Raw genomic sequence first — 115,343 nt, 5'->3', positions numbered from 1 at the left:
TTGCTGAGAATTCTTCAAAATTTGAATTAGACGGTTCTGCAATAATCTTCATCACGATAAGTTTATTTATTGGTGCAATGGGTAAATCTGCTCAGGTGCCATTATTTACTTGGTTACCAGATGCGATGGCTGGACCGACTCCAGTTTCGGCATTAATCCATGCTGCAACAATGGTTACAGCGGGTATCTACCTAGTGGTAAGATCTAACTTCTTATATTCTTTAGCTCCTACAACGCTTAACTTTATTTTGTTTATCGGTATTGCAACTGCATTAATTGCTGCATTTATCGGACTAAGACAAAATGACATCAAAAAAGTACTAGCCTACTCTACGGTTTCTCAGTTAGGCTTTATGTTTATTGCTTTGGGCGCTGGTGCTTATACTACTGGTATGTTCCATGTGATGACGCACGCTTTCTTCAAGGCTTTGTTGTTCCTAGGAGCAGGTTCTGTCATCCACGCGATGAGCGGAGAACAAGATATGCGTTTTATGGGAGGCTTAAGAAAGAAAATCCCAGTAACGTATTGGACATTCTTAATCGGTACTTTAGCCATCTGTGGTGTGCCACCATTGTCTGGGATGATTTCTAAAGACGAAATTTTAACGACAATCTACGCAAAGAGCCCAATTCTTTGGGGATTAACATTGTTTAGTGCAGCTTTAACAGCTATCTATATGTTCCGTTTATTGTTTTTAACCTTCTTTGGAGATTTCCGAGGGACAGAAGAGCAAAAGAAACATGTGCATGAGAGTCCTATCAGCATGACTTTACCTTTAGTTGTGTTAGCGGTTCTTTCAGCAATTGGTGGATTTATCAATCTTCCTCACTTTATCGGACATGGCGAATATCAAAAATTAGCACAATGGTTAGATACAATCTACATGTACGATGTAAAACATCCTGAGATTCCTTTTAATGTTGAAATGATATTGTTAGCCTTAACTATTATTATGGTAGTGGTTATATTCTTTGTGGTAAAAAACATCTATGTTGCTAAGAAAAAAGTAGCTTTACCAGAAGAAGAGTATACAGGCTGGGAAAGATTATCGGCTAAGAAATTGTTTATTGACGAAATATATAATGCTTGTATTGTTAAGCCTGTAGAAGGATTGGGCAAGGCAGCATCTATGTTTGATAAGTCAGTTTTAGATCCTATTGTAACCTTTATAGGTTTGGGCGCTGCCGATTCTGGTAGAGCGGCAAAAAGACTTCAAAATGGTAAAGTAGAAAATTACGTTTTGATTATGGCTTTGGCAATCGGAATTATATTAATTGTTAACTTTTTATTGAAATAGTAATGTCATATTTATTAACACTATTACTATTACCTTTGGTAGGTTCTGCATTGGTATTTGCTTGGAGAAATTCTTCTAGCAAGCATCTTGCCTTGGCGATAGCTTTTATACAAATGTTTTTAGCATTCTTTATGTTGAGTCAATTTAACTTTGAACCAACTGTAGACTCTGCTTTACAATACGAAATTACCTATCCTTGGTTTCAGTTTATCAAAAGCACATTGCATTTTGGTATAGACGGCATGAGCATGTTATTGGTAATCTTGACCAACATCTTGGTACCACTAATTATTTTATCTTCTTACAACGAGAATAAAGCTTACTCTAATAATTTCTACGCGTTAATATTGTTAATGCAGTTTGGGTTAATCGGAGTATTTACCTCATTAGATGGTTTATTATTCTACATCTTCTGGGAAGTAACTCTAATCCCAATTTGGTTTATTGCTGGACTTTGGGGGCAAGAAGACAAAAGAATTAAATTTACAACGAAATTTTTCGTGTATACTTTTGTTGGATCTTTATTTATGTTGCTTGGATTAATCTATGTCTATGCGCAGCCTACAACGGCGTCTTTCGCATTAACGGATCTATACAACTCTGGTCTTGGTCTTAATGAGCAAATTGTTGTATTCTGGTTTATCTTCTTTGCATTCGCAGTTAAGTTACCTATTTTCCCTTTCCATACGTGGCAGGCGGATACTTATACTTACTCGCCAACACAAGGATCGATGTTATTATCTGGGATTATGCTTAAGATGGCAATCTTTGGAGTATTAAGGTATTTGTTACCTATTACACCATTAGCAATTGGAGGTATTTCTGGAGAGATTGTTATTATTCTTGCAGTAATTGGCGTAATCTATGGTGCATTAATTGCCTTGGTTAATAATGATTCTAAAAGGATTATTGCCTTTTCTTCATTATCTCACGTTGGATTAATGGTTGCAGGTATTTTTGCTTCTGCAGTATTAACTGTAAGATACGGAGTACCAGGAAAAATAATGATTGAAGGTGCAGAAGGTGCATTGGTACAGACTTTCGCTCACGGTATTAATATCGTTGGATTATTTTATTGTGCTGATATTCTTTATAAAAGATTTAAAACTAGAGATATTCGTCAGATGGGAGGTTTAGCTAAAGTAGCTCCAAAATTTGCAGTCTTATTCATGGTAATTCTTTTAGGATCAACCGCAGTACCATTAACTAATGGTTTTATCGGTGAATTTATATTATTAAAATCTGTTTTTGATTATAACATATTAATGGGTGCATTATCTGGATTAACTCTAATCCTATGTGCTGCTTATATGTTAAGATTATACGGAAAAGCCATGTTCGGGAAAGCTGATGAAACAGTTTTATCTACTGCAAAAGATCTTTCTGGCGTTGAGTTTTCTGTCTTAGCAAGTTTAGCTGTGTTTGTAATTTTGATGGGTATTTTCCCTCAAGTTATTATTGATATGGTGCAGAGTTCGTTGAAGTTTATCTACTTATCGATGATAGGTTAAATTGATATTTTTAAGAAATGAGTGTTTTTATAGTATTATTCCTAACAGCTGTCTTAGCGTTATTTTCTGGAGTTTTTAACCAAGGAAAATATGCAAGATATATTGGGATTGCAGGGTTATTAGCGGCTTTATATGTAAGTTATCTTCCAGAATGCGAATTCTTTTCGGCATATAAAAATATGTACGATTACGGAACTAACGCTGCGCTTTTTGCCAAAATATCCATTGTAACAACTTTACTTTTGTTTTTCATTGCAGGTTTTGCATTCAGTAATCACAGAAGTCATCAATCAGAATTATATGCCTTAATGTTAATCTCATTAGCAGGTGGCGTGGTATTATTTGGCTTCCAAAATTTGGTAACATTATTTATCGGCATAGAAATTTTATCTATACCATTATATGTATTAGCAGGAAGTAACAAGACAGACTTGCGCTCTACAGAAGCTTCTATGAAGTACTTCTTGATGGGAGCATTTGCAACAGGTTTCTTGTTATTCGGTATTGCTTTGGTGTACGGCTCTTCTGGGACTTTTGATCTTTATCAGCTAAGTGCTTTTTCTCTTAACAACCCGAAAAATCCTATGTTAATCGTTGGTTCTATTTTAATATTATCAGCAATGGCTTTCAAAGTATCTTTGGCGCCTTTCCACATGTGGAGCCCAGATGTATACCAAGGTGCACCATCACTAATAACGGCCTTTATGGCAACAGTTGTTAAGATATCAGGTTTCTTTGCATTCTTCAAAATTATGACTATTGGTTTCGGAGGTATCGTAGGAGAATGGATTAATATAGTAGGTGTATTAGCTATAATTACGTTACTATTAGCTAACGTAATGGGCTTGGTACAATCTAATGCAAAACGTATGTTGGCTTATTCTAGTGTATCGCATGCAGGCTATATCGCGTTAATCTTCTTTGGGATGAATAATATGTCACCTTATAACCTAGCCTTTTATCTTTTTGCTTATGCTTTATCTACAATTGGAGTCTTTATGGCGCTTATCTGGGTAGAAAAAGTAAAAAGAGAAACCTCTTTCGAAGCTTTTAAAGGATTAGGAAAATCACATCCACTATTAGCAATTGTAGCAGCAATATCTATGATATCTATGGCTGGTATCCCATTAACAGCTGGTTTTATGGCTAAGTTTTCGGTCTTTAACCAAGCGATACAAGGAGATGCTGTTTTCTTAGTACTCGTAGCAGTATTAGGATCTGCATTAAGTATTGCCTATTATTTGAGATTAATAATTGCGATGTTCTTTCACAAAGAAAGTACTTTTAATACTTCAGAAAAAGTAAGTCTAACTTACAATATTGTCGCTATATTTATTATACTTGCAATTGTAAGTCTAGGTGTATATCCAGATTTATTTACCCAACAATTTGGATTAAAATTATAAAAAAAAAGCTTCAGAATATTCTGAAGCTTTTTTTTGCTAAAAATTGAGAAAACTAAATTGACTGTAAAACCTCAGCAGCAATCTCGTAAGAATGCAACTTGGCTTCAAAATCAAAAATTCCGGCTGATACAATAACCTCATCAATTTTATTTAATGTCACAAAATTGGATAATTTTTCTTTCAAGGATACTTTATCTCCAACAAAAGTCTTAGCCGTCATTCTATTAAGATGAACCGCTAACTCATTAGACAATTGATCCAATTGCGTCTCTTCTGGTGGTAAAAGTGGCTGACGTTGATCTGTTAATATATTTACAAATGATTGAAAATGTGACAATGATAAGTACTGTGCCTCTTCTACTGTATCTGCAGCAATAATATTAATACAAACCATTTTGTATGGTTTTTCTAAAATATCAGAAGATGTGAAATGCTCCTCATAAATCTCGAAAGCTACTTCCATCTGAGATGGTGCAAAATGGGCAGCAAATGCATAAGGCAAACCTAATTTAGCGGCTAAAAATGCGCTTTCTGTAGAAGATCCCAAAATATATAAAGGCACATCTGCACCTTCACCAGGAATGGCTCTAACTTTGGACTTAGAGTTTTCTAAGCTCATATATCGTCTTAATTCCTGAATATGAAATTCAAAATTATAACTACTTTCTGCTTGATTTCGTCTTAAAATAGAAGCGGTAAGACTATCTGTACCTGGTGCACGACCTAACCCCAAATCTATCCGTCCTGGATATAATCCATCCAAAGTCCCGAACTGCTCTGCAATAGATAATGTGGTATGATTAGGCAACATAATTCCGCCAGAACCAACTCGCAACGTTTTAGTCTGCGATGCAACATGACCAATTAATATAGAAGTGGCTGCACTTGCCACATTAGGAAAATTATGATGTTCTGAAAACCAATAACGTGTATAGCCGAGATTTTCTACTTTTTGGGCTGCTTTTACAGATTTCGCAAAAGTTGTTGCAATATCATCACCTTTAACAATAGTAGCCAAATCTAACACCGAATATTTTAATGACATAATCTTTTTATATTTATTGAAATTTAATCGTCAAAAACCAAACCATTATAAATAATATTAAACAATTTGAAATATTGACAAAAAGTATTTTTTTCGATTAATATTTTTTATACCTTAGATAGATTAAAAAAATACAAAATAAAATTATGACAAAAAAATTATTCGCTGAATTTTTCGGCACATTTTGGCTCGTGTTCGGAGGTTGTGGTAGTGCAGTTTTTGCTGCTGGCGTACCAGATATCGGCATAGGGCTTTTAGGCGTTGCCCTAGCTTTTGGTCTTACTGTATTAACAATGGCTTATGCTATGGGACATATTTCTGGTGGACATTTTAATCCTGCTGTGTCTTTTGGACTTTTGGCAGGTGGCAGATTTTCTGTTAAAGATCTTGTTCCTTATGTTGTATCTCAATGTTTAGGTGCGATTGCTGCAGCTGGTTGTCTGTATGCTATTCTTAATGGTGCAGGTGCATTTTCTGCAGAAGGTCCTGGCGCTTTTGCTACCAACTTCTATGATATGCCAGGCTACCAAGGCAGAAGCTATAGCTTATTGGCTGCTTTTCTGACAGAGTTTTTATTAACATTATTCTTTGTAATCATCATAATGGGAGCAACAGACAAATGGGCGAATGGTAAATTTGCTGGTATTGCAATTGGTCTTGCGTTAACGTTAATTCACTTAATATCCATCCCTATTACTAATACGTCTGTAAATCCTGCGAGATCATTATCTCAAGCAGTTTTTGTTGGTGGACAAGCGATGAGCCAGCTTTGGTTATTCTGGGTAGCACCAATATTAGGCGGAATTGTTGGCGGATTAATCTATAAATTCTTACTTCAAAAAAATGATGACGAAGTTGTAGCTTCGTAAGTCCTTTTTGTTAAATAATATTAAACCTGAGAACTTAGTTTTCAGGTTTTTTTATGGCAAATGAAATGCTGAGAATAAGCTGATTTTCTTATCAGAAAAACTGAATTTTATCACTACTCTGCGGCCGGGATAGTAAGGGCGCGAGGGAAACGAGCGGTCTGAAGAAATATGCGGAGAAAGCTTCGGCTTCTGAAGACGAAACCCCAGCATAGCCCGAAATGCCGCCCAAAAAATTATCTTAAGACACCAATAAGCTACAACCTCTTATATCGGAATGATCGATACGACCCAAAACTTGGAAAAACCCATGCTCCATCTTGCCCAAATCTTGCGTGGCAATAAAGCTGCAAGAGTGACGATTGGCAAGGTCTATGATGTTGATAGCGCCAGTCCTACCATTTTGCATGTAAGAAAATGGATCTTCGGTGTTTCTAATCATAATACGCATCCAAGAAGGACTTTGATACTGATTATCACCCAAAGAATAAGCTTGCGATAAGAGCTCCGTCATAGAATATTCTGAATACACTTTTTTGGTATTAAAGTTATCCTGAAGAATTGCCAACAATTGATCTTTTGTCATTTCTTCTTTACGGCCTTTCATACCGCCAGTTTCTATAATCGTAAGATTTTCAGAAGCTTGAATGGTGTGAGAATTAGCCTCACAAAAATCTAAAAAGTCTAGCAAAGCAAAAGAAACACCGAACAAAATAACCTTCTTATTTTCGGTATTAAGCTGATTAAGAACGTCTAATAATTCTTGGTGATTATACAGGAAATAGCCGTTTTCTGGCTTCCCAGATTGTCTCATAAGATAATCTACCATGTGAATTAAGGAAGAATTTTGCTTTTCCAAATAACTCGGCAACAATCCTAAGAATATAAAATCTTCTGGCTCTCCCATAAATTGCTGAAAGCTTTTAGAAATACTTTCCTCATACATATTAACGTCTGCAATCCAATGTCTAGAAAGCGTCGCTTGCGTTGTACCAGAACTTTGAAAGTATAAATCTGTGGTTTTATTTTGATCTAAAACTTGATGATTTTTGAACATTTCTATCGGTAAAAAAGGAATCTCTTCTAAGCTAGAAATAGCATTAACATCTCGTCCAAGATAATCTACAAATTTCTGATAGACTTCTATATTTTGATATTGAAATCTAAAGGTTTCTAAAGCTTTTTCTAAAAAATCAGCTTCAGTTTTTATGTTGAATATAGAATTGGTCATAAGAATAAGCTTTTAGGCTTCGTAGCTGTTAAGATGAAAATCGTTGCCATCAAAAACACCATAAGTAAAATAAGAAATCCAATCGCCAAGGTTGATATATTTAGAATGTTGTTCTAAATCTAAAATCATCGGCAAATGTCTGTGCCCGTATACGAAATAGTCAATTTTTTCGGTTTCTAATTTTTTCTTTGAATATAAAATTAAAAATTCCTTGTCTTCTCCCAAAAACTGCTTGTCTTCTTCACCAGAAATCATTTTGTTTTTCTGAGACATATACAATGCAATTTTCATCGCGATGTCAGGATGCAACCATCGGAAAAACCATTGTGCTACAGGATTGGTAAATAATTTTTTCATTCTTTTATAACCAATATCGCCAGGTCCTAGACCATCGCCATGTGCCAAAAGAAATGTTTTACCAGAAATATTATAATATCTTTTATCAAAATAAACAGGAATCCCCAACTCTTCATCAAAGTAATTCTTCATCCACAAATCATGATTGCCGACAAAGAAATAAACATCAATTCCAGAATCTTTCAATTCTGCAATTTTGCCCAAAACACGGATATAACCTTTTGGGACAACGTGTTTCCACTCATGCCAAAAATCAAATAAATCGCCCATCAAGAATAATACTTGTGCATCTTCTTTGATCTCATTAAGCCATCGGATGAATCGATCTTCTCTGACTTTACTGGACTCAACATCTGGCGCTCCGAAATGCTGATCGGACGCAAAATATATTTTCTTTCCTGGTAAAAGTTGAATGTCTGTCATGTCAATGTTAGAAAATAGATGTTAGATTTTAGATAAAAAAGAAATGAATAATTATCAAATTACCAAATCGATCAATTAGTAAATCATTAGTTTTCTTCTGCTAACCATTCTCCGTAAGAGTTTTCGGTTTCGTGCAGTTTAAGATAAACCAATTGAATATTTTCTGGCAAGCGAGATTTTATCTTTGCAGCAATATCGTACAACATATTTTCGCAAGTTGGCTGGTAATCACAGAAAATAACCTGATGTCCTTCATTAGCAAGATTATCACCAAGAATCTTATGAGGCGATAAGCCATTAACTAAAACAGAATGGTCAAAAAGATCTACAACTTCTTCTTTTACGATTTTCTTGATATCACCAAAGTCTACAACCATTCCGTTTTTGACATTATCCATATCGTTAATAGGATTTCCTTTAACGGTTACAAATAATTTATAAGAATGTCCATGCATATTTTTGCACTTACCATCATAGTTGTAAAGAACATGAGCGGTCTCAAAAGTAAAAATTTTCGTGATTCTAATCATGATGCAAAGATAAGGAATTAAATAAAATGAAAATGTTAAAGTCATCTTCACAATAAGATCTACTGAGCATAAATTAGATTTTTATAAAAGGCTAAAAATTCGTAATTTGGCGCATAAGAATAACAAAAAACAATAAAAAATGTCAACACTAACCTTTGCCGAAAAGATTGCTCAGGCAGAAAATTTTCTTCCGATTAATGGGACTGATTACATTGAGTTTTATGTAGGAAATGCAAAACAAGCTGCACATTTTTATAAGACAGCATTTGGCTTTCAAACTGTAGCTTATGCAGGACCAGAAACAGGCGTTAGAGATCGCGCATCTTATGTCTTGCAACAAGGCAAAATAAGATTAATCCTAACCACTGGTCTTAACTCTGACTCTCCAATTTCTGAACATGTCAAAAAACATGGCGATGGTGTAAAGGTATTAGCACTTTGGGTAGATGACGCTTACAAGGCCTTTGAGGAAACGACTAAAAGAGGTGGAAAACCATATCTAGAGCCTGTTACATTAACAGACGAACATGGCGAAGTTAAGATGTCTGGCATCTATACTTACGGAGAAACTGTGCATATGTTTGTCGAAAGAAAAAATTACAATGGTCCTTTCATGCCAGGTTATGAAAAATTAGAGAGTGATTATAACCCATCAGAAACGGGGCTTCTCTATGTAGATCATTGTGTAGGTAATGTCGGCTGGGACAGAATGCTTCCTGTTGTGCAGTGGTATGAAGACGTAATGGGATTTGTTAATATCTTATCTTTTGATGACAAACAAATTAATACAGAATATTCTGCATTGATGTCCAAAGTGATGTCCAATGGCAATGGATTTGCAAAATTCCCGATTAACGAACCTGCAGAAGGCAAGAAAAAATCTCAAGTTGAAGAATATCTTGATTTCTATGAAGGCGAAGGTGTACAACATATTGCCGTAGCAACCAAAGATATTATCCACACTGTGACTGAGCTTAAAAAACGTGGGGTAGAATTTCTTTCTGCACCGCCAGAAGCCTATTATGACATGATCCCAGAGCGTGTTGGCAGCATTGATGAAGATATTAAAAAACTTCAAAATCTAGGTATCCTTGTTGATCATGACGAAGAAGGTTATTTATTACAAATTTTCACAAAACCCGTTGAAGATCGCCCTACTCTATTCTTCGAAATTATAGAAAGACATGGCGCACAGAGTTTTGGTGCTGGTAATTTCAAAGCACTATTTGAGGCTTTAGAAAGAGAACAAGAAAAAAGAGGAAATCTCTAAAAACATAAAAAAACACAATGAAAAAATTATTACTTTTTTGTGCATTAACCGTTGCTTATTCCGGCGTTGATGCACAAAATTTCGGCTCATTAGATGCCATTATTCAAAAGCTGGAAAAGCGAAATAAGAACAATAAAAATGCAGTCGATTATAGCATTCAGAATAAGAAGTTTGTTAATCTTCAAAGTTTTGATGATCATGATGAACGCCATATTATTGAGTTTAACAATGATAATTCGATTACATTAATAGAGTTGTTTGATGACAAAAGCACTGGACAATCTTCTTCTAATATTTTTTCGGGAGATTTTGTTAGGAAAAATAATATCATATCTATAAGAGCTGATAAATTAGAAGGTCAGAAAATAGCAATTCCGGTAACTCATATGTTTTACTTAATGAATGTAAAAGATATCTGGTATCTAAAAGACATGAATAATAACCTCCGTTGGATAGAAAATAATTCCCTCGGAAAAAAGAAATAAACCACTACCTTATGAAAACATTTGTAGACTACGCATCAGAAAGCGATTTTTCCATTCATAATATCCCTTTTGGTGTTGCCGTTTTTAATAGAGAATATATTGCTTGTGCTACAAGAATTGGAGATCTCGTTGTAGACTTGGCAGGCTTGTATGACTTAGGATATTTTGATGATATTGATGGTATCAAGGAAAATGTTTTCGAAGCTTATACCCTTAATGAATTTATAGAACTTGGGAAACCTGTTACTAATGCTGTAAGAGAAAAAATCCAAACTTTATTATTAGAAGATTCTCCATTAGCTAATGATGAGAAAACCAAAGAAGACTGCTTTTTTGATTTGGATGAGATACAGATGATTATGCCATTGCATATTCCTAATTATACAGATTTTTACAGTAGCATTCAGCACGCTACCAATGTTGGCATCATGTTTAGGGATCCTGCCAACGCTTTATTACCTAACTGGAAACACCTTCCTGTAGGTTACCATGGTAGAGCATCTTCTATTATTGTGTCTGGTAATGATATACAAAGACCTGTTGGACAGATAAAACCCCCAACTGCAGAACAGCCTATCTTTAGTGCAAGTCAGCAATTGGATTTCGAGTTAGAAATGGCTTTCGTGATTAATAAAAACACAGAACTTGGACAGCACATTCCAATTGAAGAAACCGAAGATGCCATTTTTGGAATGGTTATTTTTAATGATTGGTCGGCAAGAGATATTCAATCTTGGGAATATGTTCCGTTGGGCCCATTTCTTGGGAAAAACTTCGGATCGAGCATTTCGCCTTGGATAGTTACTTTAGAAGCTCTTAATCCTTTCAGAACAGAGTCTCCGAAGCAAGAACCAGAAGTTTTGGATTATTTAAAATTTGAAGGAAACAAAAATTATAACATCAATCTAGAAGTTTATTTAAAGCCAGAAAACGGCGAAGACAACTTGATTTCTGAGAGCAATTATAAATTCATGTATTGGAATATGTGCCAGCAATTGGCGCATCACACCGTTAATGGTTGTAATATAGAAGTTGGCGATATCTACGCAAGTGGCACCATTTCTGGTGAAGAAGCCAAGTCTTACGGATCTATGCTGGAGCTAACTTGGAGAGGTCAAAATCCAATTACTTTGTCCAACGGCGAAGAAAGAAAATTCATCCAAGATCATGACACTGTAACCATGAAAGCTTGGGCAGAAAAAGATGGCGTAAGAGTTGGTTTCGGAGATGTGAGTGGTAAGATTTTACCTGCAAGATCTATTTAATTCAATTCAAAAAAAGTTAAAATTTTTAAATGAAAATAGTAGATCCAAAAGATATCAATTCTGTACAATTGCAAAGTATTTTGCAAACTGCGATTGCACCACGACCAATTGCATTGGCAAGTACGATTAACAAAAACGGTGAGGTTAACCTTTCGCCGTTCAGTTTTTTCAATATGTTCAGTACACGTCCGCCAGTTATCATATTTTCGCCTTCCAGAAGAGTGCGAGATAACACAACCAAACATACGCTGGAGAATCTGCTAGAAGTCCCAGAGGTTGTGATTGGCAATGTTAATTTTGACATGGTACAACAAGTTTCTTTGGCAAGTACAGAATATGATGACGGCGTTAACGAATTTACTAAGTCGGGATTTACAATGAAACCGGCAACATTAGTAAAACCGCCATTAATTGCAGAATCTCCTGTTAATTTCGAATGTAAAGTTTTAGAAATAAAATCTCTTGGAGAAGAAGGTGGCGCAGGAAATCTTGTGATTGCCGAGATTGTAAAAATCCATATCCAAGAACAATTCCTGAATGATGAAGGACAGTTGGATCAGGCAAAATTAGATCTTGTCGCAAGATTGGGAGCCAATTACTATTCTAGAAACAACGAGAATAATCTGTTTGAAGTTCCGAAACCTTTGGTAACAAAAGGCATTGGCTACGATCAACTTCCGGAAATGATAAAGTCCAGCTCAGTTTTCACAGGAAATAACTTAGGAATGTTAGCGAACATCGAAGAATTATCAGGAACTGAATTTCATGCTGATGAAGATATTCACAGAGAAGCTCAAAAGGAACTTCATCAAAATCAAATCGAAAAAGCTTGGCAACTATTAAAAATTAATTAAATGAAAAAAATCTGCACCATCCTTCTTATTAGCACGTTCGGACTTTCTTTTTCTCAGGAAATTAAAGAAGACAGAATTAAAGATATCATCACAACATTAGCTTCTGATGAGATGAAAGGTCGAAAAATAGGAACCGAAGAAAACATGAAAGCCGCAGAATATATCGCGGAACAATTCAAGAAAAACAAATTAGATTATTGCTACGGAAGTTCTTATCTCGTACCTTTTCATTATAAAGATGAAATGTATTTCAATGTTTGTGCGATAAAAAAAGGTAGCGGAAAAGATGTGATTGCTTTCGGAGCGCATTTTGACCATATCGGTACTAAAGAAACTGGCGAAGACAAGATTTATAATGGCGCCGATGACAATGCCAGTGGTACAGCTGCTGTGATTGCTCTATCTGATTATTACAAAGACAGAAAAGATAATTACTCTTATCTATTTATTGGTTTTAATGCTGAAGAAATTGGATTAGTTGGGTCAAAAAATTTAGCAGCAAGTGGTGAATTTCAAAAGTATATTCCCAACATCAAAGCTTTATTTAACTTCGAAATGATTGGTACTAAGTCAGAATTTGGTGCTAACAAGTTATTTATGACTGGCGACAATCTGTCAGATCTTGATGAATTGATTAACGCTAATGCTGTTAATGATTTTAAAATCGTACCAGATCCTTATCTATCTCAACAATTATTTTACAGATCAGATAATGCCAATTTTTTCAAAAAAGGAATTATTGCCCATTCTCTTTCTACCGTCGATATGAATACGCAGAACCATTACCATCAAGTTAATGATGATATCTCTGTAATTGATGTCAAAAATCTGACTAACATTGTCAATAGTTTTGCAAAAACCTTGGATAAAACTCTCAAAAAGGATTTCAACCCAAAATACAACGATCAGATTAAGAAATAAAAAAACAGTAGCAAATTGCTACTGTTTTTTTTTTATGATAAGATTAGGATATTATCTAATATGAGCTCTTAGCATCCAAGCTTGTTTCTCATGTTTTTCTAACAATGCTGTTAAGAAATCTTCTGTCCCAAAATCTAAAGTACCTTCCATACTATCAATGCTTTCTCTTAGGTAAACAATAATAGACTCATGGTCACTTAACAATTCTTTGATAAAACCAACACTGTCGTTTTTCTCAAATTTCTTCTCAGAAAGATGTGTAATGCCTAGATATTCTTTAAGCGTTGCTGGCGCATAATGTCCAATTTGTCTAATACGCTCTGCAATATCATCAATATTGGTTTCTATCTCGCCATATTGACTTTCAAAAAACAAATGCATGCTGTGAAAATCAGCACCTTCTACATTCCAATGGGCATTTCTTGTTTTGGTGTAAAGGATAAATTCGTCCGCTAATAGAATTGATAAGTTTTCTGCAATTTCTTCGGTTTTGTTAGGTGTAATTCCAATTTTAGTTTTCATAATAAATATTTTAATTAATTAATTTCTTATGACAATATTAATACAAATACCTCACCAAAAAGGTCTATTGGGTATGTGAAATTTTTGTTAAACACATTAATAAAAACTATCGAAAATAACATCCTAAATGAAATTATCTACTCTGAGTTTTTTTCAAAAATTCTATACTTTTTTCGGTAGCTAGTTCTAAATCCTTAGGCATTATATTTTCTGTCCAAGGCTCAGAACTCCCAAAACCATGATTACCATTTTCTATCATAAATAGCTCAGAAGATCTTACCCATTGATGAAGACTTTCGGCTTCTTTAATATTAACGGTTTCGTCTGCTGTCCCATGGATAATAAGATAAGGACTATTAATTTTCTTTGCCGAAGATTGAATATTAAAGCGATCTGCATTAGTTTCGAAATCTTCAAAGAATTGATAATAATGAGGCATCTGTTGTTTGGTTCTTTGATTTTCTATGTACATGACACCTATTTTTTTAATTTGATCTAAAATATCTTTTGGTGGAAATCGTGATCCGTAATCCGAAACGCCAGCCAAACCAACCAAAGCTTTAATACGATCATCCTCCGAAGCCTGAATTAAAATATTACCATTACCTCGGCTGTGCCCGACTAGAAAAACATGATCAGAATCTACCTCAGGAAGTTGAGAAAAATAATCTATTACAAAAGACAAATCGCTCATTTCTTTAGAATAATTATTCTGCCCAAATGCTTCTAAATCTGCAAAATGATGCACCTCATCTAGCTTTGTCCCATTATGGGAAAAGTTAAATTTGACAAAGAAAAATCCTGCTTCTGCATATTTTTGCGCCATCAATTCCCAAGCGCCCCAATCTTTATAACCTTTGTATCCATGTACAAAAATAACTAGCGGTAATTTTTGACTTGATTTTTGGTAATAAAAATCCGCCAAAAAAGCTTTAGTATCTGGATTTTCAAGAATAATATTTTTGGTAACTGTTAGTGACATTTTTTATTTTAAAGTTTTCAGGAAAAAGCTGTATTGGTTGGATACTAAGCTTTTATAAAGATTATCAAAAAAGTCAGGTAACGATTTGGTAACGGTGCTTATTGCTTTACTTTTCAACGTGTTTCCGTTAGCTCATAGCAAATATAAAAAAAAACAAAGGATAGGTTCCAAGTTATCTATCCTTTAATTATCACTTTTAAATATTTTTGATTCTTATGAATACCACTTGTATAAAACATTAATTTCCTGATATTCCAGTAACAAAAGTTTCCACGAAACCTAAAATCTTATTTAGAATACGATCTCCGATTTCCTTTGATTTTAAAACGCTTGGTCTTCCTTCTTCTCGAAGTGCTAAAATTTCTTTTCGTAAAGGTTCGCGTTCCGTAAAAAGATAGTTTTCGATCAATCTTTCAGTTTTTTCTTCAGATAGATTTTCCGTTTTAACTAATTCTTGAAGTGCTTTTTGTTGCTCTACATTCCAGAATTTTTCAAATTCTTCGGGAATAGTATCCGTATCTTCAATATTTGGTAGACTCTCATGAATAAATTTATCAATCAAGTCTCTTTTACTTCTTAATGAAACCTCAGTATTCAATAAGTTGGCAATCTCTTTTTCAATGCTTTCTTTATCTTTCGCACTGTGTTTGGACTTGAATTTGACCAACAATTGGATAATATACGTAACATTAATCGTATCACGTCTTATCAATTCTAATTCAAAATCTATATCATTGAGAATGGATGTTTTTTCAGGTGAAGGATCTGTTCCCAGTCCATCTTTTAAATCCAAATACTTACTCGTGTAATCTGCAAATAGTTGTTCTTCAATCTGTAAATCATCCCAAGTAAATTCTGTATAATGACTCATCTTCTTGTGTAGGCGCATCAAAGCACGAAAAGCTAAGATAAACTCCAATTTATCTTCTTCTGAATATAATCCATCAACAGACGTAACTTCTGGAACGATTTCTAATAATTTTTGTGTTGCTTCGTTAAATTTATCAACATAAATCTCATAAGGTTCAACTATAATTTCATCAATAGCTTCCTTATTACTGAACAAAGCAATAGCTTCGTCAGTTTTGTCTTTTAAATTTCTGAAACAGATAATATTTCCTTGGGTTTTATTCTTATCTAATATACGGTTGGTTCTACTAAAAGCTTGTATCAGTCCATGATATCGAAGATTTTTATCAACATATAAGGTGTTCAAAGATTTACTATCAAATCCTGTCAAAAACATATTAGCAACTAATAAAATATCCGCTTCGTGTTTTGGGTGTTTCGATTTTTTAGCTACGGCATTGTAATAATTGTAATATCCTTCGTTGTCTTTGATATTTTGCTTTTCACCAAACATCTCATTAAAATCTTCAACATAATTTTCCAATAACTCTCTACGGTGCGGTTTATATCCGTATTCAGTTTGAGGTTCAGCAGCCATATTGATTTGAGCAGCTACTTGTTCTTCCATTTCTTCTTCATTCTGAGCAAAACTGAAAATAGTTGTTATTTTAAGATTATGCTCCCCATTTAATTTTTTACGTTTAAAAATTTCATAGTATTGAATAACCGAATCAATATCTTGTACACACATCATCGCACAAAATTTCTTGTTTTGTGTTTTCTGATCATGATGTTGAATGATATAATCTACGATTGCTTCTTTACGTTCAGGGGCTTCAAAGACTTCTGTTTCATTGATTTGCTCCACTTTTAAATCAATGATGTGTTCTTTCTGTTTAAAAGTCTGAATGTATTCAACCGAGAATTTCAAAACATTTTCATCACGTATGGCATCAGTAATTACATATTTATGCAGACATTTTCCAAAAAGACTTGCCGTGGTTTTCATTCCATCGGAATTCTTCTCTAAAATTGGTGTACCTGTAAAACCAAACAACTGAATGTTAGTGAAATAATTTACGATGTTTTTATGCGTATCACCAAATTGCGAGCGGTGACATTCATCAAAGATAAAGACCATTCTTTCATTCTGAATAGCTTTCATTTTGGCTAAATTTCGACTGGAAATAGCATTGTTCAGCTTTTGGATAGTTGTAACAATGATTCGAACATTCGGATCGTTAAATTTTCGAACTAAATCATCTGTATTAGTAGCAGAACTAACAGAGCCTTTACTGAAATTATCATACTCCTGATTGGTTTGATAATCTAAATCTTTCCTATCTACCACAAAAACCACCTTTTTGATGGCTGGAATATTAGATAAAATCTGACTAGCTTTAAAACTGGTTAAAGTTTTACCACTTCCTGTTGTATGCCAAATATATCCGTTTTTTTCAATATTATAACCGTTCAGAATTTCATTTTCTTTTACCTTTTTGATTATGTTTTCTACTGCATAGTACTGATACGGTCGAAGCACCATTAAAGCTTTGGCGGTTTCATTCAGCACAATGTATTTGCAGATCATTTTACTGATATGACAAGGTTCTAAAAAAGTATCCGTAAAACCATTCAGTATGTTGTTGAGTGGATTATTCTGTTCGTCTGTCCAGTGAAAAGTCTGAAGATATTCCTGCTTGTGTGTTCCGAAATTACTGAAATATTTGGTGTTTACCCCGTTACTGATAACGAATAATTGTACAAAATGAAACAAGCCTTTGCCTGCTCCGAAACTATGTTTTTGATAGCGGTTGATTTGGTTGAATGCTTCCTTCATTTCCAAACCTCTTCGCTTTAACTCAATTTGTACTAATGGCAAACCGTTTATCAACAGCGTAACATCATAGCGATTTTGATATTTTCCTTCCTGTGTAATCTGATTGGCTACCTGATATTCATTTTGACACCAATGTTCCACATTAAGAAATTCAAAATATAGATTATCACCATTATCTCTAATGATATGATGCTTCTTTTCTCTTAATACCTTGGCTTTTTCAAAGACAGATCCCTTATTGAGAATGTTTAATACTTTTTCAAATTCACTCTCGCTAAATTGTATATGATTGTGCTTTTCTAATTGCGTTTTAAGGTTTGCCAACAAAGATTTTTCATCAGCTATAGTAATATATTTATATCCCAATTTTTGTAATTGGATAAGGAGTTGTTCTTCTAAAATTTGCTCAGACTGTTTGCTCAAAATAATTATGAATTAGGAGTTAACCGTGTTTTTTTATCTACACACAAATTTAACAAAATAAAGTGATCTCAATTCATTAGTACCTCCTAATTCATAATATAAACTTACCTCAAAGCTTTAAACATTTGTTCAATGGCTTTCTTCTTTTGTTCCATATTTGGATGAACATATAAATTTAATGTTGTACTTATATTTGAGTGCCCCAATAATACACTAACTGTTTTGTAATCACAATTACTTTCAATACATCGGGTAGCGAAGCTGTGTCGTAACCCGTGAAATTTAAGTTCAGGCATTTTTAATTCCTTCATTAAGTTCTTGTAATAGCTTCTATAGGTTCTTGGCTCCGTGGGTTTGGCATCGTTTGTCAATACAAAGAACGAGGGATTAACTATCTTTTTAAATGGTTTGAGTATTCGCAATAAATCCTTACTTATTGGAATCTCACGAATAGAATTTTTTGTTTTAGGTGTATCAAGAATGAGTTCTGTTCTTCTATTCCCATCTTCTATAACATATATGCGTTGAATTGTACGATTAACGCTGATTATGCCGTTGTCTATGTCAATATCTTTCCAAGTTAAAGCACATATTTCTCCGATGCGCATACCAGCACTCAGGCAAATGTAAACGCCTAAATTTCTAAATGTAAAATGTTCTTGTATATAGTTCATTATTTTTTTCTGATCAGTCTTGGTTAGCACTTCAATATTATGCTTTTCTCGTTCAGTAGGAAACTGAATATCAAAAGGGGTATACTGTAACCATTTGTTTTTAGCTCCAAATTTCAAAATCATTTTCAGAACAATTAAAATATCCTTAATTGTTTTATGACTTAAACCCGTTTCCAATTTTTGAAAAACAAAGCTTTGGACATCAGCTTCCTCAATCGCAATTTTGTTGCCGAAATTAGGCAGTAGATGATTTTCAATCAATAGCGTATAAGCTGAGAAACTTGACTTTTTTACATACTGTTTTTTGTCTATTTTCCATAGATCGATAACTTCTGAGAGTTGTTTTTGTTCATTCATTATAATTTAATTTTTTAAAATCTCAAAGGAAAGCAATTAAGGACACTTTATCCCCCAGATGGATTTGGAACTAAGTTCCCAAATTTGAGATTTCCAGAGTTTACCGAAGAGTGGGAAACTAAGAAGTTGGGGGAAATCGGAGAAATCGTTAATGGATTAACATATAGTCCAAATGACATCGCTGAAAATGGTGTGCTAGTTCTTAGATCATCTAATGTTCAAAATAGAAGTTTGGCTTTTGAAGATAATGTTTATGTAAGAACAGATAATTATAATCCTGTTCAAGAAAACGACATTTTAATTTGTGTTAGGAATGGTAGTAAAAATTTAATTGGTAAAAATGCACTAATTAATAAGGAAAACGAAGGGGTTGCTTTTGGAGCTTTTATGTCGATTTATAGAAGCTCTTTTAATACGTTCCTATTTCATTGGTTTGATACAAATGAATACAAGGAAATTGTATATAAAAATTTAGGGGCAACGATTAATTCAATAAACGGAAGTGATTTAAGAAAATTTAAAGTTCCATTTCCTTCTATAGAAGAACAAAAAAAATTGGCATCTTTTCTATCAATTGTTGACGAACGTATTCAAACCCAAAACAAAATAATTGAGGAGTTAAAATTATTAAAGATTACGCTTCGCTATCAACTATACGAACAAATTCTTAATCACGAAAATGAATATGTTCAAGTTAAGGATACTTTAAACTATGAACAGCCAACTAAATATTTGGTTACAAATACGGATTATTCATCTGATATTTCGCTAATTCCAGTTCTAACTGCAAATAAAGCTTTTGTATTAGGATATACCGATGAAGAATTTGGTATTTATGACAAAGGTCAATGTATCATTTTCGATGATTTTACAATGGATATAAAGTTTGTTAATTTTCCATTCAAAGTAAAATCTTCAGCAATTAAAATACTGACAGCGAAACCAAATGTGAACCTAAAATTTATATTTGAGTATTTGTCATTTTTAAATCTATCATCAAATGAACACAAACGGCATTATATCTCCGAAATTGAGACTATGGAAATGCAATTACCAAATTATATTCAACAAACATATGTTGCAGATTTTCTAGCAAGTATTGACGATAAAATAAAAACTGAATTTGAAATTCATACGCTATTACTTAAGCAGAAACAATACTTGTTAGCTAATTTATTTATATAAATAAATTAGCTAACAAGTATCTCTTTTGTTTTTCAAATTTATGCAATAGTTGGCTTTCAATATCAATCTTTGAATCTATAGATGAAAGGTAATCAGCAATCTTTTTTTGCTCTTCAATACAAGGTAAACCAAATTTAATTCTCGCAAAATTGTCGTAGAAAAGATAATCTCTTACTCCTCCTTCAACATTTCTTAAAACTTCTCTATTAAAAAAATCTGTCTTTAGATATTGATATAGAAAGTTGTCATTTACGGTGTTATCTGTTTTAAAACAAACATACAATGAACTGATAATAATATTCTCTAAGTTTTCACTATAGCCAATAGACCCTACATTAATTCTTGCTGGATTATAGGCAAAGGTGTTCTTGTCAATTATTTTGTATAGTTTAATATCGTAGCCTCTATCTTCGCTATCAACTCCCTCGAATTGCTCACTTTGCGGAACGAATCCTAATTTGTTATTTATAGAATAAACAGGAAGCTTTTCGTTATTTTTATTTCTCTTATTTACAAGAGTTGTAACCTCTCCCAACTTTTTAGTATTCCAATCTATATAGTTTTCATTGTTTTCATTTTTAAATCTCAATTGACGTGAGAATAATTTCATACTAATCGTAATCACATAGGAAATAAAATCCTTAATTAAAGGGCTTTGTCAGAAACTAATTCTAAATCAAGTACCAAATAAGAAAATAAATAATTGTGTTTCTTCCTATTCATCATCATTAACAGAATCCGATGTAATTGATAAAAATGGAATTTACCCAGTTTATGGAGCTACAGGTATTATTGCATTTACGGAAAACCCTCAAATTAATGAAGATGCGATTTTAATAATAAAAGATGGTTCTGGAGTTGGAAAGGTTCAATACGCATCGGATAAGTTTTCGGTTATTGGTACTTTGAACTATTTAACTGTAAAACCAGATGTTAATTTGAAGTATATTTTTTTCTGTTTAAAATTCTTCAACTTTGAGAAATACAAAGTTGGCTCTGGGATTCCACATATCTATTTCAAAGATTATGGAGAATCATTAATTTTTTGTCCATCACTTGATGAACAAGATAATATTGAGAAATTACTATCATCAATTGATGAAAAAATAAACATTGAAAAGACGTTATTAAAAAAATATGAGATACAAAAAAAGAACCTGTTACAGAACTTGTTTATATAAATAGGTTCTGTAACAGATATTGTTTTTGACAATGGTATTTATCTAAAATACTTTTCTCGGTTTCAATTTTTTCATCTATCGAAGACAAGAATATGGAGATTCTAGTTTGTTCGTCTATAGATGGAATTAAGATTTTAAACTTCGAAAATTCAGTTTTATTTATGATTGGTAGAGTTGATGAACTTTGGGTTGACTTAATATAATCAGAAATATTTTTAATTGCATAAAATAGAAACTCACTATCAAAACAAGAATGAGGTATTACAGAATTTATTTGTTGATTTGTTACACAAGGGTTTAGAGATAAACTCATTTTTCCAATTGAAGCAATACAAGTAAACATTATGCTCTTTTGAGGAAGAATTTTTAGGTTATCAGCCTTCTTAATTGTCCGTTCCGTTGAATGTTGATATTTATTATCTGTTATGTCTGTTGGAGTTACAAATTGAATATCTCCATTCCATAAATCTAAATCTTTAGTACTGGGTGTTTTTCCTGTAATTATTTCTCCTATTTCTCCCAAACTCTTCAATTCCCATTCTCTCATAAAACCTTTAAATCTAATTTTCTGAGAAAACAGCTTTTCACTTAGCCCTTTAATTAAGGTTTTTAATTGTTCAATTATTTTGTTTTGGGTTGCTATTCTTTTATCAATTAGAGAAAGAAATGATGAGATTTTAGTTTGTTCCGAAATTGAAGGTGTATTAAATTTTGTTGATTTCAGAACATTGTTATACAAACGTTGAATTGTTCCACCTTCCGTATTGTATTTTACAATTTGCAAAATGTAATACAGAAAATTATTTGTAATAAGTGTATTATCATTAGCAATCCAAACAATATTGGAATCTTGAAAGTAAGCATCGTTTCCATCATAGACAACTGTTCTCCCGATTGTTCCTGCCGCTGAAATTAAAATATCTCCCTTTTTCGGAAACGAGAATCGTGTTTTATAATCTGTATATAAATCTTGAGATATAAATGCATCAGCCTCTTTACCAAAGGAGCCTATTTTAAAAAATGGAATTTCCCCTACAGTAGTAGTTTCATCATTGAAAATTCTTTTACACATCTTCACATCTCCAATCTCTCCCAATTTCCTCTCTTCCCACTCTCCCTCAAACCCTGGAAATCTCAAATTTGGGAACTTAGCTACATTTTTATTATCTTTTTGTATCTTGGTCATAGTATTATCTTCTTATTCAGCATTAGGGATTTAATCTATTTGCTTTTTTGTTTTTATTTTGTACCTTTGCATCAGCTCAGTAACCATTTCTTTATTGGATGTAAGTGTTAAAGGAGTATAAGAAGCCGTTTAGTTCCGCTAAGCGGTTTTGGCTTTTATATACGTTTCGTATTCTTTTAACAACTTCCTTTTTCGGTGTTCTGTTTCAATATAGTAAGCTGTTATGAACATATAATATCCTCCTCTGTCGGTTAAAATCACAATATAATTTTCAGATTCATTAAACAAAACAGTACGTTCATCTTTTCCTCTTACATTTTTCCAGATGAGAATTTCTTCGTGTTCACAGTTTTCTATAACAAACTTTGGAAAACGTATCCGTTCCATTCTTCTAAAATCAGGTTGTCTATTAGCTTCGTCTTCTCCTTCGTGCGTAATGTGATAAAATGTACGATGCATTCCGTCTACTTCCGGATATTTTCTCACAGATACTTTTAGACCTTCATAAATAGGGTGTGCTTTGATAAAATCGTTATGAAAAACCGAATAAACAGCGTCAAAATAGGTTGAAAAAACTCCACCATATTCGCCAAAAGATATCAATGCAGGAAACACTAAACTCATACAAAATAAGGTTTTTGTGGTTCCCAAATAAAAACATTGAACTTTCGCTCTTTCAATAAAGTAGATTTTGTTAAAGAATATTTAGAGCGATGTTTAATGAGATTGATTAATTCATTTTTAGCTTTACTATTTGATAATTCTCTATTTACATAAGCAGTAGCACCTACTAATAAATCGGCTAATTGCAAAATTTCCACTTCGTGAGATCTTACCTGTTGTACTTTTTTAATAATTTCTTTAGAATAGTCGTATTTGTCATTCCTTAAAACCTGTTCCAGTTTGTGAACTTTTTCTTTACTTCTGGTATCTTTAATGTCTATGTAAATATGATGAGAGTTTTCAGGATTCAAGATAGCTTTCAACATTCCAAAATACATCTTATAGTAAAATGTATCGTGTGTATGATTGAACTTTTCATAATCTATTGCAGATTTATTAGAAACTACAAGCACCCTAAACTGCAAGTCATCATCATCAAAAAAATAATTGATTACATCTTTGTAATACTCGATTTTTGATTTTGAAACTTTGTTCCATTTTAGCTCATAGTAGGTTCGATTGTCATTATCATTCTTTTTATTTTTAGGAATAAGGTTGTGTTTGAGTTTAAAACTATACAATCTTTCAAAAATTTCTTCCTTCTTTTCAATCGGACAATAAACAGCCCCGATAACCATAACAGGCTCTTTGTCATTCTGTAAATGACAACTTTCATCGCAATATATATTGATTGTTGGCTTCATTATAAAAAATTAAAAAACAAGTCCCAATTCTTTGAAATACACATCAATTTCTTTGTCCAATTCCGCTCGCTTGGCTTCCAAAGATTTAATTTCCTGCATTACAACTTGGATATCGATTTCTTCTTCAGCTTCGAAAGTATCTACATAACGAGGTATATTAAGATTATAGTCATTTTCTGCAACTTCTTGTAAAGTAGCCAAATGACTGTATTTCTCAATTTCGGTTCTATTACGATAAGTTTCCACAATCTTATTGATATGCTCTTCACGTAACATATTTTGGTTCTTAACTTTCTCGAATTCTTTACTTGCATCAATAAATAGGATATGGTCAGGATCTTCCTTACATTTCTTAAACACCAAAATACAAGTCGGAATACCAGTTCCGTAAAAAATATTGGCAGGTAAACCAATTACAGCATCTAAATAATTTTTCTGTTCAATAAGATATTTTCGAATATGTAATTCTGCCGAACCTCTAAACAAGACACCGTGTGGCAATACAATAGCCATTGTTCCGTTTTCAGCAAGATGATGAATCATGTGTTGTACAAAGGCAAAATCTGCTTTGCTTGCAGGGGCTAATCTACCGTATTGACTAAAACGTTCGTTACTAAGATGCAGAGGATTAGCACTCCAGTTGGCTGAAAATGGTGGATTTGCTACAATGGCTTCTGCTAACAAACCTTCGTGTTGAGGATGTTCTAAAGTGTCTTCCTGTTTGATATCAAATTTCAGATAATGTACGCCGTGAAGTATCATATTCATTCGGGCAAGATTGTACGTTGTTCGATTCATTTCTTGTCCATAGAAATTATTGACATCTTTTACTTCTCTTGCTACACGCAGTAATAATGAACCTGAACCACAGGTTGGGTCATATACCGATTTTAAACGGTTTTTACCAGTCGTAACGATCTTTGCGAGAATTTTAGATACTTCCTGAGGGGTGTAGAATTCGCCCGCTTTTTTTCCTGCACCACTGGCAAACTGACCTATCAAATATTCGTAAGCATCACCCAATACATCAAGTTCTGTATCATTCAATTTGAAATCAATTTCGTCTAAATGCACCAACACTTTTACAATAATAGCATTTCGGGCATCTGCTGTTCTTCCTAAATTATTACTATTTAAATCCATATCAGAAAACAGGTCTTCAAAGTCTTCTTCACTTTGTGTTCCCATTGTACTTAACTGAATATTGGTCAATATCTTCTGTAAATCTTCAAGAATAAAATTGTTGCTCCCGCTATTTCCTCGTTTAGCGATTTCACTAAACAATTCAGATGGTTTTAAAAAGTACCCTAAGGTTTCAAGAGATTCTTCTCTAATAGCTTCAATGTATTCTAAGCCTTCGGCTGTGTTTTCATCAATATTTCTGAATTGGATTTTATCTTTTTCCAAAATGGAGTTCGCATAAATTTCCATTTTTTCAGCCAAATATTTATAAAAAATAAATCCCAAAATATAATCTCGGAATTCATCAGCATTCATTTTTCCACGCAGTGTATTGGCTATATTCCAGAGCTGTTGCTCTAATATTTTCTTCTGTTCTTCTGACATTGAAATAAGCGTTATTTGATTAGGGATTTATTCTCCTTAAGAATTTACTAAAATAGTAAACTTTTAGATTCTAAACATTATGCTTGCTATAAAAATGATGGATATTTAAATTGGTAAACTTACTTTAGATTTTTTTTTAAAATTTCTTTATTGACAATGATGTCATCTGTTATAACTTTCTGCCTTTCTTTTTCTTCATCCGTTTGGTAAACTGTCCTTCTTCGTAATCCTCGCCCTGTGCATCTGGCAACAGACTGAACAATCCCAAATCGGAGCTGTGCGAATGTTCATGCGAGATAAACTCGAAAAGGTCTTTTGTCGGTTGGTGGTCTAATGTGTCCGTATTGGAAACAGGGTTATCCTGTGTTTTCAGTTCGGGTTTATTTCCGTTGTTCCACCAATCATTAAATACGTTTGCCGACAAATTTCTGTCTAATTGTGAGCCGTTCCAAACGGTACGGCTTTCGTGGTCGATGAAAGTTATACCATAAATCCGTCCGCTGTCGTTCCTGCGGACAATGGTATTGATACCTTGTTCTACAAGTTGCTTTTTAAAATCCGTTTCGCTGTTTGTAGTATGTATAGCCAATTCGATGGTATTCTTTAATACTGACCTCGCAGGGTTGGTTTTCATTTTCTCTTTGGAGTGCTCAAAATGTTTTTGAAGTTCTGCAACGCCTGCATCTTTTCCAAATAGTGATGCCTTGAACGGATTGCTTGCCTTATTTCCATTCTCGTCCAATGCCACGTATACCAATCCGTTTACGGGCTGTCCGTTCCGCTCTCCTTTAACTTCTTCAGCTGTAATGTTGAAAAGTGACAGCAAAACATTGTAACCACCCATAGTAGAATAGCTATAATACTTTGGCAGATGCCGTACTACCGAAGCAATCTGACTTTTAATGTCGCCTTTCTGCTGTTCCACCTTTTTGAAAATCTTATCAGCTTGTTTCTGTTCCTGCTCGGTGGCTTTGTGCAGGTTGTATTTCGTTTCCAAATCCCGACAGATAGTCATTGAACGTGGATGGTCGTAATCATCGGGGATTTTCTTGCCGTCAATGCCTACACAGGTTGAAACAATGTGTATATGCGTGCGGTCAATGTCCGTATGTTTGAAAACGATATACGGCTGATTGCCGTAGCCCATACGCTCCATATATTCCTGTGCCATTTCGGTAAACTGTTCATCGCTGACCTTGTCTTTTGGGTTGGGGTTCAATGAAATATGCCGTACCGTTTTCTCCGTTTTGATGTTTGCCGACAGGTACGGCTCAAAGCACTTGTTAAAATACGTTACGGAATATCTGCCATTCATTGTGTCGGGTATCTTGTTCAGCAACAAAACCGATCCGTTTTCCCTGTCCACTTTCTGCTGATTGTACAAAATCGCTCCGTACATATTGCTTCCCTTTCCGATTTTTGCGATCATAACTTTATTCTTTTTTCAGATACTTTTCTTCAAATTCCTGTGTTAAACGGATGACTTCCTTAGTGACTTTTACCAATTCAATGGTTTCTTTTTCCAATTTAAAAAGGTATGTTCCTGCTTTTTTCTCTGAAAAATTGCGGTACAATATCTTCACAACCTGATTATAATTTGTTCCGATTGCTCGGAATTGGCTAAAAAATCGGGTCAATTTTTCGTGATAATCTATTGCATCCATATCAATTTTTACGGTCTTTACCGTCTTTTGAAAGATGCAAGCCGTAATAAAATGTGCCTTTACACTTATCCCCGATTGGTCAAAGAGGGCAAGGAACTTGGCGTTTTCCTCTGCATTCAGGTTGATGGAATACCGATGTACCGCAGGATCAATCTTTGGTTCCCTTCCTGTTTTCCTAATCTGTTTTCTGTTTTTCTCTTCCATAATAATCCATTTTAATTTTTAATAAACGTGCGACTTCGGAGCCGTTTCCAGCTCCCTGCAAGGGCAAGTGCTCTTGAGGTACGGAAATTTATTTCGAGGACCTCAAGAGATAACTTGCTCTGAACAGGAGTTCAGAAAAATCCGTTTTGCAAACGGATTGTAGTTAGCAGGGAAAACCCATAGCTTCCATTACAAATTTCGGTAAGACTATTTGAATAACAGCTATTTACAATCACGACAATGAACACCAAATGCTACCTTTGAGTGCCACATCAACATAGACTGGAATTGCTTTCGCTTCCTTTGTATATGGTTAGCTGGCTGATTGGTTATAACCTTAACTATGTAGCCAATCAGCATAAATCCCGACAGCAAATCTGCGTGATTGAATGCAGACGAATTACAGATTTTTGAGTTAATGAATTAACCAATTAAGGGTATGCAGGTGCTTAGGTAGTTACATAAATACAACAGTATATACAGCTGATTGCTTAGTTAACCAAACAGCTAATTGGATATAATATTAAAAATGAGAGATATGATACACGAAGAAAACAAAAATCAGCAACCCGAAAAAGAGGATTTCTCTATTGAAAATTTCATAACTGATGAAAATAAACAATCTTTCACGGAACAACAGGCAGTAACACATCGGGAAGATTTTGTCAAACCCAAAGTAGATGAGGAAGCTATTATGCGTGTAATGGCAGGCGAAGAACCTTCGGAAACTGAAACGGAAAACACAAAAACACCTGAGAGTAATACAAAAAGGATGACTTACAAGCCAAAGAAGCTGACCAAAGAGGACTACTGCGGACGGTTCTTCAAAATTCCCACGACAACGGCAAGCAGGGGGAAATCAGTGTATGTACGGCAGGAACACCACGAGACATTTAACAGACTTACAAACATTATGGGCATCGACAAACTGACGATTTATGCGTATCTGGACAACATTATCGAATACCACTTTCAGGAGTTCGGGGAATTGATTAGGGAAATCTATAACGAGAAACACAAACCGTTGTTTTGATAACTATACGTGGTGAGAGGTACGTTTCTACCTCTTAAAATTATTTTCCAAAAGAAAAAAACAGAAAAAAAAGAAAGCCATTTTAACAAGGGGGACAGGCGGAAAAACCAAAAGGAAACGGAATAAGTCCCGAAGGGTGGCAGGGCACACAACAAACTCGGCGAAGCCACCATATTTGCCCTGCCATTATGCCGTAGTCTTTTGGTTGGGTGGTGCGGTGGCTGTCCGCCTTATCTTTGCTCCCTTTTTTATTCTTTTTTTTATCAATTCCAATCAAAGAAAGGGTACAAAAAACACGTAAGGGCTAAGGATAGGGTGTTTTTGGTATGCTTTCCTTTATCCTTACAAAACTCTTTAAATGTGTGAGGGCTTTGCGAGGAAAATTTAAAGTGTTTTGAGGATTACTTTCCATTCATATTGTGCCAACATAAGCCAAATACTGCCACATAATGCCAAATGAAAACAATACATTCCTTTGTGTTCTATATTGGGTGCAAATTTTGAACCTATGGCACAAAAAGTAATACCTGACAAAGAGCAGAAAGAGAAAGAACAAATCAGAAAAAAAGAACATAGTCCTTTGATACAGGTTGATAAGCAGAGCGACCCGATTTCCAATTTCATCGCTAATTTAAAACGTCAGTTCAGGGAAGCAAAAGGCTTAATAGATTGGAACAGGTTATTCGGGGAAAAACGTATTGAACAACAAAAGCAGACTTCCGAACCTGAAAGCATAATAGGTGCGACAAAAACGCTTATCCGTTCAGACTTCAAAAATGAAGAAAAAAATCAGGCTATACAGACCAATAAAAAGCCTGCTTTAAAAATGGACAATACAATCATAACGCAACAGTCTCGTCCTAAAAGTAAGAAACCAAAGTTAGGATTATAGCCTAGTATTTGGCAACTGTACGCCAAATACCGCCATCGGATGCAACATTAAAATGACCTATGTGAATAGCTTTTATTTTAGAGGTTTAAAATGATGCAGATATGGAAATAACAGTTTTAGACATTCAAATTTTAAAAGCATTGCACAGGGAAGTAAAAGAAGTATCCTTATTGATTAAGGAAATAACTGCACCCTACAAAGCACTGCAACAGGCAACGAAATGGCTCGACCAGCAGGAAGCCTGCCAATTGCTCAACATCAGCAAAAGAACGTTGCAGACGTATAGGGCAAAAGGCATTCTTGGAGCAACGCAAATTAATCGGAAAACGTATTTCAGATTATCCGAAGTGGAGTTACTTATGCAGGGAGAGCGACCATTAAAAAAGCAAAAGAAATGAAACAGATTGGAAATTCAAACGAAGATATGCTTGCCTTGCTTGAAGCTGTGGTAGGCATCAAAAATGAACTGTTGTATATCAGAGAATATTTCCACCCATTACTAAAAGGGGAAATCTATCTGTCAGGCGAACAGGTTTGCGAGATGTTACACATCAGCAAACGGACATTGCAACAATACAGGGATGACGGACTATTACCTTTTATCAAGCTCGAACGGAAAATTCTTTTCCGTGAAAGCGATATTATCAAGGTATTGGAAGATAACTATCAGCGTTAGCCGTTAAAAAAGGATGCTTTGAAACTGTAACCGTATCGGTCAATTTAAGATACAGCCCACCGCTTAAAAACGGTGGGCTGTATTGTTTTAAGGAATTGTGATATAATGTTACAGGCCTGCCACAAAAGACTGCTCCATACCCTTAAATTTATGGGATACCTTTTGCATATCCTTACCAACTTTCTCGTTGAGAATTTTGGCGTAAATCTGAGTGGTGGCAATATTCTTATGCCCTAACATTTTGCTCAAACTCTCCAACGGAACACCCTCGCTTAAAAACAACGTAGCAAACGTGTGACGTGCCAAATGAAAGGTTACTTTCTTTTCTTTTAGGCAGTCGATTTGTTGGGATATTCGCTTTAGGCTGTCATTACAAACTGTATTTGATGGTACAGGAAATACCTTTCCGTCCTTTGAGAACCCTGCATATTTCTCAATAATCATTTTCGGAATATCCAAGAGCATCACGTTTGATGATGTAGCCGTTTTCTTTCTGCGTACAATAATCCACTGGTTACCGTCAAAGAAATCTTGAAGATTGCTGTTTTTAAGCCCTTTCATATCTGAATAGGAAAGCCCTGTAAAGCAACTGAAAACAAACAAATCTTTAACCAATTCATCTTTCTTTTTCTCGCAGTTGAACGTTACGAGCTGTTCTAATTCGTTTCGTAAAAGATAGCCACGGTCTTTGTCTTTTTTGGTATTCTTGTACTCGCTGAACGGATTAAAAGCAAGATGCTTTCTGCTCATTGCCAATCGGCAAAGCGTAGTAAATCCAATCATATAAAGCCATATGGTGTTGTGTGTCAAGCTTTGGTCGTCACGCAGGTAGTAATCAAAGTCCTGCACAAAATCAGGTGTAAGGTCATTAAAGGGCACATCGGAATAGCCATATTTTGTAAGTGCAAAATTTCGAAGATGTTTTAAAAGTATTTTGTATTTACTGCGTGTGCCATTTACCCGAAGTCCGCTATTAACCTTTTTCTCATAGTCGGATAGGAACTGTTCATAGAATTTGAAAAAGGTCATTTCTCCGCTTTCCATCCCAAGAACGGCATTTTTAAGTTTAGCACTGTTTACCGCCCCCTCGTTCTTCAGGATTTTGGAATAGCATTCCTCAATACCCGAACGAATTTTGTCAAGTTTCCTGTTTGTGTCTTGTGCTTCTCGGCTTTTACCTAAAACCCTGCCGTACTTTAAATCCCAATTTGTTGCGGAAATATCCAGCTTGGTACTAAATGCAGACTGTTTGCCGTTTACGGTAATCCTGCACATAACCGTAACTTTTCCGTTTTTCTTTGGGGCGTTCTTTTTAAGGTAGAACAATACCTTAAATGTTGATTTTTTTGTCGTTTCCATACTCACAATTCTTAATGATAAAATTAAACCTATGTGAGCTACGGAACAATATGAAAAACTGTGCAGAAAGCTGAAATACAGTATTTTAAACGATTATTTCTAATATTTAAAAGTAACGTTTTAGTAACCTTACTTTTGCCAAACCTCGCTTTTTACTGCTTTTTACCTCATTACCCAAAAATCACAAAACGGCTGTAAAGCCTTTATTTACAACCGTTTTGCCTGTTATTAATCTTTGATGTATTTTTACTGAAACTTTATTTTAAAAGTACTAAAATTAATACAAATGAAAGGAATTTTAATAAAAACAAATTAACAATCAGCCTGTATAGACATGATTAATAACGGAAGATTATTTGATTTAAAAATAGAATTTATAAGTCGTCATCATATCACATTCTATACAAGAGAAGACAGGCTATAATGATAAAAAAAGAAATAATAATTAGTATCTTTGAAGTTCCGACCTGTAATCGGATTTTTTTATTTACAATTAAATTAGAAATATTATGGCAGATATTATTGGAGCTAATCATAAAAATCCAGAAGAGTTTTATGCCTCTTTAAAAGAAAAATTAACCGATCATCATAATTTCCCGGAAGAATATCTTTTTAAATTTATTATTCCTAGTGATCCAGAAAAACTGACAGAAATTCTTAAAATTTTTGATAATTTACAATTTACGCTTAGTAACAGAGAAAGCACTAAAGGAAATTATACGGCATGTACTATACAGTGTTTTGTACTAGATGCGGATCAAGTAATTGATATTTATAAAAAAGTAGGCGCTGTAGAAGGTGTTATGATGCTATAAAAAACAAAACCTCTTGAAAAATCAAGAGGTTTCATTATGCTTTAATCTTAAGTTAATTAAGAATTTTCTAATATATAAGAGAACATTAATGGTGCACAGATCGTAGCATCAGACTCAACAATATATTTAGGCGTGTCAATATCTAGTTTTCCCCACGTAATTTTTTCGTTAGGCACTGCTCCAGAGTAAGATCCGTAAGATGTTGTAGAATCAGAAATCTGACAGAAATACGCCCAGAAAGGTACATCTTCCCACTCAAGATCTTGATACATCATCGGTACAACACAAATTGGGAAATCTCCTGCGATACCACCACCAATCTGGAAGAAACCAACACCTTTACCACCAGAGTTAGCTCTATACCATTCTGTTAGGTAGATCATATATTCTATACCAGATTTTACGGTATGTACATTCAATTTTCCTTTAATCACATTAGATGTGAAGATATTACCAGTTGTAGAATCTTCCCATCCTGGACATACGATTGGTAGATTTTTCTCAGCAGCAGCTACAATCCAAGAATCCTTAGGATCTATCTCGTAATATTGCTCTAAGATACCAGAATTAACCACTTGGTATAAAAACTCATGCGGGAAATATCTCTCACCTTTTTCTTCAGCAGCATGCCAAACGTCTTCTAAGTGCGTCTGTAATCTACGGAAAGCTTCTTCTTCTGGGATACAAGTATCTGTTACACGATTATAATGTTGATCTAGTAATTCTCTTTCTTGCTCTGGCGTTAGATCTCTATAGTTAGGAACTCTTTTATAATGAGAATGCGCCACTAAGTTCATCACATCTTCTTCTAGGTTAGCACCTGTACAAGAAATAATATCAACTTTACCTTCGCGGATCATATCAGCCAATATCTTACCCATCTCTGCGGTAGACATTGCTCCAGCTAATGTAATCATCATTTTGCCACCATCTTTCAGGTGAGCCACATATCCTTTAGACGCATCTACAAGAGCAGCAGCGTTAAAGTGTAAATAGTACTTTTCAAGAAATTCTGAAATAGGTCTATTGCTCATTTTATTTTCTTTTTTGCAAAGATAACAATATTGAAACGTAAAGACTAAATGTAAACTCTCAAAAAACTAGTTTTTAACAAATGATAAATAAATTATGCTTTATAATTCGATTAAAACTAAAAAACTACCAATTAATTAAAATTATAGGATTACCTATATTTGTAGAATCAATTCGGTTTATGAAAAGATATAGTATCACTTTTTTCTTATTAATTTCGATTTTACATTTTGGCCAAAACAATAAAAAGCTAGAATGTTATGACTTAAAAGAAGTCCTAAAAGTAGAAGCAACACCATTGTATCAACCTCATATTGATGCTTCTAAATCTTTTAAGATTAAACTTTTAGAAACTTCCAAAAATGTAGATAACTATAACAAAAAAGGAAAATTAACGTCGGTAAAAACTTCTGGTAAAGGTTACACAACTCAGAAATTAGAATACAGCAGACCTTTCCTTGTAACAAAAGCGAAAAGTACTTTAGAAAAAATAGGATCAAAATTTTCTAAAGACAACAAAGGGGCAACCTTTACCGTGACATCTGTCACAAGAACATTAGAAGATCAATGCAGATTAAGAAAAGTTAATAAAAACGCATCTTTAGGTATCAGCTCACATAATTACGGCAATTCATTCGATATTTCTTATGTAAGATTTAATGGGAAACATCAGCAAAATGCCAAGCTAGATGCCGCATTAGAAAAAGTATTAAAACATTACGAACAAGCAGGTCGACTCTATTACATCAAAGAGAAGCAACAGAGCTGCTATCACGTCACAATTCGGAATTATTAATACACCTCGGAAACCTTCCTAAGGCCCAGTCCTTAATTCTCAATCAAAATACGTACTTTTGCACCGCAAAATAAGTATATATGTTATCGGTACAAGGCTTAGGCTTACATCATTCGGGGAACTATCTTTTCAGAGACACCAATTTCACCATAAAAAAAGACGACAAAGTTGGACTTGTTGGGAAAAACGGTGCCGGGAAATCCACACTTTTAAAAATTCTTTCTAAAGAAATCACATTTTACGAAGGTAATGTTGTCACAGAAGGCAGCATCACTATTGGTTTCTTAAAGCAAGATTTGGATTTTGTGAAAGGAAGAACCGTTTGGGACGAAACTATGCAAGCCTTTGAGCAGATTAATGCTTGGAAAAACGAGTTAGAAGAAGTTAATCATCAATTGGCAACAAGAACTGATTACGAAAGTGATGAATACTCTAACATTATTGAAAAGATGACAGAGCTTAATGATCTATTAATGAATCATGATGCTTATAATCTGGAAGGTGATGTAGAAAAAGTATTGTTTGGTTTAGGTTTTAAGGCAGATGATTTCCAAAAGATTACCGATGAGTTTTCTGGAGGTTGGAGAATGAGAATAGAATTGGCTAAACTTCTTCTGCAGAAAAACGACTTAATGCTTCTGGATGAGCCTACCAACCACTTGGATATGGAATCTATCATTTGGTTAGAAAGCTTTTTGAAAGATTATAATGGTGCCATTGTACTGGTAAGTCACGACAAACAATTTATGACAGCGGTCTGCAACAGGACTTTTGATGTTAATAATAAAAAGGTTGATGATTATAAAGCTAATTATTCTAAATATCTTGTGATGCGCGAAGAGCGTCGGGAGAAATTGACGCAGGCTAAGAAGAATCAAGATGCGGAAATTAAGCAGATGGAAGATAACATCAATAAATTCCGGGCTAGTGCGACTAAAGCTTCTTTTGCACAATCATTAATTAAGAAATTAGACAAGATAGAACGTATCGAGTTGGATAATGAAGATGTTTCAAAATTCAATATTAGATTCGTGCAAAGTGTTGTTCCTGGTAAAGTGGTTTTCGAGGCAGAAAAACTAGGAAAAGCTTATGGTAAAAAACAGATTTTTGACGATGTAGATTTCTTCATCCAACGTGGTGATAGGATTGCATTATTAGGTCAAAATGGTCAGGGTAAAACAACATTGGCTAAGATTCTTTCTGGAGAGATCCAAGATCATACAGGAAGCTGGACCTTGGGTCACAATGTTAATATCGGTTATTTTGCACAGAATCAGGAAGAAGTGTTAACACCGGACAAAACGGTTCTGCAAGAAGCAGAAGATGCTGCAACAGAGCAGACCAGACCAAGAGTTAGAGACCTTCTGGGATCATTCTTGTTTACTGGTGAGGATGTTAGCAAGAAAACTAAAGTCCTTTCTGGAGGAGAACGTAACCGTCTTGCATTGTGCAAATTATTGCTTCGTCCTTTCAATACCTTGATTATGGATGAGCCGACCAACCACTTGGATATTCAATCTAAGGAGATTATCAAGTTGGCATTGCAAAAATTTGAAGGAACATTAATCGTTATTTCTCACGATAGAGAATTTTTACAAGGACTTTGTGATAAGATTTTCGAATTTAGAGATGGAAGAATGAAAGAGTTTATCGGTAATATTGATGAATATCTAGAGTTCCGTCAGAAAGAAAGTATCCGAGAAATCTCTGCTGAAAAAGCAAAACTTCATGGAGAAGCTCTAAAAGTAGAAGAAAAAAAGGAAGAGGTAAAGGTTGAAAAAACTGCCGAAACTGCAGCTTCTAAAATTTTAAGCAAAGAACAAAAACAAGTCTACAACAAACTGAAAAAAGTAGAAGAAAAAATCTCAGAACTAGAAACAGCAATAGAAAACTTCGAGAAAGAATTTGCGACAGAGAATCCTTCTGATCAAAAATTAGAAGTTTATAATTCTAAAAAAGAAGAACTAGATCTAGCCCTGCAAGAATGGGAATATCTTGGTTCTCAGATGGACGTATAATCATCCACTCATCATACAACTCCGCTATTAAGGCGGAGTTTTTTATTGTTAAATATTCTGTTTATTATAAAGGAGCTTTTACATATAAAGTCATCTTTAATCCTTATTTTTGAGCACTTCAATTTTTAATAAATGAAATTAATTAAAACATCTTTATTTCTCCTTGGTGCCTCTGCAAGTTTGTTTGGACAAACTCAGAAATTTACCATGGCAGAAGCTGTAACAGGACTTAGAAGCAATCTTGTTGTAAAAAACATTGCACAATTTTCTTGGTCGGATGACAGCAAATCTTATATCCAAAGTGTAAAAAACGCCTATCTTATTACTGATATTGCGAAGCAAAAGCAAGATACTTTGATATCACTATATCAGCTTAATCAGAATTGGGCTGGTAACAAACTGAAAGCTTTGCCTAAAGTTAACTTTATTAATAATACATCAGCCTATCTCACGGCCAATAATCAGATGTATTGGATTAACAAATCTGGTAATAACTGGAGTGTAAAATCTTCTTCTAAATTAGGCGATGATGCTCAGAATATCAAGTTACTTCCTGATAATCAGACGTTAGTTTATACCCTAAAGAATAATCTGTACCTCAACAAAAACGGACAAGAGATTGCCATTACCAAAGATGCTAATGAAAATATCATTAATGGACAATCTGTACATAGAAATGAGTTCGGGATAGATGGTGGTATTTTTGTAGCGCCTAATGCCAATGCGGTAGCTTTTTATAGAATGGATCAGTCTATGGTTGCGGATTATCCAGTAATCGATTGGTCTGTAACGCCTGCTGTTAATCATAATATCAAATATCCAATGGCAGGTAAGCCTTCTCACAACGTGACTTTAGGTGTTTATAATATCAAGACGCAAGCCACTACGTTTCTTAAGATTGATGGCGATAAGGAGCAATATCTAACTGCCGTGTCTTGGAGCCCTGATTCTAAATATATCTTTGTTGGCGTTCTTAACCGTGGACAAAACGACCTTAAGCTTAATCAATACGATGCAGCAAGCGGACAATACATCAAGACTTTATTTGAAGAGAAAAATGAAAAGTATGTAGAACCTCAGCATGCTTTGACCTTCTTACCTAACTCTAGTACTGATTTTATTTGGCAAAGTCAAAGAACAGGTTACAACCATCTTTTTCATTATAATATAGATAAAGGATTGGTTGGTCAGATTACGAAGGGTGATTGGTTGGTGACAGATATTTTAGGTTTTAATGATAAGAAAAAAGAAATCTTCTTTACCTCTACCAAAGAGTCTGCAAAAGAAAGACACGTTTATAAAATCAATTGGACTACTCATAAGATGGAGCGTCTGGACAAAGGCGAAGGTATGCACACGGCTATCTTAAGTAAAGATACCAATTATCTATACGACGTGTATAGCAATGCCAGTACGCCAAGAATTGCTAATATCATTAATACCAATACTCTAAAAGTAACTAACCTATTAACGGCAGACAATCCGCTTAGCAATTATCTGCGTCCAGAGATTAAGGATGTTACGCTTAAGGCTGATGATGGGACGGATCTTTACGGTAAAATTATCTTGCCTACTAATTTTGATCCTAACAAAAAATATCCAACTATTGTCTATCTATACAACGGACCTCATCTACAATTAATCACTAATAGCTTCCCAGCATCTGGTAATCTTTGGTATGAATATATGGCGCAGAATGGCTACATTATTTTCACGATGGACGGTAGAGGATCTTCTAATAGAGGCCTAAAATTTGAGCAAGCTGTCTTCAGAAACCTTGGTGATACAGAAATGAACGACCAACTGAAAGGCGTAGATTATCTTAAATCTTTGCCTTATGTAGATGCCAACAAGTTAGGCATCCATGGTTGGAGTTTTGGTGGCTTTATGACGACTTCTTTCATGTTGAAACATCCAGATGTTTTCAAAGTAGGCGTTGCAGGTGGCCCTGTTATCGACTGGAATATGTATGAAATTATGTACACAGAACGTTACATGGATTCTCCACAAGAAAATCCAGAAGGTTACGCCAAAGCTAATCTTCTAGATAAAGTTAAAAACCTGAAAGGTAAATTATTGATGATTCACGGTGCGCAAGATGACGTCGTGGTGTGGCAACACTCCGTGAAGTTCCTGAAATCTGCTGTAGATAACGGCGTACAGATGGATTACTTTGTGTATCCAGGACATCCGCACAATGTTGGCGGCAAAGATCGCATCCACCTTATGCAAAAAGTTACCGATTATTTTGATCAGAACTTAAAGAAATAAAATCAATTAACAATCCGTTCTATTTTTATATAGGGCGGATTTTTATTTGGGCGGCATTTCGGGCTATTCAGGGGTTTCGTCTTCAGAATCCGAAGCTTTTTCCTAGCAATTCTTCAGACCGCTCGCTTCGCTCGCGCCCTTACTATCCCGGCCGCAATCACTCGATGTAAAAATCAACAAAAAACATGAAATTCTTAATAGAATATTTTTTTACAACATTAATAAAGCATTTATTTTTTATTTGCAGCTTTAATTAGCTCTTCAACATGTTTTTTCATATCAATATCTCTTTGAATTTGTCTTTCATCTAAGGATTTTAGAATATATCTCAAACCCTTTACTGGAGAATTGCTTACTTCTAAATTACGTGGCATCCCAAAAACCTCTGAATAAAAATAAACAATAATATTTTGACATAAATCTAACAATTCTTTTGTTTCATCTAAAGTCAAATCATTTGAAATATTAATGCTACTTTTATCTTCGTGGGCAAAAACCTTATCCCTTTGATTTTTAAGATGTTCAATATATCCTTGTTTTTCATCAATTTTCTGCAATTGAGAATGAATAAAATCCTGATTAATCAGTAAGGATCTAAAATAATGACCTGACTTACATTGCTCTAACAATCTTGGCAAATTAAAACATTCTGTTCCTCTTTCAAGATAAAGTTTAGTCAATTGTAAAACTATTATTCTCCAGTAATTTACTCTAGTTAAATTAATAAATGGACTTTCATTTTTTAAACCAATTAAATAAGGAGAGTTTCCAATATTAGCATACAATTCTCTAAGAACTAAGTAAGATTCTTGCGCCAAAAAATAAATATTGGTAATTCTATCTAATTTATTTTCAAACTCTTTTCTTTTTGACATATTCTTAGGCTTATTCGTCATCAAGATAACAACATTATACAACAAACGCAAGCTTAAAAGATATAAACTTGCGTTGTATTGTAATATTTTAAAATGAGATTACTTGATGAATCCTCTGTTTCTTAATAAAGGTTTGATGTCTGGATCGTGACCTGTAAAGTCTCTAAAGGCCTGGTTGAGATCTACAGAATTACCAACGGACAAAATGAATTTTCTAAAACGATCACCATTTTCTCTCGTTAATCCTCCGTTATTTTTAATCCATTCCCAAGCGTCGCTATCCAACGTTTCTGACCATAAGTAGGCGTAATATCCTGCAGAATAACCACCGCCCCAGATGTGTGCAAAATATGGCGTGTGATATCTTGGAGGCACCGTAGATAAAGTGAATCCATGATTAAGCAAAGAGGCTTTTTCGAAATCCAAAACGGGCTTAAAATCTGCCACATTAGAAACCGAATGCCAATCCATATCCAAAGCCGCTGCAGAAACTAATTCTGTTGTCGCATAGCCTTGGTTAAAAGTTGCTGCTTTTTTAATCTTATCAACTAAAGTCTGAGGAATAGGTTGCTTGCTGTCATAATGAACCGCGTAATTTTTGAGAACAACAGGATCCAACGCCCAATGTTCATTAATCTGAGACGGAAACTCTACAAAATCTCTAGGTACATTAGTCCCAGACAATGATGGATATTTTTGATCCGCAAACATCCCGTGGATAGAATGCCCAAACTCATGGAACATCGTAGATACATCATCATAACTTATTAACGATGGTTTTCCTGGTGCTGGTTTTTGGTAATTGTAACAGTTAACAATCACAGGCTTGGTGCCCATAAGGTGAGATTGCTCCACAAAATTACTCATCCAAGCACCACCATTTTTAGAATCTCTGGTGTAGAAATCCAAGTAATAAATCGCTAAAGATTTGCCATCATGGTCAAAAACTTCATACACCACAACATCTGGATGATAGACTGGTAAATCTGTTCTTTTCTTAAAAGTTAAGCCATAAAACTTTTCTGCAGCATAGAAAACACCTTTTTCTAGGACAGTTGTTACTTCGAAATAAGGTTTTATCTCATTTTCATCAAGGTCAAATTTGGCTTTTCTAACTTGTTCTGCATAGAAATTCCAGTCCCAAGGTTGTACTTTAAAACCGCCATTCTGTGCATCAATAAGATCCTGAATATCTTTAGCTTCTCGTTGAGCCGTTTCTACAGCAGGTTTAGCAATCTGATCCATTAATTTTTTAGCAGCTTCAGGAGTTTTTGCCATTTGATCTTGAAGTTTCCATTCTGCGAAATTCTTCTTGCCTAAAACTTGCGCTTTCTTTAGACGAAGTTTTGCCAACTTTTCAATCGTTTCTCTTGTATCGTTAGCATCGTCTTTCTCAGCTCTTGTCCAAGATGCTTTGAAGATTTTTTCTCTTGTTGCTCTATTTTTAAGACTTTGTAAGATCGGTTGTTGCGTGGTATTTTGTAAAGCCAAAAGGTATTTTCCCGCTTGTCCAGCTGCTTTGGCATCGGCCGCAGCTGCAGCAATTTCGTCTGCAGAAAGACCGTCCAATTCTTTGACATCAGAAATCAAAACACCGCCTTGCTTTCTCGCTTCTAACAATTTATTAGAATACTGAGTGCCTAAAGATGCCATTTCTTGGTTAATCTTTTTCAGTTCTTCTTTGGCAGGAGCAGAAAGATTAGCACCTGCAATTTCGAAGTTTTGCTTATAATATTGTAATAACCTTTTGCTTTCAGAATCTAGTCCATCTTCTTTAATGGATTTGATTTTTTGATACAAGAATTCATTAAGATAAATTTTATCGGCATGAGCTGCAAAAATAGGCGCAAATTCTTCGTCCAATGCTTGCAATGTTGGATTGGTATTAGCGCTCGTCAAATTATAAAATACAATCTGAGCTCTCCTAAGCACTTCTCCACTTTTTTCTAACGCCACAATTGTATTGTCAAAAGTTGGCACCATTCTGTTTCTTGCAATGGCATTAAGCTCTTGCTCTTGTTGTTTTAACCCAAACTCAAAAGCTGGTTTGAAATCCGAATCCTTAATTTTATCAAACTCTGGTGCTTCATACTGAAGTTTACTTTTTACAAAAAACGGATTATTTTTCATCGTATTATTTTGTGCATTAACACTTGATTTTGCTTTTGGTTTTACCTGCTGTGCGGTACAGTAAGATATATTAAAAACCAAAAAAGCGCCCAACAAACTGGTTGTAACTTTTTTCATATAATTGGATCGAATTAAAGGATTAAAGGTAGTGAAAAAATATTTCGAAAATTCTTATGAACTTGTAATTATTTTTAATGATGTCTCACCAATGAAGCTAAGGAAAAATAGAAATTAATCCTCCTCGTCACTCCAATAGTTTTCATCAAAAGATATACTATCATAATTAAGCAACTCTGCTTCTCGCTCCAGAGATTCTCTAAGTCCAAAAGAAACTATATCTTTGATAGGTTGCTTTGCCAACTTTCTTACAGACACTTTATCAATAAGCATAAATCTTTCCCCCATGCGCCGCGCCGCATATCCTCTCATGCCAGTTGCCTTCAGTACATCTACTGCCATATCCACCGCTGTACCTAATGTTTCTCGATAGATATTATCAACACCATTATTTATAAAGTCATAAGCGTCTAATCTATTCTTAGCCCTAACAAATAGCTTAAGATCAGGATAATTATCTTTAGCCCACTCCACTATTAATTTATTTTTTTCTGGATCATCCAAGCAAAGAATTAAAAGATCTGCTTCTTCTACACCCGCTGCTCTAAGCAAAGCAGGCTTTGTAGCGTCTCCATAATATACATTAAAACCATTAGACCTTAGCATAGCAATACGATCAGGATCACTATCCAATACTGTAGATCTCACTCCATTGGCTCTCAATAACCGTCCAACAGTACTACCAAAATAACCAAAACCTACTATAATTATTTTGCGCTGCGTAATAGGCTCTGACCAATTATCCTTTTTTTGTTTTTCTTTATTAAATTTAGAATCCAGAACTTTCTCTTTAAACATCAGTAAAAAAGGAGTTACACACATTGTAATCGCTACAATTGCCATCATTTCTGAGTTGGTTTTGGTATCAATTAAAAATAATAATGTCGAAAAATTAATCAGTACAAAAGCAAATTCTCCAACCTGTGACAAGGCAAATGCAAGAAATATACTTTGATTATTATTCATCTTATAATATTTGCCAATTGCAAAAAGTATCAATCCCTTTACAACCAATACTGCAAAAGCTGTAGAAAATATAAAAACAGGATCATTCTTTATCACGTTAAAATTAATTGTTGAGCCCACGCTAACAAAAAATACGGCTAATAACAATCCTTTAAAAGGATCAATCTGGCTTTCTAATTCATGTCTAAATTCACTATTAGCCAACATAACTCCTGCAATAAAAGCGCCCAATGCAGGGCTTAACCCAACTGATGTCATTAACTCTGATACTCCAATAATTAAGAATAATGAGGAAATGGTCAATAGTTCGTTCATACCAGACTTAGATACAAACCTAAGAAATGGTACAAAAAGATATCGCCCTAATACAATAAGCATTATAATCCCGAAAATAACAGAAAATGGTTGCAACCAATCGGGCAAATACTGCAATAATATCTTCTCTTTACCGGTAGCAATATCCAACGGCGAAATAATTGGTAATAATGCCAAAATAGGAATCACTGCAATATCCTGAAACAATAGTATAGAAAAAGAAGCCTCACCACTAACCGTTCTGAAAAGATTTTTCTCTTTTAGTGTTTGTAATACAATAGCCGTAGAAGACAATGCAAAACACATCGCAATAACAAAAGCTTTGCTAAGTCGCCATTCTGCAAAATAAAATACAGTAAATAGCGCAATAATACTTAGTAACATCTGCCCAAGACCAAGTCCTAAAATCCTTTTTCTAATGGACCAAAGTTTCTTAGGTTCTAGCTCTAGTCCTACTAAAAACAGCATCATAATCACACCCAATTCTGTAGCATGCATAATATTATCGACATCACTTCCAGATAATTTTAATACAAAAGGACCAATAATAATACCGCCAACAATGTAACCAATGACAGAGCTCATCCCAAGACGTTTCATAATAGGTACCATCACAATTGCAGCTCCTAAAAAAATAAGTGCAGTAATCGCCATACTATTTTCCATTATTTCTCAAGGATTTGTGTTAGTTTCTTGGCAAAAGGCAATAGCTGTTCTGCATCCAGATTATCGGCATTATAGACTAAAAGTTCTTCTTTAACTTCAATATTATTAACATCCAAACTTAATGTAAGTCCCACTAGAAGCTGTTGTATTGTAGTTTTGTAACGTCCGATTTCTGAATAATGTTCTGCACTGCCACCCGCTGTGACAATAATAATCGCTTCTTTACCAGACAAAGGATTTTCGCTATTTTGATTAATCCATTTCATATCAAAAACCTCATCTATCCAAAGCTTAAGTAACGGAGGTAGACCAAACCAAATTAATGGAAAATGAAAAACTATTCTTTCATAATCAGCAATCCTTTTTCTTTCTCTGAAAGCCGGAATATGAAAATCAGGATAATCTTCATAAAGATCTCTAAAGGTAATCTGTGATTGATTTTTATAACAATTAATCAACTGAACATTAGTGGTAGAATGTTCGTAGTATGGATGAGCGAAAAAGACCAACGTTTTTTTCAAAATAACGATTTTCGTAAATTTAATGATTAATAATAAAATAATCCCTATCTAAAATTCAAAAACAAAAAAGCAACTCAAAATTAATCTTGAATTGCTTTTAATCTATATTAAATTTTTTTTTTACCAGCCGCCACTTGCGCCACCGCCGCCGAAGCTTCCGCCGCCGCCAAAACCACCGAATCCGCCACCAGAAGAACCTCTTCCAAAGCCACCTCCACCAAAACTTCCTGGGAATGGGAAAAATCCGCCTCGGTATCGCCTGCTTCCTCTCCTAGAAAGGATAACATCATCGTCATCATCATAATGCCCACCGTTATTACCATCTGACTTACTAATGATAATCACAATAATGATTATAATAAAAATAAGTACTAACCAATTAAAATTGCCTTCTGGTTTCTCTTTTTTAACAATAGGTTTAAATTTCCCTTGTACAGCTTCCATAATCGCGGTAGTACCACGATCTATACCTTGATAATACTGTCCATTTTTAAAAGATGGTGTTACCAAATAGTCCATAATCTGACCTGCCACCGAAGCTGTTAGATATTGCTCTACAGCACGACCTTGTTGTATAGACATTGTATGATCTTGTGTAGCGATGAGAAAAACAACGCCATTATCAACGTTTTTCTGTCCTATCTGCCATTTCTCGCCATACATTGTTGCAAGAAAATTAATATCTTGACCGCCAGTTGTTGGGATAATAATAACCTCTATTTCCGTAGAAGTAGAATCCGAAAATTTTATCAATTTCTGATTAAGTGCATCTTTCTCTTGACTTGTCAATAGATTAGCTTGATCAAAAACTGGGTAGAGTATTTTTGGTTTTTCGGGGATTTTTTGTGCGGCAAGACCAGATAGCAAACCAACAAAAAAAATAATAATCCCAACTTTAAGAGAAGGTAATCTCATTGGATAATTCATTGGTATTATTTCCTTTTACAGGAAAATGTTTTTTTAATTCTTTGCCGGTTTTCATGATACCATCATAAATCGCTTTAAAATATTGCCCTTGTACAAATTCTGTTGTAATCTCATCATGCAAAAGATCCCAAAAATATTGACTGACTTTTGTATGAATACCTTCGTCGCCAATGATCGTCAGATACTTTTTTTCAAAATTAATATGAAATAAAACTGCATTGCGCTCTTTAGTCTCATGCATGTTAAGCGATCTAAAAACTTCCCAAGCTGTTTTGGCATTATCTTTATCTGTATTGGCATCTATATGCACACGGATCTCTCCAGACGTCATGCTTTCTGCATTTTGAATGGCGTCTACTAGAGATATCAATTCGCGATCTGTGAGATATTTTGTATTCATTATTTAAAAACTTCTGGTGCTTTCTCAGCGCCAACTTCTGCTTTAAAATATGGCTTAGCTTTAAAATTGGTAAAATTAGCTATGATATTATTCGGGAAAAGCTCTATTGCTGTGTTATAATCCTTAGCCGCATCGTTATAATATACAGTTTCTGTACGGATACTGTTTTCTATTGCTGTGTATTCTCTTTGGAAATTAATGTATTGTTGATCTGCTTTCAGATTAGGATAGCTTTCTACTACAGCCATTAATCTGCTTAAAGATCCCGTTAATTGTCCTTGTGCTGCCTGGAATTTCGCCATATCTGCCTCGGTCATATTGGTTGGATCAATATTAATCCCAGTCGCTTTAGATCTTGCTTCTACAACTTGTGTTAAGGTTTCTTTCTCGAAATTAGCATAAGACTTTACGGTATTCTCAAGATTAGGAATAAGGTTAGCTCTTTTTTGGTAAACAGTCTCTACGTTAGACCACTTAGCAGTCACAACTTCTCTTTGTTTTACAAAATTATTTCTTACACCTGCGCCCCACATAAAGGCGATAACGCCAATGACGATTAGAGCAATTACTACGACTAAACAGCCTTTTCCTTTCATAGTTTGTTATTTTTAAGTATTGTTATAATAGTTAGTTAATCAAATATACAAATTATTGTAGATGATTATAGATTGTTTTCAATTAAATTAAATAGCCCTGATTGAGCGGCATGTCTGAGCTCGTCCTAAAAGCTAGGAAAAAGTTAGGCTTAGGACAGCGAGTAGCGAAAGCAGGTTCTCGGCTCCTAAAAAAAACTAAAAAATATTAGTGTAATATAACGCCCAAAGAATTAATAGTACTTGTATTGGCAAACGAATGAGCCGAATGGTTTTAGAAAGACCAAAACTCACTTTGTCGTTTTGGTACATATACCAATTGGCAGGAAATACGCCTATTAATAATAAAACTAAACCCCAGGCGGAGAAAATGGACGTCTGCGGAATTAATAAACCGATGCCCAAAATAACTTCTCCTAAGCCCGAAAGATTGTTCCAGAATTTTTTGTTTTCGAAATAAGGCGGAATAATTTTCTCATACATTCTTGGCGCACGGAAATGGTTAATCCCCGCCAATATAAATACAATCCCGAATAAATATTGATGCCAAGGCGTGTCCATAATTTAGATTTTGTAGATTAAAGTTATAGTATTATGATTTCTCAAAAAGTTTAGCTTCTTCCCAAAGTTCGTCCATTTTTTCTAAAGTAAGGTCGGACAAGACCAGATTTTTCTCTTTGGCGAGATGTTCCATTTTTTGAAATCTTGATATAAATTTATGATTAGTTCTCTCCAAAGCCGTATCTGCATTAAGCCCAGAAATACGTGCGTAATTAATCAACGAGAAAAAAACATCACCCAATTCTTTTTCCTTTTTGTCAAGATCCGTCTCTGCATGAAACTCCTCCAACTCCTCTTCTACCTTGCCCCAAGCATCTTCCGCTGAATTAAACTCAAAGCCAATGCCTTTAACTTTATCCTGAATGCGATAAGCCTTAATTAATGGTGGCAAAGCTTTTGGCACGCCAGAGAGAATGGATTGATTGCCTTCTTTAAGCTTCAGTTTTTCCCAGTTTTGTTTGACTGTTTCTTCATCTTCTGCAACAGCATCGCCGTAGATATGAGGATGGCGGAAAATCAATTTTTCATTAAGAGAATTAATCACATCAGCTATATCAAAGCTTTGTTTCTCAGAGCCAATCTTGGCATAAAAAACAAGATGAAGCAAGACATCGCCTAGTTCTTTTTTGATTTCTGGTAAATCCTCGTCTAGCAAAGCATCTGACAACTCATACGTTTCTTCTAAAGTGAGATGGCGCAAGCTCTCAAAAGTCTGCTTCTGATCCCAAGGACATTTTGCTCTGAGATCATCCATAATATCCAGCAATCTCCCGAAAGCTTCCATTTTTTCTTGTTTGCTGTGCATCTTAATGGTTTTTATCTTGTAACATGGGGACAAATTTGTACACCCCGAATTCTTCTCTTTCGAATTGTGTATCGCTCACTTTGGTAAAGCGCATCAAAATCTGCTCTTCCTCCTTCCCTAACGGAATAACCATGATGCCACCTACTTTAAGCTGTTTCAATAATTCTGTTGGTAATATTTCTGCACCACAGGTCACAATAATTTTGTCAAAAGGCGCAAAACTTGGCAATCCCGCAAAGCCATCGCCAAAACTCTGAAACTTAGGTCTCAGATTAAGCTCACGGAAAATCTTTGATGAGAAATCATAAAGACTTTTTTGGCGTTCTATGGTATACACCGAGGTATTCATCGCCATAAGAACTGCCGCTTGATAACCGCTGCCTGTGCCGATTTCTAAAATCTTATCACCTTCTTTGGCTTCTAACAATTCTGACTGCTCTGCCACCGTGGACGGATGCGAAATCGTCTGCTGAGATGCAATCGGAAAGGCGCGATCTTCATACGCATAATCCTCAAAAATGCTTTCCATAAAAAGATGCCTCGGCACGCTATTAATCGCGCTAAGCACCAACTCATCTTCTACACCAATTTTCTCACGAAGGTAGTCTACCAAGTGTTTTCGTTTCCCCTTATGTACAAACGTATCTCTCATTACAACAAAAATACAAGAAGCCACGCTCATTTCAAAATTAAAGATGGCGAAAGTTTTTTAAGAACAGTCAATTTTCGGTTTTGTAAAGAGCTTTTTCCGGCTATCCGCTGTATCTTTTCTAGGCTCGCTCGGACGGCTCCGCTCCGCTCCGCCGCCTCACTCAACAAAAAAAGGATGCCGCTTCTATCCGGGCTAAGAAGTGAGATTGTATTTTCTTCGGAAGATTTTTTGGATTATGGAAAACCGTAATTAAGCATTAATGAAATGCTTTATATTTGATGAAAAGATACTACACTTAGAAAAATGAAAAAATACATTGATTACAATAATGAAATTTCTAAAGATGAATTATATGATGGTTTAGTTGGTCACGGTTTATTTGCGGAGAAAATACCTAACTTTTTAACTAGCGTTGATTTTTTAGCATTTACAAAAACACTAACTTTTCCAATAAATGAAAAGCCAAAAGATTACATAAGGTATTCAAGTATGCGAAATATTAATATTCCAAGACCATTGGCAATACCTGAACCTTTCGCGTACTCAAATCAAGTAAAATGCTTGGCAGACAATTGGGATAAAATAAAATATCACTTTACAAAAAACACAATAAACGATCCATTCAAAATCAGCAGGATTCATTTAAGAAAACTTAAAAACAGACCTGAACTTTTTGAAATGAACTACAAGAATTTCTCAAAGGATGGAGACCCAGAGCAAGACATTGTGATTAAAAGTAAATATGTTGCATTGGCTGACATTTCAAATTGTTTTCCAAGTGTTTACAGTCATTCTATTTCTTGGGCTTTAATTGGTAAAATTTTAGCCAAATCAAAACAAACAGATAAACTCGAATGGTTCAATCAAATTGATTTCAATACACGTAATCTCAAACATGGAGAAACAAATGGAGTTTTAATCGGACCGCATTCTTCAAACTTAATATCGGAAATAATACTTATTACTGTAGATAATGAATTAACAAAAAAGAACTTTAAATACATAAGAAATATAGATGATTATACTTGCTATATTGATTCATACGAAGAAGCAGATAGTTTTTTTTTAGTCTTATCCGAAGAACTAAAAAAATATGAGCTAGCCCTTAATAGCAAAAAGTCAAAAATAATTCCATTGCCTTTAGCAAGTGTAAAAAATTGGGTAACCAAGTTGAATCATTTTAATTTCACAAACACCTATATTGTAAATTCCAAAGAGGCAATACGAGTTAAAGAACTAAAAGGTTTTATTGACTTTGCAATTGAATTAATGTTAGACGAAGATTCTGATGCTGCCATATTAAATTATGCCATAAAAATCCTTTCGAACAAGCATTTAGACGCAAATGCAAAAGATTATTATGTTAAACAAATACACCATTTAGTTTTACTTTACCCATACTTAATAAATCTTCTTGAAGCAAAAGTATTTGAACCACACAAAATTGACAAAAATATAATCAAAAGAATAGCCCAAGACATTTATGCCTACGGACTTAAAAGGAAAATTTTTGAAGCCTGTTCTTACGCAATATATTGGGCAATTAAATATGATTTCGATATTGAAGTAGCAACGATTAAACAAGATTCCATAAATTCTTTAGATTGCATTTTTCTAATGATTTCATATCTGTATGACAAAAAGCACAATAAAAAAGCATATCTCAAAGAATATAAAGACCTATCAAAAACTTTAAAGAGAGACGACTTTGATAGATACTGGCTTTTTATCTATGAAACATTATCATCGGCAGAATTGACACACAATTTTAAAACAATGAAAAGAAGTGGGTTGACATTTATTAAACCTGAATTTAACTAATAATAAAAAGTTAAAGCTCTGCCTTAATTAATAATGGCTAAAGTTTTGAAACCTCAATCCAAAGCTTAACTATCTTCAGAATCAGCCAATCATCATATTCTAACGTCAACTCATTTTCATTTTGCTTAAATTTGAAGAAAAGTAAAAGAATGCAAATCATAAAAACAGCCTTGCTGGCCTATGGCGGATCCGGAAAATTGTTTCACGCTCCTTTTTTAGAGGTTCACGATGGTTATCAATTGATAGGCGCTTGGGAACGTAGTACTAAGAATATTCAACATGATTATCCTAATGTAAAAAGCTTTGACACTTTAGAAGATGTTTTACAAAGTGATGCCGACCTTATCATTGTAAACACGCCAATCTTTACGCATTTTGACTATGCTAAAAAAGCCTTAGATGCGGGTAAAAATGTTTTGGTAGAAAAAGCCTTTACAACAACTTCTGCCGAAGCCGAAGAACTCTACCAATTAGCGAAATCCAAAAACTTGAAACTTTGCGTCTATCAAAACAGACGTTGGGACAGCGATTTTTTAACGGTAAAAAAAGTCTTAGAAAGCGGAGAATTGGGAGAAATCCTAGAAGCAGAAATAAGATTCGAAAGGTATAATCCCAACCTCAGCCCAAAAGCTTGGAAAGAAAAAAATCAACCAGGCTCCGGTATTTTAATGGACTTGGGCGCACATACTATCGATCAGGCTTTGGTATTATTTGGTGAGCCAGAAGCTATTTTTGCGGATATCAGAAGCTTGCGCCCTGATAGCGAGGTTAATGATTATTTCGATATTTTATTGTTTTATCCTAATAACAGAGTGAGACTCAAGTCAACATTTTTTGCGAAAGAACAATCTGCAGGTTATGTTTTGCAAGGTAGAAATGGCAGCTTTTTCAAAGAGCGAGGTGATGTGCAAGAAGATGATCTTAAGCTTGGTAAAATCCCTAATCGCGAGACTTGGGGCACAGAAGATCCGGCTAAAAAAGGACTTCTCAATACCAATAATAACAGAGTACACATCGATACAGAACAGGGTAATTATTTAGAATTATTTGATGCCTTATACAGAAGTATTGTGTTGCACGAAGAAGTGCCTGTCCCTGCATCCGAAGCAGTAAAAAGCCTAAAAATCATGGAAATTGCTCTAGCAAGTTCTGAGTCTGGGAAGAAAATCCAATTAGATTAATGTAAAAAAAATAAAACCTAAAAGTTTTAAATTATTATCTTTACAATCCTTAAAAAAACAGACTTCAATATGCTAAAAGCAGGCCTTGTCGGCGCAGGACATTTAGGAAAAATCCATTTGAGACTACTTAATCAATCAGAAAAATATGATTTGGTTGGTTTCTTTGATAACGACTCAGAAAATGGTAAAAAATTAGAAGCAGAATTTGGCTATAAATACTTTGACAATCTTGATGAGTTGCTGTCTCAGATAGATGTTTTGGATATTGTAACGCCTACTTTATATCATTTCGATTATGCTAAAAGAGCCATAGAAAAAGGCAAGCATTTCTTCATTGAAAAACCAGTCACTCAAACGCTAGAACAAGCCGAAGAAATCTTAAGATTGTGTAAAGAAAAAGGCATCAAAGCGCAAGTTGGGCACGTAGAACGTTATAATCCAGCTTTTATCGCAACCAAAGATTATATTAAAAATCCGATGTTTATCGAGATCCATCGTTTGGCGGAGTTCAACCCAAGAGGTACGGACGTTTCTGTAGTTTTGGACTTGATGATTCACGATCTTGATATTTTGTTGAGTTTGGTAAAATCTCCTGTAAAAGATATCCATGCGAGTGGTGTCTGTGTCGTGAGCAAAACTCCAGATATCACCAATGCCAGAATTGAATTTGAGAATGGTTGTGTTGCCAATCTTACCACGTCTAGAATCTCAATGAAAGCCATGAGAAAATCTAGATTTTTTCAACAAGATGCTTACGTTTCTGTAGATTTCTTAGAGAAAAAAGCGGAGGTGATCAGGATGAAAGAAGCACCAGAAAATCCGTCTGATTTTGATATGATTATTGAAAATGCGGAAGGCGAAAAAAATCAAATCTTATTCGAGTATCCTAACATCCAACCAAATAATGCAATTTTGGACGAGTTAGAGAGTCTAGCCGATGCAATTGAAAAAAATGAACCCATCCAAGTTTCTCTTGAAGATGGAACTGAAGCGCTTAAAGTAGCTTTAAAAATCGTGGAATTGATTAGCTAATGCGTTGATGTGATGATGTGATGATGTGGTATTTTCGCAAAAAAAAATAATTTTAGAATAAATAATAAAAATATATGAAAAATATCGTCGTAATAGGCGCAGGAACTATGGGAAATGGTATTGCCCATACTTTTGCTCAGACAGGATTTAAGGTAAGTCTAGTTGATGTTTCTCAAGATGCGTTGGACAAAGGGATTAAAACCATCACCACCAACCTTGACAGAATCATCGCAAAAGGTAATCTTACAGAAGACCAAAAAGCAAAAACACTAGCTAACATCACAACATTTACAGCATTACAAGATGCTGCAAACAATGCTGATCTTATCGTGGAAGCCGCGACAGAAAATCAAGACTTAAAGCTGAAAATCTTTAAGCAGATGGATGAGTTTTCTCCAGCACATTGCATCTTGGCGACCAATACATCTTCCATTTCTATCACAAAAATTGCTGCGGCAACTTCTCGACCTGAGAAAGTAATCGGCATGCACTTTATGAATCCCGTTCCGATTATGAAATTGGTGGAGATTATCAAGGGCTACTCTACGTCCAAAGAAACTTTTGATGCGATCTATGACTTATCAAAAAACTTAGGCAAAGTGCCTGTGGAAGTTAATGATTACCCAGGTTTTGTAGCTAACAGAATACTGATGCCGATGATTAATGAGTCCATAGAAACTTTATATAACAATGTGGCTGGCGTAGAAGAAATAGACACCGTGATGAAGCTAGGAATGGCGCATCCAATGGGTCCTTTGCAATTGGCAGATTTTATTGGTCTTGACGTTTGTTTAGCAATTCTTAACGTGATGTATGACGGTTTTAAAAATCCAAAATATGCGCCTAATCCATTATTAGTTAACATGGTAATGGCTGGTAAATTAGGAGTGAAGTCTGGTGAAGGTTTTTACGATTATTCTGAAAGTAAAAAAGCCGAAAAGGTTTCTAAAATGTTTGCTAAATGATAATTAATAACAATTTGTTAAAAACTAATCTTAAAAAACTATACTTTTTTAAGATTAGTTTTATTAATTAAAAATAATTACAATCATGATGAATAGAAAAAAGGTAATTAATAGGGCTATAATAAAAAAGGATTTAAAATCACAACTTTTCATCCAATGTATATTATTTTTAATTTTATTAATTCCTAATTTCTACACTTTATTTTATGCTACCGATTTACAAAATAGTTTAAAATTAAAGTTATCCTATCTTGTATTATCTTTATTGGTGTGGTTATTTCCTTTTATTATCTTTAACACAAAGACTTACTTTAGAATTGGGATCCTCTTTCTCCTACTCTCACCATTAGAAATTGGCTTTGTCAAAATAACAGGACTCCCTATTAATATTGGGTTTATGGAGAGTGTTTTTAATTCTAATTTTTTAGAGATTAAAGAACAACTATCATCCAATATTTTAGAATTAAGCTTTTTAGGTTTAATTTTAATTATCTACTGCTACCTAATAACTTTTGTGGATAGAATTAATATCAAATTAAAGGTAAAGCTTTATTTCATTTTAGCTTTTCTTGCTATTAATTCGGTGTTATTTTATAGCATGTATAACTTATTAAGTAAAGAAATAAACCTTAAAGATCGCTTAGATATTTCGCTAGAAAATACGACTAAAAAATACAAGAAAGTTTTCCCTACTAACTTCATCATAAATGGAATTAATGCAATAGAAGCTAATGAAAGCAATAAAGCATTAGCTAAGGAAATTAATAATTTTACCTTTAATGCTAAAGAAATATCTCATAATAATGAGAATGAAATTTACATTTTAGTGATTGGAGAAACTGCCAGAAGACATAACTTTCATCTTTACGGATACGAAAGACAAACCACGCCTCATCTAGATAAAATAGAAAATATAATCGCTTTTTCTAATGTTAATAGTGCAGCTACACTTACTTTACAATCTATTCCACAGATTATAACGCGAGCTAATCCTGATCAACTTAACCTTCAGTATAAAGAGAAAACAATATTGGATGCTTTTAAAGAATCGGGATATTACACTGCTTGGATTGGTGTACAGAATATATCTACTCCACTTGTCAAAAGATTAAAATCGGTAGCTGATTACACTTACTTTACACAATCTGATATAAGTTCTGGTAATTTTTATGACATGGATATTCTTAAAAAGATTAATCAAATTATAGAGAATAAAGAGAATAAAAAGAAATTTATTATCATACATACTCTAGGAAGTCATTTTCGTTATTCCAATAGATATACCGAAGATTTTGAAAAATTTACACCAACGATAAGCAAATCTGGCTATACCAATATTGGTCTTGACTCTAAAGAAAAATTAATCAACGCATATGATAATTCTATTCTTTATACGGATTATTTCTTGTCATCTTTAATTAATAATGTACAAAAATCGAATTCAATTTCGGGCTTATTTTATTTATCAGACCATGGAGAGAATCTTTATGATGATAATAAAACTATCTTTCATGGTAGTGAGAATCCAACAAAATTTGAATATGAAATTCCTTATATTGTTTGGTATTCTAATAAATACAAAGATTTTTATCCAAATAAAGTACAGGCCATGCATAATAATAAAGATAAAAAAGCAGTTTCTACATCTACTTTTTACTCATTATTAGAAATGGCTAATATTAGTTATGATAATTCTAATAAAGAAATATATAAAAGCTTACTAAATAGTGGTTACAAAGAGCCTGTTAAGAGAAAATTAGTAAATAGTAAAAACGAGATTATTACAATAGATTAAGCAATATTGATTATGACGAAAAACAAATTAATCTTAAAAATTGACAATTTCTGCAGACTATCTATTATTAATACAATAATCATTACAATCACTTACATTATGATTGTAATAAGGTTTCTACTTAATGAGAAAGGCCGTGTTAATCCAGATTCTATAAGATATATGCGTCAAGCTCATCTATTGCCAATTATAGATAATACAACCGCTCCATTAGGCTATCCTTTTTCTATAAAAATACTGACCTACATTGGCTTAGACGAATTCTGGAGTAGCAAGTTGATTGGTATTTTAGCTTTTACCATCATGTTGATTTTCAGTTATAGAAAACGATTTTATTTCAAAGAAGTTGTCGCAACATCTGCATTATTTAGTTTTGTTTCGATTTTTTCTTATACAATGAGCGAGGCATTAACATTACCGTTTGTTTTTTTTCTTATCTATCTCTCAAAGGAAATCATTGACGGAAAACTTAGCTCTACAAAAGCAATTATAGGTCTTAGTATTCTGTTAATTATCTTATACAATATAAGATATAGCGCATTGTTTATCATGGCTGCCATGGGATGGTTTGGGCTGTTAAACATAAAAAAATACTATGGTAAATATTTTATCATATCAGCGATTGTAGGTATTGCTTTTATAATCTTTTTCAAGTTTTTCTATATTGATTATTTTAACAAAAACTATGTGGATAGCTTTCTTAATATTGGGCTGAAACCAACATCGCAATTATTAATAGAATGCTTCCAAGGTTTGACAACCAGTTTTAATCCTTTTATACACATTGCAGATCCCAATGGTGGTAAAATTAATTTCTTCATCTATGGGATTGGATTAGCTAATATCATTGTTTTATCAATCTTAATAATAAAAAATAAATTAACTGACATCCAAAATTTAATGATTTGGATAAGCATTATCGGTATTACTTGTTCTTATTTTGTTCAGTTTTTTTATTCAGTTAATGCTATAGATTATAGATTACTTTCACCTTTTATACTTCCTATATGGCTAGTATATTTCCAGTTACTATTTAAAAATCTCGGAAGTTTAACCTATTGCATTCCATTATTAAGCCTAATCACAGGATTTGCTTTTACTTGGCTATCAAAGGGCAATTACCTCGAAAACCGAAAAGAAATCCAGCAGTTTTTACACAATGAAAATTTAGAAAAAGAACCTATGAAATTTTATCTAAAAGCAGAATCTGATATGGCTAACATCCGTTCTGTAGAAATTATTAGCACGGTAAATCCTGATATTAGAATTACTTTTGACCCAAAAGATACCTTAAGGCCGAAAGTATTAACGCCTTATAAAGTAGATCAGAAACTCAATTTACAACGCAATAATTTTCAGAAATTTAATAGAAAATAATCTTGTAAAAAAAATTACTTAATCACCACCATCTCGCTGTAGAGATTTTCTAAATATAATATCCGCTGAAAGGGACTTTCTACAAAATTAAGAATTTCTGGCTCGTGGATATAACTATATCGGGACGACATATTATGCATATTAGACACTAGGATTAGCCAGCAATTATCAATCTTTTTACTGTATAGAAAATGCTTATTATTCTTCTTTTCTATGATGTGTAATATCTTTTCTGCTTCTAGTGCATCAAAAAGTGACATCCCATAATCTAATACCAAAAGAACGCCTTTTTTATAGGGCGTTCTTCGTATAGTTTTTATTAATTTAGATTTTTTCAATTGCTTTATGGTAGAAATTATTTCTTGTACCAAAAGATTCTTCTGAGAAAAATCGGTAACGTGGGTACTAAAATCAATATGATAAATTCCCTTTTCTACTTGCATTTCTATGAGTTGCTTTTCGACATCACGGAAAATATGATTAATCATAATTTCTTTTTTCTTTAATTCTAAATCGTTAATAATCTCAGAAATTTCTAAGCCAATTCTTTTATTATTGATTTTAACAATAAAATCAGGACTTTCTCCTGTCAGATTTTCAATTTCTATATCTGGATAATGCTTCAACAGACTACTCAGAAGCAATATTTCTGTCTTTTTCTTGTAAGAATCTCTTTCAGATAATTTTTCTTGATCTATCTCGCCACACCAAAATCGCAATTTCTCTGCGCTAGATTCTTGTCGCAACATGCACAACTCCAAATTTTTCCCAAGATCTTCTGTAAACAACATAATCTACTGATTTACAATTATCAACATAATAAATTTACACTTTTATACAACACAAAATCCATCATTACGAAAAATTAATCAAAACCGACATACTATTAACTTTTATGCAGATGATAATCTTAGTACTTCAATTACTTCAGAATTATTACATTTGTTAATATAAAATGATGACGAAATGGATTTTAAAAGCTATAAGATGCCTTACAGCATCAATCCTCTTTATACCAAAAAAGCAGCCTACTTCTCCATGGAATTTGCTATTGATCAATCCCTTAAAGTCTACAGTGGTGGATTAGGATTTTTAGCAGGCTCCCACATGAGAAGTGCATATAACCTAAAGCAAGATCTTATAGGCATCGGTATTCTTTGGAAATATGGATATTATGACCAAGCTCGTAATCCAGATCAGACACTTAATCCAGTATGGACCAAGAAAATGTATTCTTACTTAGAAGATACTGGGATTAAATTTCAGATTGAAATTCATAATGCTCCAGTTTGGGTAAAAGTATGGTACCTTAATCCCGAAACTTTCAAAACATGTCCTATATTTTTCTTAAGTACGGATGTGCCAGAAAACGACCATCTTTCTAAGACTATTTGCCACAAATTATACGATGCTAACGAGTCTACTAAAATTGCGCAATACATCTTATTGGGTAAAGGTGGTGCCAAATTATTAGATGAAATTAATCTAGATCGTGACATCTATCACCTTAACGAAGCTCATGGCTTACCAGCAGCATTTTATTTATTAAAAAAATACTGTGGAGATCTTAATAAGGTCAAAGAAAAGTTGGTTTTTACAACCCACACACCAGAAGAAGCTGGTAACGAGAAGCACGACCTAAGCCTTTGTCATGATATGTCCTACTTTTCTGGATTAAGCATAGACGAAGTAAAACAAATTGAAGGTGTGCAAGACGAGCGTTTCAACCATTCTCTTTGTGCACTAAGAATGGCAAAAATAGCCAATGGCGTTTCTCAATTGCATGGCGTTGTTTCTCGCGAAATGTGGAATAAATATCCCGGAATCTGCGAAATCAAATCGATTACCAATGCTCAAGAATTCAAATATTGGGCGGACAAACCTCTTTATAATGCTAAAGATGAGCGCGAAAATGAGACTTTCGATTTTAGAAAACATTATCTTAAAAAGAGAGCCTTCCGTATCGTCGCAGATCAAACTGGTAAATTGTTTGATCCTAATGTATTAACAATTGTCTGGGCAAGACGTTTTGCCGGTTACAAAAGAGCAGATTTACTTTTGGCAGACAAAGAGCGTTTCCGTAGATTATTAGAAAATAAAGATTATCCAGTACAAATTATCTGGGCAGGAAAACCTTATCCAATGGATTATAGTGCAATTTCTACCTTTAATAATTTAGTTGAAGAAAGCAAAAATTATAAAAACATGGCTATCCTTACTGGTTATGAATTATCATTAAGTAAATCGTTAAAACAAGGCTCTGACCTTTGGCTTAACAATCCAAGAGTGCCACGCGAGGCATCTGGTACTTCTGGTATGACCGCAGCAATGAACGGTTCTGTTAATCTATCGACCGATGATGGATGGATCCCTGAGTTTGCAAAACACGGCGAAAACTCTTTTGTCGTACCAAAAGCAGATTATGATAATATGACAACGATAGAGCAAGATGCCTATGACCTACACAAGTTGTATGATATTTTAGAAAACGAAATTGTACCTACTTATTATAAAGACAAAAATAAATGGCGTAATATTAGCCAAACAGCAATGACTGACGTTAGAACTCAGTTTAATAGCGACCGAATGGCAGATGAATATTACAAATTGATGTATTAATTCATAAAACTATTAAGCCTTTCGATTTTTTCGAGAGGCTTTTTTTGTAAATTGCCGAAAAATCAAACAAAATCATTAACCTATATTTATATGGCAAAAAATTTATTAATTGGACTAGCGACATTATTATCAATAGCCACTTACAGTCAAAAATTTCAAAAAGCAGTTATCGAATTATCTGATGGAAATAAAAAGTCTGGACTAGTTAACGGAAAGAGCTTATCCGATTCAAAGGAAATAAAATTCAAAAATGACGATAACGCAAAAGCTGAAGCAATCTCAAAAAACACCATAAAAGCAATAGATTTTTATTCTTCCAATAATAAAATCTATCATATAGAAAACATCTCGATAGCTAATGAGAAAAAAACAAAATTCTCGTCAGAATGGATGCTAAATATACTTTCTGGGTATTATGAATTGTATGTTATTGCTGATTATTCTTTTGATAAAGAAGGAAATCTTAAGCTATCAACAAACTATATTGCTGGTAAAGACCTTCCTGAATTTTACTATTATATCAAAAATAAAGACGAAAAGTATGCAGAAGTTTTTGCAGCTTATAGCCCGTCACCAACTTATTTTGGGTTACATAAAATATTAAAAGAGAACGTTATTAAATTTATGTCGGACAACAAACCTCTTGTAGAAAAAGTTGAAAGTAAAAAACTATCGACCAAAAACGTTGTACAAATTGTTAGGGAATACAACGATTTCAAAAAATAAACGAAAGCGACCATAGCTTAATTAAAAACACAAAACCCCTGATCTCGAAAGAAACCAGGGGTTTTTAGAAATAACAATTACAAGATTAACATTAAATTTTAATGAAATTGAGCCGCTTCTGTAGAATCTTTCATAGCAACTGTTGCAGATGACCTGTTAGTTACCACATTTTGAATTTCGTCAAAATAACCTGTCCCAACAAAGCTCTGATGCTTTACTGCGCGGAAACCCTTCGCTTGTAACGCAAATTCTCGTTCTTGCAACTCAGAATAGCCCGCCATTCCGCGTTCTTTATAAGCCAAAGCCAACTCAAACATAGCAGTGTTCAACGCATGGAAACCTGCCAATGTGATAAACTGGAATTTGTAGCCCATCTTTGCCAACTCTTCTCGAAACGTCAACATTTCATCAACAGAAAGCTTTGCCGCCCAATTAAAAGAAGGAGAACAATTGTAAGCCAACATTTTTCCTGGATATTGCGCATGGATACCTTCTGCAAATTGTCTTGCGTAGTCCAAATCAGGATTAGAAGTTTCCATCCAGATCAGGTCAGCATAAGGCGCATAAGATAATCCTCTGTCAATACCTTGTTCTACGCCATTATTCACAACATAAAAACCTTCCGAAGTTCGCTCACCAGTCACAAATTTCTTATCTCTATCATCAATGTCAGAGGTTAGTAAATCAGCAGCATCGGCATCTGTTCTTGCAATAATCAAACTCGGAACGCCCAAAACATCTGCCGCTAGACGCGCCGCAATTAATTTGTTAACTGCTTCTTGTGTTGGTACCAAAACTTTGCCACCAAGATGCCCACATTTCTTAGCAGAAGACAACTGATCTTCGAAGTGGACGCCTGCCGCACCTGCTTCTATCATTTGTTTCATCAACTCGAAAGCATTAAGATTTCCACCAAAACCTGCTTCTGCATCGGCAACAATCGGCACCAGATATTCTTTATCACCACCGCCGTTAACGGATTGTATTTGGTCTGCTCTTAACAAAGCATTATTAATTTTCTTAACTACAGACGGAACAGAATTAGCGGGATATAGAGACTGATCGGGATACATTTCTCCAGACAAATTAGCATCTGCCGCTACTTGCCAACCAGAAAGATAAATAGCTTCTAAGCCTGCATCTACTTCTTGCACGGCTTGATTGCCTGTTAAAGCGCCCAATCCTGCGACAAAATCCTGAGTATTGAGTTTATACCAAAGTTTCTGCGCCATCTCTGTTGCAATGGTGTAATCAATTTTGTACGATCCTCTAAGTTTCAAAACTTCTTCTGCGCTGTAAGGTCTTTGTACGCCTTTCCAACGTGGATTAGTGAGCCAATCTTGCTCCAGTGCTTCGATTTTTTGTGATGTTGTTTTCATTGTATTTTGTGATTTGGATTTTTATATGTAAAAAAAGTCTACTGAATTAAGTAAAATGTACTTTTTTCATTGTACGTTATACTTTTTACAATTAAATAAATTGATAAGCTTTTATGGTTAAAAACTCTTGAAACTCATCATCAAATATTAAAGAATCAAAGAGTTCTGTTGCCCGCTTAAATTTTCCTTTTTGGTAACGTTGTTCGCCCAGATAATTTTTGATATTAAGCAATTCTTCCTCTTGCCATTTTAAAATTAATTCTTTGGTCAAGATTCTACCGTCTTCCAACTTTGCTTGATTATTAAGCCATTGCCATACTTGCGTTCTAGAAATTTCTGCCGTAGCAGCATCTTCCATGAGATTATAGATGGCTGCTGCGCCAACACCGTTAAGCCAACTTTCTATGTATAAAATCCCGACATTAATGTTTTTTCTAACCCCATTTTCGGTAATCGTTCCCGTAGGAATTTCTAGCAGATCGCTTTCTTTAATTTGATAACTAAGTTTTTTATCAATCTGATTATTGTTTGGCATATAATCATCAAAAATCGCTTTTGCAACTTCCACTAATGCGGGATGCGCCACCCAAGTGCCATCATGACCATTTTTTACCTCACGCAACTTATCCGCTTTTACTTTATCAAAAGCTCTTTGATTAGCCTCTTCATCGTTTTTAATAGGAATCTGAGCTGCCATACCGCCGATCGCATGGACATTTCTTTTGTGACAAATCTCAATAACTCTCTTAGAATAAGCTTCCATAAAAGGCGATGTCATCGTTACTTGATCTCTATCTGGAACGATAAATTCGGTTAAGTTTCTGAACTTTTTGATGTAAGAAAAAATATAATCCCAACGACCACAATTGAGACCTGCACTATGATTTTTTAATTCAAATAAAATCTCATCTAACTGGAAAGATGCTGTAATCGTCTCTATGAGAACTGTTGCTTTTATCGTGGATTGCGGAATATCTAAATAATCTTGAGCGAAAACAAAAACGTCATTCCACCAACGGGCTTCTTTATAATGTTCTAATTTTGGCAGATAAAAATAAGGACCACTTCCGTTCTTAATTAATGTCTTTGCATTTTTGAAAAAATAGATCCCAAAATCCACCAATGATGCAGACGCTTCTTCGCCGTCGATGATAAGATGCTTCTCATTAAGATGTAACCCTCGCGGTCTAACTAATAAGGTAGCAACATGGTCATTAAGTTGATAACTTTTCCCGTTTTCTGCTGTAAAATCAATGTTCTTATGGATGGCATCCGACAGATTAATCTGACCTTGCATACAATTATCCCAAGTCGGCGCATTGCTATCTTCAAAATCTGCCATAAAAGTTTTAGCACCAGAATTGAGTGCATTAATAATCATTTTTCTGTCCACAGGACCTGTAATTTCTACGCGACGATCTAACAAATCACTTGGCAGAGGATCACAAGTCCAATCGCCAGCTCTCACCGCTTCAGTTTCTAGTGGAAATGTCGGTAAAACATGATGATCAAACTCTACTTGTTGAAGCTTTCTCGCGGCCAAAAGCCTTAATCTTTCTGGATTAAATTTCTGATGAAGCGCCAGCAAGAAATCATCTAATTCAACATTAAACCATTCATTATAAGAGTTCTCTGAAGCTATTTTTATTAATGATTCTGTTTTCATAAAGATTGTTTTTGTGATTTGACATTACAAACCTAAAAAAATATTTTCACAATTAGCGAACGTTCGCTAAATTTTAACATTAAATTATTATGCGGAAAATCGCTTAATATTTTTATCTTTGAAATATGAAGACAGAAAGTGATTTTATCAAAACCGTTTTTGGACTTAAAGTAAAACAACAACGCCAGAAAAAAAGTTGGTCGCTACAAGATCTTGCCACCAAAACTGGCTTGTCAAAATCTTATCTTAACGAAATAGAAAACGGAAAAAAATATCCAAAACACGACAAAATCCTTCAGCTTTCTGAGGCATTAGCTTGTACTTTTGATGATCTTGTTTCTACAAAATTGGATAAAAGTCTTGCACCTTTTGGAGAAATATTACAATCTGATTTTTTTAAGGAAATACCGTTGGAGCTTTTTGGGATTAGTAAAAATAACCTCATCAGCATCATTAGTGATGCACCAAAAAAAGTGACTGCCTTTATTAACGCCTTGATAGAAATTGCACAAAATTATAACTTGGGCAAAGAGCGATTTTACTTTGCTGTCTTACGATCTTTCCAAGAGTTGAATGATAATTACTTCCCCGAAATCGAAGAAAAGGCAGTAGAATTTGGGATTGAAAATAATCTAGAACTCAACCAAAATCTTAATTCTAAAACTTTAGAACATATATTAACAGAAAAATTCGGGTATCAGATTTCATCAGAAAACTTTTCTAAATATGACACATTAGGCAACTTAAGATCACTCTATATTCCTGAAAAAAACTACCTTCTCCTGAACGAAATGTTAGAAAAAGATCAAATAACTTTTATCCTAGCAAAGGAAATTGGCTTTAATGTACTGGCTCTAAAATCGAGACCTAACACCTATTCTTGGCTAGATTTCGGGAGCTTTGAAGAAATACTGAACAACTTTTACGCCTCATATTTTGCAGGTTGTCTATTGATTTCTAAAAAGGAAATTATTGATAAAACTTCTGAGTTCTTATATCAACGGAATTGGGAACCGCAATATTTCCAGGATCTTATAGAGCACTTTACAAAGTCACCAGAGACTTTTTACTATCGTCTCACCAATGTACTTTCTTCTGAGATGAATATTAAAGATCTTTTTTATCTCTGTTTTGTAAAAAAGAAAAATACTGATAGAATACAGATTATAAAAGAACTACACCTCAACCATCAACAAGCGCCCCACTCTAACGCCACCAATGAGCATTATTGCAGACGTTGGATTGCGGTAAAAAACTTACAAGACTTGAAGGAAAATGAAAGCATAACAGCTGCTCAAATTTCGCATTATAAAGATCAAGGTGTGAGTTATCTTGTGATCTCTACGTCGCAAAAAAACCCATTTTCTGATGGAAGCAATAGAAGTTATTGTCTAGGAATTTTATTAAATTCTACAATATTGAAGAAAATAAATTTTGCTAAATCACCCGCTATAAAAACGATAAATGTAGGTGTAACCTGCGAATCTTGTAGTATATCTGACTGTGATGTACGCCAAGCACCACCAATAAGAATAGAAAAAGAACAATATAATAGCGATATGAAAGTCGCCATTACCAAGATTAGGAAAGATTTTGCTTAAGATAAAATAAGCTTCAAAAATTAGTAGAATAAAACAAAAGCAATAAAGCTGGCATTTGTTTTTTTGTTATCTTTGAGGACTGGATTTTAGGAGATTTCGAAATGATGAAAAATCTTAAAACCTAGCCCCGATTGTAGTGGAAATCCTTTTGTTGATTGCTAAGCAACGCGAAAGCATCAATAAAAGATTGCAACGAAAAGCGGGTAGATACTTGGAAAAAAGTGAAATATTACTTGCTCCAAAAAAAATAATTAGAAACCTTTAAAATTTTTATAAGATGAAATTACCTAAGTTTTTATTAGCTGATAATTCGGAGTTTCCAGAAGATCTATTTGTTGTTCATACAGAATATCCTCGTTTTATCCTAAACGTTGAGGAAGAAGAAGTTGAGTGGCTAGATGATCTAGAAGGAGATGATGAGGAAACTGTTGCTAACGAGGCTACTAAAGTGGTTGAAGATGCCTTTAAATGGTGTGATGAAGAGTTGGCAAAATACGACGAAGAGGAAGAAGAAGAGGCTTAATCGCTCTTTATATAACCGAAAAAGAAAAGGAACTCTAATTGAGTTCCTTTTTTTATGTTCTTATTTCTTATTGAATTTCAAAAGCAATATTTTGTCTTTATAAAGTTCTAATGTTGTATCGGTTACGATATACTTATTAGCTTCTTGTAGCATATTGAGGAAGTTATTTTCTACGCTCATATTGATACATGCTTTTCTTGTAGATCCGATATTAGAGGCTACAAAATCTCCAAGCTTAGGATTGCTCGTAAAACTGTTAGAGAAATAGTTATTACATCCTGCATTTCCCGAAATTTTATTGGCTACGATTGACAAAGTAGGTTGCTCACTGTTAACGTCTTCTGCCAAAACCCATTCTGTACCTACTAATGAAGGTTGTGCTGTGCCTACTTTTGCGCCGCTAGTTGCTGTACACGAGGTAATCACTAAGGCTGCCGTTATTGCTAAAAATATATTCTTCATAATTTTTAATTTTAACAATTGCAACAAATATGCTATTGTTTGATTAACCAAAGATAAAATTAATTTTTCTAAAACACGAGCCAGAAGCTAAAAAATAAAAACCGCCCTTATGAGAGCGGTTTTGATATGCTTACCAGATTTTAATTCTATCAGCTGGTTTTTTATAAAGCTTGTCACCTTCTTTTACATCAAAAGCTTTGTAGAAAGCATCAACGTTAATAAGTGGCGCAAAACTTCTGAAATATCCTGGAGAGTGCGGATCTGTTTTGACTTGATTCATCATGTACTTCTCACTAGATAAGGTTCTCCAAACTGTTGCCCAACTCATAAAGAATCTTTGATCTTGAGTAAAACCATTAATGTTACCTGGATTTCCTTTGTCTTTAAGATACATTTGCAAAGCGTCAAAAGCAATATTAACACCACCAAGATCGGCAATATTTTCTCCATTAGTAAAAGTTCCGTTAACGAAAGTCCCTTTTACAGGCTCATATTTATCATATTGTGCAGCCAAAGCTTTCGTTGCTTTTTCGAAGTTAGCTTTATCTTCTGGCGTCCACCAATCTACCAAGTTACCGTCTGCATCAAATTGTGCACCTGAATCATCAAATCCATGACTCATCTCGTGACCAATAACAGCTCCAATACCACCAAAATTAACCGCAGCATCAGCTTGTGGATTAAAGAAAGGCGGCTGAAGAATAGCTGCTGGGAAAACGATTTCGTTATTTACTGGGTTGTAATATGCATTAACCGTCTGTGGCGTCATGCCCCACTCTGTCTTATCAACGGCTTTTCCGATTTTAGCTAAATCTTTATTATACTGCCACTCAGAAATGTTCTGTAGGTTACCATACAATGTTCCTCCTTTCGCTTCAGAAACAATGTTTAACTGAGAATAATCTTTCCACTTGTCTGGATAAGCTACTTTTACCGTAAATTTATTAAGCTTCTCTGTTGCTTTAACTTTAGTTGTAGCAGACATCCAAGATAGATCATTGATATGAACAGCAAAACTTTTCTTAAGATAATCTATTAATTCTACCATCTGAGCTTTGGCTTCTGCAGGGAAATATTTCTCTACATATAATTTACCAAAAGCTTCTCCTAAAGAACCATTAATTAACTCATATCCTCTTTTGTTAAGTGCTCTTTGTTCTTGCTGACCTCTAAGATATTTACCATAGAAAGCAAATTTCATGTTACCTAATTTTTCACTTAAATAAGACGCGCTTCCGCTTATTAAATGAAACTTAAGATAATCCTTAATTACAGGAAGATTTTTGGCATTGATAAATTTGTCCAAGTTTTTGTAATATCCGATTTCTCCGATAATCACTTTATCAGAATTTACGCCAACAGCCTTAAGGTAAGCCGGAAGATCTACATTTTTCACTAACTTAGAAAGCTCAGCCATTGTTCTTGGGTTGTACTGAAGCGTATTATCACGGCTCTGCTCGTTAGTCAGATAAGTTTTTGCAATACTAGTCTCATAAGCAACAATAGCTTTAGCAGAAGCGTCTGCATTTTTGTAACCCAACTCTTTTAACATTGAAGCTACATATTTGGTATATTCTGCAAGAGTTTCTGTATTCTTAGGATTTACTTTTTGATAGTAATCTCTTCCCATCCCTAATGAAGCGTCACCAAGATAGATAACATTCATTTTAGAATCTTTAAGATCCGCATCTACGCCCCATCCGTAGAACGTATTTTCTCCTTCTTTAGTTACTGAAGTTAAATAATTCTGAAGATCTTTAACCGACTTAATCGCATCAATCTTGCTGATATTTGCCTGAATTGGCTTGATTCCGTCAGCATTTCTCTTCGTCATGTCCATGTACGTCGCATACAAGTCCTGAATTTTTTTACCCTCTGTTCCGTCTGCAAATTTATCCTTCAATAACGATTTAAGAATCGTCATAGAGCTGTTATCTGTATCTTCTGCAAGCTTGTTAAAACTTCCCCAAGTAGATTTATCAGAAGGGATTTTAGCAGTTTTCATCCAAGTACCGCTCACGTAATTATAAAAATCATCTTGCGGACGAACAGACTTATCCATCAAGCTAAGATCTAAACCTTTATCGTTACTCTGACTCATTGTAGTTGTATTTTGCGCTGAAACAAAATTCTGCGTACAAATCCCTGTCAAAAGTAGTAGTGAAAATGATATTTTTTTCATGTATAATTAATTATGGAATATTTGTCGAAAGCTTATTATGATTGTTACAAAATAAATCAATCATTTATCTATTTTATCTCAACTGAAAATCAACCTATTACAGTTTCAATATCTTTGACATTGCCAGTTCTTTTTAAAAATCCCCAACTTTGGATTTCGCCTTTCAAAGCTTTTCTCAAACTTCTGAATAAAACAATGTACATTAACCATCTGTAACCAAATCTTTGCGGAATAATATAAAATAAATCCGTCAATTTTTCTCTCTGTAGAAGAAACGCTACCAACGATAACGATGCATCTACCAAAAGGAAAAGTAAATAGTAACTAAATATCTTTTCTCCATTACCTGATAAAATTCCTAAAATCATAATAACGTCTGCCAGCGGAGAAAAAAACGGAATGATATATTGAAATAACAAAATGTTAGGCATCGCCCAAAGTCCCAATCCTTTATATTTAGGATTAAGAAAAGTCTGGCGCTGCTTCCAAAACATCTGCATAATGCCATACGTCCAACGAAAACGCTGCTTAAGAAACTGATTAACACTTTCTGGCGCTTCTGTGATTGCAACCGCATTATTCTCATTGGCTACGGTATAACCATTCTTAAGGATCTTAACGGTAAGATCGCAATCTTCTGCCAAAGTATCAGAAGAATAACCGCCAACTTCTTGGACAACAGATTTTCTAAATGCTCCAATAGCACCCGGAATTACCGTAATCGCATTGATATTAGCATAAGCCAATCTATCAAAATTTTGGCTCGTTGTATATTCTATTGCTTGCCATCTTGTTAACCAATTAACTCGGTTTCCTACTTTTACATTACCAGCAACGGCGGCGATTTTTTCTTCTGGTTTCGCGTTAAGAAATCTAGCGATGAGATGTTTTACAGCATCTTTTTCTAACTTGGTATCCGCATCAATACACACCACAAAATCTGCATCAGATTGAGAAATCCCGAAATTAAGAGCCGTTGCTTTTCCGCCATTTTCTTTAGTGAAAATTTTCAATTTAGAATTTGATTTAAAAGCTTCAATCACCTTTTGGTAGGTAGAGTCCTTACTGCCATCATCTATAAAGACAACATCAAAATTAGGATAAGATTGACGAAGCAAATTCTGCAACGATGATACAATATTAACTTCTTCATTATAAGCAGGCACAATGATAGATACTTTAGGATAATTCTCTAAAACCGGAAATCCTCCAATATTCTTTTCCTTTCTTTTTTCTCTAATTGCCCAATATATCATAATTAATAATCGGATAAATCCTAAGAGAATAAAAATTGTAAAAAGTGCAACTAGAAAATGACTTACACCATAAACGATTGTTGCCAAAACCAAATTAAGTTGCATGATATAATATGATTTAGTTTTAGGAACTTCTGGCATCAAGTCACTTCTTTTTTTGTGAAGAAGCGTTGTAAGATTGGTAAAATGATAACCTTGTTTTTGCAACGTTGGGATTAATACTTTGAGCGCCTTAACAGTTTCTGCTCTGGTATCACCGCCAGCATCATGTAAGAGAATAATGTTACCTCTTTCTGCTTTGATGCCAGCCATTACACGTTTTACAATTTCATCTGCTTTGATACCTGGTTGCCAATCTTCTGGGTCAATATTTTCGCCAATATCAAGATAATTCTGCTGTCTAGCCAATGCCACAGGAATAATTTCTTCAGAAGTCGTTGGTTCAGAATCTGCATTATAAGGCGCTCTGAACAAAATTGTACTGTGCCCTGTAATACATTCTATCAACAGTCTTGTTAATTTCATCTCCATTAGAGCACGCTGTGGACTTACTTGCGCAACATTTTCATGTGTAAAAGTATGGTTACCAATCTCATGACCTTCTCGGAAAATACGCTTTACCAAAGGAAGGTTTTTCTCTACATTTAATCCCACCAAAAAGAAAGCTGCTGGCACGTGATATTTCGATAATATATCTAAGACTTGTGGCGTATAGGTATCATCTGGACCATCGTCAAAGGTTAGTACCAATTCTTTTTGAGGTGCCGCTCCATATTTTTTAACCTCATAAGAGGTTGGATAAGTGACATATTTTTCGCTGGTGATAATTTTTTCTTTTGGGTCAAATTCCAAAGCAAGCTTACCATCATGTGGCGTATTAAGAACATCCAAGACTTCTCCTTCTCCCAAATAATCGACCATAGTCTGCCCTTTTACATTTTCTAAACTTTTGATGTTAAAATTAGACAAACCTTCGAAACTCAAATCTTTATTATAAAAGCTCCAAATCCGACTATCCTCACTCCCTAAACGCCAAAGTGCAGTACCTGCCAATGGATATTCTGATGAAAATCGCATCGTATTGAAAATAGAAGCTGCATCATTAAAAAATACGGTATGTATATTTTTGTAAGAATCTGTGTAAGAATAATTAAGATTAAACGTATTATCATCATAATTAATAGTTGCCTTACTTGCATTAGCCTTGGTTATAGCCTGCATATAAGTCACAGAAATATTATCTTCTTTCTTAGAACTCCAATCATAGCCGTAAGCACCAAGACCTAAAATTACTTTCTGAGGATTGGTTTTCTTTACCATTTTCTGCGTCTGCTGCTCAATCCACTTTTGTGAAGAAACAGGTCCAGAATCTCCCGAAGCCGAATATTCGTCATAAGCCATAAGGATAAAATAATCAACATAAGGATCTAACTTCTGGATATTATAATCATCATTATCCGTCATCACATCCATAGAGATCAGTAGATTATTTCTCTTAAAAACACCAGACAAATCTGACATAAAATCTACCAAAACCTGATCAGAATCCAGATTAAGATTTTCAAAATCTATATTAATCCCTTTAAATTTATTTTGAAGACATTGTTGCGTCAATTTGTCAATAAGCGCCATTCTTTTAACCGGACTTTTCAATACTTTCCCGATTCCTTCTGAGTGAAATTCCTGGTTAGAGTTATTACTTAAAATCGGCATTGTAGCCACGCCTGTTCTCTTAATCAATTTATAGCCTTCTGGATCGACATTGGTTTTAAGATCTCCTGTTTTAGGATCTAGAAAAAACCACTCCGGAAACACCAAATTAACATGCTTGATATTTCTCTTTAAAGACATTAACGATTGCGGATCCCAGGCTACATAAAAGGCAGATCTAATACCGCTAGGAAATTGATACCAATTTTTGCTTTGATTATTATAGCGATCTTCACGGGCTTTTTTAATTTTAGACTCGATAGATTGCATGTTTTTTTCGTGGATAAAACTTCGGAATCCTTTATACTCTTTGGAGATCATATTTTCTTGTAAATACGGTTTGCTAGCCGTAATCACTGCTTTATAATCTTCCTTGAAAGGCAAATTAGGATTTCTGTTGAGCAACATCATTACTGCCAATGCACCAAAAAGCAAAACACCGATAAAAATTAATATTCTACTGCTCCACTTTACATTTCTCCAACGTTTTTTATTTTCCGTTTGAAATATTTGTTTAGACTTTTCCAATTTTTTGATAGAATTAATACAATCTATATAAACTCAAAAAGTGTGACAATCTTTTATAATTCAACTTAAAAAAAACTTAATTTTTCGCACCAAAAAACACCTCACAAAAAAAATGCAAGGTGCTTTTATAATCATCATTCAATTTACAATCCGAAATTGACAAAAATACCTAGTCGAGATTTGGCTTTAATATCTCCACCAGCCAATTTATTATAAGCAGGAAGCATGACTTCACTCCCTAGGCTCCATTTTTTATAAGACACTTCAAATCCCAACTTTCCGTACAAAGCACTTCCTGCCGTGTTGGGCAATTGCTCTTTAAACTGTTGATTGGCATTATAAACTTCGCCTTGTAATCCTAATTTACCAGAAAATACAGAATCTTCATTTCTCCAAAGTCTGTAGAAACCTGTGGCAGCATAATTCCATTGATTCCCGAATTGATAATGCTTTTTATTTTCAGTTTTTAAAGTATAATCTGTATTTAATAACAGAGAAAATAACCCTTTTTGATATTTGTAATTCAGTACAAACAGATAATCCCAACTGCCCGTTCCTAATTGGAAACTTGGATTGACAGCGGTAATTCCTTTTTCATCAAATTTACCCAACGGAAGCTTGACTCCCAAACCACCATTGAGTTGGTGCATACCTTCTTTTTTGTCTAAAAGTTGATAAATCCCCATGATGCTTGCATCACCAATTCCGTTAATATTAATATCGCCCTGCAAAGTTTTTTTAGAATGAAAATGATAAGGCAAACTACCATAAATACTCAACTTCTGCGTAACCGGAATCTTCCCCCAGATTTGTAATGTATTAAAATATTGATCTTGCGTAAGATCATTGGTAAACAGATTTTCTTTGGCTTTATAATGTTGCGCAAAATATTTAACCCCAATAAACTGAGGATTTAACAAGGATTCGAAACCAGAAGAACCATTTCCTGCCGCACAGCCACAAGCATCACAAAAAAAATCTTGAGAAAAATCATCCTTGACAGAATAAGAATTTTTAGCATAATAAATACTATCCAAAGATTCATTAGCAAAGGCATTTGAGAAAAATAGTATCGTAAAAATAAGTATTAATTGTTTTTTCATTATTGTAAAATTTACTCCGAAAATTTCGGGTTAGAGATAAAAGATTGGTCAGAAAGTGTCTTTAAAAAAGCAATCAAATAAAGTTTTTCTTGACTGTTAATTGCAATTCCTAATCTTCCATTTTGTTTTAAAATCGGATCCAAATTGGCTTGATTCTCGACATTATCCGTATAAAAATTAAGCACTGCTTCTAAGGAATAAAATCGTCCATCATGCATATAAGGTGCTGTAAACTCTATATTTCTGAGACTTGGCACCCGAAATTTCATCCAATCTTGTTGATCCAAAGTCACTCGGTATCTGCCCGCATCTTCGTATTGAGAGTTATAATACATCCCAGTATTGCGAAAACTCTGGTCTGTAAACAGTTCTCCGCTGTGGCAAGACGCACATTTCTGATTAAAAATATTTTGACCTTTCTGCTCTTCATTGGTAAAAGAAGCTAGTCCTTTTTTGACCTGATCGTATTTAGATTGGGCAGAAATCATACTCAACATAAATTGCGATAATGCTTTGAAAATTCGGTCTCCAGAAATATGATCATCCCCAAAAGCTGCCAAAAACAATTTCTTATATTGTGCATCTTGATTAAGTTTTGACACCACATCGGATATAGAACTGTCCATCTCAAAACTAGTTGTAATAGGCACTAGAGATCGCTCTTCCAGATTATGACTCACGCCATCCCAAGTAAAGTTTTTGAGAAAAGCCATATTCTGAATCGGCGGGGCATTTCTCACTCCCAATTGGTCATCAATCCCATGACTTACAGAATGACCATGATGCGTAAAAGCGTATTCTTGAATGTGACAAAACCCACAAGAAATCGTATTATTTCGTGATAATTTACCTTCATAGAATAGTTTTCGCCCCAGTTCTACGCCATTTTTGGTTAAAGGATTTTCTTTGAGATTATAAACTATTTCTGGAAAATGAGCCGGAATATCGAGCGCATAAACTTCATCTTTTGGGATGGCATCCAACTCATAATTATCAGAACATGAGATTGTAAAGATTAACATCAACCATCCAACATTCAATCTAAAAAATCTCCAAAGTGACCGGCTAGAGCCACTTTGGAATTTAAATTTAGACCTAATCATTATGAACATGATCTACTTTAAACATTTTGCTCAGATTGTTTGATACATTTACCAAATGTCCATTAGAACCCATTGCATTATCATTTTTGATATCCAAAATTAATGGCGTTGTACCACTCAAAAACTGATTAAGATCTGCTAAAATATGAATAGACGGCGTAATATTAGACGTTACTCTCGCCGTTGTTGGCAAATCCAAAGTCACTTCTCGATACAAATCTGGCGTATTATTCTGCGCAACATTTCCCATATTACCAGTGTGATTTTTGTACGGTTTATCCGCAGAAACTGTTCCGTAGAAACCTTCCAATTTCGCAAAAATATATCCCGCAGCCCAAGACCAGTTCATGCCTTTCGCTTTGGCTTTGTCCCAGAAAACGCCTTGCCCGCTTTGACCTAACAAATAAGCATTTTGCGAAATCCCCAATCCGAATTTTATTTTTTTGTAATTATTCTTCGGAATGTCTTTAAGATTAACATAGATCACATTGGCAACCGCCTCATCTTGATCTACGATAAAAGCACCTAAATCAGGATTGTTATAATGGTACTGAAACTCCTTTCCTTGGTCATCAATAAGGCTAATATTACTCACAATATATTTGAGATCCGTAAAATTATGTTTCTGTCCATTAACTGAAGTCTGCGTAGTTTTCCCTAGCACGATTGGCCCTAGATTATTAAATCCATTTTCGAATTTGACTTGTAAATTCCCTGTTGTAATCTCCGTTGAATCATCATCATTATTTCTGCAAGAAGAAAGTAAAACCAAGGTAAACACTACTGTTAATAAGTATAAATATTTTTTAATTGTCATTGTTTTAATTTTTAAAATTTAAGTTTAGAAAAGGCATAGAATAACCTGACTCTCAAAATAATCGTGAGAGCTTTCAATAAAAAAGTATAAAAACAATTAAAAAATTGGAGGCTTCAGAATTTGATTTTCAAATAGAAAAGAATAGTAATTTATCTTTAATTTAAATTCATTTTGAACCAAGAAGATCAACTTAATTGGGACTTTTAAAATGTAAGGTTCTAGATAAAGATCTAAAATATTCTGTATTTGATTTTTTCCTTTGGAAGTATTTTGGGCATCGTTGGTTTTTGCCAATTCTTTCCCGAGGTAACATTTGCCATTACACATCAATTGTGGCTTTGCTTTATTAATGCACAAAACCGTCTTGATATAATCGTAATTAACGACATAATCTACCACAGGAATCGCAGGACGCAATACCAAATACAGCACCAAAAAGAGGTTAACGAGAGATTTCACCAGAGATTAATCCTTTAGTAATTTCTGTATATCTTCAATCAAAAGTTCGCGATCAGGATGGAATTTCCCGTTAAGTTTAGGCATTTTACCTTCTGCATCTTCATAATTAAGCCCAGAATAGTACAAAATCGGCATGCCATCTTTACCATAACGACAACGGACATTTCCTTGTTTATCAACTAATGCAATCATCCCGCTATGATTAAGACTTTCTGCTTTGTCTTTTTGATCTCCAACATAAATGTTAAATTTCTCTGCAATCGTCCCAATGTAAGAACGATCTCCCGTCAGAAAATGCCAATTGGGAGATTTGGCGCCAATCTGCTTAGCATGATTTTTAAGAACCTCTGGCGTATCGTTTTCTGGATCAATACTGATAGAAATAATTCCGAAATTAGGATTATTAATTTGATCTTCAACATGGCGCATATTGGTGTTCATCACGGGACAAATCGTAGGACAATGACTGAAAAAAAACTCAACGAGATAGACTTTCCCAGTCATATCTTGGTTAGAAATGGCTTTATTATTCTGATCTGTTAATTTAAAATCTGGAGCTTTCATCACTGTGAAAAGCTCACGATTTCTATATTCTTTAATTCCTAAAACTGACACAATAATCAGTACAATAATAATGATAGGAACCAAGAATTTCTTCTTGTTTGGCGTATTCTTATTCATAATTAGTGGATATATTTTTCAGGATTTGCACGAAACTCATCTTTACAATAAGAGCTGCAAAACCCATAAACTTCACCTTTATAAGTTAATGTATCTTGTACGCCATCTGCAGTTTTCATTTCGCAAATAGGATCTACATCATTAACTACTTTGATGTTAAGCTTTTGCTTTTGCTCCATGTGAGAAACTTGTTTTACTTGTAGATTTTCATTTTTCTGACAAGACAACACTGAGAACGTAACAACCAAAATTGCTACGATAGAAAATATTTTCATCGATAAATTGATATTGAAATTAAACTTGATTTTTGAAATTATCTTTTTCTAAAATTAAAATCATTAATAATAAAACAGACATTTTTCACTCCCAAAAATCTATACCAAAGGTGGATGAAAAACCTTCACTGTAAATGAAGAAGAATAAAATTGAGATTGGAAAAATACTTTCTCAAAACTCCCTAATCGTGGAAGCTGAAATAGATTAAAATTGAAATTATCTTGATCCACAAAACTGTCCAAAATATTGGTTACGATTTTGGTAGATTCGGATTTATTAGAAGATTGATTATTTTTCGCCAATTCTTTAGAAAGGTAACATTTTCCGTTACACATGATTTCTGGCTTACTTTTATTTTCACAAAGTTTCGAAACGATATAATCATAATTAACCACATAATCCACCAATGGCAAAGCGGGACGCAATGCGATAGTGAAGGTGATAAATATGCTGATTAATAATTTCATCTAAAAATTCAATTATACAAAAATACGAAACAATTTTTGCCTTTCGCATATCGAATAGATGAATATTATCAGACTTTTTGATCGCGTACTAAAAGCTCTACCAAATCCTGAATAACCTTCTGAGAAACGAAATTCATAAAATCTGTTCTTTCTAAATGAGGCAAGTATAATCGATAAACTTCTGCGCGATCGTTAATCCTAATCGAGTAATAAACCGTGCCAATATCTTTGCCATCTTCGCCCTTACTAGGCCCCGCAACGCCCGTTGTAGAAAGACAAATATCAGTCCCAAAAAGCTTTTGTCCACCTTTTGACATTTCTAAAGCAACGTCTTCGCTCACCACAGTTTTCTCAAGAATACTCTGTTCTGAAACGTCAAGAATATCTATTTTCTTCTGAGTAGCATAAGTTATAATTCCGCCTAGAAAGTAAGCAGAACTTCCTGCAACAGAGGTTAACATTTTTGCTAATTCTCCGCCCGTACAACTTTCTGCAGTAGAAATAGTCAATTGTCTTTCGGTTAGTATTTCGCCAAGAATTTTTTCGATTTTATCTTCAAAAGTGGCGACAACATTATCGCCAATAATTTCTAAAAGTTTTTCAATTTCAATATCTAAATCATTTTGTAGTTGGTCAGCATCTTTTCCTGTAGCTGTTAACCTCAACTTTACACGCGTCCCAATTGGCAAATAAGACAATGCAATATTAGAAGGCAAATGATCTTCCCAAGTCTCGATGCGTTGCGCCAAGATACTTTCTGGCACATTAACAACCGAAATTATTCTGGTAGAAATAAAGTCTAACCGGAATTTATCTTTAAGAAACGGAATAATCTTATCTTTAATTAAAGGTTTTACCTCATACGGAACGCCTGGCAGAGAGAAAACCAATTTTCCGTTCTCCTCAATGAGTTGACATGGTGCCGTCCCAAAATCATTTTGCAAAACCTGAGCTTTGGACAACACTTCGGCTTGGCTTTTATTAAGTTCTAACAAATTGGCTCTGTTTCTTTTTTCAAGATATTGGGCAAGATGATTATACGTTGCCGGATCTAAAATTAATGTATCATTAAAGAACTCGGCAAAAGCTTTCTTAGTTTTATCATCTCTTGTTGGCCCTAATCCGCCTGTTGTTATCACCAGATCTCCAAGAGAAAAAGCATCATTAAGCGTAGATTTTATAACATCAATATCATCAGAAATAGTGAAAATTTGTTTCACAGATATTCCGATAGATTTTAGTTCTGTAGCTATAAAGTTAGAGTTGGTATCGATGGTATTTCCAGAAAGGATTTCGTCTCCAATCGTGATAAGAACAGCATTTTTCATAATCAAACTTTAGAAAATTTGTTTTTGCAAATGACGTAAAATTATATCATAGTATTTTGAAAGCACAAAAAAAAGTGCAAAAAAACTTTTACACTCTTATTATATTTTACAGGAAATTATTTGTGACTCACCCAAATTAAATTTTGTGTATTATATCCCATTTTTTCTGCTTTATCTAGAAATCTTTGCTTGATAGTATCCGGAATATCTTGTGTTCTGGACAAAATCCACAAATATTTTAAACTATTACCTGCAACCAAAGCATATCTGTAATCATCATCAATATCCACAACATTATAACCTGCCCAGATTGGTTTAAAAAAAGAAACCTTAAGCCGTGCTTCGGATTTGTCATCTACAAATCGTGCTTCACCAATAGATTCTTTCCATTCTTTTTTAACATAATTATAGCCTCTATTTTCGACTTTTACAGTTCCGTTTTCGTTTAACGAATAACTGGCAGTAGTCTGGTCTAGATCTTTTTCAAACTTAAAGTCAAAGCGAGCTATTTCGTACCATTTCCCCATATACTTATCTACGTTAAAATTCTTGACAGCTGTTGCACCTTCAGGAATTCCCACAGAACAGGAGTTAAAAACCATTAAGCCAAAAAAAGCCAATCCAAAAGATGCGATGATTTTTTTAGTATTTTTCATAGATTTAATTTTGATTGAATTGAATGACTACCTCATCACAAAAATAATGCCTAGCTAATTCTAAATTAATGATAGATGATTAATATCAATGGAAATTCTTTAAAAACTGATCTTTAAAACTCGCCGAAACTTCAATCTCTGTATCGTCCATCAAAGTTGCTGTTCCGCTTTTATGATAAGATTTAACAAAATGAATATTGATAATATGAGAGCGATGAACACGGACAAATGGCACTTCTAACAAATCATCAAAATGCTTGAGAAAACGACAAACCATCTTTTTAGTTCCATCTTTAAGATAAACTTGGGTAAAATTACCGTCCGCTTGCAATCGCAAAATATCTTCGATTCTCACAACATCAAAACCCTGCAAAGTTGGCAAAATTAATTGTTGCTTGTCTGGTTTTTGTTTTAAATTATCCAGTAAAACTCGGTTACGATTAAGCTCTTCTTTCTTTTCTAAACTTTCTACAACCTTATTAACCGCAACAATCAACTCCTGAATATCAATCGGTTTCAAAATATAATAACTCGCCGATTTGTTAAGCGCCTGCAAAGAATATTGCGAAAATGCGGTGATAAAAATCGTTTCGTAAGAAAAATCTTTCGTCGCCTCTAAAACATCAAAGGCATTCCCGAAAGGCATCTCAACATCCAAAAAAACCAATTGTGGTTGTACTTCTGCGATTAAAGGCACTGCTTCTTTAATATTTTCTGCCTCGCCAAGAAGCTCTACTTGCGGGCAATATTTTGTGAGATAATTCTTGAGAACATCTCTGGCTATTTTTTCGTCATCAACGATTACAGCGGTTATTTTCATTGTTTTAAATTAAATTTTAGAAGTGAATCTTGACTTAGAAATATTTAAAATATCAATTTAAACCTCTAACAATATACTCACCAATACACCTTCACTATTAGGCTTATCAATAATTTTACATTGAATATTTTTACGGTAAAGATCATTGAGCAACGCAATCCTTTCTAGAGTATTTTTCATCCCGCGACCTTGCCGTTGTTTCTGATGTTCGGTTTTTTGCTTTTTACTTTCTTCGATGCCGATTCCGTTATCTTCAATGGTAATTTTAAGTAAATTCTGATCTTTAACAAAATTCAACTTGAGAAAACCTTTCTCGCTTCTGTAACGCAATCCGTGCCAAATCGCATTTTCTAAAAACGGTTGAATAAGCATCCCAGGAATCTGAATATTTTGAGACTTTAGAGATTCATCAATATTAATTTCAAAATCAAATTTGTCCGCAAAACGTGTTTTTTCTAAAGCTAAATAATTTTGAAGCAGATCCAATTCTTGCGAAAAAGAAATAAAATCTTCCGTAGAATTCTCCATTACACCTCGCATTAATTTAGAAAATTTAGTCAGATATTGATTGGCTTCCAGCTCATTATTAGTCGCGATAAATTGGTTAACGCTATTAAGACTATTGAAAATAAAATGTGGATTCATCTCACGACGAAGTGATTGCAGCGCAATTTTTTTATTTTTAATTTGAACTTTTCTCAGCGTCCAAAATATAAAACCCGTCAACAGCAATAACAAAACGACTGCTGCAATCAGACTATAATTAAAGATATTTTTCTTCCTGATTAACTCGTCTTTTAGTTGTTTTTCTTTTTCCAACTGAGAAATACGTTGCTCTGTATCTTCCAGAATTTTGTTATCAACCAGACTTCTGTCATTGGCTACCAAATTGGGCAACTTCCCGAAAAAATCTCTGTACAGATTAATAGAAGCATCAGTATTTTGTGCCGTCTGATAAAGACTGTCGAGTTTTTTCACACTACGTTGCGCTTCTAAAGTATGTCCTTTTTGTAAGGCAATTTCGTATGCATTTCTGAAGAGATTAACGGCTTCTTTGGGATCATTTTTCTGGACATAAATATCCGCCAATTCTTGGATTTGATTGACTTTTTCTTGAGAATTAGTTTTAACAAAATCTTCTTTAAGAATATTCTTTTTGACCTCTATCGCTTTTTCAAAATTATTTTGCTTAAGGTAAACATCTGTCAATTTTTTGTTGATTTGTAGCGCTTGTTGCGGGGCTTCTTCTTTAGTAATTTTATAAGCTGTCACAAGGTTTTCTTCAGCTTTTACGGCATTATTCTGAGACAAGTTAACATCTGCCATTTGGCTATAACTATCTGCCAAATCTTTCTTATCATTTTCGGCAATTGCAAGACGTATATTGCTTTGTATTGCTTCTGACTTCGCATCTTTTGATGGCGAAGAAAGTCTTGTGACATCATTAGTATTGATACTTCTATTTCTTGGCGATATACCATAATTAGCAGCCTTAGAATAGTTAGAAATAGCAGGTGTAATTTTGTTCTGTCTTTCCTGAGATTGTGCCAATTTTCTGCTAATCGTCTCTAGGTTTTTTTTATCATTCAGACTTTGATAGATCGTTTTGGCTTTGGTATAAAACTCTTCGCTTTTCGCAAAATTATTTTGGTTAAAATAATCATCGCCTAAGTTAACATAAGAATTAGCAACGCCTCGATTATCGTTTTTATCGACAGCTTTTTTAAGTTTCGAAACTGATTTCTGGACTTTAGAAACGCCAATAGAATCCTGTGAAAAAACCAATATGGAATTTCCCAAAAACACTAAAACTAATATTTTGCACCAATTTTTCAAGAGAATAAAATCTTTTATGCAAAGTAAATAAAACTAAAATTAAGTTTCGATGCTATTCACCAAGTCAAAAACCAGATTCACCAAGTCTGGCAATTTCCGGCAATTTAACTGGCTAATTTTACACCATAAAACAACACGTAAATTTTAAAATTATGAAACTTAAACACCTTTTATTAGTAAGTCTATTCGCATTTACAAGTTTAATTAATGCACAAGACAACAAGAAAAACTTTATCGAAGTAACAGGGATCGCAGAAATGGAAGTAGAACCGGACGAAATTATCTTCAGCATCGGAATTAAAGCCAATGACAAAAACGAATTGGCAACAGCAGAGAAAAATATGATCGAGGTTTTAAAGAAAAATAATGTCAATGAGAAAGATATCAACTTCCAATCTATGTATCAAAATTCTTACTCTAAGACAATGAAATTCACGAAGAGTTTCAAATTTAAAGCCAGTACAAAAACTGTTATCAGTCAATTATTTGAAGATCTTAACCAAAAATGGGTAAGCAGCATTAACATCTCCGAAATTAAAAACACCAAAATCGCAGATTACAAAAAAGAAGTTAAAATCAAAGCTTTAAAAGCGGCTAAGGACAAAGCAGATTATCTGTTAGAAAGTATTGGTAAAAAAGCTGGTATCCCAATGGAAATCACAGAAATTGAAGATTACACGAGCGATATCGTTATGCCGAGATATTATGCACAAGCAAAAGTTGCCAACTTATCTTTGGATGCAGCGTCAGACGATAACCAATTCTCTAACATAGAAAATATCAAGCTAAAATATAGTATCAAAACAAAATACGAAATCCAATAAAAATCACCGTTATGAAAAATGTAAAAATCCTTGCCCTTGCTTTTGGCGCTGTTACTTTACTGAGCGCCAAAGGGCTTTCTGACAACAATTATTTAGTTAAAAAATCATCTGAAACCAGAATAAGTCAAGATCATATTAAGGCTCAACCCAACGTTGAAATCTCCAATAAAGATCTTACAAAAGAAAACAAAATCCAAGTTGCGCTACTGCTGGACACGTCTAACAGTATGGACGGATTGATAGATCAAGCGAAATCCAGGCTTTGGAATATTGTTAATACATTGACCACTCTAAAGTACAACGGACAATCTCCCCAAATAGAAATCGCATTGTACGAATACGGAAATGACGGAATTTCTGACGAGAATTTTATCAGGCAAGTCACTCCATTAACGCAAGATTTAGATTTAATTTCCGAGAAATTATTTGCTTTAAGAACCAACGGCGGTCTAGAATATTGTGGCGCTGTCATTAGAGATGCAACGAAAAATCTAAAATGGAACGACAACGAAAACAGTATGAAACTGATATACATTGCAGGAAACGAAGCCTTTAACCAAGGAAAAATTGATTACAAAGATGTTATTGCATCAGCCAAAAAAAATAAGATCTATGTTAATACTATCTATTGTGGCAATCGCGAAGAAGGCATACGATCTTTTTGGCAAAATGGTGCCACTTTGGGAGAAGGAAAATACTTTAATATTGACAGTAACAAACAAGTTGTTTTCATAGAAACACCTTATGATAAAAAGATTTCTGACTTTAATAATAAACTTAACAATACTTATATCTATTATGGAAATCTAGGTCCAGCGTATAAAAACAAACAAATTGCTCAAGATATAAATGCGTCTATGAAATCTGAATCCATCGCTGTAGAACGCACCGTATCTAAATCTAAAAAGAATGCCTACAATAACGAACATTGGGATCTTGTGGATAAAGCAGAAAAAGACAAAGACTATGTTTCTAAAATAAAAAAAGAAGATCTACCGACCGAATTAAAAGATAAGTCTAAAACTGAAATACAAAAAATTGTTGCCGATAAATCAGCTGATAGAGATAAAATCCAAAAAGAAATCTCTGATCTCTCTATCCAACGTCAAAAATACATCGACGCAGAAATGAAAAAAAGAGGAAGTAAAAATGCAGATGACTTAGGTGTTGCGATAGAACAATCAATTATAGAATTGGCTAAGAAAAATGGTTATCAATAAGCTTTTATCTTTTTATGATAACAGTAACCTGATGGTAAAAATACTTAGAAAAAAAGTCCCAGAAAGTTAACTTTCTGGGGCTAATTCTATAACAAGGCCTTCTAGATTCTCTGTAATATGAATCTGGCAACCCAATCTACTATTATCTTTTACGTTAAAAGCTTCTGAAAGCATTGCTTCTTCTTCATCCTGCATCTCTGGCAACTCAACATCTTCGCTCAACACGTAACATTGGCAAGACGCACACATTGCCATACCTCCACAAATACCAATTGTTCCTTCTTCTGCCAATTCGTAGGCTCTCACCACTTCCATAACGTTCATCGCCATGTCAGTTGGCGCAGCAACAGTATGAGAAACGCCTTCTCTATCTATTACCGTAATATTAACATCAGACATATATCCTAATCTTTTATGCAAAGTTAATAATTTATCCCAAGAATGCCCTTTGTAGAGTATTTATAAATTAAAAAAATCACCGAATTATGGTATTTCATATAAGATAATCTCTAGCTAAATTTGGTAATATAAAAAATCATCTACAATATTCTTAAAGTTAGTTGTCCTTTATAATTTATGGTTAATTAGTAAGGTCTTTCTCATAAAAAAAGGAAGGCCTTATTATAATAAAAAAATCAGGACAATAATGCCCTGATTTATAATATTCAGCGTTAAAATATTGATTAGTCAATAGATTTAACAACAGCTTTTTCTGCTTCTTTTCTGGTTCCGTCAAAGCCATCAACCCCAGAAACAGTTGTATACTTAAGTACAAATTTCTTACCTGGATTAAGCCTGTTATATACACTTTGACACATTAATGTTGCCTCATGAAAACCACAAAGAATTAATTTCAGTTTTCCTGGGTAAGTATTGATATCACCAATGGCATAGATACCTTCAACGTTAGTCTGGTAATCTAATGCATTGTTAACTTTAATGGCATTCTTTTCGATTTCTAATCCCCAATCAGACAAAGGTCCTAACTTAGGAGTCAATCCAAATAATGGAATAAAGTAATCTGTATTGATAATCGTTTTCTCTTCACCTTTAGTTACCTCGATACCCGCTAAAGTTTCGTCACCAATTAATCCTGTAACTTCTGCTGGAGTGATAAGATTAATCTTACCTTCGTGCTTAAGAACAGTTGCTTTTTCTACAGAGTCTAATGCACCACGAAACTCGTTACGTCTATGGATTAACGTTACTTCTGATGCTACATCTGATAAGAAAATAGACCAATCTAGAGCAGAATCTCCACCACCAGCAATCACGATTTTCTTATCTCGGAACATCTCAGGATCTCTCACGAAATATTCTACACCATTTTCTTCAAATTGAGCAAGATTTTCTAACTCTGGTTTTCTAGGATCAAAACTTCCTAATCCTCCAGCAATAGCAATAGCTTTACCTTTTATCTGAGTACCACGGCTAGTTGTTACGATAAATTGTCCGTCTTCAGTTTTCTCATAACTCAAAGCTTTTTCTGATAGAGAAAATTTAGGTTCAAATTGCTTAATCTGTTCCATTAGATTGTCTACCAATACGCCAGCATCCACACTTGGGAAACCTGGAATATCAAAAATAGGTTTCTTAGGATAAAGCTCAGAAAGCTGCCCGCCAGGTTGTGGCAAAGCATCAATAAGATGACATCTTAGCTTTAATAATCCCGCTTCGAATACGGCGAAAAGTCCTGTTGGACCAGCTCCAATTATGATAATATCTGTTTCGAACATAATTTATTTTTTAAATTACAAAGTTATGCATAATAAACAGCATCTATTAAACATAACTGTATGATTTTGATTAGTTTTATATAATTCGGTAATTAATCATTTCTTTTGATTAACGCCATGTAAAAGCCGTCATAACCAGCACTAGGCATAATAGTCTCATCTTTAACCAAAGAATAATCTGGGTTATTAGTTAAGAATTTTTTTACCTGAAGATTGTTTTCTGATGGTAATATAGAACATGTTGCATAGATCATCAATCCTCCTTTCTTAATGATTTTAGAATAATCTTGAAGAATCTGCTCTTGCTCTTTTTTAATTCTATCAATAAAATCTTGATCGATTTTCCATTTAGAATCTGGGTTACGCTTTAACACACCCAATCCAGAACACGGCGCATCTATCAATAATCTATCTGCGGAATTGTGAAGACGTTTTACAACTTTAGAATCGTCAATCACTCTAGCTTCGATGTTATGAGCACCTGCTCTTTTGGCGCGACGTTTTAGTTCTGCTAATTTCCATTGATAAATATCCAAGGCAATAATCTGTCCTTTATTCTTCATCATGGCTGCAAGGTGCAGGGTTTTTCCACCAGCTCCAGCACAAGCATCTACTACACGCATACCTTCTTTAACCTGTAATAACTCTCCAATTTTTTGTGAAGAAGCATCTTGAACCTCGAATAATCCATCTTTAAAAGCGGTTGTCAAAAAGACATTTTTCTTTTCTTCTAGCTGTACAGCATCAGGATAATTAGGCAAAGTAAAGGCGTTAACGCCTTCATCTTTAAGATCTTCTACTAATTCTTTCGGTGTAGTTTTTAGTCTATTAGCACGCAATACTGTTGGTGCCTGCTCATTAAGAGATAACATCTCTCTCTCCCAAACTGGCCCTAATTCTTTCTCCAAAGTCTCTGCCAACCAATCCGGAATAGAGTGTTCTATAGCTTTTGTTGGGATGTAACCTTTCTTTAGCTTAGTTAAAACATCTGCTACTTTTACACCATCAAATTCCTCGAATTTTTTGTAATGAGACTTACTCCAAAGTAGATAAGTCAAGATTAATTTATAGACATTATTAGGTTTTACACCTTCTCCCATGTAATATTCTAGACGTTTTTTCCAACGGATAATGTTGTAAAAAATCTCAGAAACTGTCTGTCTGTCAAGGCTTCCCCATTTTCTATTAGCTTTTAAAAGTCTTTCTATAACTTTATCAGCATATTTCTTGTCCTGAAAAAACGTTTCTTGTAAGGCATCGTGAATCCCGATAAGAAGATTGCGGTGTATTAATTCCATAAAATTGAGCTTCTAATAATATTGAAGTGTGCAAATTTACGAAAAATAAAAAGTTCAGAAAATTAATTCTGAACTTCTATCGTTTCGTTTTGATCTATATCTTCTTTTTCGTTAAGGCTCACCTTTACATCTGCCCAGTTTTCGCCAGTTTTTATACGATGAATCTGCATATCTGATACGCCAAATCTTCTCGCCAGACGCGCCATAGGTTCTCCTTTACTTAATTTTATTTTGATTAACACAACGTCATTATAATTAAGCTTAGAAAATCCACGTCTAGGTGTAGTACTTCTTTCTAATTTTAGATTATGCTCTATCCATTTTGGACTTTTAAAACTGTGCTCTATAACCTCCTCCTTAGTTGCCCACATCAGATTATCTACGTGATTATCTAGCTTATTGAAGTTTTTATGTATCACAAATGTCTTCTTAGGATCATTATTTTCTAAAAATAATTCTGCAACCGCTTTATGAACCAAAACATGAAAATAAACACTTCTTTTCTTATTAATCTTATGTTTATCTTTATTAAATTTTCTGGTTAACTTTTCTAATTCTGAATTAATCTTTGCGATTTTTCTTTCTGCATTTTTCTCATCACTATAACTAATATCTTTTCTTTTGAGAATTAGCTTAAGCGATTTTATTTCTAATTTTAAAGTTTTTATTTGATCTTCTCCTGCTGTAATTATATTAGCAGAATCCTGATCCATCGGCATTAATTTCGTAAACCTAACGATGGGATAACCTTGCTGTAAACTTCCTTTAATAATGCGTCCTTCTGGGTTATGAGCCGTAATGGATTTTATCTCTCCATAACGAGAAAATTCTAATCTGCTTTTTTCATCAAATGCACCTTCCATATGGTAAGTCTTCCATGTATCATTCATTTTTCAGATATTTTTAAAACTGTTAGACAAAGTTAATTATATCTACCATAAAGCTTTACTATGATTAATCATTTTGACCATTTTAACAGATTTTAAAAATAATTATAATATAATTACAGCAACAAAAACCGTAAAAATATTGGTTCCAAATTAATAAATCAATTACTTATAAATCCAATAACTAACTATAAAATAATACATTACAGGATAAATAAGATGGTTTACAAAAAAACAACGCCCATCGTATTGGTGTGTTAAAATAGAAAATTCATGATAAATTTCATGTTAAATAAATGTTAATTTTATATTTGACATTTTTGTTAAAAAATAATATTTAATAATTTTGTCAAACTTTTTTGTCAAACATGAATTATGAGTATAGAAAATAAAAAAGATGATACAGAAGCTTTAATCCGCAGAACGGCTAAGGAGCTTTTTTTTGGTGATGGAAAATTTAATGCTACCACGCAGGAGATTGCTGATGCAGCAGGAGTTAATAGAACTTTAATCAACTATTATTTCAGATCTAGGGATAATCTTTTCAATTTAGTTTTTGAAGAAGCCCTTTGCAAAGAACATGAAAAATCAAATTCTATTATCTACTCTAATCTTTCTTTAAGGGAAAAATTGAGCCAATATATAGAAGATGCTATGGCATCTGCCCTACTTTATCCTTATTTGGAAATTTATATTGTAACTCAAATGAATCAAGGGATTAAGCACAAGCATCCTTCGGATCTAGACGAAGCTTTTAAGAAATTAGAAATAGATCTTATAGAAGAGATAGAAAAAGGAACTATCAAGCCTATATCTACAGTACAATTTATATTAAATCTAGCATCGTTGGTATCTTTCCCGACGTGTATGCGCCCTTTATTTCAGGAAACAATGAAATTATCGGACACAGAATTTGATATAATCCTTAAAGAACGTAAAGAAATCATCCTTAATACACTTTTTAATAATTAAATACCTACAAACAATTAATATATGAAACGAAAACACTACACTGCTTATAACATAAAAAACATTATAAGTGGAGCGCTATTAGTGTTCGGGTTTATAAGTATGCAAGCGCAGGAACAAGTCTCCTTACAAAACGCCATCCAAAAAGCATTACAAAATAAAGCTGAAGCCAAAAAAGCACAACTACAAATACAGAAAGCAGAATATAAAATTAATGAAGCCAGAGCTGGTGCATTACCACAAATAAGCGCCGGAGGAAACATTACCCACAATCCTCTAATCCAAGAGATGGTTCTTGATTTTGGAGGTCAGCGTATTGTAGCCAAAATGGGACAACCATGGACTTCTCAGATTGCTGCAACTGTTAATCAAGCTTTATTTGACCAAAAAGTATTTATTGGGCTAAAAGCCGCCAAGTCAACGCGAGAGTTTTACGTTCTTAACGCTCAATTATCTAACGAAGACATTATTGTTAATGTCGCTACAGCTTACTATGATGTTTTTGTACAAGAAGAAAATCTAAGAACTCTAGAAGCAAGTTATGCTAACACAGAAAAGGCTAGAAATATTATCAAAAGTCTTGTTGATAATGGTCTAGCAAAACAGATTGATCTTGACAGAACCAATGTACAATTAACCAACATTGCATCCAACAAACAAAGATTAATTAATGGAGTAACATTGGCAAAAAATGCTTTAAAATTCTACATGGGAGTTCCCATAGATGCCAATATAGAACTTGAAGAAAAAACAATAGAGCCAAAACCAGAATTAATTGCTGCATTAACGACAGTAGATAATAGAACAGAAATAAAAGTTCTAGAAAAACAAAAAGAATTACTTCAATTTAACGAAAGAGCAACCAGAGCCGCATTATATCCAACAGTTGGACTACAAGGTCAATACGGTTGGTATGGATTAGGAGGAAAATTCCCTCTAACTAATGGACTTAGCAATGGTGTTAACTGGAGTGATTTCGCGTCTATTGGACTTAACGTTAACATTCCGATTTTTACTGGTGGTGCTACAAAATCTAGAATTCAACAAGCACAAATTGACATCCTAGATGCAGAGCAAGATATTGAAAAGACAAAACTAGCTTTAAATCTAGATTATAAAAATTCAATTTCAAAAATCGAAAACTCTATCATCAACCTCAAAAGCATGAAAGATAATGTCGATTTAGCAGAGAAAGTACGCTCTAACACACAATCTAATTATCAATATGGATTATCCAACCTAACAGAATTGTTAGATGCGGAAAATGCATTAACGGATGCCAAACAAAACTATGCTAACTCTTTATTAGATTACAAACAAGCAGAAATCCAATTAATAAAAGCCAAAGGAGAACTTAACACTTTATCACAACCCTAATTAATAAACTATTTATAAAATGAAAAAAGCTTTAATATATATCATTGTAGCCGCAGCGTTAATAGGCTTATTCGTCTACAAAATCACGAATAACAAAAAAGAACAGACCGCACAAGTTGCCGAAGTAGCCAAGCAAGTAGACAAAATTAACGTTAACGTTATCACTGCAGTAAGAGCAGACGTTAACACAGATTACTCTGCCAACGGAACTTTCATCCCAAAAGCAGAAACCAATATTTCTTCTGAAATCGCTGGACGAGTAACTAGCGTTTTGGTTAAAGAAGGATCTAGAGTTGGCGCTGGACAAGTTGTGGCAGTGATCAAAAAAGATGCTATTGAAGTTGATATGACACAAGCTCAAAACAACCTTCAGAACGCTATTATTGACAATCAACGTTACGAGAACGCTTTCAAAACCGGAGGTGTTACCAAGCAACAATTAGACAATTCTAGACTTCAATTAAAAAATGCACAAGCTGCCGTTAGAGCGCAAGGTGTAAGAGTTAACGATGCCACAGTACGTGCTGGGATTAGCGGAACAATCAACAAAAAAATGGTAGAACCAGGTATGGTCGTTTCTCCAGGAACGCCAATGTTCGAGATTGTTAATATTAATTCTTTAAAATTATCAGTTTTAGTGGATGAAAGTCAAGTTGGCAGAATCCAAATTGGACAAACGGTTAAAATTAATGTTAATGCTTTACCAGAAGATTCTTTCGCTGGGAAAATTAGCTTTATCGCTCCAAAAAGTGATGCCTCTCTTAACTTCCCTGTCGAAATAGAAATCGCGAACAACGGTCAATTAAAAGCAGGTATGTATGCAACTGCAATCTTTAAAACCAATCACGGTGCAGAAACTCAGAATATCTTAACAATTCCTGCGGAAGCTTTTGTTAACGGTGTAAGTTCTGGTCAGGTTTTTATTGTTGAAAATGGTACAGCCAAATTAATTAAAGTAACCATCGGCAAAGTTTATGGTGACAAAGTACAGGTTCTTTCTGGGCTAAATGGTGGAGAGCAAGTTATCACCAGCGGACAAATTAACCTAGATAATGGATCAAAAATCAATATCGTAAAGTAATACACAGATGAAATTAGCAGAAATATCAATAAAAAGACCAACGCTAATTATTGTATTATTTACAATATTAACATTGGGTGGATTACTGAGCTATTCCATGATGGGATACGAGTTGATCCCTAAGTTCGAAACCAATATGGTAACCATCTCTACTGTCTATCCTGGAGCTTCTCCAAGCGAAGTAGAGACCTCGGTAACTCGTAAGATAGAAGATGCCGTTGGTGCATTAGAAAATGTAAAAAAAGTAGAAGCTTCGTCTTATGAAAGCTTATCAGTTATTATGGTTCAGCTTAATGCTGGCGCTGATGTAGACTTTGCCTTGAATGATGCACAGCGTAAAGTTAACGCCATACTATCAGAGCTTCCTGACGATGCCAAAGCGCCGTCGCTTAATAAATTCTCATTAGATGATTTACCAATCATGACCATGAGTATATCAAGTGATAAGCTTAATAGCAAAGAGCTTTATGATTTATTAGATAAAAAGATAGAGCCTATTTTCTCTCGTGTTAATGGTGTTGCAAAAGTAGATCTTGTTGGTGGACAAGAGAGAGAAATCCAAGTTAATATCGACGAAAAGAAATTGCAAGGTTATGGACTTTCTATTGGAGACGTACAACAAGCTATTTTATCATCTAACTTAGATTTCCCGACGGGTAGCTTAAAGTCAAGAACCTCTAAAGCAACAATCAGACTTTCAGGGAAATATAAGTCTACGGAAGAAATGAACAATCTTGTTGTTTCTAATAAAAACGGGGCTCAAATCCGTCTATCTGATATCGCAACAGTATTTGACACTCAGAAAGATGTAGATAAAGTTGCGAGATTTAATCAGAATTCTACGATCTTAATGCAGGTTAAAAAACAATCTGATGCCAACGCTGTTGCTGTATCAGAGAGCATACAAAAGACGATAGAAAAAGTTCAGCAAGAATACAAAGTAAAAGGTATAAAAATTAATACCGTAGATGACTCTACAGACTTTACATTAGCTGCAGCAGATCACGTTATTTTCGATTTGTTCTTAGCAGTAATCTTAGTTGCTGTAGTAATGTTATTATTCTTACACAGTATCAGAAACGCATTTATCGTAATGGTTTCTATTCCGATATCGCTTATTGCAACTTTCATCGGGATGAATCTTATGGGATACACGCTTAACTTAATGAGTTTATTAGGACTTTCATTAGTTGTTGGTATCTTGGTAGATGATGCGATTGTAGTATTAGAGAACATCTACCGTCACATGGAAATGGGTAAAAGCAAAATTAGAGCAGCTTATGATGGTGCATCTGAGATTGGATTTACGGTTTCTGCTATTACTTTAGTAATTGTGGTGGTATTCTTACCAATTGCGATGAGTACAGGATTAGTTGCTAATATCTTGGCACAGTTCTGTGTCACGGTCGTTATTGCTACATTATTCTCGTTATTAACATCGTTTACGATTATTCCTTGGTTATCATCAAGATTCGGGAAGTTAGAACATCTAACAGGGAAAAATTTATTTCAAAAATTCATTCTTTGGTTTGAAAAACAATTAGATACTTTCACCCATTGGATTACAGGCATCTTAGAGTGGTGTCTTAAGACAATATGGAGAAGAATTGCAACTGTAGTGCTAACATTCTTTGTTTTAATAGCATCATTCAGCTTAGTTGGATTAGGATTTATCGGAGGCGAATTTTTCCCAAAAATGGATCGTGGACAATTCTTGGTTCAAATGGAATTACCTAAAGATGCAACGATTGAAAAAACCAATCAATTGACTTTAGAAGTAGAAAAATTCTTGAGAAATGACAAAGATGTAGTCGATATGATTACGACTGTAGGTCAACAATCTGGAGGATTCGGAGCGACTCAAGCGACAGTATATCAATCTGAAGTTCAGGTTATCTTAACTGACAAATCTCAACGATCAGAAAGTACAGATATCAAATCTGCTAAAATTAAAAGAGCGTTAGAAGAGAAATTCACAGGTGTTGAATTCAAAACCGCGCCAATTGGATTAATGGGAGCAGACAACGCTCCGATAGAAATGGTGGTAACCGCTCAAGACAACGAAACGGCAGTTAAAGAAGCAACCAGAATTTTAGAATTACTGAAAAAAGTTCCTGGTTCTGTAGATGCCGAATTATCAACAGATACAGGTAACCCAGAAGTTAGAGTTAATATAGACCGTGATAAGATGGCGGCTCTAGGTCTTAACTTATCAAGCGTTGGACAAGCCATGCAGACGGCTTTTAACGGAAACACAGATGGCAAATTCCGAGCGGGAGAATATGAATATGATATCAATATCAGATTTGCTGATGAAGGTAGAAAATCTATTGATGACGTTAGAAATTTAATTTTCACCAATCAACGAGGAGAACAGATTAGACTAAGTCAATTTGCAAATGTTGACATGAGCTCTGGACCAAGTTTGTTACAACGTAGAGATAAAGCACCTGCTGTAAAGGTATTATCCAAAGTTGTTGGTCGTCCAGTTGGTGATGTCGCTAACGAATGGTCTGCACAATTTATGGAAAACGAAAAAACCAAACCTGCTGGTGTAGATTATAAATGGGGCGGCGATATGGAAAACCAAAGTGAAGGTTTCGGTACATTAGGTATTGCTTTATTAGCAGCTATCGTATTGGTATATCTGGTGATGGTTTCTTTATATGACAGTTTCGTGTATCCGTTTGTGGTATTATTTTCAATTCCGTTGGCATTAATTGGAGTTATGGTAATTTTGGCTTTGACAGGCAATTCATTAAACATTTTCACCATGTTAGGGATGATTATGTTGATTGGTCTTGTGGCTAAAAATGCGATCTTAATTGTGGATTTTGCCAATATGAGAAAAGAAGCAGGTGCTAATACGCACGATGCTCTAATACAAGCTAACCATGCGCGTCTTAGACCAATCTTGATGACGACGATTGCGATGATTTTTGGTATGATCCCTATTGCCATTGCAAGTGGCGCCGGTGCTGAGATGAACCAAGGTCTTGCTTGGGTAATTATTGGTGGATTAACCTCATCACTGTTCTTAACTTTGATTATTGTTCCTGTAGTATACTCGATATTTGATTCTATTTTAGGAAGATTGAAGAAGGGTAAAAAAGTTGACTACGATGCAGAAATGAAAGCAGATTACGTTCACAAAGAATTGAGTGACGATGGCTTTACAGCAAAACATGTTGATTAATAACGATCAATCATTTATTTAGCCTTAGATCCCGTTATCCTTTATTGGATGGCGGGATTTTTTTTGCTAAACTTAAATGTATTTTAAATTAAACCAAAGAAATACCATCTTACTTTATTAACCATAAATCATTTGACAGAATCAAAACTAAAGTAAACAATAGAAGTCATTAAGTACGTTGATTGTAAATTAGATCTATACCCATAAATTATCTTTAATTTAAAAAAAGCATCTACCATTTAACTAAAAAAAAGACACCGAATAAATCCGGTGTCTTTAACAATAAAGTAAGTTTATATAAAGTTTATTCTTTAATAACTTTGAATGACTTAGTCGATCCATTTTCGTAACTAACGGTTACAAAATACATCCCTTTACCAAGATTAGAAAGGTTAAGTTCTTGAGACACTTTAGGCGTAGCAACTACCCTACCAGAAGCATCAACAACGCTAATAGACTTAGCGTCTTTAACATCTGAGATTTTTAATACATCTTTAAATGGATTAGGATATACAGAAACATTAGCTTTGTTAATATCACTTACAGCCTGATATACATTAATATCTAGTGTATAATCTTCCACCTGTCCATATGTAGTATCACCACAAGCAGGACCTTCCACGTTATAATTGGTTCTTACGCGCATACCTGTTTTTCCAAGTTTTGCCGTCGCAGGAATTGTAATACTTCCCGTTGCTAGATTAGTAGCAGTTAAAGAAATTTTTTCATCATTAGAGAAAACACCATCTTGGTTATAATCAATCCAAACTGTCGTCTTATCAGTATCGAATTGAGAAATTGATACTGTCATTTGATAATTTTTGCTTCTTTCTACCGTACCAACTATATGGCTAAAGTTTTCATAACCCGCAGTAGAAGTAGAAGAATTATCGATGTTGGCAAATTGAACTCTTGATATTTTTTCAAATGATGTACTAGTTGCTTTGGCTGCACAGTAAAGTACATTTCCTGTCGTAAACGAAATCTCTGAACATCCCTCTGCATCGCCTATAGCATTGTTCGCCACAACTTTGGCAAAATACTTAGTGTTAGCCGCTAATGTAGCGTTGTAAGAAGTGCCAGATACCACTACACCATCGGCAATATCAGTTCCGCCAGCTGTGGTCCCAATATACACTTTATAACTTGTTGCATTGTTTACAAAATCCCAGGTTAAAGTAGAAACTGGAGATACTCCTGTTGCCGCATCAGCTGGACTTGTAAAGTTTGCACATGACGGAACAGTTGTCGGGTCTGCAATAATTTCAATAGTGTAATCCTCTGCCTGACCGTTACCCATCTGGCTACATCCACTTACTAATGCATCGTGAATAGCAACCCCAGAAAAATTGTATTTAATTCTCATTTTTTTATTCCCTATGGAAACGCCTGCAGGAATAGCAATGTTACCAACCAAAGTAACAGGATTATCCGTTACACCTGTTATTCTGATCATCGACGCAGTGGTATTGAAATAAGCCTCTCCGGCATCATCAAAATCACCATCGTTATTCCAATCAATGAAAACAGACATAGCCCATCCATTATTAGCACCACCATTGGTAGTCCCTTTTACCGTAAGCGGAATACTTGCGATACCTCTTACAAAACTAAATTTAACATTGCTGAAATCTTCATAAGGCGAAAATGAACCAATGGTAGTAACACTAGCATCAGAAGTATGGGTAACACCAGCAAAGCTAACAGACTTAATCGGCGCAACTGCCGCTGCCTGATTAGAAGTTAAAGGGCCACAATAAGCAATTGTACTAGTGGTGCTAAAGCTTATTTCTGAACACCCAGTAGCATCTCCATTTAAGTTAGTTGGTACAACTTTGGCAAACAATGTTTTATCAGTAGGCAAAGATACATTTAGAGAATTTCCTGATACAACCTTATTTAGTACATCAGTTCCTCCAGAAGTAGTCCCAACCATTACCTTATAATTGACAGCTGTTGCTACCGCTGGCCAAGTAAACAAACTATTACCTCCAGATATTGTAGAAGCATTTACAGGCGATGTAAAAGTCGTACATGGAGGAACCGTCGTTGGATTATCTTGCGCTATACTAATATTATCAACAAAGATATTACCTGATCCTGAAACCCTAGTAAACCAAACACCTATCGCATTAGTTTTATTAGGCTGCAGCATGCCAGATGGTAGAGTAGCCGTTAAAGTTGCACAAGTAGTAATTGCATCAGTTGCCAAATCAACAGTAGGACCAAAATTAGTTATTGCCCAAGCGCCAGATTCATCTTTTACAAAATACGCAATATTCAATTTGCCTACAGCACCTGCTCCTTTTTTATAGTTAACAGATGCAGTTACCTGTTGACCATTATTAGTTTGACCGGTAATTTCATTCAGAACAACCATATAGCCTGTATTGGCATTAGTCACAGCAAGCTGCCCCCCGTATGTACCAGAACATGCAGCGGCAGTAGTTCTTGACCCTCCACCAAACTGACCATAAAGAGTCGTATTATACCCTTCTTCAAAATCTCCAATGTAATTAATCTGAGCATTTGCTCCGATTCCCAATGCTAGACAGCACGATAGTAAAAGTTTTTTCATATTCAATAATATATTAATTTAAAACAAATGTATATAAAAAACCAATATAACATGAGAATAAAATAAAATATTTTAAAAACTTTTACCAATTAAATAAAAATAACCAACAATAAAACACCAATAACACAAACATTGAAATTAATAATAAAAACAAATATCAAAACAAAAACCCACAAACACTAAACACAAATAATAAAAACAAACAAATTAAAACATTATTAATAACCACAGAAAACAAAGCAACTTAAAAACATTCGCAAGTCAATTCTCATAAATTAATCAACCTAAAAACAACCATCAATAAATAAAAAATCTCAATAATTTTGATTCCTTTCAAAAAAAAAAAAAAAGACACCGAATAAATCCAGCGTCTTTAGTAAGAAAGTAGCTTATAAAAAGCTTCTTAGATTATTATTAATTAAGAAATATATCATAATTATGAACCTGATTAACAATCTGTAACAGCTCATCGTTAATCCTAACCCGTTGATGCAATGACACCAACTCTATTACACTATTATCTTCTGCATTTTTTACATAAAAACTTAACTTCTGCTCGCCAAAATTATCACCAACAAGATTACTCCTGAAAAAGTCTATATCACTTTGCCGCAAACTATCAAGCGCCACAACCACAGAAAGTCCTTTTGCAAATTTGTCAAACGCCTCCTTAAGCTCAATCACATCATTAACATTCACAAAAACTCGTCCGTCTTTAACTTGAGCAAATTTGATTTTAAAAATAACAAAACGTTGTACTTCTAATTTCTCCTTCAATCGCATATAATCGCGATCTCCTAACCTAAAAGAATAAGATCCAGAATAATCCTCAAGTGTCACAAAAGCTACTTTTTCTCCACTCTTAAAACCATCTTGCACACGATATTCTGTGATTAATCCTGCAACAGAATACTCTTTGCCAGTATCTTTATCTCTATTTCTCCAATCTTTTTTATCAGCTTCTGGCTTTACCAAAGTCGGGAAAACATTGTCTTTAAAAGCATCCAACTCATCCAAATTCAAGAAGTTGAAATTACCTTTTGGTTCTGCTTTGATGGTAACTTCCTCAATCACTTCTTCGATATCGGCATCATCGGTATCGGACAATAACAAATCATCCGTCAAGTTAGGATCATCGTCCTTATCCTCGCTAACCAAATTAGCCGCAGGATCAGCAGGAATATCTTCTTTCTGTTCTTCCAAAATATTTTTCTTGGATAAAACACCTTGCATAAACTGGAATTGATACTTAAATTCATCCAACGGATGCGCAGAAAGATAGAATCCAATACTCTCTTTCTCCTTATTCAACATATGCATATTAGGCCATTCTGCACAAGGCAAAATTTTAGGTTGCTCTATCTGGACTTCATCGGCAAAATCAGCAAACAGAGAATTTTCCATTTCATTTTTACCTTCTTGGAAACTTTGCCCATAACGAATAAGCCTTTCTAGATTTGTTTTCCCAGAATTATCGATGTCAAAATATTGTGCACGGTGAAATTTATCCAAACCATCAAAAGCTCCTGCAATCACAAGACTTTCTGCGACTCTTTTATTAACATGAGAAGATGGCACTCTCTCGAAAAACTCATAGATATTCTTGAATCTCCCATTGGCGCGTTCTTCATTAATCCCTTCACTTGGCCCTTCTCCAATCCCTTTGATTGCTCCTAAACCAAATCTTATTTGACCACGATCATTCACCGCAAATTCATATTCGGATTCATTAACATCTGGTCCTAAAACATCTACGCCCATTGCTTTACAATCCTCCATAAACATGGTAATCTGAGGTGTATTGTTAATGTTATTACTCATCACACTCGCCATATATTCTGCTGGATAATTAGCTTTGAGATACGCTGTATGATAAGCAATTAGAGCATAACACGTGGAGTGAGATTTGTTAAAGGCATATTCTGCAAAGGCTTTCCAGTCATTCCAGATTTTTTCTAAAGGTGCTTCGGCTAGATTATTTTTTTTACCGCCAGCGATAAATTTGGGGTACATCTTGTTAAGCACTTCAATCTGCTTTTTACCCATTGCTTTTCTAAGTGTATCAGCTTCACCTTTTGTAAAGTTGGCTAATTTCTGAGATAACAACATTACCTGCTCTTGATAAACCGTAATCCCGTAAGTTTCTTTAAGATATTCTTCGGTCTCTGGTAAATCGTACACAATTTCTTCAATGCCGTGTTTCCTATTAATAAAGTTAGGAATATATTTAATTGGCCCTGGACGATACAAAGCATTCATGGCAATAAGATCGGCAAAAACTGTCGGCTTAAGCTCACGCATATATTTTTGCATCCCTGGACTTTCATACTGGAAAATCCCAACCGTTCTTCCTTCTTTAAATAGTTGATATGTTTTAGTATCATCCAACGGAATATCGTCTGGATTGATATCTATATTATGTCTTTGTTTAATCAGCTTAATCGCATCTTTAATAATGGTTAAAGTCCTTAATCCTAAGAAATCCATCTTAAGAAGACCAGCACTTTCTGCCACAGAGTTATCAAACTGAGACACCAAGATATCGGCATCTTTAGCCGCAATACTTATTGGTACAAGATTACTAACATCTTCTGGCGTGATAATCACCCCACAAGCATGGATCCCGGTGTTACGAACGCAACCTTCCATCTTTCTAGCACTTTCTAATACTTGATGTCGATCATCAGAAGGATTAGACAAAATCTCTCTCATCTCAAGAACCAACGGTTGATCTTCCGGTTTGAGTTTATCAAATTTATCTAAAGCTTTCTTGATGTTCATCCCTGGCACTGGCGGAATTAACTTCGCTATATTATTAGTCTCGGGAATAGAAATATCCAATACTCTACCAGCATCTTTAATCGCAGATTTGCCCCCCAAAATAGAATAGGTAATAATCTGTGCCACCTGCATTTTTCCATATTTCTCGACTACCCATTTTATGATTCTATCTCTCCCTTCATCATCAAAATCGATATCAATATCTGGCATAGAGACACGCTCCGGATTAAGAAAACGCTCAAATAGCAAGTCGTACTTGATAGGATCTACATTGGTAATCCCAATGGTATAAGCTACTGCAGAACCAGCTGCAGAACCACGACCTGGACCAACCCAAACGCCCATATTTCTAGCTTCATTACAGAAATCCTGTACAATTAAGAAATATCCTGGATAACCTGTATTGGCAATAACATCTAACTCAAAATCTAATCGTTCTTTGATCTCATCGGTAATCCCAGTTTCTACATATCTTTTTTTAGCGCCTTCATAAGTCAAGTGCGTTAGATAAGCCATCTCACCACGTTTACCACCATCTATATCATCTTCTGCATGGATAAACTCTGCTGGAATATCAAACTTCGGCAATAAAACATCACGCTTTAAGGTATAAGGTTTGAACTTTGCAAAGAAATCATCATAAGCATCAAAGGCATCCGGATAAGCCAAAAACGCTTGCTTTACTTCATCTGGACTTTTGATATAATAATCTTGTGTAGACAAGCCTCTTCTTTTACCAAATCCTTTACCAATAGGCGTTGACAGTTTTTCTCCATCTTTAATACAACTGATAATATCTTGGATGTTAGCATCAGATTTATCGGTGTAGAAAGTTTCGTTTTGAGCTAAAATTTTAACATCATATTTTTCCGCGAACTGAAGCAAAACTTCATTAAGGTGTTCTTCTTCTGGTAAATTATGATTCTGAATCTGAACGTAAAAATCATCCCCGAATTCGTCTTTCCACCACTTAAAAAGTTCCTCACCTTTTTGCTCACCTACATTAAGAATAGCTTCTGGAATATTACCATTAATATTAGACGTTAAGGCAATTAATCCTTCTTTATATTGAGAAATCAACTCTCTACTAACTCTCGGAACTCCGAAATAAAAACCTTTCATAAAGCCAATACTAGACAATTTTGCAAGATTTTTATACCCTTCGAAATCCTTAGCCAACAACACCATTTGTGTCCTTTTATCAGGATCATCTTTGGTAAATTGCTTTTGCTCATATCGATCAGAAATATAAAATTCACATCCCAAAACTGGAATCAACGGTTCTTTCTGAGGTTCTTCTTCTGTGAAAGCTTCTGATTTTTCTTCGGCTTCTGCTTTTTTATCTAGATAAGCTTGATAGGCTTTTTTACGATCTCCATTAACTCCTTCTACAGCAGAAATAAACTTGAACGCGCCCATCATATTTCCCAAATCTACCATGCCAACAGCTGGATAGTTAGCCTGTGTAGCTTTCTTAATAAGATCTGCAATTGCGGAAGATGCCGTTAATGTAGAGTAAACACTATGATTATTGAAATTAAAATATTTCCCTAAATCAATGTCATCTATACTCCCTACATCTTGTTTTTTCTTTTTATTATTAAAACCTGCAACTTGTCTTCTGATAACAATTGCAAATGGTTTAATTGGATCTGGATGACTATTAATATATTGATTGAGAACGTCATCAGTAGTTTTAAGATCTTCGGAAGGAATAAGCCCAATCCTCATCATCTCGAAAAAAACCTGTGCTGTTGCATTAACATCCGCCGCCGCATTATGCGCCTCATCAAAACTAAAACCGTATAACTTCTCGTACAGTTCTCCTAACTTGGGAGACTTGTAACGTCCATTTCTACCACCGCCCAGCTTACAATAATCCGTACCAATAATCATGGTATCGGCCTTCTTGATTGGCTGAAGGTTATCCTCCATTTCTTTACGGAAAAACTCTGCCCCAACAATATTGTAGTCAAATTCTACATTATGACCAGAGACAATTCTTGTTCTTTCTAAAACTTCGGAAAATTCTTGCAAAACTTCCTTTAGATCACGACCTTCGTCTTGAGCCATTTTTGTGGTAATCCCGTGAATTCTTGTTGCATTAAAGGGAATATCGTAACCTTCTGGCTTGATGATATAATCCTGATTTTCTAATAACTCCCCATTGTCATCATGCAGTTGCCAAGCAATCTGCACCATACGTGGCCAGTTATCAGAATCTGAAAGTGGTGCGTTAAAATTCTTTGGTAATCCCGTGGTTTCGGTATCGAAAACTAAGTACATTGAAGTTACAATTTTGTGTAAATTTACGATATAATTAGGCACAAAAAAAACCTCGGGTTTTCTTGATTTTGTTAAAAATTTATAAAAAAGTTAATCCTTGTTAAATCTATTAGCAATTAGCTTTTAAAAATTACATTTGCTAAAAAAATAGCCTTTGAGAAAACTTTTATTCTTTATTCTTTTTGTAGTTTCTAATAGTGTATTTTCTCAAAATATAAGCGGAAAAGTATTTTTTGACAATCAGGTTAGCGTAGCGTCTGTTACCATCATCAACTTGAATAATGGTCAAAAATCTTACAGTGATATGGATGGGAATTTTAGCATCAATGCCCAATTAGGCGATGAAATTAGATTGATAAAACCAAGCTACGAAAGAGCATCTTTTATTGTAACGCAAAACAGTAATCCGGTTATCATCAACTTAATAAAAATAACAGAGATAGAACCTGTTATTGTTAAAAAAGCACCAACCGGCAATCTCGAAACAGACACCAAAAATTTAGGAGAAAACCTACCTAAAAAGAAACTCAACAGCGATCTCCGTTCTTATTATAAAACCTACTCAACCAAAGACATACTAGATCCGAAACCTGGAGAATTTGTACAACCAGTAGGCCCAGGCATAGCTATTGGCGCAATAGATAATCAATGGACAACAACCGATTTTGCAATATGGATAAGATCAACATTGACAGAAAACTATTTTCTAACTATGGATATTAAACCATCAGAAATAGACACATTTATCTACTATTCTTTAAGAGATTTTGCCCAAGCTAAAATTTTAAAATATGCTTATTGTTCTGATAAGGACTTAGGATTATTAACGGTACATTTTGAGAAAAAAATAAAAGAATTCAGGAAATAATTTAGACAAAAAAAACAGCCATTTTGTAAAGCTGTTTTTTTTATTTTGAATTTAAATTTACATTTCCCATTCGTAGATTTTTTCTACTCCTGTCCTGTAATTGATTTCCATTTTAGTACCTGCGGGTAGATTTTTAAGAACTTCTTGGGCGTCTTTTTTTCGTGCCTCATCATTCATCTTTACAAAATCTTCCATTTTTATTTCTTTTTTACCTTTTGCATTTGGTTGGTAATCTATCACAGTTTTATCATCAACCGTAACTTCCTCTGCATTCCAGATTTTAAAATCTTGACCATCTACCCTAACATCCAAAATTAATCCTGGTAAACCAAAAAACTTATACGGCCCAGTAGAATAAGGTAAATCTTTTGCAAAATAGGCGGTGATATTAGAACCCCGGAAGTAAGCCGTAGCTTTGGTACAAGTATAACCCGCTATTTTTTTTGTATTTTTATCATCAATTTTCCAATTGGGCTTTGTTACTTTATCATCAATAAGATAAAGCTGAGGAAGATTTTTGGCGTCATCATAAGCTGTAAAGTACATTTCTCTCACATTATTATCTTTTGTAAGATTAGAATAAAAATAAAATGGCTTTACAGTATTAACAGGCTTGTTTAAAGAAAATCCTAAACCATTAGGACGAACTAATGTTATATTCTGAGTCCAACCATTATTAGTAGTACCCGATACCTGAACCGTTTTTGTAATAATAGAATCTTGGATTGAGGCTACTTTTCCATCTTTAATGTATAAATCTTCGTAAGAACTCCACATCGGCGAACGGATATACTTATACCTTACATGCACTTGTTGCCCATAAAAATTACAAAAACTGAGTATTAAACAAAATATTACGATTCTAAAAATACTTATATTCATAGCTATAAAATTTATTGAGTTACACCACATTAAAATCAAGAATACCCTTGGGAAAGTTTTTAGTCAACAGGATAAATATACACGTAAATTTAGATTTATAATTATATTTTTTAGTTAAATTTCAAATCATTTCATTATGTTAAATAAAAAATAATTTAAATAATTAAAAAAAACTCAAAACAAAGAACGAGAGTTAATTTCTATTCTTCAGCAATATCCAACCCGTAAACACTCGCCCATCTGGCAAGCTTAGAACATACCAATAATCTGCTGTAGAAAGGCTTCTACCATTATGTTGACCTGACCAAACTAGTTGCGTTGCACTTGATTGCTCAAATACTTCTAAACCTGATCTGTCATGTATTTTAATATTAGACAATTTTCCCTCGAAGACATTTAAATTATCAAAAACCCAAACATCATTAACACCATCTCCATTAGGCGTAAATGCATTGAGAACCTTAACGACAAGTCCTTTTTTAATCTCACCAAGACAATCACTTCCAAAAAATTTAACATAAAAAGTAACCACTCCTTCTGGCAAATTATTGAAAACATTAGAATCTTGCCAAATGATACCATCAAGAGAATATAATATTTTCTTACTACCCGTAGCTACAACAGTATAAGAACTTCCGTTAGGGATTAGCTGCGTAATAATAGGAACTTCATAAGCTTTGACATTAAAATTTGTTACAAAAGAACATCCATTATTAGCCGTGACTTTTATTTGATAAACACCCGCTTCTTTTATTTTATCTATAAAGTTTTTGGTTGAAATAATATCACCCTTTGGATTTTTCCACTCGAAGGTTTTTATATCCAATCCACTCCAATTAGGTTCAATTTTGATCCCTACACCTGGACAGAAATAATAATCTGGCAGGGTGAACATTGGTGTTTTTTTCAACTGGATCGAGATAGTTGTCAATTGTGGACAAAGCCCAGGTCTAGAAACCATTACATAAATTGGTTTTGTATGTAGCGATACATCATAAGCAAATAAAGTAGGCGACTTGATTACATTGGTATTTTGCTGAAGATCTTTAAGCGTTGGATAATAACTAAAGCTTGCTTGCGGGTGATTTAAAATTCGTTTTTGAAACTGCGTAAGATCAACTATTTCTTTACCATCATTACCATTATCACACACATTATTAAGAACAAATGGGCCTGCATTCTGTAAGACAACAGATTGATTGGTTTCAAAATCAATGTAATTAACATCCTTGCAGTCTGCTAGATTCTCTATTCTCACCCAAAGTCTTGCAGGAAAAGGATTAGCGCTAAAATTTTCTGGGTTAGGAATCCTATTAATCCCTTGCGTTGCATCAGACTTAGAATAGTAAAAAGAGAATTTGTTATGAGCAGATGCAACGACTACCATTTGATTTTTGTAATCCATTAAGTTAACATCCATAATACCATCCAGATTATTATCGCATATTTTAATTTTAGAAATAATAGCCTTAGGCGGAAAATATGTTTTCAACTCAATTGACTGAACAGAAAAGCAATTGGTTACTTTATTTTGAAATCTTACCCAGAAAAAAACTGATGCAAATTTTGTCATTTGCTTTACGTTAACACTTTTAGAAATATCTCCTGCATTAGCTTCTGCTTCGGTTTCGTAATAACTAATCGTGTAATTAGAAATTGGAGAAGCATTATCTACAGAACTAAAAACTTGTGGCAAAGCATCTGACAACGTAAATGTTTCGAAAAAATTAAAATCAAAATCACATATTTCTAATACAGCTGGCTTAAGAATAGGAGCTCCGATAAAATTAATTTTCAATGCTAACTGAGTCGCAGAGTAACAATTGGATGATTTGAAAATCGTTTTAACATAAACTACCTCAGAAGCTGTAGAAAGAAATGCTTTCGGGTTGCTAATCAAATTAGAAAACGTATGATTAGCAGAGTTATAATTTTTATAATACTCGAAAGTATAAAGACTTGCATTTTTGACAATACTATTTTCGTACTTCGTGATATCTAATATCTCTGTCGCATCATTATTATTGTCACACACATTGTTTTCTACTGCTTGATAAGACTGTACAGTATCTGGCGTAGAGATTAAAGTAACAGAAATAGGATAAACTTGTGCACAGCCGTACGCCACTATTCTTACAAAAACAGTTTTAGAAGAAATAACTTCCACAGTTGTCAGTGGATTTTGGTTAGCCAAAGCTTCTGCTTGTGTATTAAAATAGGATACTTTAGCATTTTGATTCCCTATCAACTCCACAGAAAATTTAGTTAAACTCACAAATTCTTTAGAGTCATTATCAACATCACAAACAGTAAAACTATTTTTGAAAATTTTAGGAAAAACTAAAGTCACTTTTATTTCTCTAACAATAAAACATCCCGTCTCATCTTCAAAACGAACATAAAAACTTTTAGATGGATAATTACCATCTTCTGTAATCATCTGTAGCGGGCTAATCATCGTTAAAGGATCACCTTTTACCGCATCATCTTTTGAAGAATAAAAAGTCTTTACAACACCCGTTAACGGTAAAATTAGCATATTTTTGGACAAGTCATCCAGATCAAATTGTACATCTTGACTACCATCAAAACAGATATATGCAATTTTATCATCCGCCTGAAAAGGCTTGAAGGTAACATCCAAATTAATAACTGCGATAGAATAACAACCTCCAGGATATTCTACTCTAACATAAATTTTCTGAAGTTTGTTTTTTATATTTTTCACCTCTCCACCAGTGCCACTAGTAGCACTTGCTAGACTGCTATAAAACCTTATTAATAAATTAGGATCATTAGGATTAGAAACTACCAAATGTGCCAAATTATCAAAAAACTCATAAGGCTCCAGATTATCACCAATAAAATCACATGTCTCTACAGGAAAATCTATAGGCGTATTAACAATTGGCGCTGAACTAAATACGATACTAATTGGTCCAAAAACCTTCTCGCAACCTTTTACATCTGATCTTATCCAAAGTTGAGTTGCAGCAGTTAGACGTGCAGTTGTTACGCTATTAACATTATTCTGAGCATCACTTTGGCTCAAAAAATACTTAATATTAAGTCCTTGAAAATTATCAAATAATTGCCCGTTAAGTTTTGACAATACATAAGCATTCTCTACTCCATCTGCCTGTACATCACAAATATCAACACTATCTTTTTTTAGGATACTACTAATAAAATTAAACGTAAGTTCTGCAATACGGTAGCATGTTGGAGATGATAGATTAGAAATTCTCACAAAATATTTTTCTCCTCCTTTAATCTCTATATTTTGATAAGGTTGTGGATTACTATTATTCTGAGCATCCGCCAATGTTAAAAAAAACTCATAACGGAAAGATTGATAATTCCTTTTTACTAAAGATTGTTTATAAATATCATCATCAAGATTGGTAAAAATAGATGTGCTTGTGGTACAAAAAATATGTTTATAGTTTTTAACTAACGGAAAATTAGGATCAAAACTAACTTTAATATCATCTGATAAAACATAGTTGGCATTACCACAAATATTGTAACTAGCCTCTGCCGTATAGACTTCTTCGTCATCAGGACAAACACTAACATTAGCACCAGTCGCTACCCATTCTTTTTTAGAATTATACCATTGGATAGTTGGTATAATCTCTGCTCCTGCAGGAGAAAATCTCCAAGCTTCTTTCTGCGCAGTCCATACTCCCGTATTTCTATTATTTGGAGAGTATCCTAACGTTCCATCTTGATTTTGAATACCTATTAAAGTTTTTTCATTTTTTATAGAAAAACAAGGATTAGGCTTTTCGTCTACGTAGATTTCTATTTCATTGGTTCCTTCATAGAGAATAATTTGTGATGAAGAACGATCTTGGCAACCAGCAATAATACCTTTATAGAAATTAACAATCAATCTTCTGCAAGGTGCCTGACCTTCTATTGTATAATAAATTTCGGACTCATCGTTATCTGGAAAAACCAAATCTTGCATAACTCCAAAAACCGAATTAGTTGGTAATTGTGGATTAGGATTTTTATGCGAAATATTAGGAAACGAAATAGCATCTCCATCCATATTAGACATATCAAATGTAATTAATCCATTAGTACCAATGGCAATTTCGTTATAATTAATCCCGAAAAAACAAAAATTGAAAGGCAAATTAACAGCTTTTACAAAAAGGTCATCAGCCACGACATTAAGCGGCGTACCATAATTGTACGGCACTGGTGGTTTATAAGTTATAGACTCTGTTTTGTAGGTATCTGTAGCATAAAATTTAGGATAAGTTAGCAGCAAAGACAAACAAGAATTATGATTGGTAAGGGGATAGCTGCAATCTACGTTAACGTCTTGATTACCTAATATATCCTTCGCAACTACGCCCGAACAAATTTGAGCATTAGTTAAACAATTGATTAAAATTATAAAAAATAACAACGCTCTCATACTCATTCTATATTTATATTAAAACAAATTTATGATTTATATAAATATAAAACGTTATTATTATTAAAAATTAAAATTAATTTACAATAAATTAAATAAACTATTAAACATCAAGCAATTAGAATTAAAAAGCAGTAAAAACAAATCTTAATATATAATTTAAAAAAATTGCTCAATTATGTTAAAACATTGTACAAAACCTTTAAATACAATGTTTTAATAAAAATTAATCTCACAACAATCCAAAATAAAATAAACCAATTAGAAGAAATAAAAATATTTTTTTTATAACTAAACGCAGCAAAAAACCTCCTATTTAAAGCAAAAAAGGAGAATAAAGTGATACATCACGCAAGACTAATAAGACTTATTTTTTCATAGATATACTCGCCTGTCTAAGTTGGTTAATCTGCTGTAATAATTTATTTATAATTTCAATACCTGCAATATTAACCTCTAGATCATAATGCCAGTTGATGAATTTCTCAAGATTTAATAAATCATCATGAACAATATATTGGACCGTATCTTCTACCTCAGGATGTAACAATTCTGACTCTATCAAAGCTTCTATAAAGCTATTATCAACTTGATATACACTAATGATTTCTTCTACAGATATTCTAGCAACCATATTAAGAATTTTTTAATTGTTCAATAATTTCCTTTTGCTTTTCGGTTAGATTTTTTGGAAGCTGTACTTTGTACGTCACAAAAAGATCTCCAAAACTTCCTTCTTTCTTATAAACAGGAAAACCTTTTCCCTTAAGTCTAACTTTAGTATCGGGTTGAGTCTCGGGTTTAACTTTAAGATTAACATTTCCCGTTAAAGTAGGCACCATTACATCACCACCTAAGAGCGCAGTATAGAGATCAATCTCTACTTCTGTAGTAAGATCATCACCATTTCTCATGAAAAGCTTATCTTCTAAAATATTGAAAGTAATATACAAGTCACCACTTGGACCACCGTTAATACCTGGATTTCCGTGACCATTAAGTTTTATTTTCTGTCCATCATATATGCCAGACGGAATTGTAATCCTAACTTTCTTACCATTAATCTCGAAAGTCTGTTGGTGTGTATTAGCCGCGTCTTTTAGGCTAAGACTAAGCTCTGCTGCAACATCTTCGCCTTTATATTTCCCCGCAGCACTACCTCGAGAACTACGTCCGAAACCACCAGCAGAACCTCCAAACATAGACTGAAAAAAGTCCGAAAAATCTCCACTTTCGCCAAAATCAGCTCCAGAAAAAGTACCGCCTGATGAGTTAGAATATTGGTGTTGTTGCTGCGCTTTTTCGTATTCTTCACCGTGTTTCCAATTTTCTCCATATTTATCATATTTAGCGCGATGTTCAGGATTACTAAGAACTTCATTAGCTTCATTCAGCTCTTTGAATTGCCTTTCCGCCTCTTTATCACCTGGATTAAGATCAGGATGTAGCTTTCTTGCAAGTCTACGATAAGCTTTCTTAATATCGTCTTGTGATGCAGATTTACCAACATCCAATACTTTATAATAATCGATATAAGGCATAATTAAATATTATTTCTATCAAATTTAAAAAAATACAATTACAAAGCATATCAAATTAAAGTAAAAAAAAGCAACTCTTATTTAGAATTATTATAAATTAAGCGTTAACTTTGCTAAAATTAAAAAATGAAAAATATTTATACAGATGTATATCATCTTAAAAAGAGGACATATATCACCCCGCATTACATCAGATTAGCATTAGGAAACGAGAATATTGATAAGGTTAAAGATTCAACATTCGGTAGTAATAATAAAGTTTATATTGCCCCAGCAGGCAAAACAAAAGTGCACTTTCCTGAATTTAACTATGAAAAAATGGAATGGAAACCGATGAGCGACGATATAAAACCACACATCAGAACTTACACTCATAGGGGTATTAATTTAGAAAATAAAGAAATATATGTAGACTTTGTAGCTCATGGTGACGAAGGCCCTGCTTCTAATTTTGCCATCAATGCGCCAATAGGCTCTGAGCTAGGAATCTCTATGAAAACAGATCCTTCTCCATTATATCCAGATGCAGAAGATTATCTTCTAGTAGGTGATGCAACAGCAATTCCTGTCCTTGCATGCATATTAGAAAGTCTTCCGGCAGATGTACAAGTACATACCATTATAGAAGTAATTTCACCAGAAGATATTCACACAATAGAAACCAATGCAAAAGCAAGCTTCGAGTGGATTATCAATCCAACTCCAGCCAAAAATTCTACTCTAGCAGCTAAAGCTAAAGCTCATACTGAGAAAATGAATCCTAAATCACGATTCGCATATATTGCAGCAGAATTTAGCGCTGTAAAAGAAATTAGAACCTTTCTAAGAAAAGAAAAATCATGGACAAAAGATGAGCTTTATGCCTATTCTTATTGGAAATTTGGAAAATCTGAAACAGGATCAGAAAAAGAACGCCGCGAGGAATTATCAGAATAACTTTTTCTATAGCGCTTGCCCTATCCTTCCTTGCTTAAGTCCAGCCTTAGGCTATGTCACCGGGCTATCCGCTACTATCTTTTTCTTTTTTCCAGTGTCTATCTTTCGTTGTTTAGAACTTCATCAGCTCAAAATCTATTACAATAATCACCAGAAGCCAAAAGAAAAAGGATAACCGCTTCTATCCCTAGCGCGAGAACGATGCGACAATTCGAGGATATGGAGATACGGTAATATGACGATTTGTTGATTTGCTGATGCGGTATATGCCATTTCGTTTCTCATGTCTTTTCATCACATTTCTAATATCTAACTTCTAAAGTTTAATATCTTTCGTCATTTTTCAAAAGTATGGACCAAAAAAAAGCTCAATCAACTAAATGATTGAGCTTTTAAAAAAACTGGCGGCGACCTACTCTCCCGCGTTAGCAGTACCATCGGCGCTAGAGGGCTTAACTTCTGTGTTCGGAATGGGAACAGGTGAGCCCCTCTGCTAAAACCACCCTAAATAAGGTATATTTTAGTTTTGGGTATTTAGTTTTGGGTATTTAGCATTCATACTAAAAACAATACACTAAAAACTAAAAACTATGTTTATCGATAAAAACGTTCACAAAGACAAAACCTTTGGCGCGCAAACTTGCGCTTTACAATAGGCTATAAATCTACGGGTAATTAGTACTACTTGGCTATGACATTACTGCCTTTACACCTATAGCCTATCAACGTGGTCATCTCCCACGACCCTTAAAAGAAGTCTAATCTTGCGGCGAGTTTCGCACTTATATGCTTTCAGTGCTTATCTCTTCCAAACGTAGCTACTCAGCGGTGCACCTGGCGGTACAACTGATACACCAGAGGTTTGTTCAACACGGTCCTCTCGTACTAGAGTCAAGTCCGCTCAAACTTCTAACGCCCGCAATAGATAGAGACCGAACTGTCTCACGACGTTCTGAACCCAGCTCGCGTGCCACTTTAATGGGCGAACAGCCCAACCCTTGGACCTTCTCCAGCCCCAGGATGTGACGAGCCGACATCGAGGTGCCGAACCTCCCCGTCGATGTGAGCTCTTGGGGGAGACTAGCCTGTTATCCCCGGAGTACCTTTTATCCTATGAGCGATGGCCCTTCCATACGGAACCACCGGATCACTATGTCCTGCTTTCGCACCTGATCGACTTGTTGGTCTCACAGTCAAGCACCCTTATGCCATTACACTCTACGCACGGTTACCAAGCGTGCTGAGGGTACCTTTGAAAGCCTCCGTTACTCTTTTGGAGGCGACCACCCCAGTCAAACTACCCACCACGCAATGTCCTTCTAAAAGAAGTTAGGCTTCAAGTAAGTAAAGGGTGGTATTTCAACGTTGACTCCACAAACACTAGCGTGCCTGCTTCAAAGTCTCCCACCTATCCTACACATTACTTACTCAAAGTCAATACGAAGTTATAGTAAAGGTTCACAGGGTCTTTTCGTCCCATTGCGGGTAATCGGCATCTTCACCGATACTACAATTTCACCGAGCTCGTGGCTGAGACAGTGCCCAGATCGTTACACCATTCGTGCAGGTCGGAACTTACCCGACAAGGAATTTCGCTACCTTAGGACCGTTATAGTTACGGCCGCCGTTTACTGGGGCTTCAGTCAAACGCTTCGCTTACGCTAACGCCCTTCCTTAACCTTCCAGCACCGGGCAGGTGTCAGACCCTATACAGCATCTTTCGATTTAGCAGAGTCCTGTGTTTTTGATAAACAGTCGCCTGGGCCTCTTCACTGCGGCCAACATTGCTGTTGGCGTCTCTTCTTCCGAAGTTACGAGACTATTTTGCCTAGTTCCTTAGCCACGACTCACTCGAGCACCTTAGGATTCTCTCCTCGACTACCTGTGTCGGTTTTGGTACGGGTTGCTTCACTTCGGCTTTTCTTGGAAGCGCTTTCCTTACAACAACTTCGCCCGAAGGCTAGGTCTTGACTATTCCGTCAGTCTCCAGTAAGTACGGCACTCCGTCCCCTTTTTAGTGTGAGCAAGTATGGGAATATTAACCCATTGTCCATCCACTTCCCCGTTCGGGTTCGCGTTAGGTCCCGACTAACCCTCAGCTGATTAGCATGGCTGAGGAAACCTTAGTCTTTCGGTGAGGGGGTTTCTCGCCCCCTTTATCGTTACTTATGCCTACATTTTCTTTTCTATCCGCTCCACAATACCTCACGATACTGCTTCGGCGCAAATAGAATGCTCTCCTACCAGATATACCCCTAAGGTATAAATCCATAGCTTCGGTAATATGTTTATGCCCGATTATTATCCATGCCGGACCGCTCGACTAGTGAGCTGTTACGCACTCTTTAAATGAATGGCTGCTTCCAAGCCAACATCCTAGCTGTCAATGCAGTCCAACCGCGTTATTTCAACTTAACATATATTTGGGACCTTAGCTGTTGGTCTGGGTTCTTTCCCTCTCGGACATGGACCTTAGCACCCATGCCCTCACTGCCGTAGAACATTTATTAGCATTCGGAGTTTGTCAGGAATTGGTAGGATTTGACTCCCCCGCATCCAATCAGTAGCTCTACCTCTAATAAACTTATATACGACGCTGCACCTAAATGCATTTCGGAGAGTACGAGCTATCTCCCAGTTTGATTGGCCTTTCACCCCTACCCACAAGTCATCCGAAGACTTTTCAACGTCAACCGGTTCGGTCCTCCACTTTGTGTTACCAAAGCTTCAACCTGCCCATGGGTAGATCACAAGGTTTCGCGTCTAATACTACTAACTAAGCGCCCTATTCAAACTCGCTTTCGCTCCGGCTCTTGGACCTGAAGTCCTTAACCTCGCTAGTAACATTAACTCGTAGGCTCATTATGCAAAAGGCACGCCGTCACTCAACTTGTGAGCTCCGACCGCTTGTAGGCGTACGGTTTCAGGTTCTATTTCACCCTTCTATTCGAAGTGCTTTTCACCTTTCCTTCACAGTACTTGTTCACTATCGGTCTTTCAGGAGTATTTAGCCTTGGAGGATAGTCCCCCCATATTCAGACAGGATTTCACGTGTCCCGCCATACTCATTTATCATCTAAATATACCTTTCGAATACCGGGCTATCACCGTCTACGGCTGTTCTTTCCAGAACATTCTTCTAAATATATAAAGACTTTTGGGCTAATCCGCGTTCGCTCGCCACTACTTACGGAATCTCTTCGATTTCTTTTCCTCCGGGTACTTAGATGTTTCAGTTCTCCGGGTTTGCTTCTCAATGTAAACATCAAGATGACTGGTCTTCAACCAGACGGGTTGCCCCATTCGGACATCTGCGGATCAATTCGTGTGTGCCGATCCCCGCAGCTTTTCGCAGCTTACCACGTCCTTCTTCGCCTCTGAAAGCCTAGGCATCCGCCATACGCCCTTAACGATTTCTTTCCTATTGGTTACTCAAGCGCTTGTTTGCGCTCGGTTTTCTCTTTGTGATGTCTTTACCGTTAATGTCAATGATCTTTGTTTTCTTCTTATTTGTCTGATGAACAATTGTTGTTTTTGGCTCCAATCGTAACTTTTAAATCAAACTCCTAAAACTGTGGAGAATAAGGGAGTCGAACCCTTGACCTCCTGCGTGCAAGGCAGGCGCTCTAGCCAGCTGAGCTAATTCCCCCTCTAGTTAAGATGTTAGATGATAGATATTAGATATTAGACTTTTGCTTGCGCATATATCTAACTTCTAAATTCTGACCTCTAACCTCTATTCCAATTAGTAGTCTCGGGCAGGCTCGAACTGCCGACCTCTACATTATCAGTGTAGCGCTCTAACCAGCTGAGCTACGAGACTTCGTTTTAGATGTTAGATAATAGAGGTTAGACTAATTTCTAACTTCTAATTCCTAACTTCTTTTTCCAAATCTCTTCCCTATACTAATTTCTAGTGGGTTTATCTTTTTTTATATATCCAACCGAGTAAAAAAACCAAAACTTGTAGTTTTGTCTAAGGTCTTGTTGTCAATCTAATGACTTGTACGTTTTTCGTCTTAAAGACGCTCTAAAATGAGATGTTCCAGCCGCACCTTCCGGTACGGCTACCTTGTTACGACTTAGCCCTAGTTACCTGTTTTACCCTAGGCAGCTCCTGTTACGGTCACCGACTTCAGGTACCCCAGACTTCCATGGCTTGACGGGCGGTGTGTACAAGGCCCGGGAACGTATTCACCGCGCCATGGCTGATGCGCGATTACTAGCGATTCCAGCTTCATAGAGTCGAGTTGCAGACTCCAATCCGAACTGAGAACGGCTTTCGAGATTTGCATCCAGTCGCCTGGTAGCGTCCCTCTGTACCGTCCATTGTAGCACGTGTGTGGCCCAAGGCGTAAGGGCCGTGATGATTTGACGTCATCCCCACCTTCCTCTCTACTTGCGTAGGCAGTCTCACTAGAGTCCTCAACTTAATGTTAGCAACTAGTGACAGGGGTTGCGCTCGTTGCAGGACTTAACCTAACACCTCACGGCACGAGCTGACGACAACCATGCAGCACCTTGAAAATTGTCCGAAGAAAAGTCTATTTCTAAACCTGTCAATTCCCATTTAAGCCTTGGTAAGGCTTCCTCGCGTATCATCGAATTAAACCACATGCTCCACCGCTTGTGCTGGCCACCGTCAATTCCTTTGAGTTTCATTCTTGCGAACGTACTCCCCAGGTGGCTAACTTATCACTTTCGCTTAGTCTCTGAAACCTAAATCCCAAAAACGAGTTAGCATCGTTTACGGCGTGGACTACCAGGGTATCTAATCCTGTTCGCTCCCCACGCTTTCGTCCATCAGCGTCAGTTAAAACATAGTGACCTGCCTTCGCAATTGGTGTTCTAAGTAATATCTATGCATTTCACCGCTACACTACTTATTCCAGCCACTTCTACTTTACTCAAGACTTGCAGTATCAATGGCAGTTCGACAGTTAAGCTGCCGGATTTCACCACTGACTTACAAGCCCGCCTACGGACCCTTTAAACCCAATAAATCCGGATAACGCTTGCACCCTCCGTATTACCGCGGCTGCTGGCACGGAGTTAGCCGGTGCTTATTCATATAGTACCTTCAGCTACTTACACGTAAGTAGGTTTATCCCTATATAAAAGAAGTTTACAATCCATAGAACCGTCGTCCTTCACGCGGGATGGCTGGATCAGGCTCTCACCCATTGTCCAATATTCCTCACTGCTGCCTCCCGTAGGAGTCTGGTCCGTGTCTCAGTACCAGTGTGGGGGATCACCCTCTCAGGCCCCCTAAAGATCGTAGACTTGGTGAGCCGTTACCTCACCAACTATCTAATCTTGCGCGTGCCCATCTTTATCCACCGGAGTTTTCAATAAATCAAGATGCCTTGACTCATATTATGGAGTATTAATCCGAATTTCTTCGGGCTATCCCCCTGATAAAGGTAGGTTGCACACGTGTTACGCACCCGTGCGCCGCTCTCAATGTCCCGAAGGACATCTACCGCTCGGCTTGCATGTGTTAGGCCTCCCGCTAGCGTTCATCCTGAGCCAGGATCAAACTCTCCATTGTATGTTGGTTTGTCCTTAAACTCTACTCAATCCTAAAATTGACGCTTTGGTTTTTTTTCCTTACTTGGTTGTTATATGTTATTTCAATGATCTATATTCTTCTCGCTTTTCTATCAGGAATCTTCTCTGTCAGTCGTCCCTGATTTGCGAGTGCAAAAGTAAAAACTTTTTCCGATATACACAACTCTTATTATTACTATTTTTCTTAGCCATAATAATCATCAAAACATATCTTATACTCTACTCCTACGCTTGCTAATCTATCTCGATTTGCGTTTGCAAAAGTAAAACTTTTTATCAATACTCGCAAATAAAATTTATATTTATTTTTTGAGAATCTTTATAGTTTATGTCATCTTTACTGCTTCTGCGCCGCTCTTATCTCTAATTGCGACTGCAAAGGTAAGCTCTTTACATATCCCCCGCAAACTTATTGTGAACTATTTATTAACGCATCCTTAAACACCCTGAAATTCAATGCTCTTTTTTTAATCTTAGTCTTCAGACATGGATATGGGATTCGAAGATTGCAAAATGCAAGGTTGAAACAATACAGCGATAAGCCATATAACATACGCCTATCGAATTAGACAAACCTATCTTTTTTAACGGGAAGAATACGATTTTAAATAATGAAAGTAAGCTTC

91 protein-coding genes, 2 tRNA genes and 3 rRNA genes (1 of these 96 running past the window's edge) are annotated in these 115,343 nt (G+C 34.8%); 37 read left to right on the top strand and 59 right to left on the bottom strand.

All coding sequences use genetic code 11. The annotated features are described in order from the left end of the window. The 3 genes in view from nuoL to ACQQ6V_RS00500 are tightly spaced (at most 17 nt apart) and all read left to right on the top strand, a layout consistent with a single transcriptional unit that may run on beyond the window. On the top strand, positions 1 to 1,298 hold the 3' portion of the coding sequence (gene nuoL, locus ACQQ6V_RS00510; RefSeq protein ID WP_448843640.1) for an NADH-quinone oxidoreductase subunit L. It extends 598 nt beyond the left edge of the window; only the last 1,298 of its 1,896 coding nucleotides appear in the window; its start codon lies beyond the left edge, outside the window; its stop codon occupies positions 1,296 to 1,298. A 2-nt stretch (positions 1,299 to 1,300) separates the two neighbouring features. After that, on the top strand, positions 1,301 to 2,809 hold the full coding sequence (locus tag ACQQ6V_RS00505; protein WP_448843639.1) for a complex I subunit 4 family protein: 1,509 nt from the start codon (positions 1,301 to 1,303) through the stop codon (positions 2,807 to 2,809). Positions 2,810 to 2,826: 17 nt separating this feature from the next. Continuing rightward, positions 2,827 to 4,215, top strand: coding sequence for an NADH-quinone oxidoreductase subunit N (locus ACQQ6V_RS00500; protein WP_448843638.1), 1,389 nt, complete (start codon positions 2,827 to 2,829; stop codon positions 4,213 to 4,215). Between the two features lie 52 nt (positions 4,216 to 4,267). Here ACQQ6V_RS00500 and ACQQ6V_RS00495 read toward each other — a convergent pair whose 3' ends face one another. Continuing rightward, on the bottom strand, positions 4,268 to 5,260 hold the full coding sequence (locus tag ACQQ6V_RS00495) for an LLM class flavin-dependent oxidoreductase (RefSeq protein WP_448843637.1): 993 nt from the start codon (positions 5,258 to 5,260) through the stop codon (positions 4,268 to 4,270). A 146-nt stretch (positions 5,261 to 5,406) separates the two neighbouring features. On the opposite strand from ACQQ6V_RS00495, the gene aqpZ reads away from it, so the two are divergent. Then, the gene (gene aqpZ, locus ACQQ6V_RS00490; RefSeq protein ID WP_448843636.1) at positions 5,407 to 6,129 is read left to right on the top strand and encodes an aquaporin Z; all 723 of its coding nucleotides are present in this window, start codon (positions 5,407 to 5,409) and stop codon (positions 6,127 to 6,129) included. 238 nt (positions 6,130 to 6,367) lie between these two features. On the opposite strand, the gene ACQQ6V_RS00485 is transcribed toward aqpZ, so the two are convergent. The 3 genes from ACQQ6V_RS00485 to ACQQ6V_RS00475 form a co-directional block, all read right to left on the bottom strand. Continuing rightward, a complete protein-coding gene (locus ACQQ6V_RS00485; protein WP_448843635.1) occupies positions 6,368 to 7,357 on the bottom strand; it encodes a LuxE/PaaK family acyltransferase in 990 nt (329 codons plus the stop codon). 12 nt (positions 7,358 to 7,369) lie between these two features. After that, entirely contained in the window at positions 7,370 to 8,137 is a 768-nt protein-coding gene (locus ACQQ6V_RS00480) for a UDP-2,3-diacylglucosamine diphosphatase (RefSeq protein ID WP_448843634.1), read from the bottom strand. 86 nt (positions 8,138 to 8,223) lie between these two features. After that, positions 8,224 to 8,667 carry a 6-pyruvoyl trahydropterin synthase family protein gene (locus tag ACQQ6V_RS00475; RefSeq protein WP_448843633.1) on the bottom strand — a complete coding sequence of 148 codons (444 nt, stop codon included), beginning with the start codon at positions 8,665 to 8,667 and terminating at the stop codon, positions 8,224 to 8,226. Between the two features lie 139 nt (positions 8,668 to 8,806). On the opposite strand from ACQQ6V_RS00475, the gene hppD reads away from it, so the two are divergent. The 5 genes from hppD to ACQQ6V_RS00450 are packed head-to-tail and all read left to right on the top strand — an operon-like array spanning position 8,807 to position 13,462. After that, positions 8,807 to 9,937, top strand: a complete 1,131-nt coding sequence (gene hppD, locus ACQQ6V_RS00470) for a 4-hydroxyphenylpyruvate dioxygenase (protein ID WP_448843632.1) — start codon at positions 8,807 to 8,809, stop codon at positions 9,935 to 9,937. Positions 9,938 to 9,954: 17 nt separating this feature from the next. Beyond that, a complete protein-coding gene (locus ACQQ6V_RS00465; RefSeq protein ID WP_448843631.1) occupies positions 9,955 to 10,422 on the top strand; it encodes a hypothetical protein in 468 nt (155 codons plus the stop codon). Positions 10,423 to 10,433: 11 nt separating this feature from the next. Then, positions 10,434 to 11,687, top strand: coding sequence for a fumarylacetoacetase (gene fahA, locus ACQQ6V_RS00460; protein WP_448843630.1), 1,254 nt, complete (start codon positions 10,434 to 10,436; stop codon positions 11,685 to 11,687). A 29-nt stretch (positions 11,688 to 11,716) separates the two neighbouring features. Next, a complete protein-coding gene (locus ACQQ6V_RS00455; protein WP_448843629.1) occupies positions 11,717 to 12,541 on the top strand; it encodes a flavin reductase family protein in 825 nt (274 codons plus the stop codon). Next, a complete protein-coding gene (locus ACQQ6V_RS00450) occupies positions 12,542 to 13,462 on the top strand; it encodes a M28 family metallopeptidase (RefSeq protein ID WP_448843628.1) in 921 nt (306 codons plus the stop codon). It abuts the gene before it with no gap. Positions 13,463 to 13,513: 51 nt separating this feature from the next. Here the strand turns inward: ACQQ6V_RS00450 and ACQQ6V_RS00445 are convergent, their stop codons facing one another. The 4 genes from ACQQ6V_RS00445 to ACQQ6V_RS00430 form a co-directional block, all read right to left on the bottom strand. Next, positions 13,514 to 13,984 (bottom strand): Dps family protein, encoded by a 471-nt coding sequence (locus ACQQ6V_RS00445; RefSeq protein WP_448843627.1) that lies wholly within the window; start codon positions 13,982 to 13,984, stop codon positions 13,514 to 13,516. A gap of 133 nt (positions 13,985 to 14,117) precedes the next feature. Further along, complete coding sequence (locus ACQQ6V_RS00440; RefSeq protein WP_448843626.1) at positions 14,118 to 14,966, bottom strand: alpha/beta hydrolase family protein; 849 nt, start codon at positions 14,964 to 14,966, stop codon at positions 14,118 to 14,120. 238 nt (positions 14,967 to 15,204) lie between these two features. Beyond that, on the bottom strand, positions 15,205 to 18,078 hold the full coding sequence (locus ACQQ6V_RS00435) for a type I restriction endonuclease subunit R (protein ID WP_448843625.1): 2,874 nt from the start codon (positions 18,076 to 18,078) through the stop codon (positions 15,205 to 15,207). A 104-nt stretch (positions 18,079 to 18,182) separates the two neighbouring features. Beyond that, positions 18,183 to 19,109, bottom strand: a complete 927-nt coding sequence (locus tag ACQQ6V_RS00430; RefSeq protein ID WP_125349867.1) for a tyrosine-type recombinase/integrase — start codon at positions 19,107 to 19,109, stop codon at positions 18,183 to 18,185. An 84-nt stretch (positions 19,110 to 19,193) separates the two neighbouring features. Between ACQQ6V_RS00430 and ACQQ6V_RS00425 the strand changes: the two genes are divergently transcribed. Then, positions 19,194 to 20,294: a restriction endonuclease subunit S gene (locus ACQQ6V_RS00425; protein ID WP_448843624.1), complete on the top strand. Its 1,101-nt coding sequence runs from the start codon at positions 19,194 to 19,196 to the stop codon at positions 20,292 to 20,294. On the opposite strand, the gene ACQQ6V_RS00420 is transcribed toward ACQQ6V_RS00425, so the two are convergent. Next, complete coding sequence (locus ACQQ6V_RS00420; protein WP_448843623.1) at positions 20,287 to 20,904, bottom strand: restriction endonuclease subunit S; 618 nt, start codon at positions 20,902 to 20,904, stop codon at positions 20,287 to 20,289. The two genes, ACQQ6V_RS00425 and ACQQ6V_RS00420, sit on opposite strands and share 8 nt — an antisense overlap. Before the next feature lie 22 nt (positions 20,905 to 20,926). Between ACQQ6V_RS00420 and ACQQ6V_RS00415 the strand changes: the two genes are divergently transcribed. Then, on the top strand, positions 20,927 to 21,475 hold the full coding sequence (locus ACQQ6V_RS00415) for a restriction endonuclease subunit S (RefSeq protein ID WP_448846161.1): 549 nt from the start codon (positions 20,927 to 20,929) through the stop codon (positions 21,473 to 21,475). Here ACQQ6V_RS00415 and ACQQ6V_RS00410 read toward each other — a convergent pair. The 6 genes from ACQQ6V_RS00410 to mobA all read right to left on the bottom strand — a co-directional run bounded on the left by ACQQ6V_RS00410 (position 21,468) and on the right by mobA (position 27,462). Further along, positions 21,468 to 22,661 carry a restriction endonuclease subunit S gene (locus tag ACQQ6V_RS00410; RefSeq protein ID WP_448843622.1) on the bottom strand — a complete coding sequence of 398 codons (1,194 nt, stop codon included), beginning with the start codon at positions 22,659 to 22,661 and terminating at the stop codon, positions 21,468 to 21,470. The genes ACQQ6V_RS00415 and ACQQ6V_RS00410 overlap by 8 nt on opposite strands. 138 nt (positions 22,662 to 22,799) lie before the next feature. Beyond that, positions 22,800 to 23,285 carry a hypothetical protein gene (locus tag ACQQ6V_RS00405; RefSeq protein WP_280049030.1) on the bottom strand — a complete coding sequence of 162 codons (486 nt, stop codon included), beginning with the start codon at positions 23,283 to 23,285 and terminating at the stop codon, positions 22,800 to 22,802. Continuing rightward, positions 23,282 to 24,028 (bottom strand): DUF3800 domain-containing protein, encoded by a 747-nt coding sequence (locus ACQQ6V_RS00400; protein WP_448843621.1) that lies wholly within the window; start codon positions 24,026 to 24,028, stop codon positions 23,282 to 23,284. The genes ACQQ6V_RS00405 and ACQQ6V_RS00400 overlap by 4 nt, the downstream gene beginning before the upstream one ends. 9 nt (positions 24,029 to 24,037) lie before the next feature. Further along, positions 24,038 to 25,594: a type I restriction-modification system subunit M gene (locus ACQQ6V_RS00395; protein WP_280049027.1), complete on the bottom strand. Its 1,557-nt coding sequence runs from the start codon at positions 25,592 to 25,594 to the stop codon at positions 24,038 to 24,040. A gap of 169 nt (positions 25,595 to 25,763) precedes the next feature. Then, positions 25,764 to 27,023 carry a conjugal transfer protein MobB gene (gene mobB, locus ACQQ6V_RS00390; RefSeq protein WP_280049026.1) on the bottom strand — a complete coding sequence of 420 codons (1,260 nt, stop codon included), beginning with the start codon at positions 27,021 to 27,023 and terminating at the stop codon, positions 25,764 to 25,766. 4 nt (positions 27,024 to 27,027) lie between these two features. Further along, on the bottom strand, positions 27,028 to 27,462 hold the full coding sequence (gene mobA, locus ACQQ6V_RS00385; protein ID WP_448843620.1) for a conjugal transfer protein MobA: 435 nt from the start codon (positions 27,460 to 27,462) through the stop codon (positions 27,028 to 27,030). 538 nt (positions 27,463 to 28,000) lie between these two features. Between mobA and ACQQ6V_RS00380 the strand changes: the two genes are divergently transcribed. The 4 genes from ACQQ6V_RS00380 (at position 28,001) to ACQQ6V_RS00365 (ending at position 30,063) form a co-directional block, all read left to right on the top strand. Beyond that, on the top strand, positions 28,001 to 28,495 hold the full coding sequence (locus ACQQ6V_RS00380; protein ID WP_448843619.1) for a DUF3408 domain-containing protein: 495 nt from the start codon (positions 28,001 to 28,003) through the stop codon (positions 28,493 to 28,495). Positions 28,496 to 29,003: 508 nt separating this feature from the next. Then, positions 29,004 to 29,387, top strand: coding sequence for a hypothetical protein (locus tag ACQQ6V_RS00375; RefSeq protein WP_448843618.1), 384 nt, complete (start codon positions 29,004 to 29,006; stop codon positions 29,385 to 29,387). 101 nt (positions 29,388 to 29,488) lie between these two features. Next, entirely contained in the window at positions 29,489 to 29,785 is a 297-nt protein-coding gene (locus tag ACQQ6V_RS00370; protein ID WP_094772800.1) for a helix-turn-helix domain-containing protein, read from the top strand. Then, a complete protein-coding gene (locus ACQQ6V_RS00365; protein WP_448843617.1) occupies positions 29,782 to 30,063 on the top strand; it encodes a helix-turn-helix domain-containing protein in 282 nt (93 codons plus the stop codon). Before ACQQ6V_RS00370 ends, ACQQ6V_RS00365 begins: the two co-directional genes overlap by 4 nt. A gap of 108 nt (positions 30,064 to 30,171) precedes the next feature. On the opposite strand, the gene ACQQ6V_RS00360 is transcribed toward ACQQ6V_RS00365, so the two are convergent. Next, positions 30,172 to 31,422, bottom strand: coding sequence for a site-specific integrase (locus ACQQ6V_RS00360; protein ID WP_448843616.1), 1,251 nt, complete (start codon positions 31,420 to 31,422; stop codon positions 30,172 to 30,174). A 509-nt stretch (positions 31,423 to 31,931) separates the two neighbouring features. Between ACQQ6V_RS00360 and ACQQ6V_RS00355 the strand changes: the two genes are divergently transcribed. After that, entirely contained in the window at positions 31,932 to 32,237 is a 306-nt protein-coding gene (locus ACQQ6V_RS00355; RefSeq protein WP_448843615.1) for a DUF493 family protein, read from the top strand. Between the two features lie 56 nt (positions 32,238 to 32,293). Here ACQQ6V_RS00355 and ACQQ6V_RS00350 read toward each other — a convergent pair whose 3' ends face one another. Further along, positions 32,294 to 33,271 carry a deoxyhypusine synthase family protein gene (locus tag ACQQ6V_RS00350; RefSeq protein ID WP_448843614.1) on the bottom strand — a complete coding sequence of 326 codons (978 nt, stop codon included), beginning with the start codon at positions 33,269 to 33,271 and terminating at the stop codon, positions 32,294 to 32,296. A 179-nt stretch (positions 33,272 to 33,450) separates the two neighbouring features. On the opposite strand from ACQQ6V_RS00350, the gene ACQQ6V_RS00345 reads away from it, so the two are divergent. The 3 genes from ACQQ6V_RS00345 to ACQQ6V_RS00335 all read left to right on the top strand — a co-directional run bounded on the left by ACQQ6V_RS00345 (position 33,451) and on the right by ACQQ6V_RS00335 (position 38,354). Next, positions 33,451 to 34,065: a DUF5715 family protein gene (locus ACQQ6V_RS00345; protein WP_448843613.1), complete on the top strand. Its 615-nt coding sequence runs from the start codon at positions 33,451 to 33,453 to the stop codon at positions 34,063 to 34,065. Positions 34,066 to 34,145: 80 nt separating this feature from the next. Then, complete coding sequence (locus tag ACQQ6V_RS00340; RefSeq protein ID WP_448843612.1) at positions 34,146 to 36,083, top strand: ABC-F family ATP-binding cassette domain-containing protein; 1,938 nt, start codon at positions 34,146 to 34,148, stop codon at positions 36,081 to 36,083. 132 nt (positions 36,084 to 36,215) lie between these two features. Then, entirely contained in the window at positions 36,216 to 38,354 is a 2,139-nt protein-coding gene (locus ACQQ6V_RS00335) for a S9 family peptidase (RefSeq protein ID WP_448843611.1), read from the top strand. 230 nt (positions 38,355 to 38,584) lie between these two features. Here the strand turns inward: ACQQ6V_RS00335 and ACQQ6V_RS00330 are convergent, their stop codons facing one another. From ACQQ6V_RS00330 to ACQQ6V_RS00285, 10 genes are all read right to left on the bottom strand, one after another. Beyond that, positions 38,585 to 39,229, bottom strand: coding sequence for an AbiU2 domain-containing protein (locus tag ACQQ6V_RS00330; RefSeq protein ID WP_448843610.1), 645 nt, complete (start codon positions 39,227 to 39,229; stop codon positions 38,585 to 38,587). 99 nt (positions 39,230 to 39,328) lie between these two features. Beyond that, positions 39,329 to 41,476: a M3 family metallopeptidase gene (locus ACQQ6V_RS00325; RefSeq protein ID WP_448843609.1), complete on the bottom strand. Its 2,148-nt coding sequence runs from the start codon at positions 41,474 to 41,476 to the stop codon at positions 39,329 to 39,331. Positions 41,477 to 41,590: 114 nt separating this feature from the next. Then, complete coding sequence (locus ACQQ6V_RS00320; RefSeq protein ID WP_448843608.1) at positions 41,591 to 43,423, bottom strand: monovalent cation:proton antiporter-2 (CPA2) family protein; 1,833 nt, start codon at positions 43,421 to 43,423, stop codon at positions 41,591 to 41,593. After that, complete coding sequence (locus ACQQ6V_RS00315; protein WP_448843607.1) at positions 43,423 to 43,944, bottom strand: NAD(P)H-dependent oxidoreductase; 522 nt, start codon at positions 43,942 to 43,944, stop codon at positions 43,423 to 43,425. The genes ACQQ6V_RS00320 and ACQQ6V_RS00315 overlap by 1 nt, the downstream gene beginning before the upstream one ends. Positions 43,945 to 44,064: 120 nt before the next feature. Then, positions 44,065 to 44,859, bottom strand: coding sequence for a TPM domain-containing protein (locus tag ACQQ6V_RS00310; protein ID WP_448846160.1), 795 nt, complete (start codon positions 44,857 to 44,859; stop codon positions 44,065 to 44,067). Further along, complete coding sequence (locus ACQQ6V_RS00305) at positions 44,840 to 45,271, bottom strand: TPM domain-containing protein (protein ID WP_448843606.1); 432 nt, start codon at positions 45,269 to 45,271, stop codon at positions 44,840 to 44,842. The genes ACQQ6V_RS00310 and ACQQ6V_RS00305 overlap by 20 nt, the downstream gene beginning before the upstream one ends. After that, positions 45,271 to 45,867 (bottom strand): LemA family protein, encoded by a 597-nt coding sequence (locus tag ACQQ6V_RS00300; protein ID WP_448843605.1) that lies wholly within the window; start codon positions 45,865 to 45,867, stop codon positions 45,271 to 45,273. Before ACQQ6V_RS00300 ends, ACQQ6V_RS00305 begins: the two co-directional genes overlap by 1 nt. A 195-nt stretch (positions 45,868 to 46,062) precedes the next feature. Further along, entirely contained in the window at positions 46,063 to 46,425 is a 363-nt protein-coding gene (locus ACQQ6V_RS00295; protein ID WP_448843604.1) for a DoxX family protein, read from the bottom strand. A gap of 31 nt (positions 46,426 to 46,456) precedes the next feature. Continuing rightward, complete coding sequence (mazG, locus tag ACQQ6V_RS00290; RefSeq protein WP_448843603.1) at positions 46,457 to 47,230, bottom strand: nucleoside triphosphate pyrophosphohydrolase; 774 nt, start codon at positions 47,228 to 47,230, stop codon at positions 46,457 to 46,459. Position 47,231: 1 nt separating this feature from the next. Beyond that, on the bottom strand, positions 47,232 to 47,882 hold the full coding sequence (locus ACQQ6V_RS00285) for a protein-L-isoaspartate(D-aspartate) O-methyltransferase (RefSeq protein ID WP_448846159.1): 651 nt from the start codon (positions 47,880 to 47,882) through the stop codon (positions 47,232 to 47,234). Between the two features lie 303 nt (positions 47,883 to 48,185). Here ACQQ6V_RS00285 and ACQQ6V_RS00280 point away from each other — a divergent pair, with 303 nt between their 5' ends. From ACQQ6V_RS00280 to ACQQ6V_RS00255, 6 genes are all read left to right on the top strand, one after another. Further along, positions 48,186 to 49,703, top strand: coding sequence for an RNA-directed DNA polymerase (locus tag ACQQ6V_RS00280; protein WP_448843602.1), 1,518 nt, complete (start codon positions 48,186 to 48,188; stop codon positions 49,701 to 49,703). 149 nt (positions 49,704 to 49,852) lie between these two features. Further along, positions 49,853 to 50,884, top strand: a complete 1,032-nt coding sequence (locus ACQQ6V_RS00275) for a Gfo/Idh/MocA family oxidoreductase (protein WP_448843601.1) — start codon at positions 49,853 to 49,855, stop codon at positions 50,882 to 50,884. 69 nt (positions 50,885 to 50,953) lie between these two features. After that, a complete protein-coding gene (locus tag ACQQ6V_RS00270; RefSeq protein ID WP_448843600.1) occupies positions 50,954 to 51,916 on the top strand; it encodes a Gfo/Idh/MocA family protein in 963 nt (320 codons plus the stop codon). A 74-nt stretch (positions 51,917 to 51,990) separates the two neighbouring features. Continuing rightward, positions 51,991 to 52,881, top strand: coding sequence for a 3-hydroxybutyryl-CoA dehydrogenase (locus tag ACQQ6V_RS00265; RefSeq protein WP_448843599.1), 891 nt, complete (start codon positions 51,991 to 51,993; stop codon positions 52,879 to 52,881). 85 nt (positions 52,882 to 52,966) lie between these two features. Further along, positions 52,967 to 54,676, top strand: a complete 1,710-nt coding sequence (locus tag ACQQ6V_RS00260) for a phosphoethanolamine transferase (RefSeq protein WP_448843598.1) — start codon at positions 52,967 to 52,969, stop codon at positions 54,674 to 54,676. Positions 54,677 to 54,775: 99 nt separating this feature from the next. Then, a complete protein-coding gene (locus ACQQ6V_RS00255) occupies positions 54,776 to 56,053 on the top strand; it encodes a hypothetical protein (RefSeq protein ID WP_448843597.1) in 1,278 nt (425 codons plus the stop codon). A gap of 14 nt (positions 56,054 to 56,067) precedes the next feature. Here ACQQ6V_RS00255 and ACQQ6V_RS00250 read toward each other — a convergent pair whose 3' ends face one another. Next, positions 56,068 to 56,844, bottom strand: a complete 777-nt coding sequence (locus tag ACQQ6V_RS00250) for a hypothetical protein (protein ID WP_448843596.1) — start codon at positions 56,842 to 56,844, stop codon at positions 56,068 to 56,070. Positions 56,845 to 57,019: 175 nt separating this feature from the next. Between ACQQ6V_RS00250 and glgP the strand changes: the two genes are divergently transcribed. Next, complete coding sequence (gene glgP, locus ACQQ6V_RS00245) at positions 57,020 to 58,672, top strand: alpha-glucan family phosphorylase (protein ID WP_448843595.1); 1,653 nt, start codon at positions 57,020 to 57,022, stop codon at positions 58,670 to 58,672. A gap of 90 nt (positions 58,673 to 58,762) precedes the next feature. Next, complete coding sequence (locus ACQQ6V_RS00240; protein ID WP_448843594.1) at positions 58,763 to 59,398, top strand: hypothetical protein; 636 nt, start codon at positions 58,763 to 58,765, stop codon at positions 59,396 to 59,398. Positions 59,399 to 59,496: 98 nt separating this feature from the next. Here the strand turns inward: ACQQ6V_RS00240 and aceA are convergent, their stop codons facing one another. Further along, positions 59,497 to 60,777: an isocitrate lyase gene (gene aceA / locus ACQQ6V_RS00235; RefSeq protein WP_448843593.1), complete on the bottom strand. Its 1,281-nt coding sequence runs from the start codon at positions 60,775 to 60,777 to the stop codon at positions 59,497 to 59,499. 91 nt (positions 60,778 to 60,868) lie between these two features. Further along, positions 60,869 to 62,443 carry a malate synthase A gene (gene aceB / locus ACQQ6V_RS00230; RefSeq protein WP_448843592.1) on the bottom strand — a complete coding sequence of 525 codons (1,575 nt, stop codon included), beginning with the start codon at positions 62,441 to 62,443 and terminating at the stop codon, positions 60,869 to 60,871. Positions 62,444 to 62,568: 125 nt separating this feature from the next. Between aceB and ACQQ6V_RS00225 the strand changes: the two genes are divergently transcribed. Beyond that, entirely contained in the window at positions 62,569 to 64,044 is a 1,476-nt protein-coding gene (locus ACQQ6V_RS00225; RefSeq protein ID WP_448843591.1) for a helix-turn-helix domain-containing protein, read from the top strand. A 277-nt stretch (positions 64,045 to 64,321) separates the two neighbouring features. Next, positions 64,322 to 64,567 carry a DUF8828 family protein gene (locus ACQQ6V_RS00220; protein WP_448843590.1) on the top strand — a complete coding sequence of 82 codons (246 nt, stop codon included), beginning with the start codon at positions 64,322 to 64,324 and terminating at the stop codon, positions 64,565 to 64,567. 60 nt (positions 64,568 to 64,627) lie between these two features. Here ACQQ6V_RS00220 and ACQQ6V_RS00215 read toward each other — a convergent pair whose 3' ends face one another. From ACQQ6V_RS00215 to ACQQ6V_RS00150, 14 genes are all read right to left on the bottom strand, one after another. Beyond that, complete coding sequence (locus ACQQ6V_RS00215) at positions 64,628 to 65,029, bottom strand: META domain-containing protein (protein WP_448843589.1); 402 nt, start codon at positions 65,027 to 65,029, stop codon at positions 64,628 to 64,630. Between the two features lie 130 nt (positions 65,030 to 65,159). After that, the gene (locus ACQQ6V_RS00210) at positions 65,160 to 67,211 is read right to left on the bottom strand and encodes a M13 family metallopeptidase (protein ID WP_448843588.1); all 2,052 of its coding nucleotides are present in this window, start codon (positions 67,209 to 67,211) and stop codon (positions 65,160 to 65,162) included. Positions 67,212 to 67,300: 89 nt separating this feature from the next. Continuing rightward, the gene (locus ACQQ6V_RS00205) at positions 67,301 to 70,705 is read right to left on the bottom strand and encodes a trifunctional glycoside hydrolase family 18/polysaccharide deacetylase/glycosyltransferase family 2 protein (protein WP_448843587.1); all 3,405 of its coding nucleotides are present in this window, start codon (positions 70,703 to 70,705) and stop codon (positions 67,301 to 67,303) included. A 143-nt stretch (positions 70,706 to 70,848) separates the two neighbouring features. Next, positions 70,849 to 71,808 carry a transporter gene (locus ACQQ6V_RS00200; RefSeq protein ID WP_448843586.1) on the bottom strand — a complete coding sequence of 320 codons (960 nt, stop codon included), beginning with the start codon at positions 71,806 to 71,808 and terminating at the stop codon, positions 70,849 to 70,851. A gap of 11 nt (positions 71,809 to 71,819) precedes the next feature. Next, on the bottom strand, positions 71,820 to 72,920 hold the full coding sequence (locus ACQQ6V_RS00195; RefSeq protein WP_448843585.1) for a cytochrome-c peroxidase: 1,101 nt from the start codon (positions 72,918 to 72,920) through the stop codon (positions 71,820 to 71,822). Further along, entirely contained in the window at positions 72,904 to 73,728 is an 825-nt protein-coding gene (locus tag ACQQ6V_RS00190) for an MbnP family protein (protein ID WP_448843584.1), read from the bottom strand. The genes ACQQ6V_RS00195 and ACQQ6V_RS00190 overlap by 17 nt, the downstream gene beginning before the upstream one ends. Positions 73,729 to 73,824: 96 nt before the next feature. Next, positions 73,825 to 74,187 carry a hypothetical protein gene (locus ACQQ6V_RS00185; RefSeq protein WP_448843583.1) on the bottom strand — a complete coding sequence of 121 codons (363 nt, stop codon included), beginning with the start codon at positions 74,185 to 74,187 and terminating at the stop codon, positions 73,825 to 73,827. Positions 74,188 to 74,193: 6 nt separating this feature from the next. After that, positions 74,194 to 74,868, bottom strand: a complete 675-nt coding sequence (locus ACQQ6V_RS00180; RefSeq protein ID WP_448843582.1) for an SCO family protein — start codon at positions 74,866 to 74,868, stop codon at positions 74,194 to 74,196. Positions 74,869 to 74,870: 2 nt separating this feature from the next. Next, a complete protein-coding gene (locus tag ACQQ6V_RS00175; protein WP_448843581.1) occupies positions 74,871 to 75,143 on the bottom strand; it encodes a YHS domain-containing protein in 273 nt (90 codons plus the stop codon). Positions 75,144 to 75,242: 99 nt separating this feature from the next. After that, positions 75,243 to 75,611, bottom strand: a complete 369-nt coding sequence (locus ACQQ6V_RS00170; protein ID WP_448843580.1) for a hypothetical protein — start codon at positions 75,609 to 75,611, stop codon at positions 75,243 to 75,245. 68 nt (positions 75,612 to 75,679) lie between these two features. Further along, positions 75,680 to 76,939: a CinA family nicotinamide mononucleotide deamidase-related protein gene (locus tag ACQQ6V_RS00165; protein ID WP_448843579.1), complete on the bottom strand. Its 1,260-nt coding sequence runs from the start codon at positions 76,937 to 76,939 to the stop codon at positions 75,680 to 75,682. A 116-nt stretch (positions 76,940 to 77,055) separates the two neighbouring features. Continuing rightward, positions 77,056 to 77,595 (bottom strand): lipocalin family protein, encoded by a 540-nt coding sequence (locus ACQQ6V_RS00160; protein ID WP_448843578.1) that lies wholly within the window; start codon positions 77,593 to 77,595, stop codon positions 77,056 to 77,058. Positions 77,596 to 77,680: 85 nt separating this feature from the next. Further along, positions 77,681 to 78,415 (bottom strand): LytR/AlgR family response regulator transcription factor, encoded by a 735-nt coding sequence (locus tag ACQQ6V_RS00155; protein ID WP_448843577.1) that lies wholly within the window; start codon positions 78,413 to 78,415, stop codon positions 77,681 to 77,683. 57 nt (positions 78,416 to 78,472) lie between these two features. Next, a complete protein-coding gene (locus ACQQ6V_RS00150; protein ID WP_448846158.1) occupies positions 78,473 to 80,221 on the bottom strand; it encodes a tetratricopeptide repeat-containing sensor histidine kinase in 1,749 nt (582 codons plus the stop codon). A gap of 182 nt (positions 80,222 to 80,403) precedes the next feature. Between ACQQ6V_RS00150 and ACQQ6V_RS00145 the strand changes: the two genes are divergently transcribed. Both ACQQ6V_RS00145 and ACQQ6V_RS00140 read left to right on the top strand, forming a co-directional pair. Next, the gene (locus tag ACQQ6V_RS00145; protein ID WP_448843576.1) at positions 80,404 to 81,075 is read left to right on the top strand and encodes an SIMPL domain-containing protein; all 672 of its coding nucleotides are present in this window, start codon (positions 80,404 to 80,406) and stop codon (positions 81,073 to 81,075) included. Positions 81,076 to 81,086: 11 nt separating this feature from the next. After that, the gene (locus ACQQ6V_RS00140) at positions 81,087 to 82,295 is read left to right on the top strand and encodes a vWA domain-containing protein (protein ID WP_448843575.1); all 1,209 of its coding nucleotides are present in this window, start codon (positions 81,087 to 81,089) and stop codon (positions 82,293 to 82,295) included. A gap of 66 nt (positions 82,296 to 82,361) precedes the next feature. Here the strand turns inward: ACQQ6V_RS00140 and ACQQ6V_RS00135 are convergent, their stop codons facing one another. The 4 genes from ACQQ6V_RS00135 to ACQQ6V_RS00120 all read right to left on the bottom strand — a co-directional run bounded on the left by ACQQ6V_RS00135 (position 82,362) and on the right by ACQQ6V_RS00120 (position 86,219). After that, positions 82,362 to 82,694, bottom strand: coding sequence for a 2Fe-2S iron-sulfur cluster-binding protein (locus ACQQ6V_RS00135; protein WP_448846157.1), 333 nt, complete (start codon positions 82,692 to 82,694; stop codon positions 82,362 to 82,364). 284 nt (positions 82,695 to 82,978) lie between these two features. Continuing rightward, entirely contained in the window at positions 82,979 to 84,031 is a 1,053-nt protein-coding gene (locus tag ACQQ6V_RS00130; protein ID WP_448843574.1) for an NAD(P)/FAD-dependent oxidoreductase, read from the bottom strand. A gap of 92 nt (positions 84,032 to 84,123) precedes the next feature. Next, positions 84,124 to 85,329 carry an RsmB/NOP family class I SAM-dependent RNA methyltransferase gene (locus tag ACQQ6V_RS00125; protein WP_448843573.1) on the bottom strand — a complete coding sequence of 402 codons (1,206 nt, stop codon included), beginning with the start codon at positions 85,327 to 85,329 and terminating at the stop codon, positions 84,124 to 84,126. A gap of 62 nt (positions 85,330 to 85,391) precedes the next feature. Beyond that, on the bottom strand, positions 85,392 to 86,219 hold the full coding sequence (locus tag ACQQ6V_RS00120) for an HNH endonuclease (protein ID WP_448843572.1): 828 nt from the start codon (positions 86,217 to 86,219) through the stop codon (positions 85,392 to 85,394). A gap of 372 nt (positions 86,220 to 86,591) precedes the next feature. On the opposite strand from ACQQ6V_RS00120, the gene ACQQ6V_RS00115 reads away from it, so the two are divergent. Genes ACQQ6V_RS00115 through ACQQ6V_RS00100 form a run of 4 tightly spaced genes read left to right on the top strand, consistent with a single transcriptional unit; the run spans position 86,592 to position 92,839 of the window. Then, positions 86,592 to 87,188: a TetR/AcrR family transcriptional regulator gene (locus tag ACQQ6V_RS00115; RefSeq protein ID WP_448843571.1), complete on the top strand. Its 597-nt coding sequence runs from the start codon at positions 86,592 to 86,594 to the stop codon at positions 87,186 to 87,188. 21 nt (positions 87,189 to 87,209) lie between these two features. Further along, entirely contained in the window at positions 87,210 to 88,562 is a 1,353-nt protein-coding gene (locus tag ACQQ6V_RS00110) for a TolC family protein (protein WP_448843570.1), read from the top strand. A gap of 19 nt (positions 88,563 to 88,581) precedes the next feature. Next, the gene (locus tag ACQQ6V_RS00105; protein ID WP_448843569.1) at positions 88,582 to 89,643 is read left to right on the top strand and encodes an efflux RND transporter periplasmic adaptor subunit; all 1,062 of its coding nucleotides are present in this window, start codon (positions 88,582 to 88,584) and stop codon (positions 89,641 to 89,643) included. 7 nt (positions 89,644 to 89,650) lie between these two features. After that, positions 89,651 to 92,839, top strand: a complete 3,189-nt coding sequence (locus tag ACQQ6V_RS00100; protein ID WP_448843568.1) for an efflux RND transporter permease subunit — start codon at positions 89,651 to 89,653, stop codon at positions 92,837 to 92,839. 304 nt (positions 92,840 to 93,143) lie between these two features. Here the strand turns inward: ACQQ6V_RS00100 and ACQQ6V_RS00095 are convergent, their stop codons facing one another. Continuing rightward, complete coding sequence (locus tag ACQQ6V_RS00095) at positions 93,144 to 95,417, bottom strand: GEVED domain-containing protein (RefSeq protein ID WP_448843567.1); 2,274 nt, start codon at positions 95,415 to 95,417, stop codon at positions 93,144 to 93,146. A 414-nt stretch (positions 95,418 to 95,831) separates the two neighbouring features. Further along, positions 95,832 to 100,484, bottom strand: coding sequence for a DNA polymerase III subunit alpha (gene dnaE, locus ACQQ6V_RS00090; protein WP_448843566.1), 4,653 nt, complete (start codon positions 100,482 to 100,484; stop codon positions 95,832 to 95,834). 154 nt (positions 100,485 to 100,638) lie between these two features. On the opposite strand from dnaE, the gene ACQQ6V_RS00085 reads away from it, so the two are divergent. Further along, positions 100,639 to 101,352 (top strand): peptidase associated/transthyretin-like domain-containing protein, encoded by a 714-nt coding sequence (locus ACQQ6V_RS00085; RefSeq protein ID WP_448843565.1) that lies wholly within the window; start codon positions 100,639 to 100,641, stop codon positions 101,350 to 101,352. A gap of 57 nt (positions 101,353 to 101,409) precedes the next feature. Here the strand turns inward: ACQQ6V_RS00085 and ACQQ6V_RS00080 are convergent, their stop codons facing one another. The 4 genes from ACQQ6V_RS00080 to ACQQ6V_RS00065 all read right to left on the bottom strand — a co-directional run bounded on the left by ACQQ6V_RS00080 (position 101,410) and on the right by ACQQ6V_RS00065 (position 108,210). Then, positions 101,410 to 102,234 carry a GLPGLI family protein gene (locus ACQQ6V_RS00080; protein WP_448843564.1) on the bottom strand — a complete coding sequence of 275 codons (825 nt, stop codon included), beginning with the start codon at positions 102,232 to 102,234 and terminating at the stop codon, positions 101,410 to 101,412. A 193-nt stretch (positions 102,235 to 102,427) separates the two neighbouring features. Then, complete coding sequence (locus tag ACQQ6V_RS00075) at positions 102,428 to 106,675, bottom strand: FIDD domain-containing protein (RefSeq protein WP_448843563.1); 4,248 nt, start codon at positions 106,673 to 106,675, stop codon at positions 102,428 to 102,430. Between the two features lie 361 nt (positions 106,676 to 107,036). Beyond that, positions 107,037 to 107,303 carry a chaperone modulator CbpM gene (locus ACQQ6V_RS00070; RefSeq protein ID WP_448843562.1) on the bottom strand — a complete coding sequence of 89 codons (267 nt, stop codon included), beginning with the start codon at positions 107,301 to 107,303 and terminating at the stop codon, positions 107,037 to 107,039. A gap of 1 nt (position 107,304) precedes the next feature. Continuing rightward, on the bottom strand, positions 107,305 to 108,210 hold the full coding sequence (locus ACQQ6V_RS00065) for a DnaJ C-terminal domain-containing protein (protein WP_448843561.1): 906 nt from the start codon (positions 108,208 to 108,210) through the stop codon (positions 107,305 to 107,307). 126 nt (positions 108,211 to 108,336) lie between these two features. Between ACQQ6V_RS00065 and ACQQ6V_RS00060 the strand changes: the two genes are divergently transcribed. Beyond that, on the top strand, positions 108,337 to 109,146 hold the full coding sequence (locus ACQQ6V_RS00060; protein WP_448843560.1) for a siderophore-interacting protein: 810 nt from the start codon (positions 108,337 to 108,339) through the stop codon (positions 109,144 to 109,146). Positions 109,147 to 109,545: 399 nt separating this feature from the next. Here the strand turns inward: ACQQ6V_RS00060 and rrf are convergent. The 5 genes from rrf to ACQQ6V_RS00035 all read right to left on the bottom strand — a co-directional run bounded on the left by rrf (position 109,546) and on the right by ACQQ6V_RS00035 (position 114,697). Then, positions 109,546 to 109,653: ribosomal RNA gene (gene rrf, locus ACQQ6V_RS00055) — 5S ribosomal RNA — on the bottom strand. A 148-nt stretch (positions 109,654 to 109,801) separates the two neighbouring features. After that, positions 109,802 to 112,566, bottom strand: a 23S ribosomal RNA gene (locus ACQQ6V_RS00050). A gap of 155 nt (positions 112,567 to 112,721) precedes the next feature. Beyond that, positions 112,722 to 112,795, bottom strand: a tRNA-Ala gene (locus ACQQ6V_RS00045). Positions 112,796 to 112,895: 100 nt separating this feature from the next. Next, positions 112,896 to 112,969, bottom strand: a tRNA-Ile gene (locus tag ACQQ6V_RS00040). 210 nt (positions 112,970 to 113,179) lie between these two features. Continuing rightward, a 16S ribosomal RNA gene (locus tag ACQQ6V_RS00035) occupies positions 113,180 to 114,697 on the bottom strand. Together the 16S, 23S and 5S rRNA genes with 2 tRNA genes alongside form the textbook arrangement of a ribosomal RNA operon. Positions 114,698 to 115,343 lie beyond the last annotated feature (646 nt).

Source organism: Chryseobacterium electrogenes (assembly GCF_053553015.1).
This window is presented reverse-complemented; position numbering and strand designations above follow the sequence as displayed.

Excerpts from the sequence above, each read along its gene's own strand:
- ACQQ6V_RS00505 (WP_448843639.1), top strand. The coding sequence starts at position 1,301 with ATGTCATATTTATTAACACTATTACTATTACCTTTGGTAGGTTCTGCA.
- ACQQ6V_RS00500 (WP_448843638.1), top strand. The coding sequence starts at position 2,827 with ATGAGTGTTTTTATAGTATTATTCCTAACAGCTGTCTTAGCGTTATTT.
- ACQQ6V_RS00495 (WP_448843637.1), bottom strand. The coding sequence starts at position 5,260 with ATGTCATTAAAATATTCGGTGTTAGATTTGGCTACTATTGTTAAAGGT.
- aqpZ (WP_448843636.1), top strand. The coding sequence starts at position 5,407 with ATGACAAAAAAATTATTCGCTGAATTTTTCGGCACATTTTGGCTCGTG.
- ACQQ6V_RS00485 (WP_448843635.1), bottom strand. The coding sequence starts at position 7,357 with ATGACCAATTCTATATTCAACATAAAAACTGAAGCTGATTTTTTAGAA.
- ACQQ6V_RS00480 (WP_448843634.1), bottom strand. The coding sequence starts at position 8,137 with ATGACAGACATTCAACTTTTACCAGGAAAGAAAATATATTTTGCGTCC.
- ACQQ6V_RS00475 (WP_448843633.1), bottom strand. The coding sequence starts at position 8,667 with ATGATTAGAATCACGAAAATTTTTACTTTTGAGACCGCTCATGTTCTT.
- hppD (WP_448843632.1), top strand. The coding sequence starts at position 8,807 with ATGTCAACACTAACCTTTGCCGAAAAGATTGCTCAGGCAGAAAATTTT.
- ACQQ6V_RS00465 (WP_448843631.1), top strand. The coding sequence starts at position 9,955 with ATGAAAAAATTATTACTTTTTTGTGCATTAACCGTTGCTTATTCCGGC.
- fahA (WP_448843630.1), top strand. The coding sequence starts at position 10,434 with ATGAAAACATTTGTAGACTACGCATCAGAAAGCGATTTTTCCATTCAT.
- ACQQ6V_RS00455 (WP_448843629.1), top strand. The coding sequence starts at position 11,717 with ATGAAAATAGTAGATCCAAAAGATATCAATTCTGTACAATTGCAAAGT.
- ACQQ6V_RS00450 (WP_448843628.1), top strand. The coding sequence starts at position 12,542 with ATGAAAAAAATCTGCACCATCCTTCTTATTAGCACGTTCGGACTTTCT.
- ACQQ6V_RS00445 (WP_448843627.1), bottom strand. The coding sequence starts at position 13,984 with ATGAAAACTAAAATTGGAATTACACCTAACAAAACCGAAGAAATTGCA.
- ACQQ6V_RS00440 (WP_448843626.1), bottom strand. The coding sequence starts at position 14,966 with ATGTCACTAACAGTTACCAAAAATATTATTCTTGAAAATCCAGATACT.
- ACQQ6V_RS00430 (WP_125349867.1), bottom strand. The coding sequence starts at position 19,109 with ATGAATGAACAAAAACAACTCTCAGAAGTTATCGATCTATGGAAAATA.
- ACQQ6V_RS00420 (WP_448843623.1), bottom strand. The coding sequence starts at position 20,904 with ATGAAATTATTCTCACGTCAATTGAGATTTAAAAATGAAAACAATGAA.
- ACQQ6V_RS00410 (WP_448843622.1), bottom strand. The coding sequence starts at position 22,661 with ATGACCAAGATACAAAAAGATAATAAAAATGTAGCTAAGTTCCCAAAT.
- ACQQ6V_RS00405 (WP_280049030.1), bottom strand. The coding sequence starts at position 23,285 with ATGAGTTTAGTGTTTCCTGCATTGATATCTTTTGGCGAATATGGTGGA.
- ACQQ6V_RS00400 (WP_448843621.1), bottom strand. The coding sequence starts at position 24,028 with ATGAAGCCAACAATCAATATATATTGCGATGAAAGTTGTCATTTACAG.
- ACQQ6V_RS00395 (WP_280049027.1), bottom strand. The coding sequence starts at position 25,594 with ATGTCAGAAGAACAGAAGAAAATATTAGAGCAACAGCTCTGGAATATA.
- mobB (WP_280049026.1), bottom strand. The coding sequence starts at position 27,023 with ATGATCGCAAAAATCGGAAAGGGAAGCAATATGTACGGAGCGATTTTG.
- mobA (WP_448843620.1), bottom strand. The coding sequence starts at position 27,462 with ATGGAAGAGAAAAACAGAAAACAGATTAGGAAAACAGGAAGGGAACCA.
- ACQQ6V_RS00380 (WP_448843619.1), top strand. The coding sequence starts at position 28,001 with ATGATACACGAAGAAAACAAAAATCAGCAACCCGAAAAAGAGGATTTC.
- ACQQ6V_RS00375 (WP_448843618.1), top strand. The coding sequence starts at position 29,004 with ATGGCACAAAAAGTAATACCTGACAAAGAGCAGAAAGAGAAAGAACAA.
- ACQQ6V_RS00370 (WP_094772800.1), top strand. The coding sequence starts at position 29,489 with ATGGAAATAACAGTTTTAGACATTCAAATTTTAAAAGCATTGCACAGG.
- ACQQ6V_RS00365 (WP_448843617.1), top strand. The coding sequence starts at position 29,782 with ATGAAACAGATTGGAAATTCAAACGAAGATATGCTTGCCTTGCTTGAA.
- ACQQ6V_RS00360 (WP_448843616.1), bottom strand. The coding sequence starts at position 31,422 with ATGGAAACGACAAAAAAATCAACATTTAAGGTATTGTTCTACCTTAAA.
- ACQQ6V_RS00355 (WP_448843615.1), top strand. The coding sequence starts at position 31,932 with ATGGCAGATATTATTGGAGCTAATCATAAAAATCCAGAAGAGTTTTAT.
- ACQQ6V_RS00350 (WP_448843614.1), bottom strand. The coding sequence starts at position 33,271 with ATGAGCAATAGACCTATTTCAGAATTTCTTGAAAAGTACTATTTACAC.
- ACQQ6V_RS00345 (WP_448843613.1), top strand. The coding sequence starts at position 33,451 with ATGAAAAGATATAGTATCACTTTTTTCTTATTAATTTCGATTTTACAT.
- ACQQ6V_RS00340 (WP_448843612.1), top strand. The coding sequence starts at position 34,146 with ATGTTATCGGTACAAGGCTTAGGCTTACATCATTCGGGGAACTATCTT.
- ACQQ6V_RS00335 (WP_448843611.1), top strand. The coding sequence starts at position 36,216 with ATGAAATTAATTAAAACATCTTTATTTCTCCTTGGTGCCTCTGCAAGT.
- ACQQ6V_RS00330 (WP_448843610.1), bottom strand. The coding sequence starts at position 39,229 with ATGTCAAAAAGAAAAGAGTTTGAAAATAAATTAGATAGAATTACCAAT.
- ACQQ6V_RS00325 (WP_448843609.1), bottom strand. The coding sequence starts at position 41,476 with ATGAAAAAAGTTACAACCAGTTTGTTGGGCGCTTTTTTGGTTTTTAAT.
- ACQQ6V_RS00320 (WP_448843608.1), bottom strand. The coding sequence starts at position 43,423 with ATGGAAAATAGTATGGCGATTACTGCACTTATTTTTTTAGGAGCTGCA.
- ACQQ6V_RS00310 (WP_448846160.1), bottom strand. The coding sequence starts at position 44,859 with ATGAGATTACCTTCTCTTAAAGTTGGGATTATTATTTTTTTTGTTGGT.
- ACQQ6V_RS00305 (WP_448843606.1), bottom strand. The coding sequence starts at position 45,271 with ATGAATACAAAATATCTCACAGATCGCGAATTGATATCTCTAGTAGAC.
- ACQQ6V_RS00300 (WP_448843605.1), bottom strand. The coding sequence starts at position 45,867 with ATGAAAGGAAAAGGCTGTTTAGTCGTAGTAATTGCTCTAATCGTCATT.
- ACQQ6V_RS00295 (WP_448843604.1), bottom strand. The coding sequence starts at position 46,425 with ATGGACACGCCTTGGCATCAATATTTATTCGGGATTGTATTTATATTG.
- mazG (WP_448843603.1), bottom strand. The coding sequence starts at position 47,230 with ATGCACAGCAAACAAGAAAAAATGGAAGCTTTCGGGAGATTGCTGGAT.
- ACQQ6V_RS00285 (WP_448846159.1), bottom strand. The coding sequence starts at position 47,882 with ATGAGAGATACGTTTGTACATAAGGGGAAACGAAAACACTTGGTAGAC.
- ACQQ6V_RS00280 (WP_448843602.1), top strand. The coding sequence starts at position 48,186 with ATGAAAAAATACATTGATTACAATAATGAAATTTCTAAAGATGAATTA.
- ACQQ6V_RS00275 (WP_448843601.1), top strand. The coding sequence starts at position 49,853 with ATGCAAATCATAAAAACAGCCTTGCTGGCCTATGGCGGATCCGGAAAA.
- ACQQ6V_RS00270 (WP_448843600.1), top strand. The coding sequence starts at position 50,954 with ATGCTAAAAGCAGGCCTTGTCGGCGCAGGACATTTAGGAAAAATCCAT.
- ACQQ6V_RS00265 (WP_448843599.1), top strand. The coding sequence starts at position 51,991 with ATGAAAAATATCGTCGTAATAGGCGCAGGAACTATGGGAAATGGTATT.
- ACQQ6V_RS00260 (WP_448843598.1), top strand. The coding sequence starts at position 52,967 with ATGATGAATAGAAAAAAGGTAATTAATAGGGCTATAATAAAAAAGGAT.
- ACQQ6V_RS00255 (WP_448843597.1), top strand. The coding sequence starts at position 54,776 with ATGATTGTAATAAGGTTTCTACTTAATGAGAAAGGCCGTGTTAATCCA.
- ACQQ6V_RS00250 (WP_448843596.1), bottom strand. The coding sequence starts at position 56,844 with ATGTTGTTTACAGAAGATCTTGGGAAAAATTTGGAGTTGTGCATGTTG.
- glgP (WP_448843595.1), top strand. The coding sequence starts at position 57,020 with ATGGATTTTAAAAGCTATAAGATGCCTTACAGCATCAATCCTCTTTAT.
- ACQQ6V_RS00240 (WP_448843594.1), top strand. The coding sequence starts at position 58,763 with ATGGCAAAAAATTTATTAATTGGACTAGCGACATTATTATCAATAGCC.
- aceA (WP_448843593.1), bottom strand. The coding sequence starts at position 60,777 with ATGAAAACAACATCACAAAAAATCGAAGCACTGGAGCAAGATTGGCTC.
- aceB (WP_448843592.1), bottom strand. The coding sequence starts at position 62,443 with ATGAAAACAGAATCATTAATAAAAATAGCTTCAGAGAACTCTTATAAT.
- ACQQ6V_RS00225 (WP_448843591.1), top strand. The coding sequence starts at position 62,569 with ATGAAGACAGAAAGTGATTTTATCAAAACCGTTTTTGGACTTAAAGTA.
- ACQQ6V_RS00220 (WP_448843590.1), top strand. The coding sequence starts at position 64,322 with ATGAAATTACCTAAGTTTTTATTAGCTGATAATTCGGAGTTTCCAGAA.
- ACQQ6V_RS00215 (WP_448843589.1), bottom strand. The coding sequence starts at position 65,029 with ATGAAGAATATATTTTTAGCAATAACGGCAGCCTTAGTGATTACCTCG.
- ACQQ6V_RS00210 (WP_448843588.1), bottom strand. The coding sequence starts at position 67,211 with ATGAAAAAAATATCATTTTCACTACTACTTTTGACAGGGATTTGTACG.
- ACQQ6V_RS00200 (WP_448843586.1), bottom strand. The coding sequence starts at position 71,808 with ATGAAAAAACAATTAATACTTATTTTTACGATACTATTTTTCTCAAAT.
- ACQQ6V_RS00195 (WP_448843585.1), bottom strand. The coding sequence starts at position 72,920 with ATGTTCATAATGATTAGGTCTAAATTTAAATTCCAAAGTGGCTCTAGC.
- ACQQ6V_RS00190 (WP_448843584.1), bottom strand. The coding sequence starts at position 73,728 with ATGACAATTAAAAAATATTTATACTTATTAACAGTAGTGTTTACCTTG.
- ACQQ6V_RS00180 (WP_448843582.1), bottom strand. The coding sequence starts at position 74,868 with ATGAATAAGAATACGCCAAACAAGAAGAAATTCTTGGTTCCTATCATT.
- ACQQ6V_RS00175 (WP_448843581.1), bottom strand. The coding sequence starts at position 75,143 with ATGAAAATATTTTCTATCGTAGCAATTTTGGTTGTTACGTTCTCAGTG.
- ACQQ6V_RS00170 (WP_448843580.1), bottom strand. The coding sequence starts at position 75,611 with ATGAAATTATTAATCAGCATATTTATCACCTTCACTATCGCATTGCGT.
- ACQQ6V_RS00165 (WP_448843579.1), bottom strand. The coding sequence starts at position 76,939 with ATGAAAAATGCTGTTCTTATCACGATTGGAGACGAAATCCTTTCTGGA.
- ACQQ6V_RS00160 (WP_448843578.1), bottom strand. The coding sequence starts at position 77,595 with ATGAAAAATACTAAAAAAATCATCGCATCTTTTGGATTGGCTTTTTTT.
- ACQQ6V_RS00155 (WP_448843577.1), bottom strand. The coding sequence starts at position 78,415 with ATGAAAATAACCGCTGTAATCGTTGATGACGAAAAAATAGCCAGAGAT.
- ACQQ6V_RS00145 (WP_448843576.1), top strand. The coding sequence starts at position 80,404 with ATGAAACTTAAACACCTTTTATTAGTAAGTCTATTCGCATTTACAAGT.
- ACQQ6V_RS00140 (WP_448843575.1), top strand. The coding sequence starts at position 81,087 with ATGAAAAATGTAAAAATCCTTGCCCTTGCTTTTGGCGCTGTTACTTTA.
- ACQQ6V_RS00135 (WP_448846157.1), bottom strand. The coding sequence starts at position 82,694 with ATGTCTGATGTTAATATTACGGTAATAGATAGAGAAGGCGTTTCTCAT.
- ACQQ6V_RS00130 (WP_448843574.1), bottom strand. The coding sequence starts at position 84,031 with ATGTTCGAAACAGATATTATCATAATTGGAGCTGGTCCAACAGGACTT.
- ACQQ6V_RS00125 (WP_448843573.1), bottom strand. The coding sequence starts at position 85,329 with ATGGAATTAATACACCGCAATCTTCTTATCGGGATTCACGATGCCTTA.
- ACQQ6V_RS00120 (WP_448843572.1), bottom strand. The coding sequence starts at position 86,219 with ATGAATGATACATGGAAGACTTACCATATGGAAGGTGCATTTGATGAA.
- ACQQ6V_RS00115 (WP_448843571.1), top strand. The coding sequence starts at position 86,592 with ATGAGTATAGAAAATAAAAAAGATGATACAGAAGCTTTAATCCGCAGA.
- ACQQ6V_RS00110 (WP_448843570.1), top strand. The coding sequence starts at position 87,210 with ATGAAACGAAAACACTACACTGCTTATAACATAAAAAACATTATAAGT.
- ACQQ6V_RS00105 (WP_448843569.1), top strand. The coding sequence starts at position 88,582 with ATGAAAAAAGCTTTAATATATATCATTGTAGCCGCAGCGTTAATAGGC.
- ACQQ6V_RS00100 (WP_448843568.1), top strand. The coding sequence starts at position 89,651 with ATGAAATTAGCAGAAATATCAATAAAAAGACCAACGCTAATTATTGTA.
- ACQQ6V_RS00095 (WP_448843567.1), bottom strand. The coding sequence starts at position 95,417 with ATGAAAAAACTTTTACTATCGTGCTGTCTAGCATTGGGAATCGGAGCA.
- dnaE (WP_448843566.1), bottom strand. The coding sequence starts at position 100,484 with ATGTACTTAGTTTTCGATACCGAAACCACGGGATTACCAAAGAATTTT.
- ACQQ6V_RS00080 (WP_448843564.1), bottom strand. The coding sequence starts at position 102,234 with ATGAATATAAGTATTTTTAGAATCGTAATATTTTGTTTAATACTCAGT.
- ACQQ6V_RS00075 (WP_448843563.1), bottom strand. The coding sequence starts at position 106,675 with ATGAGTATGAGAGCGTTGTTATTTTTTATAATTTTAATCAATTGTTTA.
- ACQQ6V_RS00070 (WP_448843562.1), bottom strand. The coding sequence starts at position 107,303 with ATGGTTGCTAGAATATCTGTAGAAGAAATCATTAGTGTATATCAAGTT.
- ACQQ6V_RS00065 (WP_448843561.1), bottom strand. The coding sequence starts at position 108,210 with ATGCCTTATATCGATTATTATAAAGTATTGGATGTTGGTAAATCTGCA.
- ACQQ6V_RS00060 (WP_448843560.1), top strand. The coding sequence starts at position 108,337 with ATGAAAAATATTTATACAGATGTATATCATCTTAAAAAGAGGACATAT.